Genomic DNA, 110,512 nt, shown 5'->3' with positions numbered 1-110,512 from the left:
CCCTTCCCTTCGGGCGCCACCGTGCCGGGCGCGGCGTTGAAGGCGACCAGCATGTTCGGATCGGGATCGACAAGCGCCAGACCGCCGGCGAGCGGCTGGCTGGATTTCACGAAACTATTGGGCCGCGCCGCGTCGAGCACGACGATGTTGACCTTGGTCGGCAGGGCGGCGAGCGGCTTGGTGAGGTCGGACACCCGTACCGCTGCGATCGGAACGTCGGCGGCATTGTTGATCTGCGCATCGACGGGCACGAAGTAATTCTCCCCCTCGAACTGCACGCCGTAGCCGGCGAGATAGACGAAGACGACGGCGTCGGGCCCGGCGGCCGTGACCTTGGCCAGGAAATCGCGATACGCGCCGCGCAGCGATTCCTGGTCGACGTCGCGGGCGCCGACCACATCGAAGCCGGCCGCCTGCAACGTCTGGGCGACAAGGCCCGCATCATTGGCGGTGGTGGGCAGCGCGCCCGACGGATAGGCGGCATTGCCGATGACGAAGGCAAGGCGCTTTTGGCCTTGCGCCATCGCCCCGGCGGTGGATCCCACCGCGAAGACGATCACCGCCACGAAGAAAGTAAGATATTTCGAGATCTTCCACATTACGATTACCCATCGATTTGAGAGCAACGAAGGCTCTTAGAGAAGACATCCCCGCACGGATTCCTGACAGCGATCCGAAAGCCTGATGGCGAACAGAGGAGAGAGCTCCGCATGAGATTCCTCCCCTTTTCGCTGGCTGGATTTGAGCGTCACCGCCAGACCGGTGACCGGATCGCCGCGTCGCTGACTATCGCTCTCGAATTTTTTCCTCGGTATTTCCGGCCCGTAGAATTTTGTTTCTGGATTGTGCTCGTTACAAAGTCGCAACAAGGCGGCTTTGCGGCACGGTATCTACTCTTCCCGGCAAACGGGGCCCGATTGCCGGCGATCAAGGAAAAGTGATCGCGATCCCGCTACGGACGGGTCGAGCCAGCGATGGCGCCCCGGGCGGCCTCCGGCTGTCAACCCGTCGAGGATGCCGCCGACGCGATGACGTGCTTGTGCACCTCGGTCGTCAAGGTCTCGACGCGTTCGGTGAGCGACTTGATGGTTTCCGTCAGTTTCGTGTTCTGCCTCACCAGGTCGACCAGCATGGTGGTCTGGTGGGCCGCGACCGCCAGCCGCTCGTCGCTGACGCGTGCAAGGTCCTCGCGGTGCAGGGCGTCGGCTTCGGCGTGCACCTTGTCCCGGTCGGCCTGGCGCGTCTGCGCCAGCAGGATCAGCGGCGCCGCGTAGGCGGCCTGAAGACTGAAGGCCAGGTTCAGCAGGATGAAGGGATAAACATCGAACTGGGTCACGCCGACGATGTTGACCAGCATCCACAGGCCAACGATCACGGTCTGGACGATGAGAAAGGTAGGCGTGCCGAAGAAGCGGGCGAACTTCTCCGCCTTCAGCGCGAACCAGTCATCGCCATAAAGCGAGTGCAGATGCACATGGGGCCGGTGGAAGCGGAAGTGGTGCCGCTCCTTGTGGCCGCCCCCGTTTTGGCCGCCATTCCGTGGGTCTTGAGCTGGATTGGTTTTGTCAGTCATGGTGGCTGATCCCTCGTTCGTCCCCGTCTCGGCACCCCGCTGCCAGACAACGTCCGAGCCAATACCATGACCCCTAGCGCAATTGTGACGCAGCCGGCCTTCCGACGGCTCTTCACAAAAAGTTGTCGGGCGAGGCTGCCTGGTGCTTAGCCCGACTGTCGGATTGGGGATTCGGCGGCAGGCCGTGGTCAGCCTCCGGTTCGACCGAATCCTGTCGTCGCCAGCGTCCCGCGGACGTGGTGATCCCCAGACGGATCGGTTCTGGTCGGGCACATGGCAAAGCAGAGTAGAAATTTTTGCCGGCTTGCTTGTTCTTTGGAACCGCGTTCGTCGTCAAGCGCCTGAAATGAGCCCAAATATCCGAGATCGTTCGACGGGTTTCTCCCATTCCGCCGAGCGGTGTACCGCCACATCTCGGATTGAGGGGAATACCATGCCTTTTCGTAAGATTATCGCGCCATTGGGCATCTGCCTGTCCATGGCGACACCCGGCTTCGCGGCCGATCTGGTTGAAGCACCGCCGCCGGCGGCGCCCACCTGGACCCTGGCCATCGAGGGAAGCCCGGAGTTCTATGCCATCAACAATGGCAGCAACACCGCCCGCTCGCTTGCCGACACCTATTTCAAGTTCAGCGTCTCGCACAACTTCGACAACAACTTCGTCGGCGGCGTATTTTTCCAGCCCACATTCAAGACCGGCGGAAAATCCCAGTATTACGGCGAAGCCAGCATCGGCTACAAGATCAAGCTCACCGACACCTTCACGCTGACACCCAGCCTGGGCATCGGCTACACCTGGCACGACACTGCCATCATCAAGGACGGGGATGCCAATGCGCAGGTTCCCTATTACGCCATTTATCTCGCGGGTGACTGGAAGCTGACCAGGCAGTGGACCTGGAACGTCTTCAACCTGCGCTACCGCAACGCATTCAGCACCACCTGGGAAACACCGAAAGTGGCCACCGGCGTGACCTACAACATCGACTCCACCAACGCCGTCTATGCCAACATCGGTTACTCATGGAAGAAGACCGACACGACGTCGTCGCCGTACAACGACCTGTCAGCCGACAAGCTCAACATCGCAATCGGATACAAGCACTCGCTCTGACAGCAAGGGAGCCCGCAGGCCCGTGGCCTCGGGCTCTTCGGTCTTTTCCAGAAGATCAGGCCCGAACAAGCGGCCCGCTAGGCGCGTCCTGGTGATCCCCACGGCGCCCTGCCCTTCACCTCGGCATTGTCGGATCCGGGATCAAAACCCGTCGACCGAAAACAAGTTGCCAGAGGCTCTGTGCCGCGTCACCAGCGTGACGACATCTCTCTGTTTGGACGTGCCGGTCTTGGCAAAGATTGCCTTGATATGGGTCTGGACCGTCGAGCGCGCGACGCCAAGCCGCTCGGCGATTTCCGACAGCGTGCCACCGCGCTCAAACTCCAGGATCAGGCGGGCTTCCGCTTTGGTCAGTCCAAAATGAAGGCGCAGATTTTCGATGACGACGGAAGGGTCTTCGCTTGCACGGGGACGAAGTATGACCAAGGCAACCGTCCTGGGAACAAAAACCGACAGAAGCCCGGCCGGCAACGTATTCGTTTGATCGATCGCAACGGGAACGCAGGTGACGACATGGCTTCCCGATGCGGAATTGAAGATCAGATCGTTTAGTCTGGCCCGGCCGTTTCCGAGGCTGCAACTGTTTCGGACAAGGCGTGCAAAGGCCGCGTTTGCTTCCGCATCATTGATCTGGACGACATCGTGCGCCCTGACCAACATAAGGCCGGCACCGGCCAGAAGTTCGTTCGCGGCGGCATTTGAAGCAAGGAGACGGCAGTCCTCATCCACCACAAACGCCGCATCGACGAGTTGATCGATCAATCCACGTCCTCCCGGCAAATGGAACAGCGGGTTGGTGAGGCGGTTGACCTCGAGCGCGGTTCGAAGGGCAGGCACAAGAGTGCCCAGCAGGGCCTGGCTCCGCGCATGCATATGCTCGTGGTGCCGGGAATCATGATGCACGGCCAAAAGTGCGTACCGATCCTTGTGCGCGGCGAATTTCAAGGCAGTTGCCTGGTCGCACTCACGCTCGGGGTTCAATAGATCAGCAAAGAATTCCGTCTTCCTCAGCAATCCGTCAGGATAGAGCTGTGACGCTGATTTGAACGATGACATGTTCATCTCGTACACTCCCTTGGTCCAGGGATTGATCCTCCAATAATGATCGCCATAGTATTTGATCGTCTGATCACTGAAGCCGGAGTGAACAACCTGATGAACAGTTGTGTTTTCCTTTCCGGCAACTTGGAACAGGATCTTTGAACCAGGAAGCATCGTCTGCAAGGAATGAGCGACATCGATCCAGCGGTTTACATCACACGCGGCGGCATTGATGACGCTATGGATTTCCGCGATCTCGGATGCCAGATGTTTCTCACCCCACGTCATGATCGCCTGCACGGTTTCTGTCAGCGGATTTCATACAACCGTCTTCGCATCGGGGCTGGCTAATCTGGCGGCAATGGCAATCGAATTCCGCATGCATTGGCCTAAGACTGATCTTCCCAGGATTGAACGATCTAGAACCCAATGTGGCCAAACCCCGATTGATCACCCACAACAATATCCTTTAGCGATATCTGATGATCGCGCATCCCTTATTTAGGGGATGCAATGGCGCTAATGCACTGCCAGTCTTGCCAGGTATACCCTTCAATCAAAGACATCGATACATCGGCTAAGAACAAGGAATCATTATGAAAAAGACCATTTCTACGCTGGTTGCCTTTACAATTTTTTTTGTTCCCTCGCACATGCCAATTGCTTTTGCTCAAGCATCCACGACGTTTGAGATCGTTTGCCCCGTAACCCAACAGCAGATGGGCGCCGGAAACAAAGTCGAATTCAAAGTATTCAAATGCGCCATGCCGGCTCACACTATTGCCTATGATGGCACCCCGGCATGGTTCTTTAGCAAATTCGACGTCACCATTCACCGAATTCCAAGCGAACAGTCCCCTACCGTTACCTTCAACGCAGCTTTCGAGGGGGCGAGCAAAGGTCGGTACAACACGGCTCCATGGGCGTTCCAGATGCGCCTCCAAAATGGAGATGCGATAATGGGGGAGGTGCAAATGGGCAGTTTCCAAATGGGATGCACACCCTCAGGGAGTGTGTCGTTCAACGGTCAGTTGCCGCCTAAGTTGGGCGACCTGATACCCAATGCATATTTCGACGAGTTAAATCAGATCGCAATCCATGCGGCAGGCGCACAGGAGTCTTGCTGAACAAATAGAGACAAAGTTCATTGCGCCTGCGGCCTCATCGCCAATGCCGGGCGCCGCAATTCGAATTCCTCGGCAGATAAACCGCCTGCTCAAATCCGGCCAAGACGCCGGGCAAACCGCTCCACCAGCTCAAGCCCGGTCGCGTTTGGCCGCATGGCCGGAGCGCGGTCATGGATCGGGATGCCGGCGCGGGCGCCGAACAGCCGCTTGCCGTAACAGATCAGGTTCTCGATTCCCTGCATGACGAAGACGGCCGCAGGCAGCATTGTTTCGTACTCGGCCTCGGCCTTTGCTTCGTCTCCGGCGCGAAACGCCTCGTAGGCGCGCACGGCAAGGTCGACGCAGTCCGGCGCCAGGATCATGCCCCGGCAGCCGATGCGGAAATTGTCGATCAGCTCCAGCCCGCCGCGCCCGTTGAAGACAGGAATGCGGCCCTCGGTACGCTCGATCAGCCCTGCGATGTCGGTGACCGGACCCTCGCCCTTGATCAGCCTGATGTTGGGATGCAGCGTGACGAGGTCGCGGATTTCGTCCGACGTCAGCCCCCGTCCGAAGAAGGCCGGTGCGTTCTGGATCGCCACCGGCAGGTCCGTCGCTTCCGCGACGCTGCCGGAGAAGCGGATATATTCCGGCGCGCCATAGGAGCCGCCAGGCGGCGGCTGCAGGATCACCCAGTCGGCGCCGACGCTTTCGGCATGGCGCACCTGCGCGACCTGCTCGGCAATGGACGCGCCGAAGATGGTGAAGGCGAGCGGCACTTTGCCGGCGGTGTCCTGCGCCGTCCAGTCCATGACAGTCCGGCGCTCGGCCTCGGTCAGCTTGGCGACTTCCGTCGCAAGGCCAAGGGCTGCCATGCCATGCACGCCGGTCGCCAGGCAGATCTCGACCTGCCGGCGCATCGCCGCGCGGTCCAGCCGTTCGTTCTCGTCAAACAGGGCGTAGAGAATGGCGTGGATGCCATGGAAGTCATCGGGTTTTGATTTCGCCATTCCGGTCGGTCTCAATGGCTTTCGCGCGGAATGGCGTGACCACGGCTGCCGACAAGGAAATCGAGATCGGCGCCACGATCCGCCTGCAGCACATGCTCGGTGTAAAGGCCCTGATAGCCGCCGCGCATTGCCGGCTCGGGCGCGACCCACGACCGGCGCCGCTCCGCGAGTTCCTGCTCGGAGACCTCGAGATGCAGCCGCCGCGCTTCGACATCGATCTCGATCATGTCGCCGCTCCTGACCAGCGCCAGGGGACCACCAACCGCCGCCTCGGGTGCGGCGTGCAGCACCACCGTGCCGAAGGCGGTGCCGGACATGCGGGCGTCGGAAATGCGGATCATGTCGCGCACACCCTGTTTCAGCAGCTTGCGCGGCAGCGCCATGTTGCCGACCTCGGCCATGCCCGGATAGCCCTTGGGGCCGCAATTCTTCAGCACCATGATCGAACTCTCGTCGATGTCGAGATCGGGATCGTCGACGCGTGCCTTGTAGTCGTCGATGTCCTCGAACACGGCGGCGCGGCCGCGATGCTTCATCAATTCCGGCGAGGCCGCTGACGGCTTGATGATGGCGCCGTCGGGCGCCAGATTGCCGCGCAGTACCGCGATGCCGCCATGCGGCGTCAGCGCTTTGTCGCGCGGGCGGATCACCTCCGGATTGTAATTCCGGGCATCGGCGATGTTCTCGCGCAGGCTCTTGCCCGTGACCGTCAGCGCGTCGAGGTCCAGCATGTCGGCGATCTCCTTCATGACCGCCGGAATGCCGCCGGCATAGCAGAAATCCTCCATCAGGAAGCGGCCGGACGGCATCAGGTCGAGAATGGTCGGCACGTCGCGGCCGTAATGGTCCCAATCGTCCAGCGTCAGCTCGGTACCGATGCGGCCGGCAATGGCCAGCAGATGCACGACGGCATTGGTCGAGCCGCCAATGGCGCCATTGACGCGGATGGCGTTGGCGAAGGCCTGCCTGGTGAGGATGGCCGACGGACGCAGATCCTCATTGACCATCTCGACGATGCGCCGCCCCGTCATGCGGGCGATGCGGCTGCGCCGAGCGTCGACGGCCGGATAGGCGGCATTGCCCGGCAGCGCCAGCCCCAGCGCCTCGACCATCGAGGCCATGGTCGAGGCGGTGCCCATCGTCATGCAATGCCCCGGCGAGCGCGACATGGCGCTCTCCGCATTGGCGAAATCCTGTTCGCTCATCACCCCGGCGCGCACATCCTCCGAGAACTTCCAGACATCGGTGCCCGAGCCGATCTCGCGGCCCTGAAAGCGGCCGTTGAGCATCGGCCCGCCGGAGATGACGATCGCCGGCAGGTCGCATGAAGCGGCACCCATCACCAGCGACGGCGTGGTCTTGTCGCATCCGGCCATCAGCACGACGCCATCCATCGGGTTTCCGCGGATTGCCTCCTCGACATCCATTGAGGCGAGGTTGCGAAACAGCATCGCCGTCGGCCGCAGATTGGATTCGCCACAGGAGAACACCGGGAATTCCAGCGGCAGGCCGCCGGCTTCCAGCACGCCGGCCTTGATGTGTTCGATCAGGCTGCGAAAATGCACATGGCAGGGGGTGAATTCGGAAAAGGTGTTGCAGATGCCGATCACCGGGCGGCCGTCGAAGGCGTCGTCCGGCAGGCCATTGTTCTTCATCCAGCTGCGGTGGATGAAGGCATCCTTGCCCTGCCCGCCGAACCAGTGCTGCGATCGTCTCTTGGTCATGGCTGTTTCCTGGCGCTCAGGCGGGATGCTGTAGCTGGCTGAGCCCGCCATCGATGACGAGGCAGGCCGCGTTCATGAACGGGCTCTCGTCGGAAATCATGAACACGGCGGCAAGCGCGATCTCGCGCGTCGTGGCGATGCGGCCGCCAGGGTGCAGCGCCATCGTCTTGGCGCGGGCCGCCGCCGGATCGGCAAAACTGTTCCAGTAATCGATGGCCTTCCGCGTCTCGACATAGCCGGGCGCCAGCGCGTTCACGCGCACGCCCTGCCCCGCATATTCGAGCGCCAGCGATTTCGTCAGCCCCAGCAGCGCGTGCTTGGCGACGGGATAGGGAAAGGTGTGCGGAATGATGGTGAAGCTGTGTGTCGAGGCGATGTTGAGGATGGCACCGCCGCCGCTCGCGATCATGCCCGGAAGCACAGCCTTGCTGCAGTTCCATGCGCCCTTGACGTTGACGTCGAAATTGCGGTTCCACTGCTCCTCGGTGGCCTCCAGCGGCGTCGAGAATACATTCATCCCGGCATTGTTGATCAGCGCGTTGATCTCGCCGATCTCGGCGTTCGCCCGCTGAACGGCAGCGGCGATCGCCGCGCCATCGCTGATATCGGCCGTCGCATGCCCGATTGACCCATGCGGTGCTGCAAGGCCCGCGACGGTCTTGTCCAGCAATGCGCCGTCCTGGTCGACCAGGAACAGCTTTGCCCCCTCGGCCAGACAAGCTTCGGCGATGGCGAGCCCTATGCCTTGCGCCGCGCCGGTCAGGAAGATGCGTTTGCCGGACAAGCGCTCAGTCATCGCTATCACTCCAGTCGAAGGCGGTCAGCGCCGGCCCAGTGCCGACGAGCGCAGATTGTCGAGCAGCACGGCGAGCAGCAGGATCACGCCGCGCACGATGTACTGGTAGAAGGCCGGGATGTTCAGCAGGTTCATGGCGTTCTCGGCGATGCCCATGATCAGCACGCCGACGATGACGCCCGACATGGTGGCGCGGCCGCCGGCAAGCGAGACGCCGCCGAGCACGCAGGCCGAGATGACCGAGAGCTCAAGCCCGACAGCCGCGTTGGGCTGGCCCGAAGTGATGCGCGAAGCGAGCAGGATGCCGGCTATGCCGCAGACGACGCCCTGCAGCGCGAAGATCCAGATGCGCGTCCTGTCGACATTGACGCCGGCCAGCCGCGAAGCCTCCGGGTTGCCGCCGATGGCCAGCGTGTTCTTGCCGAAGACGGTGCGGTTCAGCACGAAGCCGAAAATGCAGAACAGCGCGACGAGCACCCAGATCGGCGTCGGTATGCCCAGCAGCTTCGACAGCGCCAGCTGGTAGAAATCCGGACTGTTGATGCCCACCGCCCGGCCATCGGACGCGATCAGCGCCAGGCCGCGCACGATCTGCATGGTGGCCAGCGTCGTGATCAGCGCGTTGATGCGGAATTTGGCGATGACCACACCATTGATGAAGCCGACGAAACCGCCGCAGGCGATCGCCGCCAGAAGGCCAAGCAGGATCGAGCCGGTGTAGTTCGACGCCATCACGGCGACCATGCCGGCAAAGGCGACGATCGACCCCACCGACAGGTCGAAGTCGCGCGCGGCGAGACAGAACATCATGGTGCAGGCGACGATGCCGACGGTGACCACCGACTGCAGCAGGCCCAGCATGTTGCGGTCGGTCAGGAAGTTCGGCACCAGCAAAGACACCAATGCGAAGGCGACGATGAAGATGACGACGAGCCCCTGTTCGCCGAGCAGGATCTTCTTCAACTGGTCGGTCATGCCAAAATCCTCAGGATGCGATCGCGTCGGGGGTTTTCGTGTCGGGGAGAGCGGCGGCCAGGATCGCCTGCTCGGCGAACCGGTCGCGGGTGAGTTCGGCACTGACGCGCCCGCCGCACATCACCAGGATGCGGTCGCAGATGCCCATCACCTCCGGCAGTTCGGACGAGACCACGACAATGGCCATCCCGTCTTCGGCAAGCTGGTAGAGCAGTTCGTAGATTTCCGCCTTGGCGCCGACATCGATGCCGCGCGTCGGCTCGTCGACGATGAGGACGCGCACGCCCTGCTCCGACAGCCAGCGGCCAAGGATGACCTTCTGCTGGTTGCCGCCGGAAAGGTTGATGATGTCCTGTTTGCGCGAGGGCGTGCGCACCTTGAGCTTCTTGATGAAGGTCTCGGCGGTGGCGATCTCGCTGGCGCGGTTGAGCACGCCGAAACGCGTGTGGTGGCGCCGCGACGAGATGTTGATGTTCTCCTCGATCGAACGCCCCTGGATGATGCCGTCATGCTTGCGGTCTTCCGAGCACAGCACGATGCCGGCGCGGATGGCGTCATGCGGATCGCTGGCATGAACGACCTTGCCATCGACGGCGATCGCGCCGCTTGAGCGCGGATCGGCGCCGAAGACCAGCCGCATCAGTTCAGAGCGCCCGGCGCCGATCAGGCCGAAGAAGCCGACGATCTCGCCAGCCCTCGCCTCGAAGCTAGCCGGAATCTTGAGCTTTGCCCCGGACAGGCCCTCGACCTTCAGGCGCACATCGCCCGCCTTGCGTGGTCGAAAACCCCAGATGTCGGAGATTTCGCGGCCGACCATTTCGGCGACGACCTGGTCGCGGGTGACGCCCTTCAGCGAAGCGTGATGCGCCGCGAGCTTGCCGTCGCGCAGCACTGTCAGGCTGTCGCAGAGCCGGAACACCTCGTCCAGCCGATGCGAAACATAGATGATGACCTTGCCCTCGCCGCGCAGGCGGTCGATCAGGGCAAACAGGATTTCGCTTTCGCGCGAGGACAGCGACGAGGTCGGCTCGTCCAGCGCGATGACGCGTGCGTCGAGCATGATCGCCTTGGCGATCTCGACCATCTGGCGCTCGCCGATGGACAGCGTCTTGACCTTGCGGCTGATATCGATGTCGATGCCCGCCGATTTCAGCTTGGCGCCAACGTCGTCCAGCATCGTACGGCGCGCGATGATGCCGGCGCTGGCGGGAAAACGGCCAAGGCTGAGGTTCTCGGCGACGGTGAGTTCGGGAACCAGTTGCAGTTCCTGGTGGATGACGATGACGCCATTGTCGAAGGCATCCCGGGTCGATGAATAGGCCTGGACCTTGCCGTCGATGCGGATTTCGCCCTCATCGGCATGCTGGTCGCCCGAAAGGATCTTGATCAGTGTGGATTTGCCGGCACCATTCTCGCCCATCAGCCCATGCACGGCGCCCTTGTCGACGCCGAACGAGACGTCCGACAGCGCCTTGACGCCCGGATAGGTCTTGGTGATGTGGGAAAAGTCGAGAAAGGACACAGGCCCCGATCCTTCTTGCGCCATGAGAATTCGCGCGATGCCAAACAGGCGGCGGGATGAGCCGCCGCCTGTTTGTACAGGGAGGATTATTCGATGCCGAGGCCCTGGCGGACCTTCTGGTAGTCGTCACGCTTGGCCAGCGCGCCGGAGGTCAGGGTCAGCTTCGCCGGCTCCTTGTTGTTGGCGACCCAGTCGTACATGTTGAGCGCCGTCTCGTAGCCGTGACGCTTCGGCGAGATGATCACCGTGCCGACGAAGCCGGTGGCGGTCGGCTTCTTGAACTCGTTGATCGCCGAATCCGCGCCGCCAATGCCGACGCCGATCATGCCGTCAGCCGGAATGCCGACGCTTTCCGCCGCGCGCACGGCGCCCAGCACGGCTTCGTCATTGAGGCCGAAGGCCACCCACTTCTTGATGCCGGCATGGGCGTTGAGCACGACCGTCGCGGCATTGAGCGCGGCTTCCGTGTCGGTCTTGGCCTGCGGCGCGTCGAAGATCTGCTCGGCCTTGAAGCCGTTCGCCTTCAGCACCGAGATGGCGCCTTCGACGCGATCGACCGCCGTCGGCAACTGGTCGTAGGAGACGCGGATCGCGCCGACCTCGTCGGCCTTCCAGCCGCGCGCCTTCATCTCGTCGACGATCGCCTGGCCGACGGCCTCGCCGATCTTGGTGGCGGAGATACCCATATGCGGGACGTCTTCCAGCGCCTTGCCGTCGGCGCCGACCAGGCGGTCGTCAACGGTCATCAGCTTGAGATTGTTGGCGGCGGCCTTGGCGACGATGCCGGGGCCGAGTTTCACATCCGGCGTGCAGACGATGAAACCCTGGGCACCCTGGGCGCCGAGATTGTCGATCGCCGACATCAGCTTCTCACCGTCCTCGGCGCCGATCTTGACGAGGGTAAAGCCTTTTTCCTTGGCGGCCTGGTCGGCGAACTTCCATTCGTCCTGGAACCACGGCTCCTCGGGTTGCTTGACGATGAAGCCGATCTTGGTGTCCTGAGCATATGCGGCAAACGTCGTGGCGGACAGCACGGCAAGCGCGCCCGCGACAAGCGCGGTCTTCAAAAATCGCATGATTTCCTCCCAGCGAACAAGCCGGGCAACTCAGCCCGACGCTGAAGTCTCTATTCGCTTTTATCATACGCGTCAATTGATCTGGTATGATAAATGAGGTACATGCTCCGACCAACGATCGCTGGCGCAACGCATTCGCATCCGCTAATGCCGGGCCGGCTGTGCGAACCCTAGGGTTCGCCGCCTTGGAGGGGCTGAGGTGACCGAGATTTTGAAGAAAGCGCCAGGCGACACGATCACGCGCCGCCCGCGCGTCATGCCCGATGTGACGAAGGCGATGGCCTCGGACATCTTTTCCGGGCGCTATCCGGCGGGGTCTTCCCTGCCGACCGAAAACGAACTCGGCGTCGAATACGGAGTCAGCCGCACCGTCATCCGCGAAGCCCTGAAGGTGCTGGCGGCCAAGGGGCTGGTGCTGTCGCGGCCGCGCGTCGGCACGATCGTATGCACCGAGGACGACTGGAACATCATCGACCCGCAGGTTCTGGCATGGCACGCGCCGCACGCACTGGACGACAAGCTGTTCGATGCCATCCTCGAAACCCGCCGAGCGATCGAACCGCTGGTCGCGGAACTCGCCGCCGCCCGCGCGACGCTTCAGGAGATCGCCGATCTCGAAGCGGCGTGGCGCGGCATGGCCGGCGCAGGCGAGGATCTTGCCGCTTTCTCGCGTTCCGACATCGTGTTCCACCAGATCCTCTATGCCGCGAGCCACAACCCGATCTTCCGCCAGATCGGCAATCTGATCGACACCGGGCTGAAGTTCTCGCTGGAAGCGACGGCGACCATTTCGCTCGACCGGCGCATGGAAGCCGTGGCGGCGCACCGAGAAGTGGTCGAGGCATTGCGCATGCGCGACGCCGAGGGCGCGCGCGCGGCGGCTAACAGAATCCTCGACCTTGCGGCGCGCGACCTCGTCAGCGCCAAGAAACTCAAGAACAACTGAGACCGGCATGAAAATCATTTCGCTCACCACCTACATCGTGCCGCCGCGCTGGCTGTTCCTGAAGATCGAGACCGATGCCGGCGTCACCGGCTGGGGCGAGCCGGTGGTGGAAGGCCGGGCGCTGACGGTCGAGGCGGCGGTCAAGGAACTGGCCGACTATCTCATCGGCAAGGACCCGCGACTGATCGAGGATCACTGGACGGTGATGCATCGCGGCGGCTTCTACCGGGGCGGGCCGATCATGATGAGCGCGATTGCCGGCATCGACCAGGCGCTGTGGGACATCAAGGGCAAGGCGCTCGGCGTGCCCGTGCATGAACTGCTCGGCGGCAAGTTGCGCGACACGATCAAGGTCTACTCCTGGATCGGCGGCGACCGGCCGGCGGAGGTGGCGGCGGGCGCGAAGGAAGTGGTTTCGCGCGGCTTCCTGGCGCTGAAGATGAACGGCACCGAGGAACTGCAGATTGTCGACAGCCACGACAAGATCGATGCCGCCGTGGAGCGCGTCGCCATGGTGCGCGAGGCCGTCGGCCCCAATATCGGCATCGCCGTTGATTTCCACGGCCGCGTGCACCGGCCGATGGCGCGCATCCTGGTCAAGGAGCTGGAGCCCTACCGGTTGATGTTCATCGAGGAGCCGGTGCTCAGCGAAAACCGCGAGGCGCTGAAGGAGATCGCCGCGCTGGGCTCGACGCCGATCGCGCTCGGCGAGCGGCTCTACAGCCGCTGGGACTTCAAGTCGGTGTTCGAGGAAGGCGTCGTCGACATCATCCAGCCCGATCTGTCGCATGCCGGCGGCATCACCGAATGCCGCAAGATCGCGGCGATGGCGGAAGCATATGACGTGGCCGTGGCGCCGCACTGCCCGCTCGGCCCCATCGCGCTCGCCGCCTGCCTGCAGCTCGACGCCGTGAGCTACAACTGCTTCATCCAGGAACAGAGCCTCGGCATCCATTACAACGGCGCCAACGACCTGCTCGACTACGCCGCCAACAAGGATGTCTTCCGCTACGAGGATGGCTATGTCGCCATTCCCGACGGTCCGGGCCTCGGTGTCGAGATCGACGAAGAGTATGTGAAGGAGCGCGCCAAGGAAGGTCACCGCTGGCGCAATCCGATCTGGCGTCACAAGGACGGCTCCTTCGCCGAATGGTAGCTGGCGGGGCGTTCGTCCCTGACAAGTTTTAGCCCGGCAAACTTTGCGCGAGCGGTCGCTTCATCGACCCAAGCGGCGCCTGATTGCTTCCCATCCCATGGCATTTTGCCAGAAGCGCATCGGCTGCCCCTGCCTATCCGGCTTGCCGACGTCCCGTCCCGTTTTTGTGAAGGAACGTGGCGTGTCGGAAAGCCGTTCTCGTTCATACATGTCTCGCAGCAACCGGAGGCGTCTTCATGAACAGGCAACGTGCATTCATCACTTCCATGGCGTTGGCGTTGGCCGCCAGCACTTTTTCATTGACCGCCAGCGCCAATGCCGCAGTCGTGAAGCATCACCTTGTCCACCACGTAGCTCATCACGAGACCGGGCATCACCGCATCGTCCGTCACTATGTGCGAACCGGGGTTCCGGTCGGCGGCGACGATTGGGTTGCCGACAATGGCTGGATAGGCGGTTACTACAACGGCTACGGCGACTACAGCCGCTACGGGGACGATTATTGCGGCACCATCGAGTGGACGCTTGAACAGTGCGGCCCTCACGGTCCCTGATTTCCCGACTGATTGCCGATCGAGCCCCGTCATCACATGACAGCCATGCCCCGCAAAGGGCATGGCTGTCATGTTTTGTGTTGAGGTGATCAACTCCCATCCCGTTTTCGTGAAGGAACACGCCAGGCAACAAGACGTTTTCCTCCCATGCACAGTATCGCATAAGAAAAAAGGAGTTATTCACATGAAACGGCAACTAGTATTCGCAAGCTCCCTCCTGCTGGCATTGGCCGCGGGTGTCTCATTTACATCAAGCGCTGACGCCGCGGTTGTCAGGCATCATGGAGGCGGCCATTCGATGGGTCATTTCAGTGGCGGACAGACCATGCGCCACTTCAGTGGCGGGCATCGATATGCCTATCACCGTGGATATGGACATGGCTGGGCCCGTGGCGGCGGCGGTTATTACGGCGGCGGCTACTACGACTATTGCGGACCTGTTCAGCTGGCGCTGGGCCTCTGCACGCCTTACTACTACGCCCCGTACGGCCCCTTCGGCGTTCTCTGACCTCTCATCCTGCCATGGCCGCCCGCGACCGGGCGGCCATGGCCGGGCGCTTGCTTGCGACCATGTACAAAGCGCCTCCTCCTGCTGGGATGAGGCGGCAAAGTCGACGCATACAGCAGCCCTCTCGGTCGCCAAATGGCAACTGTCCTCATCGACATCGCCTCATCGACATTGATTGAATCGCACGCATCATGATCGAGGCGCCCGGTGATCGGCGCGCCTCGCATTGACTGGCAACAGCTCGGCGATGAAACCTTCTCTAACCACCTCCGAACTGGCCAATGCGCCCTATCGCGCGCAGCGATTCCCTGGCGACAGCCGCGCGGCTCGTCCCGTTTTCGTGAAGGAACGTGTCGAGTGAGAGCCCGTTCTGTTCTCGTGCATCGTCTCGCATGGAAAATTGGAGTTATCCTCATGAAAAGACAGATAGTATTCGCCAGCTCCATCGTGCTGGCACTGGCAAGCGCGACCTCATTTGCCACCGTCGCCGATGCCGCGGTCGTCAGGCACCATGGCGGCGGCCATGGGGGCCACCATGCCGCAAGCCATCACGGTGGCGGGCACGGACACGCACATGGGCGCCGTGGAGGCGGTGGCTGGGGCGGCGGCTATTATGGCGGCTACTACGGCGACGTTTGCGGACCCATCCAGTTGACGCTCGGCCTGTGCGGCCCGTTCGGCCTCTGACCGTCACCCGGCAACGGCTGCCCTTCCGTCAGGCAGGACAGATCATGCCGGTTCAATCCGCCCGCGTTGAAAATTCATGTGACGACAAATGTCACAAACATCAGGTGCAATTATGAGAAAACGCCTAATCGCCCCCTTGGTGATCGCCTGTCTCGCCGGTTCGTTCATGGCACAAGGCGCGCTCGCCGCTTCCTCCTACGAGAAGTCCGTGCCCAGCGCCGCGGAGATTCAGAAAATCCAGCACAGGCAGTCCGTCCTGCTCGACGCCCATCTCGCCAGCATGAAGGCGGGGCTCAAGCTCAACGACGACCAGGCCAAGAACTGGCCGGCTTTTGAAGCCGCGATACGCGACGCGGCCAAGGCGCGCGCGGACCGATGGCTTCAGGCAAGGGAACGCATGGGTAACGCCGCGCCGCCCACCACGCTCGACCGGATATCGATGATGGCCGATCATCTCGAGAAGAACGCGGCCGAACTGCGAAAGGTCGCCGACGCCGGCAAGCCGCTCTATGACAGCCTCAGCGATGCGCAGAAGAAGGATTTCGGCCCGCTGATGCGCAACTTCAAGCCCAGGCAAAAGCTCTGACAGGCTCGTCGGCCGCATAGCACCGGCTGCACTTGGGGCCAGTCCATGGGGCTGGCCAACCACACGAGCGGCCGCCTGCGCCTTGGCCGCCAGGTCCTGGCTGGCATCTCGACATCGACGTCGGCAAAGCGACGCCGTCGATGCGCCTGTTCTCCGCCGAGGCAGCCGGGCGGCCGCTGCCGCCCTCGACGATCCGCCATGCCCGCGACAGCTTTCGCCTGCGCACCTCGTTATCCCGGACTGCGAGGGCCGGCGTTGCCAAAATCAGCTGGCGCTCGCCGCGGGAACCTTGGGGCGCACGCCGCGTCCGAACTCGACGTCCCAGCTGCGCTCCGCCGGTGCGCCCTCGCCCTTCAGCCCGAGTTTGGGGAAAAGCAGTTCGGCGACATTGAACGCCTCTTCCAGATGCGGGTAGCCGGACGCGATGATCGTCTCGATACCGATCTCCTGATACTCGCGAATGCGCGCGGCGACATTGTCGGGATTGCCGACCAGCGCCGTTCCCGCGCCGCCACGCACCAGCCCCGGCCCGGCCCACAGGTTCGGGCCGACAAGCAGCTTGTCGCGCCGGCCCTGGTGAAGCGCCGACATGCGCTTTTGCCCGACCGATTCCGAGATGTGGACAAATCCCTTCTGGGCTTGGGCGATCAGGTCGTCGGTGACGTGGCTGATCAGCCGGTCCGCGGCGGCCCAGGCCTCGTCCTCGGTTTCGCGCACGATCAGGTGGATGCGAAGGCCGAAGCGGATCGTGCGGCCTTGCGCGGCCGCCGCCTTCCTGACGCGATCGATCTTTTCGGCAAGCTGGTCCACCGGTTCGCCCCAGCTCAGATAGGCGTCGACGTGCTTGGCGGCGATCGCGATGCCGGCGTCGGAAGAGCCGCCAAACCAGAGCGGCGGATGCGGTTGCTGCACCGGCGGGAAGGAAATGTCGGTGCCGTGGGCGGACAGATACTTGCCCTCGAAATCCGCCGGCTCGCCCGAAAGGATGCGCCGCCAGATGGTCAGGAACTCGTCGGTCTGCGCATAGCGCTCGTCATGGCTGAGCTTGTTGCCGTCGCCTGCAAGGTCGGCCGGATCGGCCCCAGTGACGACATTGAGCAGGACACGGCCGCCGGAAATGCGGTCGAGCGTCGCCGCATGACGCGCGAACAGCGCCGGCGTTCCGCTGCCCGGCCGCAGCGCGACGAGGAATTTCAGCCGTTCTGTAAGCGGGATCAGCCCGGCCGCGACGATCCAGGCATCCTCGCACCGCGTTCCGGTGGGCAGCAGCACGCCCTTGAAGCCAAGCCGGTCGGCGGCCTGGGCAATCTCCTTGAGATAGCCGAAGGTTGCCGGACGGTGCCGCTCGTCGGTGCCGAGATACGGTCCATCGCCATGGGTCGGCAGGTACCAGTAGAGGTCGAGCGGACGGGTGGTGCTGGACATCGGGTTGTTCCTTCGGCGATGGGAATGCGTGCGGGCCAAGCGTCAGAGCTTGCCCTTCCATGGGATGAGGCGGTGCTCCAGCCAGCGCATGCCGCTGGTGAAGGCAAAGGCGAGGATGGCGATGACGATGAGGCCGACGAAGACGACATCCGTGGCGAGGAAATTGGCCGCCGACATGATCATGTAGCCAAGGCCCGACTGGGCCGCGATCAGTTCGGCCGCGACCAGCGTCGACAATCCCGCGCCGATGGCGATCTTCAGGCCGGTCATGATTTCCGGCAACGCGGACGGCAGGATGATGCTGGTGAACAGTTGCAGGCGGGTCGCGCCGAGCGACAGCGCGGCGTTGATCCGTTCAATGGGCACCGACCGGACACCGGCCTGCGCCGCAAAGCAGATCGGAGCAAAGGTCGACAGCGACAGCAGCACGACCTTCGAGGTCTCGCCGATGCCCAGCCAGATGATCAGCAGCGGCAGGTAGGCCAAAGGCGGCAGGCCCCAGTAGAGATCGATCGGCACGCTGAAGATGCCCTTGACCCAGCGATTGAGCCCCATCAGCAAGCCGAGCGGAATGCCAAGGAAAATGCCGACGCCGAGTGCCGCGCCGATACGGCCAAGGCTGGCCAGCGTGTGGTCGAGCAGCGTGCCGTTGGCATAGCCGTCGGCCCACACGGCGCTGAACTGGGTCAGCACCTCTGCCGGCGACGGCAGGAACAGCGGCGACGCCCATTCGAAATGCGCGGCGAGGAACCACAAGGCGACCAGCGCAGCCAGCGTGGCCAGGCTGATGCCGAGCGTGCTCGTCGACGCGGCGCGGCGCCGTTTGGCAGACGGCGCGCGCTCAACCTTCGACGACGAAAATGAAGGGGAATTGGCAGCAAGCGTCATTGCAAGGTTCCTGTGCGGGCGCCTTCCGGCTGGTGGATGAGCGAGCGGATTTCCTGCCTGAGTTCGATGAAACGCGCGTGCGACTGGATCGGTCCGATGTCGCCGCTATCGGCGAACTCGCGGACGAAGTCGGCGTCGAACCGGGCAACGATGCGCCCCGGCCGGGGCGACATCACGACGATGGTCGTGCCGAGCGTGAGGGCTTCCTCGATCGAATGGGTGATGAACAGGATCTGCTTGCCGGTCTTGGCCCAGACCGAGGCCAGAAGCTGCTGCATCGTCTCGCGCGTCAGGCTGTCGAGGGCCCCGAACGGCTCGTCCATCAGCAGGATCTTCGGATCCGTGGCCAGCGCCCGCGCGATGCCGACGCGCTGGCGCATGCCGCCGGACAGTTCGTAGGGCGGCTTTTCGGCGAAATCGGCGAGCCCTACCAGTTCCAGCAGGCGCCTTGACCGCTCATGGCGTTCGCCACGCGGCACGCCCCGGTATTTCAGGCCGAGCGCGACATTGTCCAGCACGCTGGCCCAGGGCAGCAAAGTGTCCTTCTGGAACACCACGCCACGATCGCCGCCGGGCGCGACGATCTCCTTTCCGTCCAGCGTGATCGAGCCTTCGCTGAGCGGCAGGAAACCGGCGATGGCGTTCAGCAATGTCGACTTGCCGCATCCCGAAGCACCGACCGCGACGACGATGGAGTCCGGAGCGATGTCGAGCGAGACGTGATCGAGGGCGTGCACGTCCTGCCCGTCCGAGGCTGGAAAGGTGACGCTGGCGTCGCGAATTCGAAGCATGCTGGCCCTCCAAGCAGTCTGGCTGGCGAGATTTCCGCCAGCCAGAGCCGAATGCGGTTCAGGGATTTCAGTTCGAGGCCTTGGCGGCCTCCACATATCGCGGGTCGGCGGCCGAGGCGTAGCTGTCCTTGATGGTGGTGATCTTCTTCTGGTCCTTTAGGAAGCCGGCGGTATCCTTGAGGATTTTCGCGACGGCGCTCTTGTCGCCACCGCCCAGCCACTTGTCGGAGGCCTGTTCGTCAAGCGGCGGAACCACAGTCGTCTTCAACTGCTCCGAATTCTCGGCCGCGGTGCCGCCCTGCAATTTAGCAATCGCCTTGGCGTTCTCGGACTCCGGCCCCCAAGTCGCGGGGTTGCTCAAGTAGGACGTGGTGTAGCCGTCGACCAGACGGACATACTGGCCGAGGAAGTCGGGATTGGCCTTGGCGAACTTGCCGGTCACGACCAGCGCGCTGAAGGTCGGCGCGCCACGATCGGCGACCTGGCCGGCGGTGAGCAGGACCTTGCCGTTCTTCTTGAGTTCGGACAGTGCCGGATCCCAGACGAAGGCGCCATCGATGTCGCCGCGCTTCCAGGCCGCGACGATCTCGGGCTGCGGAATGGCGATGACTTGGGTTTCCTTCTCGGAAATGCCTTCCTGCTTGAGCACGGCCAGAAGCTGGTAATGGTCGGTCGAGACCGGTGCGGCGGCGAGCTTCTTGCCGCGCAGGTCGGCCGGCGTCTTGATGTCGGGCCGCACCACCAGCGCCTCGCCGTCACGCGAGACCGACGAGATGTAGAACGCCTTCACGTCGATGCCCTTGCTGACGGCCGCGGCGAACGGGCTCGATCCGACATCGCCGATCTGGACGTCGCCGGAGGCGATGGCCGCGAAGATGTCAGCGCCGGAATTGAAGCGGCGGAATTCGATGTTCCAGCCGGTCTTCTTGGCAAGATCGCCATTGGCGATGCCAAGATTGTAGGGGTTGGCGCCGGTCTGATAGGCGATGACGACCTTCTTCTCGTCGGCATGCGCCAGGGCGGAAGTGGCGGCCAGGGCAAGCCCGACAAGCGCTGCGGAAATCAGTTTTCGCATGGGATCTCAATCCTTTTGAACAGAGGGCACAGCCTCGATTGCCAGCCCTGATCGAGGGGCCGAGGATTAAAGTCCACTAATATTATAGAACTAGATAGAAATGAAATTCCGAAAACTGGCGTGCGATTGAAAAAGAAATCGGCGCGAGCGGCCGCACCACGGTATCCATAAGCAAAAAGCCGATCCCACGGCGTCGCGGATTGCCAGGCGGAGGCGCCCTTTTACGCCCGGACCTGGCCGCATCACATCGGTCCGTGCCACGCCTTCGTAACGGTGGCCAAACCCCGCACGCATCTGCAGTCCCTATGGCGGAACGACCCTCCCTGGATGGGCAATCGACCCTGCGGGCCGTTCAACCGCAAGGGTGCCGCGACGCGACCTTGCTTGGCTTGGGCAGACCTAACAAATCGGCCCCAGCCTACAGACGGCGAATGAGCGTTTCGCCATCCCGATGGCATCACGCGCTTGGACTGGTGCTCAATCCATCCGAGGCGGCCTCTCCGCGCCGCCGCCGGGATGCCCCGCTGCACTCTACCTCGTTCAGCGGCAAAGCCACCATCTCATCGCTGACAGGAAGTCTCGGTTCACTCAACCGCGGAAATGTTTTTTGCTGGCGGCCGGCTGGCAGTTCAACCTGGTTGTGCTGTTGCAACAACTGACGGCATACATGCGGTTGCTTGCCGACAGCATAATAATTGACCGCCAGAGGTCAACCGGGATCTGGCCAGTGCAAGGTCGTGTCGCGGTTTGCCCAGCCCGGCTCGTGGGGTAAGGCGACGATAAAATATCATCGTCCAATGACATTAGCCAAGGCGAACGCGACACCAGAACCGTCTTTTCAGCAGCACTTTCAATAAGATAACAGCCTGCCCAACCAACAGCGAAGTCGTATCCGTTACACTTTTAGACAATATTTGCATATTAACTAAATATTAACATAGCGCTTAACTTTCCAGGATTTTTACTTAGGATACTTGGAAAGAAGGCAATTCTTCAATGCACGGACCTTTAGAAGACACTCCAAGAGATGAGGCCACGCCCGGTGGATCGAATCCATCGCGGCAACGCGTGAAGTCTGTTGCCCATGAGACCTTCCCTTTCCACCGCCCACATCACCAGGCTTCGGCCCGGCGCGGAAGCCTGATGGGCGGCGCCAAGCAAGACGCGGCTCCCATCGGGGAGAGCCTTCCTGCCTTTCCAACCGTCATGCTTGGCGGGCTGCCGATCACGGTGATCGACCGGCAAGGCGCTGCCCTGTTGATGATGGCGGCGGCACGCGAGCACCTCGCCGGCAACCGCCCCTATTATTTCACCTCCGCCAATGGCGATGTCATCGCCCAGGCGCGTGCGAATGCGGAAATCTCCACGCTGTTCGGCACCGCCGACCAGATATTCGCCGATGGCCAGCCGCTTGTTTTCGCCTCACGCCTGCTGTGCAGCGCGCATCTTCCGGAACGGGTGGCCACCACCGACCTCTTTCACGATGTCGCCAGGCTCGCCGAACAGCAGGGCGCGACCTTCTACCTGCTGGGAGCGACCGAAGCCGAAAACAACAAGGCGGTTGCGGGGATCAGGGCCAGATATCCCCGCCTGCGCATCGCCGGCCATTGCCACGGTTATCTTTCCGGCGAAGCGCTCGAAAACAAGCTCGACGAAATCAATGCGCTCGCGCCCAACATATTGTGGCTGGGCCTCGGTGTTCCCCGGGAGCAGATCTTTGTCCGCGACTTCGCCTCGCGGCTCTCGAATGTCGGCGTGATCAAGACGTCGGGCGGCCTTTTCGACCATCTGGCCGGCAAGGTCCCGCGCGCACCGCTCTGGATCCAGAAGGCCGGGTTCGAATGGCTATGGCGCATGGCGATGGAGCCGCGCCGGCTCTTCTGGCGCTATTTCACCACCAGTCCCCAGGCGATCTACGCCATATTGAGGTACTCGAGATGACAGCCCCCCGTTCGCTCCCCGCGGGTACAGACACCCAGATCGTTGTCGTCGGCGGCGGACTTTCCGGCACCATCGCGGCGACCGTGCTCGGACGCTCCGGCTATCACGTGACGCTGATCGACCGCTATCCGGTCTTCCCGCATGAGTTCCGCGTCGAGAAGATTGCCGGCGACCAGATCGAGAAAATGCGCCGGCTCGGCCTTCTGGACAGGCTTTCCGCATCCGCCGTCGCCTTCGATGAGATCGTCAACATCCGCAGGGGGCGCGTCCTCGACCGCTCGCACGCCCAGCACTACGGAATCTTCTACGATGACCTCGTCAACGCAATGCGGGCCGAGCTGCCCGAAACCGTGCGCTTCATCACGGGCCGGGTGAACGGGCTGGAGGCGGGTGCCGACCGCCAGCGCGTGTCGATACTCGGACAAGGCGACGTGACGGCACGACTGCTGGTGCTCGCCACCGGGATGGGCGACATCCTGAAGCGCGATCTCGGCATCGGGCGCAGGTTCGTTCACCAGCGGCAGTCAATGACTTTTGGCTTCAATCTACGCCCCGTGGGGGCAAGCGCCTTCAGGCACCCCGCCCTCACCTACTACGGCGAACGGATCACCGACGGTATCGACTATTTGAGCCTGTTCCCTGCCGCCGACGTCACGCGCGCCAATCTTTTCGTGTTCCGTGAACACGGCGATCCATGGGTGAAGGCCCTGCGTGATCATCCCAGGGAAACGCTGATCAAGACGCTTCCGGGGCTCATCAAGGCATTCGGTGATTTCGAAATCATCGACAAGATCGAAAGCTGGCTCACCGATATCACGGTCGCGGAGAATTGCGTCCGCGACGGCGCCGTCCTCATTGGCGATGCTTACCAGACATCCTGCCCGGCCGCCGGAACGGGCGTCAGCCGGTTGCTTACCGACGTCGAGCGCCTGGCGGTCCACGTGCCGCAATGGCTGGCCTCGCCCGGCATGACCGCCGCGAAGATAGCGACGTTCTACGCAGATCCGGTAAAGCAGGCGATGGATGCGCACGGGCTGCACCTGGCGCAATTTCGCCGCAGCCTGACCATCGACAACGACCTGCGCTGGCGCGCGCGCCGGCAACTTCACTTCAGCCGACGCCGCATAATATACGGGATGGACACCATAAGCCCCGGCTTGGTCGCCAGGCTGCGTGGCCTGAGGAGACCCGCCGCCGAATCCGCGACCTGATCGCGCAACGACGCCGTTCAAACCAGCGCTTCGGCTGCCTAAGCTTTCGAGCAATTCCAGGAAAAGTGTGAAACGGTTTTCCCTGGAAAAGCGAGCAGCGCTCTTCCAAGACCTGCCGGGGTCAGGAGTCGGCGGTCTCATCGGTGGACACCGGCGCCGCCGCCACGCGACCGGGCTTTGCCTTCTTTCCATGCGAACCGAGCATACGCCGTGCCAGCGCCTTGGCCGCCGGCAGTTTCTCCACCGTCACATGCGCGGCATAGCCGAGCGGGCTGCCGGCGCGAAAAATCTGCCACATGGGTGAAGGCTTGCCGCCGAAGATGCGCTTGTAGGGTTCGTCGCCTATGGTGAAGTCCAGCGAATGGTCGCCGCGTTCTATGCAGTCGCGGGCGATCTGCTCGAACATCAGGCTGCCGATCGACTGCTTCCTGTAGCCGGCCTCGTCGAAGCCGCCGAGTATGACCAGCAGCGAGCCCCGATGCTCGAGGCCGAGCGCACCGGCGATCGGCCTGTCGTCCATCCAGAACGTATAGGTGCGGGCAAAGCCGCCGCGTCCTTCATTGGCCACGGCCAGGTAGAAATCGAAATAGGCTGGCGACTGCAGCAGGTCGGCCGGCCCGTCGCTGCCGTCGAAACGCTTGCCGCGATAGAGCTTCAGCGCGTCGAAGGTCGTACGGATGTCGGCGGCGTTGCCCGCGCACTCAAACCGCGCGCTGCCCATCCGGCCGAGCTGCCGGGTCTTCTTGTCGAGTTCCTTGCGGTAGGACTGGTCGAGCTGGTGCTCGCGCCATGCGGCGAAAGTCGGCTCCAGCGAGCCGGAATACGCGCTCATGCCCATGCTCTGGCGCTCGTCGATGCCGAACAGGCGCTCGATCGGCAGGGAATCGTCGGCCAGCTTGCCGATACGCAGGAGATCATAGGGTTTCAGCAGCCTGCGCAGGGCGGCGATGGCACGGTCATCGGCCAGGATATCGGACAAGGTCGCCGCATCGGTCACCGGCGACACATAGTCGGAGACGCGCATATCGGCGAACTCGACGACCTTCAGCAGCGTGTACCTGCGCCTGACCAGGGGCAGCACCATGGCGAGCTTTCCGCCCGGCCCGTGGCGCACGACAATGACCAGCGGCGTGGCGCCGCCTTGCCGCACCAGCCTGTCGTACAGGTGCGTCAGCCAGATGGGGTGCTGGAAAGCGGTCGCCGCCGAACTGGCGAAGAGCTCAACATATTCCTTCGAACGAAAATCGAACGAATCCTCGACAGTGACTTCAAACATGTGATCCGAACCGGCCGGATTGGGGGCCTGATCTATCCACGATGTCTTGGGTTCCACGTCAAGATGAATCGCAAGGAATATCGTAATCTTGGTATATTTGACTCGCCGGCGCCGAGCGGCAGTCATGCCGCGAATTGAGCTGGCTGCCGTCGGTCCGCGACGGTCCGGTCAAGAGTTTTTCCCCGGACCCGGGCAGTCGGACTTCGAATGTAACTGGAAGGTAAGCTTTTTCAGTCAAGTCATTTCTCTTTGAAGCGTCCGGAACCCGAGCATCAATACAACCGCGAACGGGAACGACATGCTGTCGATCGACGTCATTGTTCCACAATCCAACCCTCGCCACTGGCAGAACGTCGCCATCGAGCGGCTCAAGGCCGAAGGCCACGATGTGGCCGTGCTGCATCAGCCCGGGTCGGAAAGCTGGCCGACAGCGGCAAACGCCGCCTTTGCCTTCGAACAGCGCCTCTTCCGCCGGCGGCGGCCCAATCTTGGCGCCCCGCTGCGCGAGATCCAGGCACGTCACGCCAGCCGCCCCGCCGCGCTGAGGCTCGACCTTGCCGGCAATGCGGCTCTGTCGGATGTACCCACCGTCGGTTTTCTGTTCGACGGATCGCCATCCGATCTCGCCGCGGCAAAAGCGGTGGCGGCCGCGAGATTGCCGGTCATCGAGGCCGTTCTCGACGGAAAGACGGTGGTCGGCCGGGCACGGCCGATGGTGGACAAGCGGGAATCAGCCGCGCTCGGCACCGAGGATGTGCTTGCCCGCGCCATCACCCTGGTGGTCTCGGTCGCCAGGGCATTCGCCGAAGGCCGCCTCTCCCGGGGCGAACGAATGCCCGAAGCCTCCGGTCCCGATCAGGCCAAGGCGAAGCAATTCGCCAACGCCTATCTCGGCGCGGCGCTGCCGCGGCTTGGCCGTGAGGTCATTCGGCGCGCGCGCTACCGCCATGCGCACTGGCGCGTCGGCTATCGCTTTACCGACGCGCCGGGCGTCGCCGAGACCGGCCGGCTCGGAACTGGCTGGTCGGTTCTGCCCGACCCCGGCGATCATTTCTATGCCGATCCGTTCCCGTTCGAATGGCAGGGCGGATCCTACCTGTTCGTCGAGGACTATCCTCATGCGACCGGCAAGGCCGTCATCTCCGTCGTTGCGTTCGACGCGGATGGCGTTCCCTCGCGGCCGCGCGTCGCGCTGGAAGAGCCGCATCATCTCTCCTATCCGCAGGTGTTCGAGCGCGATGGCGTGATCTGGATGCTTCCCGAGGCCAGCGCCAGCGGCAAGCTCACGCTCTACCGCGCCTCGGATTTCCCGGACGGCTGGGCCGCCGAGACGGTACTGGTCGAGGGCGAGATTTCCGATGCGACACTGCTTGAGCATGGCGGGCTGCTGTGGCTGTTCGCCACCGACCGCGACGGCTATGGCAGCACTTCCGACATGCTGGTGGTCTTCTCGGCCCCGGCACTCGCCGGTCCGTGGAAACCGCACCCGACGAACCCGATCCTGATCGACCATCGCATGGCGCGCCCGGGCGGCGCCTTCGTTCGCGCCCAGAACGGCCGGGTCTTCCTTCCCGTCCAGGATGGAACGCTCGGTTATGGCGGCGGGCTCGGTCTGTCCGAACTGTTCGAACTCGACCAGCGCACGGTAAAGCTGTCGGCGCCCCGGCCGATCGACACGGAAGGCGACTGGCCCTACCCGAAGATCCACACGCTCAATCGTTCGGGCAGGCTGGAAGTGATCGACGGGATAGCGGCGGTGCTGAAACGCTCAGGAAACAAGTAGTTTCTCGTAACCCGCACACATCTTGGCCAGCGAGTATTTCTCCTTGAGACGCCGTCCCGCAGCGGAAAGCCTGGCCATGGATTCCGGCTTCGCGATGATATCGGCCAGTCCCTTGGCCATGCCCTTGGCGTCGGCCTCTACGAAGATCGCCGCCGCCTCCCCATCCTCGGTGGTCAGCACTTCGCGCATGACGTCGAGATTGCCGGTCACCACCGGCAGGCCGGAGATCGCCGCTTCCACGCAGGCAAGGCCGAAGGTCTCCATCATGGACGGAAACGCATAGGCATCTCCCGCCGCCAGGAATTCGAAAATGCGCGACGGTGGCACCTCGCCCACAAGATGCAGGCGGTCGCTCACGCCCCGGCTTGCGGCGAAGGCGACAAGCGTGTCCTGCTCGGGCCCGACACCCGCGAGCGCGACATGCACGTCGGGCAGGTGTTCGAGCGCGCCGACCAGCGCGATCTGGTTCTTCGTCTGTGTCAGCCGGCCCGACGAGACGGCCAGCCAGGCATCTCGGGGCAGGCCGAAGGCGGCGCGCGCCGCGGCTTTGTCGAATTTGCCGGTCGGCGCCGGAACGCCATGATCGATGCGCCGGATGCGCCGCCGATAGGCCAGCGGATAATTGTGGAATTGCTGTTCTGTCCACGCCGAATTGACGACATTGGTCTCGTAGAGGCCGATCATGCCCATCAGCTTGTCGACCTGGGAGAGCAGGCCCATCACACCCCTGGTGTGGGGTTGGCCGCTCTGGTTGGCGACGATGTGCCTGACGCCGGCCAACCGGGCGCCGATCGTGCCGAAGATATTGCCGTAGTGCTGGTAGGTGATGACGGCGTCGGGACGGGCCTTGCGCAGATACCGCGCGAGGCCGATGGCTGCCCGGATCTGCCCCGGCAATCCGCCGGGACGCTCGGTCAGGATGAAATCGGCTGTCCTGTCGTGATCGAAGGCGTCCGTCTTGCGGTACATGAAGACGGTGCGAACATCGTGCCCGCGCGCCCGCAATCCCTCGCCCACCATGTCGGAGACGCGCTGCGCGCCGGCAGCCTCCGCCTGGGTCTGGACCTGGACGATCTTCACGTGCGGCCTCGCAGCATCACGCGCGGAACATGGCTTCCATGCCCCATCGTGAAGCCGAAGATCGATGGGTTTATGCCTATCCTGCGCCGGGCGATTGAAACGGCCGTGGCGGTCCAGGCGATAACCGTACCGGCGATGCTGATCGCCGCGCCGACGGGGCCGAAATAATAGGTCGTCACGGCCGTGGCAGCGAGGCCCAGCACGTTGACGATGACCAGCAGCTTGAGCAGCGCATGCTGCAGGCCGGTCAACTGCAGGAGGATCTCGATCGGGCCGCAGGCGGTGCCGAATGCCGCGCCGATGCCGAAGATGACGAGCGTCGCGCGCATGGTGGGCGTATCGTAGGCGGGATTGAAGATCGACAGGACGAAGCCGCCGAACATCCAGAATGTCAGCGCGACGCACAGCGCAATGGCAAAGCCGCCAAGCGCCGCCAGGCTGGTGATGCGCTGAACATGCGCCCTGTCGCCGCTGTAGAAGGCGCTGGATATCTGCGGCGCGAGCGCCTGGTTGATGCCGTTGAGCGCAAGGGTGACGAAGCGCGTGGTGCGGTCGGCCACGAAGATCGCGCCGGCCGGCGCCGGCCCCAGAATGGCGGCGACGAGCAGCGTGCTGACCTGGCCGAGCGCCGGGGGCAGCGACGTGACGCCCCACAGGCCAAGCGTCACGGTCTTGAATTCCCGCTTCTGGTCTTGCGTAAGCGGGCCACGATCGGCGCGCGCCGTGTCGCGCATCAGAAGCACGGTTTGGGGAATGACCGACAGGATCAGCAGCCACGCCGTCAGATGCGTCGCAGTGACCGCGCTGATCTCGACACGCATGAAGTGGCAAACGACGACGGCGGCGATCGTCAACGCACGCCATATGATGTCACGCGGCAGCAGGCCGAAGATCAGCGCGTTCTTGGCCCGGAAGGCGCCCGACGTGAATTCCGACCAGCCGAGCGCGAAGGACAGGATCGCGGCGGCCAGGCACAGCGAAAACCATTCCGGCGTGCCCTGGCCGATGAACGGCAGGAACCCGACCAGGAAGATGAGCAGGCTGGAGACGGCTAGGCCGGCCAGCGCCACGATGATGGCGCGGGCCATCAGGCCATGCGCCGAATTGTGGTCGTCGAGCCCGACATATTGTGGCCAGAACCGCAACACGGTGCTCTGCTGGCCGACCGAGGCGAAGAAGGAAACCAGGCTGGCGCCGGCAAAAGTTGCGCTGAAAAGGCCGAACTCCCTCGCGTCCGTGACCATCGCCACCGCCACGAACATCAGGAAGGACAGGCCGGCGCTGGCGAGCTTGATGACCCCGGCGACCGCGCCGCTCCTGGCGAGCGCGCCGATGGACATGCGCGTGCCCGCGGCGGGGCTGGTGCTCCCGGCGGCCTTGCGGTTGTCCATGTCCTGATCCAATACCGGCTCCCATGGCGATCGGCTATTGCCCCACCCCCGCGGTAGGCGAACCGACGCTGAAACCTGTCCCTAAATAGTACAAAAATCCGTAATCGCGCCAGCACGAACGCTTGGCATGGTTACCGATACGCCGATGCATTTTGTTCGAAACGCGCTGGTAACCTTAACGGAAGACTAACAATAACCCCGGATACTGGGGGTGTAGAGTGACGTTGGGACGCTGCGGCTCTGCTGAGGAAAGATGATGAGGCCAGCCAGTATCGACGATCGCACTTTGCCGCCTTTGTTCGACATAGGCATGGTATGGGCGATCCTTTGGGGACGTCGCGTGATGGTGCTTGCCATTGCCGGCGCCGCCTTGCTGTTGACGATTGCCTACCTTGCGGTCACCAGCCCGAGCTACACGGCGACGGCTTCGATCCTGATCGATCCGCGCGACTCGCGCGCGACCAACTTCAACAATGTCCTGCCCGGCATCGGTTCCGACAGCGCGGCCATAGCAAGCCAGGTCTTCGTCATTGAATCGCAGGATCTGCTGGGTCCCGTCTTCGACAGCCAGGGCCTCCAGAACGACCCCGAGTTCTCAGGCCGCGGCCTGGTCTCGCGCCTTTTCTCGGTGTTCGGCTCGAGCCAGGCCGTTTCGCGCGACGCGGCCTTCAAGCGCTTTCAGAAATCCGTGACGGTGGACCGCGAAGGGCTGACCTACGTCATCAACATCAGCGTCACCTCGCAATCGCCGGACAAGGCCGCCCGCATCGCCAACGCCATCGTCGACCGCTACAAGGCGGGTCTTTCGGGCGAACGCGAAACCGCCAACAGCGATGTCAACTCGCTGCTCAATGACCGGATCGCCGGCCTGCAGAAGAACGTCAGCGATGCCGAGCATGCGGTCGAGGATTTCAAGGTCCAGCACAACATCGTCAATTCGACCGATGGCGGCACGCTGCAGTCGCAGCTCGACCAGCTGACGACCCAGTTGATCACCGCCCAGGGCGATGCCGACCAGGCCAAGGACAGATACAACCAGGCGGTGGCGGCTGGCACGTCGCCGGCGGGGCTCGCCAAGCTCTCGGAAATCCTTTTCTCCAACTCGGCCGTCAAGCTGCGCGATGACTACAACCAGCGCGCCACCGAGCTCGCCAATCTCGAAACCATGTACGGCCCCCGCCACCCGGCGATCGCGCGCCTCAAGTCCGAAATGGACCGGATGAGCCGCCTGATGGCCGCCGAGGCAGACCGCATCAGGCAGCAGCTGAAGGCGAGCTACGACCTGGCCGCGCAGAATGTCGGCAAGCTGCAGGACAAGCTCAACACCCTGCGCCAGCAGTCGACCGACCAGAACCTGGCGCAGGTGCAACTGCGGCAACTGGACTCCAAGGCCCAGGCCGCCCGCACCGTGCTCGACGACTTCCTGAAGCGCGCGCAGGAAACCTCGCAGATGCAGGGCGTCCAGACATCCGAGGCGCGCACGATCAACGCCGCCACGCCGCCGGTGCAGCCGACCTGGCCAAAGCCGGCGCTGCTCCTGCCGGTGAGCGCCGTCCTTGGCCTGATGGCCGGTTGTGGCCTCGCTCTGGCGTTCGGACCGGTGCGCCGGCCGGAAGAGGATCCGCAAAGCCCGCCCGAAGAGATCGCGCCGGCGATGGGACCGGAGGAAAATCCGGCGCGCGCCATATCCCGGACGGTGCCGGCGCCCGCCAATTTCGGAGACTATCGCTTGCCCGGTGTCGCCGGCGGGACCCATTCGAGCATCGAGTTCCCGCAAGGCCAGCCTGAGCCAGCGGTGGTTTCGCAGACCCCGGACGAACGATTGGTTCCCGCGACCGGGCCAATGGAAGACACAGCACACATGGCATCGCGCACCGTGCCGATGCCGGCCGACTTCGGCGAATACCGCCTGCCTGGCGTCGCCGGCGGCGCGCATTCGAGCATCCGGGCGATGCGGACGGCGCTGTTTCAGGACGGCAACGAAACGTTGTCGCGCGATGTCCTCAAGCTGATGCGGCGGATCATCCTTCGCCTCAACGACCATCCCAAGCCCTTCGTGCTGCTGGTGTCCTCGATGCAGGCCGGTGTCGAGGCAAGGCTTGCCAGCGCGATGGTTGGCATCAGCCTGCAGAGGGTCGACCAGAACGTGCTCGTGATCGATATCGATGGCCAGCCGAACCGGCCCGGATTGTTCATCGACAGCGCAAGCGGCCTGCGGACGATCATCTGCGGGTCCGCGGCCCAGGAGCGCCCGGAAGTCCCGGGGCTTCATACCGTGCGCGGCATCCTGGCGGAGGCGGGTAGCGCCTTTGACTTCGTGGTGATCATAGCCCCGGCTTTCAGCGAGAACGGCTGGAGACCGGAGCTGTTTGCCAGGGCCGATCTCGCGCTTGTGGCGTTGCGCCCATCCGAGCCGGCATCGCAGGCCGCCGAACTGCTTGAGCAGCATCTTGGCATCGGCCAGATCGGCCGCAGCGCCACGCTGGTGATCGAGGACGACGGCACGGCGCTGGCCGACACGGTCAACGCCATGTCGCCCGAGGCAGGCCAATGGCGCCGCAGCTCCGGTGCAAGGAGCTGATCCGTGCGGATACCGCCGCCGATTCTGTCGCGGCGAGCCGCGCTGACGCTTGCCGGCGGAGCCCTCATCGCCTCATCCCTGCCCTTGCCCGCCTCGGCCACGCCGCCCTCTCGCGCCGTTCCGTCGCGCGGCTTCAATCTTCCGGCATGGTTCGAGCGCGAGGACGGGACGGCTCCCGCCACGGCGACGCTGGAGAAACTGCGGCAATCGGGATTCGAAACGATCCGGCTGCCGGTGAACGGCGATCTCCTCGCGGCCGGCGACAAGGCGGTGCTCGGCCGCATCCATGACGGGGTGTCGGAGCTTGTCCGGCACGGCTTCGCCGTGCTCGTCGACATGCATCCCTCCGGCGATCTCCACGCGGCCTTCAGGTCCGATCCGCCAGGCGCGGCCCGGCGGGTGATCCAGGCCTGGACGTCGCTGCGCGCCGTCATTGCCGATCTTCCAGAAGGGTCCGTCTATCCCGAACTGCTGAACGAGCCGCCAATGGCGCAAGCCGCATGGCTGGCGCTGCGTCAACAATTGGCCGAGACCTTGCGCGCCACGTGCCCGAGGCACACGCTGGTCTGGGGGCCGGCGCGTTTCCAGGGCATATGGGAACTGGCCGATGCGCCGCCGCTCGCCGACGACAACCAGATCGCGGCCATCCACTATTACGCGCCGATGGCGTTCACCCACCAGTGCGAGAACTGGGATGCATCGCCCCTGGCCCGCATCGCCAACCTGCCCTTCCCCGCGAGCAAGGACACGCCGAGCGTACGCGACCTTGTCGGCAGGTTAAGGGCCGCCGGCGACGAAGAGGCCGCGTCCATGGTGGAGGACGAACTGTCGGCCCCATGGACAGCGGATCGGATCGCTTCGGATTTCGCCGGCGTGGCGCGCTGGTCCGCTGGTCATGATTGCCCCGTCATGCTGAACGAGTTCGGCGTGCTCAATTTCTGCGTCGATGCCGAAAGCCGGGCATCGTGGGTTCGTGCCGTGCGCAAGGCCGCCGAGGCCAACCACGTCGGCTGGACCTATTGGGAACTCGACCAGGGCTTCGGCATCATCAAAAGCAGGCTGAGCGTGGACGGCTTCGACAGCGCGATGATCGCCGCCCTGCTCGGCGACGAAGGCGGGAGCTCGCAATGAGCGCCACCAGCGCCTATCCGACAGTCGGGCTGCGTGCCCCGGGTGCGCCGACCGTCGAGGCGATGCTGCATGTCGGCGTGGCGCTGGCGGTTGTCGGCCTCTCGGTCTCGTCCTTCGCGGTCTGGACGCCGTTCGGGGTCGTGGCGACCTTCATCCTGACGCTGATCGTTTCGAATGCGATGCCAGCGGGCATTCCGGTGGTGATCATCTGCGCCTTCCTCTACCAGAACCTCGTTGTCGCCTGGTTCACACCCTACATCCCCGACAACAACACGTTCGACGCCTTGCGCGGCACGAACTTCGTCATCCTGATGACCGCCTTCTGCATCTTCTTCGCCGCGACCTTCCAGAACCGGGTGCGCGCGCTGACCGAACTGCGCCCGTGGCTGCTGCTGAGCATCGTGCTGTGCGGGACGATCTGCTTCTACTTTGCCCTTGGCGCCGTGCATGGCGGCGCAAAGGACGCGGTGGTCTATTTCCGCAACACGATCACGCCGCTCGCCTGCTTCCACATCGCGGTCCTGGCCGCCAGCCTCTATCCGGTCGACCTGCGCAAGAGCATGCTCTGGATGTGCGCCGGCGCCGTCATCTATGGCTATGTCGAGCTGATCTTCACCATGGATTTCCTCGGCCTGTTCCACGGCGACCTCTATATCGAACGCGACATTGCCAGGCAGATCGAGACCGGCGTCTGGGAGAAGGCGCTGCAGGAAACCGGCTTCGTGTTCCGCGGCCTGCAGGACGTGATGACGACGACCTTCTTCAACACGCCGATGTTCAACGACATCCTGCCCAGCATCTTCCGCATAGGCGGCCCCAACTTCCATCCGATCAGCTATGCCTACGGGCTGAGCATCATGGCGGCCTGGCTGCTGTTCAAGGGACGCTGGCTGGTGCCGATCGCGGCGCTGCCGCTGCTTCTGGTCATCGGCTCCAAGGGCGCGACCTTCATGCTGCTCGTCGCGCTCGGCGCGCGCCTGGTCTACAGCCCCTCCCGCGCCAGCCTGACGCTCGCCGGCGTGGTTGCCCTTGCCACGACCTGGACGATGGCGGCCATCGCCTATGGCGCCACGCATGGCGATTACCATGTGCTAGGCCTCGCCGCCGGCATGCGCGACTTCCTGACCGACCCGCTTGGCCAGGGGCTGGGGCTGGGCGGCAACCTGTCGAGCACCTCGATCAATCTCGACTGGGCCGACGCCCAGGCCACGGGCGCGGCCTCCGTGCCCGTCGAGAGCGCGGTTGGCGTCATGCTCTACCAGATGGGGATCGGCAGCCTGGTCTTCTTCGGCTTCCTGGTGGCGCTGGCGCTGGCGGCGCGCCGGCAATTGATCGAAACACGCGACCCGGATTTCCTGTTCGGCTTTGTCGGCATCGTCACCATCTCGGCCAATGCCGTGCTGCAGGAAGAGGCGTTCTACTCACCGCTCGCGCTCGGCTTCTGCCTGCTGCTGGTCGGCGTGTCGCTGGGAACACGCTGGCGCGAGCTGGCCGCGCAGAGAGCGGAAGCGTGACTGGGAAACGCCGTGAAGCCTGATGCAGCGGCTTCGACTGCGCGTCACTTCCGCTGTTCCTCGCGAAGCCACCGACTGTAGTCGGGCAGCCTCAGCGAATTGTGCACCTGCCTGGAGTGTTCGCTGTATGATGGTGCGTTTCCCAAGGTCTGCATTGCAGCGAGGGCGGCGTTGCGGGCATCGAGTTCCTGCTGCGTACGCGGCATGAGAAGGGTACCGCCTTCCCTGGAGGCGAGCGCCTGATTCGATTCCATGAACGGCCGTGCTATTCGTTCATAAGAAGCAAAGGCGTCGACGGGATCCGCATGCGCCGCCAGCTCTCCGGCAAGCACATAGGCGCCAACCAGCGCAAGGCTGGAGCCTTGTCCCGACAAGAACGAGGGCGCGTGCGCGGCGTCCCCGACCAGCGCCACACGGCCGGACGACCAGCGCGGCATGTGGATCTGACTGACAGTGTCGAAGAATATGTCATCCGCGCGCTGCATGGCCGCGACGAGGCGAGGAATTTCCCAGCCGCCATGGCTGAAAATTTTCGCTGTCCGTCGGCGTTGCCTGTCGACGTCCGTGTTCGAATGAAACGGCGGTTCGTCAGTAGCGAAGTTCAGGAAGGCCAGAAGCGTGGGACTGTCGCCAACCGCGTACACGCCCGCAAGACGGCCAGGTTCGGCATAGATCATGGCTTCATGTGAGAGTCCAAGATCGTTCGGAAGCGAGAAGAGGTTGAAGCAAAAACCCAGATAGCGGTTGAACGGCGCTTCCGGCCCCAACGCCAAGGCGCGCGTATTGGAATGCATGCCATCCGCGGCGATCACTATGTCAAACCGCTGTTGCATCCCGCTTCTGAAGCGAACGTCCACCCCGGCTCCATCGTCGTGCAGCGCGTCGATGCAGTCATTGAATCGGTAGCGGACCTCCCGGTCGCGCGTGAGATCGTACAAAACCGAACTCAGTTCGCCACGCGGCAACTCGATGTCACGATTGGTCACCCCGCCGGACAGACTCTCCGGCGTGACTGTCGCGACCGCATTTCCATCGGCATCCACAAATCGCAGCTTCCGAGTGTCGATATGGGCTGACCGGAGTTGTGAAAGCACCCCCATGCGTTCAACGACGTCGATTGCGGTGCCTCGCACATCGATGGGGTAGCCGCCGCCACGAATGGCGCCCGCCCGCTCCACCACCGTCACGTCGAAGCCGTATCGATCGAGCCAATAGGCCAGCGCCGGCCCGGCAATGCTGGCGCCGGAGACCAGGACCGAGCCGGATTTGGTGGTTTGCGCCTCGAACATACGACTTCTCCAGCCAGATAAGATGCGATATGTATCTTATCTAATCGCGACCAGAAACTCAATAGGATGCATGATGCATCTTAAATGGAGGTGCTATGAAAGCCGACAAGATCGGACGGCGGCGGGGCATTGAACTGGAGCAAGCGATCCTGGACGCCGCCTGGGCTGAACTGGTTGAGCGGGGCTATGCTGGGCTAACGCTGGAGGGCGTCGCCGAGCGTGCGGGCACCAGCAGACCTGTACTCCACAGACGCTGGCCGAACCGCACCGCACTCGCAACGGCTGCGCTGGGGCGGCATTTCGAGCAGAATCCGATCGTCGTGCCCGATCTCGGCAGCGTCCGCGACGAAATCCGCCTCCTGCTCCGCCAGTTGTCAGACCGTGCCCGGCCTGACCTGATCAGGCTGATTTTCGACATGCAGAAGGACCTGGCGGACAAGCATTCCAACCTGGCGGATATGAGAGCGCATCTGAGGGCGCGGATCGCCGGTTCCGATGTCATGCAACCCATCCTGGCGCGCGCGATTGATCGTGGTGAGATCGCCGCTGACCGCCTCACCCCCCGGATTGTGTCGCTTCCGACGGATCTTGCACGTCATGAGATCCTGATGACGTTCAGGTCCTTGCCGGACGAAGCCATCAAGGAGATTGTCGATGAGATTTTCCTGCCGCTGGTAGCGCCTTCGGTCAGGGACCGAACACCACAAGCTCGGTGAAGGTCAGGTCTCCAAGCGAAGGTGGTTTGGGACCCTTGAAGTACTTCACGCCCTTGCCTGCGAAATAATGGCCGACCAAACCCGGAACCGGCTCGTTGGCGTCGACCGCGCAAAGCAGGATTCCGCGCCGCAGCAGGAAGCGGCCGACGGCGCCGGCGCAGCCGGCGAGATCGGCCAGCGAACGGCAATAGACGACCTGGCACGATGGGATGAAGCGGTGCGCGATCCGCCGCCGCATCAACACCAGCGGCACCGCCACACCGTCGCGGATGCAGACCAGCGATAGGCAACCGAGCGCGGCATGCTCCAGCAGCATCGACCGCTCCGCATCGGGCAGTAGCGCCATTTCGGCGAGGTCGGAGCGGGCTTCCAGCACGCGCCACGTTCCTCGAAGCGCATTCAAGGCGGGCAGGAAGGCGAACTGTCCATGCGAAAAAAGCTTGAAGCCGAACGCCTTGTTGAGCTTCACCGTCGCGGGCGCCGGCGAGATGTTGACATAGGTCACATCCTTTCGCTTCAGCACCATCGCGATCATCTTGGTGGCATAGGGGCGGAATTCCGAGTCGACCGACCAGCTTGAGAGGTTGCAGCGTATGTCGTCGCCGCCCTCGGTCTGGTAACGCGTGTAGAGGCTCAGCAGCACACCGACCACCTGCCCGGATTTTGCCAGCGCAATGCCGTATCGCGGCAGGTCGTCAACGGCGGGCCGCCGCGACTGACGGGTCAGCGCCCGTACCCAGTAGTCCCGGCCGCGCGTCGGAAACCCCCGGCGCAGACAGTCAATGACGCCTTCCCAATCGTCTTCGCGAATTGGTCTGCATTCAACATCAGCAGGGAGAGCGCCAAGTACGGCCATAGTCCACTCGAGAATACAACCAGTTCAATCCGATGTTTTCACCCGCAACCCGTGATAGTGCACAACCCTTAAAAATCCCTCCTGTCCCGGCGCGATTCATCCTTGCATCACGAGAGCTTGATCTTCCCGTCTTGTCGCGGCTCGCCACTTCAGGCCCTGAAGCCGGGCATTCTTTGCGCGGCATGCATCGGATTTGCCCCGGCCTCGAGATAACGCGTGATTTCGTCCAACGGCATGGGCCGGCCGAACAGATAGCCCTGCTGGACGAAACAGCCGCAACTGTTCAGCCGCAGCGCCTGGCTTTCGGTCTCGATGCCTTCGGCGACGATATTGAGTTCCAGGGCCTGTGCGAGTTGAACGATCGCCTTGACCACCGCCTCGGCCTGCCGGTCGGCGCTGATGTCCCTGGCAAAGGAGCGATCGATCTTGATGACGTCCAGCGGCAGGCGCCTGATGTATGAGAGGCTAGAATAGCCCGCTCCAAAATCATCGAGGGCGACGCGGATGCCAAGGGCACGAAAATGCGACAGGCGCTCCTCGGCCTGTTCGAAGTCGATCAGCAGCAGGCTTTCCGTGATTTCGAGCTGAAGCGCGGAGGGCGGGAAACGATGGCGCGCCAGTGTGGCGGCGATCTGTTCGACCACCGAGGACGATCGCAGGTGGCGCGGCGACAGATTGATCGACACATAGTCGAGATGACCGTCACGGATGAGCGGGTACATCTCCCGGCAGCAGCGATCGATCATGGCTCGGCCGAGATCGACGATCAGTGAACTCTCCTCGGCCAGGGGGATGAACAGTCCTGGCAGAATGAGACCCCGCTCGGCATGCTGCCAGCGTGCAAGCGCCTCCACCCCGACGATGGCATTGCTCTTGGTGGAGATGATGGGCTGGTACCACGGCTCGATCTCTCCAGCCGCCACGGCGCTGCGCAACTCCTCTTCCAAGCCCTGCCGGCTCTCGAGCTCGGCCGCCATGCCGTCGTCGAACTCGGTCCATGTCGAGCGCCCAGCCGACTTGGAGTGGTACAGGGCGACATCGGCGAAACGTTGCAGCGTCGGCGAATCCGCGGCGTCGCGGGGAAAGCCGGCAAAACCGACCGAGCAACTGACGATCAGCTGCAGGCGACCGCAATCGATGGGCCGGCTCATGGCCTTCATGACCTCCGCCGCGATCTCGCGGGCCCGCTCGCTGCGCTCCGGCGTCACGCAGATGACGCCGAACTCGTCACCGCCCAGCCGTCCCGCCACCTCGCTTTCCCCGCAGATGGCGCGCAACCGGGCCGCAACCTCCATCAGCACCGCATCTCCGACCGCGTGGCCGTAATTGTCGTTGATCTCCTTGAAGCGGTCGAGATCCACAAACAGAAGCTGAACGGAGCCGCCTTGAACATGGGCGGCATGGATAGCCGCGTCCAGATCGCGCGCGAAGCTGACCCGGTTGGCAAGCGAGGTCAGGGGATCGCGTTCGGCTAGGAACAGGGCCTGCTGGCGGGACACCTCCAGCTCGTGCGTACGATCGAGGACGCGCATTTCGAGGTCGTTGGCCAGCACCGTCAGGTGGCTGTTGGCGTTATAGAGCTCAAGCGACTTCGCCTCAAGCAGCCATTCAGCCTCTTCACGGGCGCGCTTTTCGCGTTGCAGGCGCCTTTCGAGACGCGCTACGCGGTCGACGGAGGGATCGGCTTCCGACAGCATTTAGGCTATCGCACCTGTCTTCTGGATCGAAAAACGAACGAATCTGTCGCCAGCGCTTTCGTGCTCGCTCCGGTCTATCCGCACGGTCTCGCCATAGATCTGAGCCGCGCCGAGAATGAGGCCGGAGGCAAGAGCCTCGAAGGAGCGTTTGCTGCGGTAGTCGAGATGCATTGTCCCGCTCCCGAGCCGTTCGGCCCTGAACTCCGGCAGCTCGGCATCCGGGTAGAGTTTTCGCACCTCCACATGGATGTGCCGGTCGATGCTTTCGAGAAAATCAAACAGCGTGCCCGCCGTCTTGAAAAAGTCGGGGAACGAAGCCTTGAACCGCCCGATCAGATGCTGGCCGAACAGGTCCATCAGGTCGTTTGGCGGCATATGGCTTTGCGCGGACAATGTCGTGACCAGGGACTGCATTTCCTTGTGGTCGTAGGTGCCGACAGCGGTGTAGGCGCCGCCGCTCGGCAGGTCGGAAGCCTCGATGAGATCGTCCACCGCATCCGCCCCATAGGTCTGTTCCACGAAACCCAGCAGCTCGGTGAATACCATACCCTTCATGTTGCCCTCACCCGACTGTTGGACCAGCGCCACTATGAGCCTAGGTCGTAGCACACAATGTATAATTAACAGTATAATTAAGAATGAAGGAAACGCCTTGCTGTCACGGCGAAGTTGTTGATCCAGTCGTTGCCAGAGATACCGGTAACATATGTCGCACAGGCGAACGCCGCCAAGCGACACCGCCGAATACAGGAAAGCCTCCACGACGGCGCGTACAGTGAGTTGCCATTGATGGACGCGGATCGCCATGTCTTCGGATAATTCGCGCAAGATCGCTCAACTCCGCGATCTTTTCTCCAGACTTGGCCTCGAATGTATAGTCGATCCACGACATCCCGATCTTCTGGCTTGCGACCGACGCCGGCTTTGTCGTGCGACAGCCGCGCGCAGGGCTGGGGATTTCGTGCCCGGAGAGGCGCGGCCATCCCTCTCCACCGGAGTGGCATGAGCGTTTGATGCCGGGTAAACGCGGCCGGCTGGCAGGGGCGAAGCCGTTCGCCGTGTCCAAAACATCCGTGGCGGCTTGGCGGAATTGCGCGATGGCCGGCCCATCGAGATCACGGTCGCCCGTCGCCATTCGCTGCGGCCGGCATAAATGATGTCGATACCTCGCGTCGGCTCTATTTCGGGTCTTGTGCGGACGGTGTGCTTTCCTGTAGCGAGGTCACAGGCGGGCTACAGACATTGAGAACAGTTGAGGGATTAGCCCAGATGCCTGAAGATCTTACAGAGGCCAACGCGGATTTGTTGGCGATGACCGCCGATATCGTTTCCGCATATGTGAGCAACAACCCGCTTCCGGTGTCGGAGTTGGCCCGCGTCATTGCCGATACCTACGCCGCGGTCAGCAAGCTGCATGGACCGTCCTCGCCTCAGCCGGAAGAGAAGTCCGAACCCGCTGTCCCGATCAAGAAATCGGTGACCCCGGACTTCATCATCTGCCTGGAAGACGGCAAGAAGTTCAAATCGCTCAAGCGACACATCGGCACCCACTACAATCTGTCGCCGGATGCGTATCGCGCCAAGTGGGGCCTGCCCTCGGACTATCCGATGGTCGCGGCGAACTACTCCGCCGCGCGCTCGCGGATGGCCCGGGCGATCGGCCTGGGAAGAAAGGCCGCCGAGCCCGAACCCGAGGCGCCGAAGCGTCGCAAGACCGGCGTCAAGACGAGCTGACGTCCAGGACGTGCGCCGGTCATCGACGGTCGCCTGAAACGGCGGCCGCAAGTTCCATGGAGTGACGCGTGACGGTTCGGCCAATCGTAAGGTTTCCCGACCGTCGCCTTCGCGCGGTGGCCGAACCCGTGTCGGTGTTCGACGAGGACCTGCGTCGCCTCGCCAGCGACCTAGCGGACACCATGCACGCGGCGCCCGGCATTGGCATCACCGCCCCGCATATCGGTGTTTCGAAGCGCGTCGTGGTGATCCAGGTGCCGCCGGCGGTGGAAGCTCGAACCTATGTCAATCCGGTGATCGTCTGGGCATCGGACGAGATGATCCGCCACACGGAAGGCAGCGTCTCGATGCCGGGTGTCACCGACGACATCGAACGGCATGCCCGCGTCCGGGTCCGCTATCAGGACCTGAATGGCGCCGGCCAGGTCGAGGAGGCGGATGGCCTGCTGGCGGTCTGCCACCAGCACGAGATAGACCAGCTCGACGGCCTCTTCTGGATCCAGAAGCTCTCGCGCCTGAAGCGCGACCGGCTGATCAAACGCTACGAGAAGCTGCTCCGGACGGCTTAGCCGGTCCGGATTTGGAAGCCGAAACCAGAAGCCTTCGCGTTTGGCTCCGCCGCCATACGGCCTCTTTGATCATTGCCTGACGAACGCGCCAGTGTAGGTGTGGTCGACAAGCGTATAGGTTCCAGCCAAGGTTCCGTCGGGCAGCATCCTGAAGCTGACGTCCGCGCCATTCGGGAGGCGCCCAAGCTTCAAAGTCGACCCCACGATTCTCCCGGCGCCCGCCGCCTCTCCCGGATTGTTGTCGCCCAGGACACCCCACGCATAGGTGACGGTCACCTGTCCATTCGAAGAGACGGATTGAACGGCGAGTTTTCCATCATATTGGCCGTCCAGGCGCCCCGTCCATATGCCGGAGAAAGCAGCATATCGCGCCGCGACGCCCTTGGCGGGCGGGGTGATTGTGACGGACGAATCCATGATTGCCGTGCCGGGGGAAGAAGCGGCAGGCATCGAGGCAGGCTGGGGAGGAACGGCAGCGGGATTCGACGCGGCCTCGAGACCGGGTGGCGGCGCTTGCTGAGGCGCCGACTGGCACGCCGCGAGCGCGAGCGCCGCGAAGCCAAGCACAATGTTCCGCATCAAATTCTCCACTTCGTTTCTCCGAGGCAGAACGATCATCGAGGTCCGGCATCCGGTCCTCAAACCGGATCCCCCTCCGCGGAACATTTCACATGAGGCTCATCAACAGTCCATCTCCAATCTCGGGCCTGTCCGAAAGGGCCGCCGACCGGCAGATGATTGCGTTCCACTCAATGCCCATGTCGGAAACGCCAACAGGAGTTGCCGGTCTCGGCGGATAGCCGCGGTCGAGCGTGGCGTGGCTTCTTGGCGGCTGGGCACCTCGGCCCGAACTCGACTGGCGGCCGTTCCAGTGCCGATCCCTATCGCCAGCCCTCTGCATGCCGCCATAAATCAATGAAATCAACGCGATGCATGGTGGTTCGCCGTCATCGATCTGGCCAAGAGAGCCAAGCTGTATCGTCAAGTCACTGATAAATAACGATAATGGTGGGCCCGGAGGGACTCGAACCCCCAACCAAGCGGTTATGAGCCGCCGGCTCTAACCATTGAGCTACAGGCCCCACGCGCGCTGGATTAATGTTTTTCGCATCGCGGCACAAGGCTTTCCCGATGGGCTTTCGCAGATCGCCCAAATCAGCCCATATTCGCGCCCTAGTTGAGCGTTGCGACTGGATCGCAGACCAAGGAGCTTTTTCATGACCAGACACCTTTTACCCCTCGCGCTCGCCGCTTCAATCGCCTTTCCGGCGATGGCTGGAGCCGCCGATTCGCAGCCTTCGCCCCGCATCATCGTTTCCGGTGAAGGCGAGGCCACCACGCCGCCGGACCTGGCGCTCCTGTCGCTTAGCGTCATGCGCGAGGCCAAGACGGCGCGCGCCGCGCTCGATGCCAACAATGACGCCATGGCCGCCGTGATCGCTGCGATGAAAGCGGCGGGCATCAAGGATCGCGACCTGCAGACGGCAGGGATCCAGATCAATCCGCGCTACAACTATACCAACAAGCCGGATGGCGGCCAGGATGCAGAGCTTGTCGCCTACCAGGTGACCAACACGCTTGCGGTGCGGGTGCGCGACATCGACAAGACCGGCGAAATCCTCGACAAGGCGGTGTCGCTCGGCGTCAACCAGGGTGGCGGCATTTCCTTCACCAACGACAATCCGGCCGCGACGGTCACCGAAGCCCGCAAGAAGGCCGTGGCCGACGCCGTGGCCAAGGCCAAGACGCTGGCGGAAGCCGCCGGCGTCAGCCTCGGACGGGTGCTGGAGATCAACGACCAGAACATCAGGCCGATGCCGATGGCGATCAACGCCAAGGCGTTCGACTCGGTCGCCGGCGCCGTCCCGACACAGGCCGGCGAAAATGCCTACAATGTGCAGGTCACCGTCACCTTCGAATTGAAGTAGTCGTCTTCGAGGGCAGCCAGCCGGCGGTCAATGCGTGTCGCCCAAGACCGCGCGGTGGTTTTGGGACAACGGCATCCATCAAACAAGGACCGCGTCCCCGGCGGCATCCCCGAGACCGGGCAAAAGAAAACCCCGGAGGACCTGGTCCTCCGGGGTTTTTTGCGAGCCGCACCCTTTGTCGCTGGCGGAAGGGGGCTCGCTACTCAGGGCTGCAAGTGCCCCGGACGCCTGGTGCATGTCGACTGACATGCACCGGAAAGACGCGCTTCAGCGGTAGATGACCGGGCAACCGCGTTCATTGGCGAACACGACGACCACCCGGTCGCCGCGCTGGCGGCCTACAACCTTCACGGTCGAGCGGTTCACGTCGACGATGCGGGCCCGGTAGAGGCCCATCCGCTCCGCCTTGTCGAGCGCACGCTCTGGCGAGCAGCCACGGCGCCAGCCGCGATCGTCGGGGCGGCCGCGATCGTCAGGGCGCCAGTCAGGGCGGTTGTCGCGACGGTAGAAGCCATCGTCGTCGACCGGGTAGACGCCGACGCGAGCATCCCTGTTGGTGCCGAAGCCGAGATAAAGGCTGTCGGCATGGGCCACGGGCATGGCCGCCAGCGTGCCGAGGCCAATCATGGCCGAAAGCGTCGCCGTCCTGATGGTATTGAACATGGTCTCTCTCCTTGTTGAGGCTTTCGCCCCGTCCTCGAACCTATGCACGCAGAATGCGCCCGTCTGTCTGAACTCTCCGCGAACCGGCCGTTCATTTTCGGTTCATGTGGCAGGAAGAAGGACGCGCCTGTTTTTTCGAGCGAAGCCCACTGCAAAGACGAGGAGACATGGAGCCTGTTCCATCCCGATGGAGCCGGGATGGGGCTCTATCTGCTTGTTTGAGGATGATCACCGGACAAACGGGAACCGTTTGTCCGAGAAAACCGGATTCCACACTTCGGGACCATGCTCCAGGCCTGGCCGCATTGCCGGTTTCCGCATGCGCACCGCGACAATGCAATCGCGCCAGGGCCCCGCCGCACGCTTTACCTTGCGTTTACCGTGATTTCGAAGTTCGGCTCAGGGTTCTTCTTCGAGCATATGCTCGAAATAGTCTTCCGGATCGGCCATCTCGGTCTCGTTGGCGCTCACCCGACCGCGCATCGAGATGCCGGCCTCGTGCACGGTCTCGGCGCTTCCCGAAACCAGACGGTGCCACCAGTAGAGGTCCTCGCCTTCGGCCACGAGGCGATAGGCGCAGGTGCTTGGCAGCCAGCTGATGGTGCGCACATTCCGCGGCGTCAGCCCGATGCAGTCGGGAACGCGCTGCAGGCGGTTGACGTAGTCGGAACAGCGGCAGCTATGCGCATCGAACAGCCGGCAGCCGACACTGGTCCAGTAGATTTCGCCAGTGTCCTCGTCCTCGAGTTTCGACAGGCAGCATTTGCCACAGCCGTCGCAGAGTGATTCCCACTCGGCCGGGCTCATCGCTTCCAGCGTCTTGGTTTTCCAGAACGGCGCTTCCATCATGCGGATGTGGCCCCATGGCGGTCCAAGGTCAAGCATCATGGACGCCCGAAATGCTGCGTGAACCATATGAATGTCACGAAGCCGCCTTCAAAAGGCCGGTCAAACCTCTATGGCTGCTTGCATGCTCTGCCAAACCGGAACCAATCCGGTTACCATCGGTTTGGGCACAGATGGGACCCACAAGGAGAATTTCTGATGAAACGCCAACCATGGATTCTGGCGGGGACGGCACTTGGCCTGTTGATGGCATCCGCGCCGTTGAGCGCGTACCCGCTGCAGGGCAGCGTCGCGTTCGGCCCCTCGCAAGGCACAACCATGCCGTTGCTGCTGGCCCAGTCGAATTGCGCCGAGGGCGAATCGGCGGAGGCCTGCGCGAAAAAGGAGGCGAAGCCCGAGCAGAAGCAGCCTGAGCAGAAGCAGGAGGAGCAGAAGCCTCAAAAGAAGAGCGAGCAGGCGCCCGCCGAGCAGGGCCAGCAACAGGAGCAGCCACGCAAGAAGCGCGATCAGCAGCAGCAGACCGAGCAGGCGCCGGCCCAGGCCGAACAGCCCGCGCAGGGCGAACAGCAGCCGCGCAAGAAGAAGCGCGACCAGCAGCAGACCGAGCAGGCGCCCGCCCAGGCCGAACAGCCCGCGCCGGCGAACGACAACCAGCCTGAGGCCAAACCGCGCAAGAAGAAGCAGGACCAGCAGCAGCCAGCCGAGGCCGCGCCAGCAGACCAGGCTCCGGCCACGGAGCCAGCGCAGAAGCCGGGCAAGCACAAGAAGCCTGCCGACGCCACCGAGCCCGCCGCGACACCGCAGGCCACGCCCGAGCCGACCAAAAAGCCGGCGCCCGCCGGGGAGACCGCCCCAAAGCTCGAGCCGTTGCCGGTTCCCGGCACCGAGCAGAAGCCTGCCCAGGCCGAGCAGCCCAACAAGGCAGGCGAGCAGCCCCAGACCGGCGAACAGCCGCTGGACAACACCAAGAAGCACGGCAAGAAGCCTGGCGAACAGCCGGCCAATGGCGAGCAACCCGCGACAGGCCAGCAGCCGGCAAATGGCCAGCAGCCTGCAACGGGCCAGAAGCCTGCGAATGGCGAACAGCCGGCCAACAACAACAAGCCCGCCCAGGGCGAGAATCCCGTTCAGGGCGAGGCCCCTCTCCTCGACAGCCAGAAGGACGCACAGCGCAGGGATCAGGGCGGCCAGAATGCCGGCGGCCAAGGTCAGAATGGGCAGGGCCAGAATGGGCAGGGACAGGGCGGCGGCCAAGGTCAAAACGGCAAGAAGCACAACAACCAGAACGGCCAGCAGAATGGCGACCAGGGCCAGAAGCCTGTGGTTGCTCCTGTCGACCAGGGACCGCCTCCAACCGACGACAAGGCGGCCCAGCAGGAGATCAAGCCTGAAAAGATGGTCCCGGTGACTCAGGAGCGGGGCAAGCGGATCGACCGCGCGCCTGACGAGAACATCCGCGACCGCCAGCGGCCCAAAGGCGTCGACGTGCTGAAGGAAATCGGCGACCGCGTCATCCTCCAGCTCGGCGGCCAGACGATCGTGCAGAGCAATGACGGGCCGCGCATGAACCGTGGCGCCAAGGACGTGTATTACGAGGATCTTCCGGGTGGCCGCACCCGCGAGACCGTCGAGCGCGACAATGGCACCCAGATCGTCACCATTCGCAACCGCTACGGCGATGTCGTCCAGCGTTCGCGCATCATGCCCGACGGCCGCGAATATGTGCTGAGCTATGTCGACGAGCGGCACTACCAGGACGACAAGGACTGGCGCGATCCCGGCGATGACCTGCCGCCGATGCGGCTGACCATCCCGCGTCGCGACTACATCCTCGACTCCGAGGACGTCCAGAGCCCCGATGACTACTACAACTTCCTCGAGCAGCCGCCGGTGGAGAGGGTGCAGCGCCTCTATTCGGTCGATGAGGTGAAGCGTTCGGCTCGCGTGCGCGACATCGCACGGCGCGTCGACCTCGACACGCTGAACTTCGAATTCGGTTCGTCCTCGATCTCCGACACCGAGGTGCAGAAGCTGCAAGGCGTCGCCGACGCCATGGAGAAGCTGTTGAAGAAGAACCCGGCGGAGACCTTCCTGATTGAAGGCCATACCGATGCGGTCGGCACGCCGGAAGCAAACCTTGCTCTTTCGGACCGCCGCGCCGAGGCGGTCGCCGAAGCTCTGACCAATGCCTTCGGCATCCCGCCGGAGAACCTGACGACACAGGGCTATGGCGAGGAGTATCTGAAGATCAACACGCAGGCTCCGAACCGCGAGAACCGGCGTGTCGCCATCCGCCGCATCACCTCTCTGGTGGCTCCTGTCGCAAGCAACAATTAGCTCGTGATTTCAGAAGCCTGACCTGGTTCGCGGAATCAGGATGAGAACCGCCCACCCCGGCCAGCCGGGGTGGGCGGGATTGGCCGGGCCAGATCCCGCGCTCAAGAAGATTTGTATGGGGATTCAGGCCGAATCATTGATTCGCCACACTGTCCACCCCAAATTCGTGACTGGGCTTCCCTGCCCCGTCCCGACTCCAGCGGGACGCATTGAGCCCCGCCGGCCCCTCTCCGGCGGGGTTTTTTGCTGCAGTGATTCCGACAAAGGCGCGAACCGGCCCTCAGTCCGGGTTTGCTCCAAGAAACAACCGGATAGGACATCTCGGCTCGTTCGCGAGACGGCGGACGGTTCCGGGATTTGATCTTGCAAACAGGGACAGGTTGACCGAAATACGGGCCATACCCGCGAAGAAGACCAACCGGATCCAGTCCATGAAGCGCCTTGAACTCGCCATTGAATCGATCATCCTTGCCTCGCGCTGGCTGCTGGTCGTGTTCTATCTCGGGCTCGGTGTGGCGCTTGCCATCTACGCGCTGTCCTTCGGCAAGAAGCTCTACGAGTTCGTCACCATGGCATTCACGCTGGGCGACACCGACACCATCCTGAAGATGCTGGGCTTGATCGATGCCGCGCTCGTGGCCTCGCTGGTGGTGATGGTGATCATCTCCGGCTACGAGAATTTCGTCAGCCGCTTCGAAGACCAGGACGGCGAGAGCGTGCACTGGCTGGGCACGATCGATGTCGGCTCGCTGAAGGTCAAGGTGGCTTCGACCATCGTCGCCATCTCGTCCATCCACCTGCTGCAGGTGTTCCTCAACTCGTCCTCCTATTCGACCGACCAGTTGATGTGGTTGACCATCATCCACCTCGCCTTCGTCGTCTCGGCGCTGATGCTGGCCTATATCGACAGGCTCATGGGTCTGGGAAAAACCAAGAAAGGCGAGGAAGGCTGACGAGGCCTCGGGGCGTAGCCGCGGACGCTTCAAGGTCCTGACAGGCCTGGTTTGACCGTGTTGGCGGGTGGATAGCCGTAGGCACGGGAAAATGCCCGAGAGAACGCGGCGGCGCTGCCAAATCCAACATGCCGCGCCGTGGCTTTCACGCTGTATCCCGCGACAATTTGGGCGCGGCCCAAGGCAAGACGCCACGACGTGACATAGGCGACGGGCGTGGCTCCGACGACCCTGCTGAATTGCGAAATGAAATGGCTTCGCGACATGCCGGCCATTTCAGCCAGTGTTTCAGTCCGCCATTCGTTGGCGGGGTTGTCATGTATGGCCACCAGGCATGGATGCAGGGTCGGATGAGCAAGCCCGGCCAGGAGCCCCGCCCTTACGCGGCCCATATCTATCGCGCGTCGGACGGCCAGAACGACGATGATCTCGCATAGGCGTTCCCGGACAGTCAGTGCGCCACAACGGCTATTTTCAGCCTCCATGACCAAGGCGTCCGCCAAGCCTCGTATTTGCGGTTGCTCCACCAGCGGCAAGACAAGCTCCTCGGGCAAGGCTCCGACAAGTGGGTTGGCAACCCCGCCAAAATCGATCCTGGCCGCGACGAGGACGGAAAACGCCGCGTTGCCGGGAGTGCCGCCCCGTACCCTGAGAACGATGTGCGAGACACCGTGTTCGCCATCCACCGTGACCAGGAAGAGATTTGCCTCCGCATCCGCCTTGTCCGTCACAAAGGCATGCAGCCCAAAAATCTGCAGGAATGCAGTCAGCCGGTCATGCTTTCGTGGCAAAATCGGACTTTCGATCATGTCATTCTCAATTTTGATTATCGAGATTATGCCAGATTAACATCCCTTCATAGCGACAACCAACCGCTTCGGGAATTGAAACCCTATGTCAGTCGATACCGCTGCCAAGTTCGACCCGTCACGGGCCGCTGAATACGAGACCCAGAGCAGGATTGCGCTCGCGGGCTATGAGGCCTGTCACGACTTGGCCGCCTGCATGCTCGCGGCATCGCTTGGCACGGGCTCTACCGCACGCATACTCGTGGCGGGCGCCGGCGGCACGGCGCGCGAGATTGTCTGCGCGGCCAGGCTTGAGCCGCTATGGAGCTTCGTCGCCGTCGACCCCTCGAAACCCATGCTGGACCTGGCGATGTCACGCGTCGCGGCCGCTGGCCTGATTGAGCGCACCCAACCGGTTCTGGGTGTCGTCGCCGACTTGCCTGAGGACCCCCCATTCGACGCGGCAACGCTGATCGGCGTGTTGCATCACCTGCCTGGCCACGATGCCAAGCAGGCGATTCTTCGCGACATTGCCGCACGTTTGAAAAAAGATGCGCCATTGATCCTGGCCGGCAATCACTACGCCTATGCCTCGCAACCCCTCATGATGGCGGCCTGGGCCCAGCGCTGGCGCATGAATGGAGCAACCCCGGCGGAGATCGAGATCAAGCTGGGCAAGATCCTGCAGGGAGCCGACCCGCCGCGGTCGGAAGATGCCGTGTTCGCCTTGCTTTCGGCGGCCGGCTTCGCGAGGCCGCAGCGCTTCTTTTCAAGCCTGTTCTGGGGCGCCTGGATCACCTTTCGAGGGTAATGCGGGCGCGACAACCATGCAGGTTCCTCCGATGGTTAGAACGCACTCCTGATCTTCGTGTCGGAATTGGCAAACACCTCGTCGGGCACGAAAAAGTCGCCGGCCAAGGGCCCCGTGGCGCCCGGCGAATAGATCGAGAAATCCGTGACGCCCTCGGCGCGCAGCACTTCCTCGTCGATATAGAAATTGCCCGATGTCTCGCGCGACGGCCGCAGGAAGATGGCATGGGCCGCGTCGGCCATGATGTCGGGCAAGCGGCTCATAGCCGCAACCGTCGCGCCGCCCAGCAGATTGCGCACCGCCGCCGTGTCGATCGTCGAGATCGGCCACAGCGAATTGACGGCGATGCCGTCCTTGGCGAACTCCGCGCTCATGCCCAGCGTGCACATCGACATGCCGAACTTGGCCATCGTGTAGGCGACGTGGTTCTTGAACCACTTTGCCTTCATGTCGAGCGGCGGCGCCAGATTCAGGATGTGAGGATTTTGAGCCAACTTCAGGTGAGGAATGCACATTTTGGACACCAGGAACGTGCCGCGCGTGTTGATCTGGTGCATCAGGTCATAGCGCTTCATGTCGGTCTCCAGCGTGCCGGTGAGTTGGATGGCGCTGGCATTGTTGACGCAGATGTCGATTCGGCCGAATTTTTCCACGGTCCTTGCAACCGCCTCGGCCACCTGCGCCTCCTCGCGGATGTCGCACAGCATCGGCAACGCCTTGCCGCCAGCCTGCTCGATCTCTTCGGCGGCGGTGTAGATCGTGCCCGGCAGCTTGGGGTGCGGCTCGGCGGTCTTGGCCGCGATCGTCACATTGGCGCCGTCGCGCGCGGCACGCAGCGCGATGGCCAGTCCAATCCCGCGCGACCCGCCGGAGATGAACAGCGTCTTTCCCTTGAGCGACATTTTTCCTCCCGGCTGCGTTGTGTCCTAGCGCGATCCTTGCCTGTGGCGGCTCCGGATACAAGAGGTCGCCGGGATAAGCCATGGTGACGCAACGGAGGGAGTAATCCCTCCGGCGGCATCTTGCCGCAAGATGCACCGGACCCAAGCTTTCCTAGACCAGCACCAGTCCCTGCCGCATCGCAATTGCAATCGCATCCGTGCGGTTGGCCGCGCCCAGCTTGATCAGGATCGCCGCGACATGGAATTTCGCCGTGTGCACGGAAATGTTGAGCCGCCGCGCGATCACCTTGTTGGGTGCGCCCTCGGCCAGCAGCGCCAGCACTTCCGCCTCGCGCGGCGACAGCGTCGGGCGAAGGGCATGTTCGTCGGAAGACTCATCCTCGAAGGGCTCGCCATCGTCAGGATGGAAATCATCATCGCGCACGACGGCGCGGCTGTCGTCGCGTGATATGCGATAGCCGGCCGCGGCCAGCCGCGCCGCGGCCGCGATCAGAAGATCATCGGCGCCGGCGGGCAATGTGGCGAACACCTCGCCGGCAGGCCGCTCGGTGCCGGCGCGTCCCGACAGCAGCACCCTTGGCGTGGAAGCCGGCAGGGCATGACCGCTTCTGTCGTCTACGATGGCAACGTCGGCTCTGCCGGCGCCCGCCACGACCGGCAACAGGTCCTCGCTCGCGGCAAGCGAGGCGGCCAGGCGCTCGGCGCGCGCCGCATCGCCTAGCGCGATCAACACCACCAGCCGCCGCGAGGCGGCACCGTCACTCATGATCCGGTCGATGACTGGTGCGTCCATAGGGATCCTCTCAGCTCAGCGGCTTTTCGCCGATGGTCAACGCGACATCGCGCTGCTCGCCTCCACGCACCACGCCGAGCGTCACCGAAACCCCGGCGCTGTCGGGGCCGAGCCTGCGGATCAGGTCACGCGGGCCATGCACGGCCTCGCCGTTCCACGCCACGATGATGTCGCCAAGGGAGAGGCCGGCGGCCTTGGCCGGACCGCTGTCGTCGAGGCTCATCACCATCGCGCCATGCGCGTCGCGGTCGCGCACCGGATGCAGCCCGGCGCCGAGATAGCCCCGCGCGACATGGCCCTTTTCGCGCAGCGTCGCCACCGCGCGCTCGATCGTCTCGTAGGGCATGACCAAGGCCCGGTGGCGTGGCCCGAACAGCAGCATGCCGATCAGCGAGCCCTTCGCGTCGAGCACCGGACCGCCCTCGAAGCGACCGCCCGCGCCAACAGCCAGATTGATGCGCCGGTCAATGGTGCCGCCGCGCATCGAGCGCCAGGCCGGGCCGACTTCCCCGACCGAACCCGATACGGCCAGCGCCGATCCATGGCTGTTGCCGATGGCGATGGCGATATTGCCGGGCCGTACCGCGTCGGCCCTGGTGAGCGTCGCGGCGGCGGCTGCAACCGCCGGCTTCAAGAGGGCAACGCCGGTCGAAGGATCGCGGCCGACCAGTTCGGCCTTCACCGTCTCGCCCGATGCCAGCGTCAGTTCGATCTCTTCGCCGGCCTCGACAGCCTCCTCGGCGGTGACGAAATAGCCGTCGCTCCAGTGGAAGGCGCTGGCCGTGCGATGATGATGCGTGGCGAAGCTCGCCGTTGCCGGCGCGGCCTTTGCGGCAAGGTCGGCGATGGCCTGCGAAAACGCATTCAGATTGAAGTCGCTCATGGTGATCTCCTGGGTTTTCTCATGCCCCAGATATCGCTCGACAGCGCGCCCGGAGGTACTCGCCTGACGGCTAGTTGCTGGTGTGACTGGCCATCTGGTCAGGTCGCGGCGCTTCCAGCCGCTTCGCACATATAGTCATCCCCAAGCCTGATACCACGGAGCCCAGTCCATGGCCCTCGCCGCCCCGAAATTTCGAACCGATACATTGGCCGACGGAACGCTGCTCGACGCCTATTCCACGACGGTGGCCGATGCGGTCGACCGTATCGGGCCGGCCGTCTGCCGCATCGAGCGCATCGGCGGTCAGGGCGGCCATGGCTCCGGCTTCGTCATCGCACCGGACGGGCTGGTCGTCACCAACTTCCATGTGGTGGGCGACGCCAGGACAGTGCGCGTCTCCATGCCCGATGGCGCTTCCAGCGAAGGCCGCGTGCTCGGCCGCGATCCCGACACCGACATCGCGCTGGTGCGCGCCGACGGCAGCTTTGCCGATGTGGCGCCGCTCGGCGATTCCAAGCGGCTGCGGCGCGGCCAGATCGCTATTGCCATCGGCAATCCGCTGGGCTTCGAATGGACGGTCACCTCCGGCGTCGTCTCGGCGCTCGGCCGCTCGATGCGCGCCTCGACCGGCCGGCTGATCGACGATGTCATCCAGACCGACGCGGCGCTCAACCCCGGCAATTCCGGCGGACCGCTGGTGTCGTCGGCCGGCGAGGTCATCGGCGTCAACACCGCCATGATCCACGGCGCACAGGGCATCGCTTTCGCGGTCGCCTCCAACACCGCCAATTTCGTCATCTCGGAGATCATCCGCTTCGGCCGCGTGCGGCGAGCTTTCATCGGCATCTCGGCCGACACCACCAACCTGCCGCGCCGCGCTGCACTCTTGTCGCAGGTGTCGACCAGCACGGCCGTGCGCCTGCGCAGCGTCGAGAAGGATGGCCCGGCGGCGAGAGCCGGCCTCAAGGAAGGCGATATCATCGCGGCCATCGACGGACGACCGGTGTCCGGTGTCGACGACCTCGTGCGCATGCTGGACGCCGAGAGCATCGGCCGCGAGACGTTGTGCACCGTCGTGCGCCGCACTGGCGTCAGCCAGGTGACGGTAACGCCGGTCGCGCGACGCTGATCCATGGTTACGCGCCATGGACGGCACGGCCCGTGGAAGCGGCCGGCGAACCGGCCGCCTCCACCTCGACAGGGCTACTTGCTGTATTTTGCCTTGCAGGCCGGGCTCAGCTCGCTCATGTGCTGCTTGAGGCACGACGCGACCTCGCCCATCGGGGTCTTGTGACAAAGCCGCTTGATGTCTGCCCTGCATCGCGACGACCCCATCTCGTGCGCATTGCCGTCGGCGACGCCGGCGGCAAACATGCCCATGACCGCGATAAGGGCTGCGGCAGGAATTAGTCTCGACATGGTGTTCCCTCTCTCTCCGTTGAGGAGCAGAAGCAATCACGTTAGCTCCAGCTAAGCTACTTAGCTGAAAAGGGGGGATCGCATGGCGAAGCCGCCAACAAATAGCCGCCAGTCGACCCTCGCCCACGCTCGCATGGGCAGCCGGACTCCTCGCCGGATGGGTGGAGCCTGATAGACCGTAACAGCCTAGTTGCTGTATTTCGCCTTGCAGGCAGGACTAAGCTCGCTGATGTGTTTCTTCAGGCAGGAAGCAGCCTGGCCTACAGGCGTGGTTGAGCAAAGGCGCTTGTAGTCGGGGGCGCACGGCGAGGTGGTTCTTGTGCTGTGCCCCCCTTTGGCGTCGGCCATGCCGCTGGCGCCCAGCCCGATAACACCAGCAATAACTGCGACAGAAACGGTTCTGATCATGACTTCCCTCTCCCTTGAGGGATTCAGGCAACCATTTTAGAAACTACTAATCAAGCTATTTAGAAAATATTGCCTCGTAGAGGGATGCCGCGAACCGATGAGCGCCGTTCAGGTTCCGGCCGCGCCTTGCGCATACTGAGCCAGGAATTCCTCGCTGGGCGGAATCGGCTTGATGATATCGATCAGCACGCCATTGGGATCCCTGGTGATGAAATGGCGCTGTCCGAACGGCTCGTCGCGCAAAGTTCGCAGGATCGGCAGTCCGGCGGCGCGAACCCGCGCATATATGGCGTCCGGGTCCGCAACTTCGAAGTTGATCAGCAGGCCCGAGGTCCGGCCCCGGCCCTCCTCCGGTATCGTGTCATGGTCGCCCTGGACTATGCCGAGATTGACCCGACTGCTGTCGATTGATTGCAGGTGCACGTACCACTGGCTTTCGAACAGCGGCTTGAAGTCGAAATGCTCGACATAGAAGGCCGCTGTCCCCGCGACGTCGCCGGTCATCAGCACCGGGTAGTAGCTGGTCGTCTTCATCTTTCATTCTCCCGTCAAATAACATACAGTCTGCATGTAAATTGAATTAACATACAGGCTGCATGTATGCAACAGGAATCCACGCGCCGTTCCAACCGCGACCGCACCGAGGCGACGCGCGCCGACCTCATCGCCGCGGCGCGACGACTGTTCACCGAAAAGTCCTATGCGGAGACCGGCACGCCGGAGATCGTCGCCGCCGCCGGCGTCACACGCGGTGCGCTCTACCACCACTTCGCCGACAAGCAGGCACTGTTCACCGCCGTGGTCGAGCAGGAGGCGCAGGCCGTGGCCGAGGAGATCGACCATGCCTCGCCACCTTCGCTCAGTGCCCGTGACGCACTGGTAGCCGGCTCCGATGCCTATCTCGCCGCCATGCGCACGCCCGGCCGCACGCGGCTTCTGCTGCTTGACGGACCGGCCGTGCTCGGCCGCGCCGCCATGGACGCCATCGACAATCGCCACGGCAACCGTTCGCTGCGCGAGGGCCTTGTCGCGGCGATGCGCGCGCGCGCCTTGCAAAAGCTGCCGGTGGAAGCGCTGACGGCGCTGCTCGCCGCCGCCTTCGACCGCGCCGCGCTGGCGATAGAGGCCGGCGGATCCAGCGAGGATTATCGCGCCGTTCTCATGGCGCTGATTGATGGGTTGTGTCCGGCTCATCCTCAGCCATCCGCCCCGGCTCGAACTCGTTGAAGCAGCCGAGACGGCGCTTGAACTCGTCGATCAGCCAGGCCGCCGCGGGCTTGGGGCCGCGGTCGGCACGGTGCATGGCATAGAGCGGCGCACGCGTCTCGCCATAGGGCTCAAGGTCGAGTTCCACCAGCCGGCCGCTGGCAAGGTCGTCGGCGATCAGCCAGCGCGGCAGCCCGCCCCAGCCCAGCCCTTCGCGCATCAGCGCGTGCTTGGTGTAGACATCCGTCAAGCGCCACGTGCGATAGGCGAAGACGCCGAAATCGCGCCCCTTGGTGCGCTCCGACTGATCGGTGACGACAAGCTGGGTATATTCGCGCACATCTTCGAGCGGCACAGGCTTGGGCAGCAGCGCCAGCGGGTGACCGGGCGCCGCTGCCGGCACGATGGAATAGAGCCCGATCCGCGACAGATGCACGTCGGCGGCCTCACTCATCATACCCCCGAGGCCGATATCGGCCTGCCCGTCGATGACCTGGTCGAGGATCAGGCCGAGTGAGCCAATATAGAGGCGCAGCGTCACGGTGGGAAACTGTGCTTCAAACGCCTTGAGCACCCGCACCAGCACAGGCGACGGCAGGGTCATGTCGACCGACACGGCGACCTCGGCCTCCAGTCCCTGCCTGTGGCCATCGACCCGTGAGCGAATGCGCTGCAGCATGGCAACCATGCGCCGCGCATCCTCCAGCGTCGCCCGTCCGGCCTCGGTCAGTTGCGGCTCGCGCGTGCCGTCCCGTTCGAACAGCTTCATGCCGAGCTGCTCTTCCAGGTTGGCGATGGCGTAGCTGATGACGGACTGCGCGCGGTTGAGCTTGCGGCCCGCGGCCGAGAAACTGCCGGTCTCGGCAACGGTGACAAGGACCTGAAGCTGGTCAAGCGTGGGATTGGGCTGCATTTTCAATCCATCCAGATTATGGATGGATACTATACAAAATATCCCAGTTTTTCAAATAGGTCGGCAGATCCATATAGGTCGGGACAGATCATTCCAACCCTGGAGAGCCCTCGATGTCCATCCTTCTCATCACGTCCAGCCCGCGCGGCAACGCCTCGCACTCGACCCGCGTCGCCACCGAATTCGCCAACAAGCTGCTCGCGGCCGACCCGTCGAACACTCTGGTGGTGCGCGACCTCGTCGCCAACCCGCTGCCGCATATCGATGCCGATTATGCGAGCGGCATCTACACGCCCATTGAAGCCCGCACACAGCGCCAGGCCGAAGTCGTCGGCGTTTCCGACGCGGTCGTCGACGAACTGTTTGCCGCCGACACCATCATCCTTGCCACCGGCTTCATCAACTTCAATATCTCCTCGACGCTGAAGTCCTGGGTCGACCACATTGCCCGCTCCGGCAAGACCTTTGCTTACGGCGAGAATGGCCCCAAGGGCCTCGTCACCGGCAAGAAAGTCTACATCGTCCTGGCTTCCGGCGGTATCTATTCGGAAGGCGCCGCCGTCCAGATGGACCACGCCATCCCCTACCTGCGCTCGGTGCTCGGCTTCGTCGGCATGACCGATGTCGACGTCATCCGCATCGAAGGCGTCGGCATGGGCCCTGACGCGGTGACCGCCGCGCTGGCCAAGGCGACCGCCAAGGTCGACGCCGTGGTGGCCGCAAGCCGGCAGGTCGCTGCTGCCGCGTAATCGACAAGCCACTCGAACTGAAAAAGGCAGGCGCCTCCCGCGCCTGCCTTTCTTTTAAGCGATGACATGCCTGAGCAGCCCCGCCGCGCCCACGCCGATCAGCACCGTCGGCAGCATGGAGAGGCGTGTCGCGGCAAGCACGGTGATGGCGAGTGCGGCGAGGTCGGCCGGGTTCTTCGACACGAAGTCCGGCGCGATGACCGAGATCAGCACGCAGCCGGGTGCCGCTTCCATCACCGCCGTGGCGCGGGCACTGAGCGTGCGGTTGCGCAGCACGACATAGCCGCCGATCCGCGTCAGATAGGTGACGCCGGCCATCAGCACGATGGTGAAAAGGGTGGCGGGATCGATCATGCGTCACCCGCCAGCACATAGGCCGCGATGAGCCCGGAGACCGCGCCGGCGGCTACATACCAGGCGCCGGGGACAAACAGATAGACGAGTGCCGCGACGACGAGGCTGACCAGCCAGGGCCGCGCGGCGGCAAGGCCCTTCCACATGCCGCGCATCAGCACCAGGAACACGGCCGGAAACGCCATGTCGAAACCATAGGGCTCGACATCGCCCAGCACCGGCCCAAGCATGGCGCCGAGCGTCGTGAAGGCCACCCAGGCGAGATACATCGCAAGTGCCGCGCCCATGTAGTAGCGCAGGCTGAAGGCGGGACCGACGCCAGCGCTGGCGCGCTGTCTGGCATCGGCAAGGCCGAGCGCCCAGCTTTCGTCGCACATGAAGAACAGCGCCGGAAACACCCTTCGCCGGGGCAGATGGCGCAGGAACGGCGCCAGGGCCGCGCCCATCAAAAGGTGACGGCTGTTGACCAGGAAGGTGATGGCGACGATCAGCGCGATGTGCGGCGGCGAGGTCCACAGCTGGATCGCCGCGAATTCCGATCCGCCGGCGAAGTTCAGGCCGGTCATCGCCGACAGTTCGACGACATGCAGGCCCTTCTGAGTCGCCTGCGCGCCCAGCACGAGCGCGTAGGGAATGGTTCCCAGCAACACGGGCGTGCAGGACACGATCCCGCGCCGGAACTCCGCGCCGGATCCCGTCTCCCCGGACAATGCAGCCTCGGAAATGCTCATGATCTTCCATCGGCGGGCCTAGCGGCCGCCGCTTCCTGTCAGCGTGGATATCTGTGATGTCGGCGCCCAACATACCGATGCCCGCCCGCAATTTGGTTGCGAAGATTGTTGCATCCGGTCATATTTTGGCATCTGATTTCATGAAGCTCCCCAAAGCTGGAATCGAGAGCCAATGAAGCTGGATGAGATCGACAAGCGCATCCTGCGCGCGCTGCAGCGCAACGGCCGCATGGCCAACAATGACCTGGCCGAAGAGGTCGGCCTGTCGCCGTCACCGTGCCTGCGGCGCGTGAAACTGCTGGAGGAAGCCGGCGTCATCGACCGCTATGTCGCGGTGCTCAACCCCGCCAGCGTCGGCAAGGGGCTGACCTTCTTCACCCGCATCTGGCTGAAGGCGCAGGACGAGGAGACGATCGAGCACTTCGCCACCGAGGTGGCCAAGCTGCCGCAGGTGATGGAATGCTACCTGATGCTGGGCGACTGCGACGCCATGGTGCGGGTCGTGGCCGCCGGCATCGAAGACTACCGCCGCTTCCAGTCCGAACATCTCAGCCGCATCAGGGGCGTGCAGAACGTCAAGACGGATGTTCCCAGCCAGACGATCAAGTACACGTCGGAATTGCCGCTCTGAACCGGGCAAATTGAATGCCACCGATACGTGGTTCAGTTCATCGGCATGCCTGGCGATGCCCGGCGGTTGGAGGCATGGAGGCCATCACGCGAGCATCCGGCGCCGGGCCGAACGCACGCGATCCGCGCCGCATTGGCAACGAGACGGGCTCGTCTCAGCGCTCCAGCAGAATCGCGTCGACTGCTGCATGGGTCATGCGCCATATGTGGCAATCGGCTTGCCGAACACGCCGGGCTCGGGTTTCACGCCAAGGCCGGGCAATTGCGGCACCGCAATGTGTCCCTCACGGATGACGACCGGATTCTTCGCATCGAAATGTCCGTCGATATATTCCTGGGCGATCCAGGCGCCTTCCATGCGGCGCGGCTCGACGGTCGCCGCGAGATGGACACATGCCGCCGCGATGATGTCGCCTCCCCAGGCATCGTCGCAGCTGTGCGGCAGCGAGCGGATGGCACAAAGGTCGCGCACCGCCGTCATCCTGGTGAGCCCGCCCAGTCGGGTGACCTTGAAGCCGAAGCCGTCCGCGATGCCAAGCGAGATCGCCCGCAACACCGCGTTCTGATCCTCGGTGCTCTCGTCCAGATAAACGGGATGCGTCATGCGGCCCTTGAGCGTCGCGATCTCATCCATGGTGTTGCAAGGCTGCTCGAAGACGAAGGGGATGGCCTGGCAGAGCCTGTCCAGATGGATCGCCGCGGCCACGGTCAAGCCCCTGTTGCCGTCCACAGCTAGCCGTGCCCCGTAGCCTACCGCCTCCCAGACCTTGTGGACGGTCGCCACGTCTTCTTCAAGATTGCGCCCCGCGATCTTGACCTGCAGGCGCGGATAACCCGCCTTCATCTTTTCGGCCGCGATCCTGGCTGTTTCATCCGGCGGGCCGACGATCAGCGAGTAATAAGCCGGAACACGGTCCGTCAGCGCACCACCCAAAAGCGTCGAGACGGGGACTCCCAGTTTCTGGCCGAGCAGGTCGAGAAGGGCCATGTCGAAGGCGGCCTTGGCATAGCCGTGTCCATTCAGGAGCCCGTCCATGCGCTTGGCCAGAAGCCTGATCGAGGCGATCTCCGAGCCGATGAGACCCGGAGCGATTTCGGCGATCGCGGCGCGGGCGCCGAGCGCGTGGTGCGGCTGGTAAACCGGTCCGATCGGGCAGGTTTCGCCCCAACCGGTCATACCGTCGTCCGTCACGATTTCGACAAGGGTACTATCAAGCGATGCAACGTCGTCGCTGGCCATCCGATAGGCCCCGCCCTTGACGGGCAGCGGCATTGTATAGACGTTGATCCGGTCGACGCGCATCACATCCGCGCCCTGGCCGAGCTGGGATCGTAGGGCGAATCCGCGATCACTTCGGCAGTCTTCCAGTCCCCCAATATGGCGACGTCGAGCTTCGTGCCGGGCTTGCCAAGGCGTTCGGGCAACAGCGCCAGCGCAATGTCATGCCCGAGCGTATAGCCATAGCCTCCCGACGTTATGCGTCCCACCAGCTCGCCATCGATATAGAGCCCTTCGGACGCAAGCGTGCTGGCGCCGTCGGTTTCGATCCTGAGCGTCACGGAGCGGCGTTGATCATTGCGGTCCTTGTATCTCAGGACCGCGTCGCGCCCGACAAAATCACCCTTTTCCAAGCGGATGAAACGTTCCAGCCCGCTCTCCAGCGCATTGAGTTCCGGGTTCATGTCGCGATACATGGCGCGATAGGATTTCTCCAGCCGCAGCGATTCCAGCGCATGCAGCCCGACGAGGCGCATGCCGTGCTTCTCACCCTGTTTGAGGATCGCGTCGAGCAACTGCCGCTGATAGGCCAAGGGATGGTAGAGTTCCCATCCAAGCTCGCCTTCGTAGTTGACGCGCAGCAGCCGCACATCGCTGGCAAGCCCCACATTGCCCGTCTTCACGCCGAACCAGGGAAAGCTTGCGTTCGAAAGATCGATCTCGGTGAGCGGCTGCAGCACGTCCCGCGCGTTGGGCCCGACGACCGTGAAACAGCCGCGCTCGTTGGTGACGTTCCTCAAGGATACGCCGCCGTCGGCGGGAAGCAGTCTTGAGAGATCGTCGAAATTCCAGCGCTCCGCGCGCGGCGTCGAGATCAGGTAGAAGCTGTCGTCGCCAAGGCGCGCCACCATGTATTCCGCCTGCACGCCGCCGGTCGAAGTCAGATGGTGCGCGAGAACAGTCCGGCCCGTCGCCGGCAGGCGGTTGGCCAGGATCCCATCCAGCCAGGCGGCCGAGCCTGGACCCGACACCTCGAACTTGGTCATCGGCGTCATCTCGACCAGGCCGACGGCGTTGCGCACCGCCCGCACTTCCTCGCCGACATACACGCCCTTCTCGGTCCAGCGCCAACTGTACTGGTCCTTGGCCTCGATGCCCTTGGGCGCGAACCAGTTGGGCATTTCCCAGCCATTGAGCACGCCCCAGACGGCGCCCAGCTGGGTCAGCCTCTCATAGGACGGAGCGGTCTTCTGCGGCCGGGCGGCAGGCATGTCCTGTCCCGGGTATTTTTGCTCGGCATGCGTGCCCCACGCCTCGCGGACCTTCTCGCGCGTCCACGCCTTGTTGGCATGGTCGCCGAAGCGGCGCGGGTCGAGGTCGGACGTATCCAGGCTGTTGGCGCCCTCGACGATCCGCTCCGACAGGTAGTAGCCGATCGTGCCGCCCCACAGGATGCCGCCCGGCACCCCCTCGGCCAGCCACACATTGGGCAGGCCCCAAGCCGGTCCCATCAGCGGCAGTTCGTCCGCGGTCATCTGGAAGGGGCCGCGCACATTGGCCTTGATCCCGGCACGTCCCAAGGCCGGCACCAGTTGTGTCGCCTGCTCCCAGTTCCAGGATACCGCCTCGAAATCCTCCTCGACGAGGTCGGCCCCGAACCATGCGGGAACGCCGTCCTCGGCGAACAGCTTGAGGTGTTCGGTACGCTCATAGGGACCGAACATCAGCCCGTCGCCTTCCTCGCGCAGATAGCCCTCAAAACCTTCATCGCGCAGGATCGGCATTTCGGACCGTCCCGCGCGCTTGCGCTCCACCACCTCCGGCACGGGCTCGGTGATCCAGTACTGGTGCAGGATCGGGATCGCCGGGATGTCGAGGCCAAGCAGCGCACCGGTCTGACGCGCGTAATTGCCGGTCGCGCAGACCACGTGCTCGCAGGTAATGTCGCCCTTGTTGGTCTGAACCAGCCACTCGCCGCCCGGTGTCCGCCTGAACCCTGTCACCTCGGTATTCTGATAGACTTTGCTGCCCAGGTCGCGCGCGCCCTTGGCCATCGCATGCGTCACGTCGGCCGGCGCGATATGGCCGTCATCGGGATGATAAAGGGCGCCGAGCATGTGCTTGTTGTCGAGCAGTGGGCACACGTCCCTCGCCTGCTCCGGCGACAGCAGATGCGCCCGCATGCCTTGCACCTCGGCCACGCTCATATAGCTCTTGAATTCGTCGAGCCGGTCGCGGCTGTTGGCGATGCGCAACTGGCCGCATTTGTGCCAGCCCACCGGCTGCCCGGTCTCGGCTTCAAGCCCCTCGTAAATCTCGATGGTCTTGTTGATCATCCGCCCGACATTGATGTTGCGGGTATAGGATGGGATCAACCCCGCCGCGTGCCATGTCGACCCGGCGGTCAGTTGGGTGCGTTCGAGCAGCGCCACGTCGGTCCAGCCGCGCTTGGCCAGCCCATACAGGATGCCCGCGCCAACGCATCCTCCGCCAACGATGACCACTCTGGCATGTGTCTGCATCCCCAAATCCCTCTGCTTCCGCGATGTATGCCGCCGAAGCTACAGGCGGCGAAAGCCTGTGTAACGCCTTCAAAAACTGGGGATCATGATAAATTGGACTTATGCAGCCATCTCCGTGGGTCACGCGAAAACGCGCGGCGCAAGGACCCCTATCAAGGTGTCGCCCTACCCGAACATCCTCTCGCCCTGCTCGTCGATCAGTTGCATGCCCTTCTTGATCGAGATGTCGACGGCATCGTCCAGGCCGGCAAAACGGTCGGCGCGGATGAACTTGTGCTCCTTCATCACGCCGTCGACCTCTTTCGAGACGATGCCGCAGGTCTGGTATTGCCCATCGGCCTTGTAGGGCGTGGCGCTGATCAGGAAACCCTTGTGCTCGACCTGCTTTGCCGGCGCCGCGCTCTTCGGTTCGGCAGCCTCGCCGCCACCACCGCCGCCGCCAAAAAGCTTCTTCAGAAATGACATGGGCTTCCTCCAACAGCATTCATCCCGCACCATGTAGCGTGGCGCGGGATGATTTTCAGTAGCTGTCCTTGACCAAACGGGCAAGGCTGTATCCGGCGCGGCCGGCGTCAGGTCAGCGGTGCGACAGCGCTTCCAGCGCTTCCGCGGCCGCTTCGAGAATGCTGATCGCCTCGGCCTGCTTCTCGGGCGACGCATCGACGATGTCGCCGAGAGCAGCACGCAGCCGGTGGCGGATGGCGCGGAATTCGTCGCGCGTTTCGGAGCGGTCACCACGACCGCCGCGACCCCCATGGCGCCCGCCCTCCTCGCTTTCATCGTTCCAGCCGAACCAGTCGCGCGCCTTGGCCATCTTGCGGCCGAAGCGCTCGAGATGCTCGAGCACGCCGTCGATCATCTCGCGATTGTCGGCGAGATGCGCCTGCCCGGCCTCGGTGATGGAGAACACCTTCTTGTTGCCCTCGGCCGCCGAAGCGGCATAGCCAGCCTCTTCCAGGAAAGTCAGCGTCGGGTAAACCACGCCCGGGCTCGGGCTGTAGATGCCGCTGGTGCGTTCTTCCAGCGCCTTGATGATGTCGTAGCCATGGCGCGGCGCCTCGGCCAGCAGCGAAAGCGTGATCAGCTTGAGGTCGCCGTCGGCAAGCATCCGCCCGGCGCGGAACATGTCGCCCGGGCCGCCGCGTCCACCGCCCCTGCCTCCGAAGGGGCCAAAACCGCCACCGCCGCCACCGCGACCACCGAATTTGCCGGCCATGTGCATGAAAGCGTGCTCGGCGCGTTCGCGAAAATGATTGTGTCTGTGCATTGTTTTCTCCTTGAGTTCTATCTTACGATATATCTTAATTAGGCGCATCAACCTGCCGAGTCAAGATATATCTTACGATGTATCTTGTAGCGACACCAGCCACTCGACCACGGGTTCACGAACACGTGCGGCGCGACCCGCGAAACAAACGCCGCCGCCGTTGCGAACCGTGAGCATGACCTGGCTGCAAGGCTGGGATATGAACGAGGGTGGCATCATGCCGTCGGGAACAAACAGCAAGACCGCACTGGTATTGGCGGGCGGCGGTAGCCTCGGAGCGGTGCAAGTCGGCATGCTGAAGGCACTGGTCGCCAACGGCGTGGCCGCCGACTTCGTCGTCGGCTCAAGCGTCGGCGCCATCAACGGCGCCTACTACGCGGCGGCCGCCACGGTCGAGAACATGGCACGACTTGAAACCCTTTGGCGCGGCATCACCCGCAACGATGTCTTCCCGGTCAGCTGGCGCTCACTGCTGGGCTTCGCGCGGCGGCGCGATTTCCTCTCCGGCTCGCACGGCATCCGCGATCTGGTCGAGCGGCATCTGCCCTATCGCAATCTCGAGGATGCACCGATCCCCGTCCACGTCATCGCCACCGATCTGCTTTCCGGCGAGGCGGTGGTCCTGTCCAGGGGCAATGCGGCCGACGCGATCGCCGCCTCGAGCGCGATCCCGGTGGCCTTCGCGCCGGTGCGCATCGGCGGGCGCTTCCTGATCGACGGCGCCGTCACCTCGAACACGCCGGTCCGTGTCGCCGTCGGCCTCGGCGCACAACGCCTCATCGTGCTGCCGACCGGATTTTCCTGCAATCTGCACGCACCGCCGCAAGGGGCCGTGGCCAATGGCCTGCATGCCCTGACGCTGCTGATCGCGAGGCAACTGGTGCGTGAACTCGATACCTTGCCCGGCGATATCGACTACGCGATCGTCCCGTCGCTGTGCCCGCTGGCCGGCTCGGCTTACGATTTCACCCGCACCGCCGCACTGATCGACGACGCCGAAAGATCCACGCGTAGCTGGATCGAGGCGGGCGGATTGTCGGCACGCGCGGTCCCCGACCAGCTGCGCGCCCATTCGCATCACCATGACCGGGAATGAGAGCCGGCTTTCGAAAACATCCGCCCAAATCAATGCGATGGAACCGCATCCCGATTCAACGTCTGAGCCCCTACCAACGGCCCTTGCGACGGTTCCAGGCATAGAGAAGATCGGCGAAACGGTCATAGGCCAGCCGTGTCAACGGCAAGACAATTGGATTCCCGAACAGGCTCGCCAGCCAACCCTCTCCCGGCGTTGCCGCCCAAACCGCAATCGCGACATCGGCGCCGACGAGCAACCGGCCATCCGCATCGGTTGCATGCAGCCGGCGGCGAATGTCCTCCAGCGTGGCGCCAAATCCGGCAAGCGCTGCCGGCTCCAGATTGATGTCGCGAAATTCAATACGCCCGGCCTTGACCGCCTCGATCAGCCGCCGCTTCTGCCGGCTAATGCCGGCATCGCAGACCGGACAGCGCGTGTTGTACTAGACGATCAGCGAAGGTTTGGACTTTGTCACTTGCGCATGGCTGCCTTGGGACCGATGCATTTGTTGTCACGAAACAGCGCCCATTCTTCGCACAGGCGTCCGTTGGGCAGGCGGCAGAACCCATATTGGTTGCCCGCCTTGTCCTTCCAGGCCACGAAGCGTCCGCCGACCGCGCCACAATGGACCGATGCGGGATTGGCCAGGCCGACAGGTTTCGGCATGGCGGCTCCGGCATTGATGGGCAGCAACGACAATGCGGCAAGACTGACAGACAGTATCGACATGTTCCGCATCGCGCTTCCTCCGCCCCCCATGTCCAGCACGACGAAGCATCGCGTCCTGCGACAGCCGCAACTATGCCAGAAGACGTGACTGGAGCGCCAGATCAGGCGCCGTCGAGCCGGGACCTGATCATCGATGAGCAAGAACCTCCGTCGATCGCACCATCAAAGCGACGAGACGATCTCGCGGTAGGCAAATTCCGGGAAGGCCTTGAGCGTGCGCGTCCTGACGCTGCCGCCCGCACCCAGCATCAGCGCGAAACGGGCGAGCACCGCGTCATCGGGCGCTTCGACCACCGACACCATGTCGTATTCGCCCATGGTGAGGTAGAACGACTTGAACGAACCGCCCATCTCTCCCAGCTGCTTCCTTGCGGCATCGAGCCGCTTGGGCGAATCGCGCACATTCTTTGCGCCCTGCTCCGTCCAGTTCATCAGCACGATGTAAGTCGTCATGGCACACCTCCCTCCGGGCCACGGAGCACGGCGGTCAGTCATGGACCTTCGCCGGGGCGGGCATCCGGGTTATCGCCCAGAATATGCATCCGAACTAAAGTATCCTCCCGCGGCGGGCATCCTGCAAGGATTACCGGGGCGACGTTGTTGCCTGGAAGAAAGCGGCTTCGGCCAGCCGGACCCCGACAAGCGCCGCCATATGCCGCGCCTGTGGCTGTCAATTCCCGGCGACCGTCCCCTCCCCGAGTGCTTCAGGCAGCGCGATGGCTCGATCGAGATCAGCGACCGGGGCGGCATCATCGTCAAGGGAACACGGCTGAACGTGCCGCTGTAGCGCATGGCGAGGAACCGGTTGCAACGAAAAAGGGCGCCTCGATGGGCGCCCTTGATCTTTCTGCGATAGGTAGGTCTCAGCTATCCAGGAAGCTGCGCAGCTTGCGCGAACGGCTCGGATGCTTGAGCTTGCGCAGCGCCTTGGCCTCGATCTGGCGGATACGCTCGCGGGTAACCGAGAACTGCTGGCCTACTTCTTCCAGCGTGTGGTCGGTGTTCATGCCGATGCCGAAGCGCATTCTGAGCACGCGCTCCTCGCGCGGCGTCAGCGAGGCCAGCACGCGCGTGGTGGTTTCGCGCAGATTGGCCTGGATCGCCGCGTCGATCGGCAGGATCGCCATCTTGTCCTCGATGAAGTCGCCCAGATGCGAATCCTCCTCGTCGCCCACGGGGGTTTCGAGCGAGATTGGCTCCTTGGCGATCTTCAGCACCTTGCGCACTTTTTCCAAGGGCATGGCGAGCTTTTCGGCCAGTTCTTCCGGTGTCGGCTCGCGGCCGATCTCGTGCAGCATCTGGCGCGACGTGCGCACGATCTTGTTGATCGTTTCGATCATGTGCACGGGAATGCGGATGGTGCGGGCCTGGTCGGCGATCGAACGCGTGATCGCCTGCCGGATCCACCATGTCGCGTAGGTCGAGAACTTGTAGCCGCGGCGGTATTCGAATTTGTCGACCGCCTTCATCAGGCCGATATTGCCTTCCTGGATCAGGTCGAGGAACTGCAGGCCGCGATTGGTGTACTTCTTGGCGATGGAGATGACGAGACGCAGATTGGCCTCGACCATTTCCTTCTTGGCGATCGCGGCTTCGCGCTCGCCCTTCTGCACCTGGTTGACGATCTTGCGGAATTCCAGGATCGAGATCGCGGTTTCGGTGGCCAGATGCTGGATTTCGGCGCGCAGGTCGCGAATGGCGTCCCGCTCGTTCTTGGTGAATTCCTTCCAGCCGCGCGAGGTCAAATTGCCGATGGCGCGCGTCCAGTTGGGATCGAGCTCGGAGCCCTGATATTCCTTCAGGAACTCCTCGCGGCGCACGCCATAGCTTTCGGCGAGGCGCAACAGCTTGCCCTCGTTCTGCACAAGGCGCTTGTTGATGTCGTAGAGCTGCTCGACCAGCGCCTCGATGCGCGCCGTGTTGAGCGACAGCGACTTCACCGCCTTGATCAGCTGGTCCTTCAGCTCCTTCAAGCGGCGGTCCTGGCTGGGCGACAGCGTGCCAGCGGCCGCCAGGCGGTTCTCGACCTGCTGGTCCTGCAGCTTGCGCAGCTTCTTGTAGGTGTCGGCGATGACGTCCAGCGTCTCCATCACCTGCGGGCGAAGTTCGGCTTCCATCGCCGCCAGCGACAGGCTTGCCTCGTCCTCGTCTTCCTCGTCATCGTCGCCCATGCCGCGCGTGTCGGCGCCGACATTGGTGATGTCGTCTTCATCGTCGCGTCCACGGCGCGACTTTTCCTCGACCTTGGGCGCTTCCTCGACGCGCTCGACCACCGGCGCCTGCTTGGCCTCGGGGCCGGCATAGGTCGCTTCGAGATCGATGATCTCGCGCAGCAGGATCTTGGATTCGTTGAGCTCGTCGCGCCAGATGATGATGGCCTGGAAGGTCAGCGGGCTTTCGCACAGGCCGGCGATCATGGTCTCGCGGCCGGCCTCGATGCGCTTGGCGATGGCGATTTCGCCCTCGCGCGACAGAAGCTCGACCGAGCCCATTTCGCGCAGGTACATGCGCACCGGATCGTCGGTGCGATCGGTCGGCTCTTTCTTCGTGGTCGTGGCGGCAACGGCGGTGCCGGTCTGCTCGGCCAACTCGTTGGCGTCTTCCTCGGCGTCGGCCGCGGAGTCGGCGGCTTCGGGCTCCTCGCCCTGCTCGTCGTCCTCGACCACGTTGATGCCCATGTCGGACAGCATCGCCATCGTGTCCTCGATCTGCTCGGAGGTCACTTCTTCCGAGGGCAGCACCGAATTCAGCTCGTCCATGGTGACATAGCCGCGCTTCTTGGCGGCCTTGATCATCTTCTTGACAGCATCATCGGAAAGGTCGAGCAGAGGGCCATCTGTGGCGCCTTCGCGTTCGGTCTCGACCTCTTCCTTTTCCTTTGTCGCCATTCTTTATCTTCTCCAAGCGGCTCTGTTTCGAAGCCGCGTACGCTGCCGGACCCGTCTCATTTCAATGCGCTCGCTCAAAAACGCATTTCACCGGGTCAGTAACTGCATCGACTCATTTGTTTGGTGCATGTCGTTGCCCAAAAACCAGTTTCCACTCTTGAGCGACATGCATTAAGTCCAGATTAACCCTGATATCTGTGGCAGGCTGCCTGCCTGTCCAGTGACCAGTACCTCACATCGCTGCATTCCCGTCGATGCGGGTGCGGGTTAACGTTTCGAATCGTCCTGATTCCGCCATTCTGCCGGAAGGTCAAGCGCCTCTCGCATGATTCGCCTTAAAAAAGCGAATCAATTACCCGACTTAGCGCGCAGTACACCCGGATGGTTGCACGGCAGCGCCTCCACACTTTCACGCTCTTACCCGGGCCGGTTCCGTCCCGATGGACCGGAAAAGGCTCTGTCTTTCCTTGGTGGAAGCATGATCCCGTCCTGGGACCGGTTCCTGCTTTTCAGGGTCACCCTTAGGCGCGCCCGCCTCTGCCCGAGGAGACGCCAAACCCTTCGATCAACGCTTCCGTCGCCTGCACATCGCGAAATTGAGCCTGAATTTCGATGAGGTGCCGGTAATTTTCATCCGTGGGATCGCTGGCAAGCGCCGCTTCCGCCTGTTTCAGTTCCTTATGTAAGGTGCGCGCGCTGCGCTGCAAGTGCAACGCCTGGCTGAACGCGTCACGGGCATCCTCGATCGCGGCGGCCTCCAGCGCCGGCCATTGCCGCGCCCGCCGGATCAGGCCCACGGCCCGCTCCCAGATCTCGCCGCAACCGGCGCGTTCGATTGTCGCGATCACCGCTTGGCGGTCATCGGCCATGTCGTGCGCCATCGCGTCGAGGATTGCGGCGTGCAGCCGCGTGAGGTCGGAATTGGCGAGATCGAGAAACTCGATATGGGCGAAATTCTCGTCGATCAGCGCCGGGTGGTTGACCAATGCGACGATGATCGTCGCCTCGCGCACCGACATCCCCTCGCTGCCGCGCTTGACCAGCGCCGACTGGCCGAGGCTTTCGGTGATAGCCATGCGGCCGCTGCCAGCCTTGGCGAATTGTCCGCCGGGTACGGGCTTGCCCTGGCCGCGCTCGCCTTGCCGGCCGCCATCCTGGCGGCCCTGCCGCGCATTGCGCTGCGCGCCGAAGAAGCTCAGCACTCGCTCGCGCATTTCCTGCTGGTAGTGATAGCGCGTGCTTTCGTCGCGGATGCGGCTGGCGAGTTCCTGCAGCGTCTTTCCCAGTTCCGCCCGCCGCTCCGGCGTGTCGAAGACACCGCCCGCCGTCTCGCGCATCCACAACAGGTCGACCAGGGGCCGGGCATCCGCGAGCACCGCCCGGAACGCGTCGGGACCTTCGGCCTTGACCAGATCGTCGGGATCCTTGCCTTCGGGCAGCAGCGCGAAACGCGCCGAGCGTCCGGCCTGCACCGAAGGCAGCGCCATGTCGGCGGCCCGCCACGCCGCCTTGAGGCCAGCCTTGTCGCCGTCAAAGCACAGCATCGGCTCCGGCGCCATGCGCCACAACAGTTCCAGCTGGTTTTCGGTGAGCGCGGTGCCCAGCGGCGCCACGGCATTCTCGAACCCGGCCTGCGCCAACGCGATCACGTCCATGTAGCCTTCGACGGCAATGACCGTGCCGCCCTTTGCCAGCGACTTGCGGGCACGGGCGAAATTGTAAAGCACATTGCCCTTGTGGAAGAGCTCGGTGTCCGGCGAATTCATGTATTTGGCCAGCGCGTCGGGCGCCAGCGCCCGCCCGCCGAAGGCGATGATCTTGCCGCGCGAATCCGGGATCGGGAACATGATCCGGTCGCGGAACCAGTCATAGGAGACTGGAATGTCGTCGCCATGGCGCACCAGTCCGCAGGCTTCGATGTCGGCCTTCGGCACGCCCCTGGCGGCGAGATGTTCCTTCAGTGCGTTGCGGCTGTCGGGTGCGTAGCCCAGCCGGAACGATTGCTGCGTCGCCGGCGTAAGCCCGCGATCCCTGAGATAGGCGCGGGCCTTGGCGCCTTCCGGTCCCTGCAGCCTCTCCTGGAAGAAGGCGGTCGCCATCTCCATGACATCCGTCAGGCTGGCGCGTTCCTTTTCGCGCCGTTCCTCCTGGACATCGCGAACCGGCATCGGCACGCCGGCCATGTCGGCGATCTTCTCGACCGCTTCGGGAAAGCTCATTCCGTCAAGCTCGGTCAGGAACTTGAAATGATCGCCCGATACCGAACAACCAAAGCAGTGATAACGGCCCTTCTTGTCCTCGCAATGGAAGGAAGGGCTCTTCTCGCCATGGAACGGGCAGCAGGCCCAGTAGTCGCCACGCGACGCATTGGTCTTCTTCCTGTCCCATGCGACGCGCTGGCCGATCACCTGGGAAATCGGCACGCGGTCGCGTATCTCGTCGAGGAAGGCGGGCGGAAAGCGCATGGGGAAACTCGGTTCCCTTCCATATAATCACGCTGGAGGTCTCCTACGACCCCTAATGCAGCCCATACCCGGTTTCCACAGGGCAAAAAAGAAGGCGACCGTCCGAGGCCGCCTCCTTTCCAATCCAGCGCTGAGCCGGGACTTACCGCGCGGCGATCGCGCCAAAGATGATGCCCGAGACGATGGAGACCAGCACGTAGTCGTTGCCGACGCGGATCCACTCCTGGCCGGGGCCCGGACGGCGCAGGCCGTAGCGGTGATAGTCGCGGACCGGCTGATGACGCTTCCAGTTGGAGTATTTCTGGCCATTGCGCCAATGGCTGCGCTTGACGGTCTCCTTCTTGATGACGCGCTTCTTCACGTCGCGGTGCTGGCCAGGCTTCTGCCAGTCGACCTGGGTCAAATTCGACCGTGGCGCGACCGGCGCATTCATCGGCGCGGCCTGCCCCTGCAGGGCGCTGGCGGCGAGCATCGAGACGGCCATGACGGAAAGGACAATGCGTTTCATGAGAGGTACTCCTTGGTTGTCGATGCCCATGGAATAGCGACTGGCGGATGAACTGAAACTGAACGCCACCATTACGATTGTGTAATGTTTTCCTATATTTAAGATCGCTAATTCAACACAGTTGGAAACCAGGACCACAGTTTCGCCGGGCATCGGCACTGTCCGTCCGGTCGCGTCCAAGACGAGATGTGCTGTCAGTGCGGCATCGTTGGAAAATGGGTCCAGTTCCGACACGTCTGGTCGCCAGCCAACAATCTGTCGCAGTGGACAATAATTATTATCCGGCTAAAATAAAATCCACCTGATATCGGTCTACGCCATGCTCAAGATTCGCATCTTCGTCCATCCAGCTCCGCTTGCCGTCGCGCCTTCGGCGCCAGTCGGCCCCTTGAGGCTGGCATGAGCGGCTCCGTCGTCCTGCTTCACCTTGCCGGTGCGGTGGCCTTGATGCTGTTTGCCACCCGCATGGTGAAGACGGGCGTCGAGCGTGCCTATGGCGACGTGCTGCGCCACAAGCTGCGCGCCACCATGCGCAACCCTCTGATGGCGGTGCTGGCCGGGTGCGGCCTGTCCATCGCCTTGCAAAGCTCTACCGCCGTGACGCTGCTGGTCGGCTCCTTCGCCGGCTCCGGCATCGTTTCGGGCGCCGCTGGCCAGCTCGCCGTACGCGGCGCCGAGATCGGCTCGGCGCTGGTGGTCAAGCTGCTCACCTTCGATCTCACCCTGCTTGTGCCGCTCTGCCTGATCGCCGGCACGGTGATGTTCATGGCCACGGAGCGTCGCGACTGGCGCCAGACCGGCCGCATCCTCGTCGGCATCGGCCTGCTGATCCTGTCGCTGGAGATGATCGGCCAGGCGTCCGAGCCGCTGCGCAACAGCCAGTTGCTGCCGGTCATCCTCAATTACTTCTCAAGCGATTCAATCACCGCCTACCTGCTGGCGGCGTTGATCACCTGGCTGTTCCAGTCGAGCATCGCGGCGGTGCTGCTGATGGCGACGCTTGCCGGCCGCGGCCTGATCAGCCCCGAGCTCGGCCTGGTCCTCATCCTTGGCGTCAATCTCGGTTCCTCGCTGATCGCGCCCATGCTGACCCGCTCCGCCGGGCCGGCGGTGCGCGTCGTGCCGATCGGCAACCTCCTGATGCGCGGGCTGGGCTCGCTGATCATCCTGGTGCTGTTCATGATCTTCAAGCCGCATGTCGGCTTCCTCGGCGCTACGGCGTCGGACCAGATCGTCAACGCCCATATCCTCTTCAACGTCATCATCCTGCTTGCCGGACTGCCGCTGGCGGGTGTGGTCTACCGCGCTTCCGAGAAGATCGTGGCGCTCGGCACCAAGCCGGCGCCGACGGCATCGATCGACGTCATCGAACTGTCGGCGCTCAACGAAAGCGCGCTCGACGTGCCAAGCCAGGCGCTGGCCAACGCCACCCGCGAGGTGGTGCGCGTCTGCGAGACTGTCGAGATCATGCTCAAGCGCATCATCGAACTGTACGAGAGCGCCGATAGCGACAAGATCAAGGCGCTGGCCGCGCTCGACGACCGCGTAGACAGGAAGCACGCGGCGATAAAGCTCTACCTCGCCAAGCTGACCAAGAATCCGCTGACCGAGGACGAGGCGCTGCGCTGCCAGGAACTGATCGGCGCCTGCGTCAAGCTGGAGCAGGTCGGCGACATCATCGTGCGCAACATGCTGGTGCATGTGAAGAAGAAGCTCGAGCACGGCCTGGAGTTCACGCCAGAGGGTTGGCGCGAACTGTGCGCGTTCCACGCCTCGGTGCTGGCCAATGCACGGCTTGCCTTCAACGTGCTGGTGTCACGCGATCCCGAGACAGCCCGCCAGCTGGTGCTGGAAAAGGACCAGTTGCGCGACCGCGAGAAGGCAACCAGCGCCAGCCATTTCGAGCGGCTGCGCGACGGCACCGCCAGGAGCGTCGAAACTTCGTCGATACACCTCGACACCATCCGCGACCTCAAGCAGATCAACTCCCTGCTGGCCTCGATGGCCTACCCCGTTCTGGAAGAGCGCGGCCTGCTCACCGGTTCACGGCTGAAGGCAAGCTGAGACGCTGACGCTGTTCTCCCTTCTCCCCTCGCGGACGAAGGTGGCCTCGCAATGCGAGCTCGGAAACACCAACGCCTCATTCCTTCCAGCACCAGGCTCGCCGGCAAAATAGGTTTGCACCGTTTCCACCGAAAAGACTAAGCATGGGGCGCGGGCTTTCGGAGGACATCGTTGGATACCCATTCGCGCAGTTTTGCCAAGGCGCTGTCCTGGCGCGTCACCGGCACCATCGACACGCTGATCATTTCCCTGGTCGTCACGGGAAGCGTCAAGCTCGCAGCCACCATCGGCGTAACGGAGGTCTTCACCAAGTCGATGCTCTACTATTTCCACGAACGGGCGTGGTTGAGAATCCCCTATGGGCGCAGGCTGCGGCCCGGCGGCGACAAGCTGCCCTGAAACGCGATATTCTCGTCCGAAGATTGGGGACACCGATGACAATCCTGGACTCGCTCGAAAATGACATGAAGGCATGGCGGCATGATCTGCACGCCCATCCCGAATTCGGCTTCGAGGAAAAGCGTACCAGTGCCTTCGTGGCGCGAAAGCTCAGGGAATTCGGCCTCGACGAGGTGGCCGAAGGCGTTGGCGGCACCGGTGTCGTTGGCACGCTGCGGCGCGGCACCAGCAACCGCGCCATCGCGCTGCGCGCCGACATGGATGCGCTCAAGATCACCGAGCAAGGCGATCATGCCTATCGCTCGCGCACACCCGGCGTGATGCACGCCTGCGGCCATGACGGCCACACCAGCATGCTGCTCGGCGCCGCGCGCCTGCTTGCCGACGAAGGCGGCTTCGACGGCACCATCCGTTTCATCTTCCAGCCGGCGGAGGAGTGGGGCAAGGGCGCCCTCGCCATGCTCGACGACGGGCTGATGCAACGCTTTCCCTTCGACGAGATCTACGGCCTGCACAACATGCCGGGCATTCCGGTCGGGCATTTCCACACCCGCGCCGGCCCGCTGATGTCGGCGGAGGACAATTTCGAGATAACGCTGCGCGGCGTCGGCGGCCACGCATCGCGGCCGCAACAGGGCCAGGAAGTTCTGGTCGCCGCCTGCGCCCTCGTCGTCAGTCTGCAGACCATCGTGTCGAGGCGGCTGAGCCCGACCGACACCGCCGTCGTCTCGGTGACCGAACTCATCACCGACGGCACCCGCAACGCCCTGCCCGGCCTCGCCCGCATCCTTGGCGACGCACGCAGCTTCCGCCCTGAAGTCAGCGCCGAGGTCGAAAGACAGATGCGCATCATCGCGCAGGGTACGGCGCTGGCCTACAGCTGCGCCTTCGAAACCGCCTACAGCCGCGAATTCGTGCCGCTGATCAACGACGCCGAAGCCACCGATGTGGCACTTGCGGCGGCGGCAAGCGTTTTCGGCGCCGATGCGACCAGCGGCGTATCCGAGGTCAACACCGCGTCGGAGGATTTCGCCCGCTTTCTCGACCATGTGCCGGGCTGCTTCGCATTCATCGGCAATGGCGAGACTTCCGCGCCGCTGCACAATCCGACCTTCGACTTCAACGACGCCGCGCTCATGGGCGGGATGCGCTTCCACGCCGCGATCGCGCGCCACCGCCTGCCGGTGGGCTGACCGGGCTCACGCGATCACCCGCGAAATCGCGATCAAGAAAAGCTAAAGCGGCGTCGACAATTTCTCGATTGCGGGCAATACGCATTCGTGATTTGAGGCGCTTCGCTCCAGGAATGCCCGCATCATGTCGCTTCCCCTCATCGCCCTGTTCATCGCCGCTTTCGCCTTCGGCACAACGGAATTCGTCATTGCCGGCGTCTTGCCGCAAGTGGCCGAAGGGCTGGGCGTTTCCGTCCCCTCCGCCGGCTACCTAGTCTCCGGCTATGCCTGCGGCATCGCCATTGGTGGCCCGCTGCTGGCGCTCGCCACCAAGAGGCTGCCGCGCAAAACCTTGCTGCTCGGTCTAGCCGTCGCCTTTACCATCGGCCAGGCGGCCTGCGCGCTGGCGCCCGACTTCACCTCGATGCTCTTCCTGCGCATCGCGGTCGCCGTGGCGCATGGGGCCTATTTCGGCGTCGCCATGGTGGTGGCCGTCGGCCTTGTGCGCGAGGACCAGCGCGGCATGGCCGTCGCGGTCATCCTGTCGGGCCTCACCGTCTCCAACGTCATCGGCGTTCCCGCCGGCACGGCGATCGGCAACATCTGGGGATGGCGCGCGACGTTCTGGGTCATGTGCGCTCTGGGCGTCGCGGCAACGCTGGCCATGGCAGCCCTCCTGCCGCGCACCACGGGATCGTCCACGAAACATGTCGGCCTTGCCCGCGAGGTCCGCGTGCTGGCGCGCCAGCAGGTCTGGACCTCGCTTATCCTGATGCTGATGCTGATGATCGGCCAGTTCGGCCTCTTCACCTACATCACCCCGACGCTGCTGGAAGTCACCGGCCTCGACGAGAACCTGATACCCTGGGTGCTCCTGCTCAACGGCGTCGGCGCCACCATAGGCGTCTTCCTGGGCGGCAAGCTTTCCGACTGGAAACTGATGCCCTCGCTCATCACCATGCTGCTCCTGCAGGCGGTGACGCTGGCGGTGATCTATGTGGTCAGCCCCTATCCCGTGCCGATGATCGTGGCGATCGTCATCTGGGGCGGCCTCAATTTCTCGATCGGCACGCCCATCCAGACCCGCATCCTGTCGTGGACGGCGGATGCTTCCAACCTTGCTTCATCGCTGATCCCTTCGGGCTTCAATGTCGGCATAGCGCTCGCCGCATCGCTGGGCGCCGCCATGCTCAATGGCGGCTACGGCTATCGCAGCCTGCCGCTGCTCGGCGCCTTTGCCATGCTGGTCGCCGTGATCGTCGCCGTCATCTCCCATGTCTGGGAAAGCCGGAGCAGCGCGACTCCGCCCGTGCCCGCCGCCGCCGAGTAGTCGCGTCTCACCCACGCCAGCGCAACAGGCGCATGGCGTTGGCGGTGACCAGCACGGTGGCGCCGGTATCGGCGAGGATCGCCGGCCACAGGCCGGTGATGCCAGCGATGGTGGTGACCAGGAACACCGCCTTCAGGCCCAGCGCCACGGTGATGTTCTGGCGAATGTTGGCCATTACCGACCGCGACAGGCTGATCATGCGCCAGACATCGGTGACCCGGCCATGCAGGATCGCGGCATCAGCCGTTTCCAGCGCCACATCCGTGCCGCCGCCCATCGCGATGCCGATGTCGGCGGCGGCGAGCGCCGGCGCGTCGTTGATGCCGTCGCCGACCTTGGCGACCTTCAGCCCTTCGCGCTGCAATTCGCCAACGATGCGCTGCTTGTCCTGCGGCAACAGCTCGGCCCGCGCCTCGATGCCAAGCGAGGCGGCGATGGCCTCGGCCGTGCGCCGGTTGTCGCCTGTCAACATCACCGCCCGGATGCCCTCGCCCTTGAGCGCCGAGATCCCGGCGGCCGCATCCGGCCTCGGCTCGTCGCGCATGGCGATCAGCCCGGCAATCATGCCATCGGCCACCAGCACGGAGACCGTCTTGCCCTGGCCGTTGAGGCTCTCGATCGCCAGGCGCTGCGCCTCGGTCATTTCAGCGCGTTCCTCCGCCGCCTGGCCGGAACCGAGGAACACAGCGACACCGCCGACAGTGCCCTCGACGCCCTTGCCCGAGATTGCCTTGGCCGCCAGGGCCGGCGTCACCTTGACCTTCTCAGCTTCCGCCTTGCCCAGGATCGCCACCGCCAACGGATGGCTGGAGCCCTGCTCCAGCGAAGCCGCCAGCGCCAGCGCATCGCGCTCATCGCGGCCATAGGCAACCACATCGGTGACCACCGGCTTGCCCTGCGTCAGCGTTCCCGTCTTGTCGAAGGCGACCGCCGTGATCTTCGAAAAGCCTTCCAGCACCGAGCCGCCCTTCATCAGCAGGCCGCGTCGCGCACCCGTCGCAAGGCCGGCGGCAATCGCGGCGGGTGTCGAGATGACCAAGGCACACGGGCAACCGATCAGCAGGATCGCCAGGCCCTTGTAGATCCATTCGTTCCAGTCGCCGCCGATCAGCAATGGCGGCAGCAGCGCCACCAGCGCGCCGACCACCAGCACCGCCGGCGTGTAGTAGCGTGAGAACCGGTCGACGAAGCGTTCGGTCGGCGCCTTGGCCTCCTGCGCCTCCTCCACCAGCCTGACCACGCGGGCGATGGTGTTGTCGGAGGCGGCGGCGGTGACCCGCACCTTGAGCACGCCGTCGGTGCTGATCGTGCCGGCGAAGACGGTTTCCGCGACGCCCTTGCGCTTCGGCGTGCTCTCGCCGGTCACCGGCGCTTCGTCGATATCGCTGGAACCCTCGACGATCTCGCCATCGGCCGGAATGCGGTCGCCCGGACGCACCACGATGATGTCGCCGACGCCGAGTTGCTCGGCGGGTACCTCGACGGTGCGGCCTGCCCGTTCGACAAGCGCCGTCTTCGGCACCAGGTCGGCGAGCCCCTGGATGCTGGCGCGCGCCCGGCCGGCGGCGACGCCTTCCAGCATTTCGCCGATCAGGAACAGCACAACCACGGCGGCGGCTTCTTCCGTGGCGCCGATCATCACGGCGCCGACGGCGGCGATGGTCATCAGCATCTCGATCGAGAACGGCGTACCGGCCAGCGCCGCCATCAACGCGCGCCGGGCGATCGGCACCAGCCCGACCAGCAACGCCGCGAGGAATGCCCAGCGTTCGGCCACAGGGAACACATGACCGATCGCGTAGGCGGCGAGAAGTGCCGCCGCGCACCCCAGCGTCAGCATCGCCCGGCGCGTGCGCCACCACGCCTGCCCCGGTTCGGCATCGCCGTGAAGGTGGGCAGAGCCGGCTGCCTGCTGGCCGGCCGGCTCGATGCCATGATCGTGGCCCGCGTGATCGTGACCTTCGTGATCGTGGCCCTCATGGTCATGGTCGTGATCATCGTGGTCATGATGCCCACGGTCATGCGCCTTGGCCGCTGCAGCGCGGGTCCCGGCTTCGGCCTTGACGATGCCGTAGCCCAGGCGCGCGACCTGCCGCAGCACCTTGTCCTCTGGCAGCACGCCGCCATGGCTGACCGTCATCGAGGCGCCGGTCACCGAAACCGAGACATCGGCGACCCCATCGAGACGGCGCACCGCCGTATCGATCTTGGCCGCGCAGGACGCGCAATCCATGCCGCCGATCTTGAACCGCGTCTGCTTGAGGGGAGCCGTCATCACATCACCTGTCTGTTTTTTGACCCGCGCGACCTGCCGCCGCATGGGTCTTGAATCCTAATGACGTCAGATGTAATTCCTCTAGTCACTAGAGCTTCAAGAGGAAAATTTCATGTTTTCGATCGGAGATCTTTCGCGCCGCACCGGGGTCAAGGTGCCCACCATCCGCTACTACGAGCAGATGGGCCTGGTGGCCGCGCCCGAACGCTCTGAAGGCAACCAGCGCCGCTATGGCCGGCAGGAGCTGGAGCGGCTGGCCTTCATCCGCCACGCCCGCGACCTCGGCTTCGCCGTCGAGGACATCCGCGCGCTGATCGAACTCAGCTTCCATCCCGAGCAGCCCTGCGGCCACGCCGACAGGATCGCCGAGGAACAGCTGATTTCGGTGCGCGAAAAGATCGCCCAGTTGAAGCGGCTGGAAGCGGAACTCGAACGCATCGCCACCTGCTGCAACGGCAACACGGTCGGCGACTGCTATGTCATCCGTGCCCTCTCCGACCACGCACTCTGCGCCGACGAGCACGCCTGAGACTTTAATTCGACAGGGCGATTCATTTTCACAGGGAAAGGAGGTAATCGCCTGAAAAGAATCGAACTTCGGCAAGGCAGGAAAGACAGATGAAAGTGTTCATCAGCGCGGACATAGAGGGCACCGCCGGCATGGCGGATTGGGACGAGGCGCTGAAGGAAAGACGCGATTATTCGGAATTCCGCGAATTGATGACGGCCGAGGTGGTTGCAGCCTGCGAGGGCGCCCGTGCCGCCGGCGCAAAGGAGATCCTGATCAAGGACGCGCACCAGACCGCGCGCAACCTGATCGTTGCGAAGCTCCCCGACTATGCCAGCATCGTGCGCGGCTGGAGCGGCCATCCCCATGTCATGATGTTCGGCCTCGACAGGAGTTTCGATGCCGCCCTGTTCACCGGCTATCACGCCAAGGCCGGCACCGAGGCCAATCCGCTCGCCCACACCATGAACGACCGGATTTCGCGACTGCTCATCAATGGCGAAGTCGCCTCGGAATTCACCGTCAACGCCTATACGTCGGCACTGCTCGGCGTCCCGCCGGTCTTCCTGTCGGGCGATCGCGGCATATGCGACGATGCGCTCGCGCTTGTGCCGGAAATCGCCACGGTAGCCGTCAGCGAAGGTTTTGGGCGCGCCACGCTATCCATGTCGCCGGCGCAAGCGATCGACGAGATTCGCGAAGGCGTGGAAAAGGCACTGTCGCGAGACCTGACCGCGTGCCGCCTCGACCTCCCCAAGCATTTCGACGTGGAGATCGAGTTCAACAACCCGACCGACGCCTATCGCGCCAGCTGGTATCCGGGAGCGGAGCACCCGCGCCAGCGCACCCTGCGCTTCGTCTCCAACGACTATTTCGAAGTGCTGCGCGCGCTGCGCTTCCTCACCGTGTGACACCACTGGCGGAACTTGCCGCCGCCTCCCAGAAGCGGTTGGCGATCGGGCGCGCGCCATCGGCATGGCGGTAGAGGCGTATCTCGGTCGTCAGCGCCCAGTCGGGATCGACGGAGGCCGGCACCAGCGCTCCTTCAGCCAGTTCCGCGGCGACCAGCCGTTCCGGCAGCCACGACACGCCCCAGCCGGCGAGCGCCATCGCCTTGTGGCCGATGCAGATGGTGTTTTCATGCGTGGTGTTGCGCTGGAAGGGCGGGCGCTTGGCGAACAGCTTGTTCAGCGCCATGCCGAAAAACGAAAAGTCTCCATAGTCGATATAGGGCAGCGGCGTGTGCGTCCTCAGCGCATGGTCGAGCAAAGGTCCATCCGGATGGGGCGCGGCCACCGGTTTCACCTTCTCCGTGCCCAGCACAAGGAAGGAGAAGCGCGAACTGTCGAGCAGGAACGGCACCGAGGGATGGAAATAGGTGAGCAGGAAATCGCAATTGCCGTCGAGCAGCGTGTCGATGTTCTCCTCGATGCCGCCCTTGTCCGGGCTGACATGCGAGCTGAACCGGGGCAGATGCGCGCGCATCTCGTCCAGCCATGCGGGCAGGAAAGTGACGGTCAGCGTATGCAGCGCCGAGAACGTCACCCGGTGCTTCTCCGCCTCGTGGCGCGGCCGCAGCGAATCGCGGTTGCGATGCAGCGTGCGTATGGCGTCCTCGGCCATGGGCAGGAAGCGCACCCCCTCCGCCGTCAGGGTGATGGGAAAGGTCGCCCGGTTGACGAGTGTGGCGCCCATCCAGCCTTCGAGCTGCTTGATGCGCCGGCTGAAGGCCGGCTGCGTCACGCCGCGCAGATAGGCGGCCCTGGAAAAGCTCAGGCAGCCCGCCAGGCAGCAGAAATCCTCCAGCCATTTGAGTTCCATGCAGTCCGGTCTCCCGTGTCTTCCACGGCCCCGTATAGCGGCGTTCTCCTGGTCGGCGCAAATCCCATGCAAAAATTGCATAGGCTTGAAGAAACATGGCATTGGCCATGGTTCTTCCATGCCACTAGCGTCCGGCCACTTCACCAAACCGGGAATGATCGTGGCACGCGAAGTCTATGTGGAAGGCAGGTTCGTCAGCGAGGACCAGGCGACGGTCTCGGTCTTCGACAGGGGCCTGCTGTTCGGCGACAGCATCTATGAGGTGACCGCGGTCATCGACGGGCGGCTGATCGACAACGACCTCCATCTGGCAAGGCTAGAGCGGTCGCTTGGCGAGCTCGAAATCCCGATGCCGCTTTCTCCCGAGGCGATCGTCGAGGTCCAGACCCAGCTGATCGCCCGCAACCGGCTGCGGGAGGGCGTCATCTACCTGCAGATCAGCCGTGGCATCGCCGACCGCAACTTCGGCTATGCCCAGGACATCAAGCCGACCTTCTTCGCCTTCACCCAGGCCAGGGATATCCGCGACACGGCGGCACTGCGCGAGGGCATCCGCGTCGCCATCGTCGACGACCAGCGCTGGGCGCGGCGCGACATCAAGACGACGATGCTGCTGGCGCAGGTCCAGGCCAAGCATGCCGCCGCGCAACGCGACTGCAAGGAAGCCTGGCTCGTCGAGGACGGCTTCGTCACCGAGGGCGCCTCCTCCACCGCCTATATCGTCACCGCCGACAACCGCATCGTCACCCGCGCCAACTCGCGCGCCATCCTGCCGGGCTGTACGCGCCGCGCCGTCATCAAGGTCGCCGACCAACTCGGCCTCACGGTCGACCAGTCGCGGTTCACCGTTGAAGAGGCCCGGAACGCGAGCGAGGCCTTCCTGACCAGCGCATCGAGCCTGGTGACGCCGGTCATCGAAATTGCAGGCCACGCGATCGGCGACGGCAAGCCCGGACCGGTCACCCGGCTCCTGCAGAAGACCTATCTGGACCTGGCATTGGGGAGCCCTGCCCCGGTTCAGTAGGAACGTCCAGCAACGACAATCGAAAATGGGATAAGAATAAATGAAGTCCTTGAAATACGCGCTGTGCGCCTCCGCCCTGGCGCTGACCTGCGCCACCTCGGCCATGGCCGAGACCCAGGGCTATGGCGACTGCCAGGTGACCGGCGAGCGCGGCACCGACACAATCACCCCGGCGGTTGCCGGCCAGTTCACCGTCATCATCAACCTGCCGGCGGTCGGCCAGTTCAATGGCGACACGCCCGACACGATCAAGGACGGCTACGAGTTCTGCATGGCGGTCAACATTGCCCACCGGCTCGGCCTCGATACGGTCAAGCTGGTCAACGCCTCCTTCGATTCCATCGTCGCCGGCCAGAACAAGGACTATGACATCGCCCTGGCGCTGATCTCGGTGACCGAGCCGCGCAAGAAGGTCGTCGATTTCTCGGTGCCCTACATCCAGTCCGACAATGGCGTGGCGGTGAAGGCCGGCAACACAGTTACCGAAGAAACCATCAAGACCAGCCGTGTCGGCGTCCAGGCAGGCACGACGCTGGTGCAGTTCGCGCAGGAGACGCTCAAGGCCAAAAGCGTCGATGTGTTCGACGACACCGCCTCGATGTTCACCGCGGCAGCCGCCGGCAAGGTGGACGCGGTGATGACCGACCTCGGCATCGTGCTCGGCCAGGTGGCGAATTCCAACGGGAAGCTGGCTGTCGTCGGCAAATACGCCACCGACCGGCCGACCGCCGGCATCTATCCGAAGGGCTCGCCGAACGGAGCGGTCATCGACAAGGTGATGACCGACCTCAAGAATGACGGCACGCTCAAGAAGCTGGAAACCGCCTATCTGCTGCCATCCTGGGGTGGCCTGTCCCCCGACAGCGTACCGGCCTGGAAATACTAGCGCATGTCGATACCGGCAGCTGAATCGGGAAGCGAGCGCGCCAGCCAATGGCGCGCCCGCGGCAAGGTCCGCACGCATGGCAGGCGGGCCTGGGTGGCGCTCGGCGTCACCACCGTCACGTTTCTCGCTATCGCCTACACGTCCCTGCACATCGCTGCCTATGTGCTGCAGCAGGGCTGGCCGAACGTGCCCGTCCAGATCGTGTCGGCGCTCGCCTGCGTGCCGCCGCTATGGGTGATCGGCGTCGCCTGGCGCGCGGTCAGGCTGTCCGCGCGCGCGGCGTCATCGAATGACATTCATGCCGGCCGCGAACTTGGGTCCATATCCTCGGATGTATCCTGGAATGCCCTCTCCTATTCGGTGGCGCTGCTGATCATCTGCGCCTTCGCCTGGTTCCTGGTGGTCAACGACGCCGCTGTCAGCCGGACGTTCTTCGATCTCGACCTGATCGCGAAGTCGGCCTGGACGATCCTCAAGGCGTTCGGCACCAACATCTCGATCTTCTTCTTTTCCGCGATCCTCATCCTGGTCTGGGCGCTGGTCGTCGCCATCGCCCGCACCTTGCCCGGCAAGGCAGGCCGGCCGATCCGCACGCTGGCGATCATCTATGGCGACCTGTTTCGCGGCCTGCCTGCCATCATCACCATCTACCTCATCGGCTTCGGCCTGCCGCTAACCGGCCTGCCCATCCTCAAGGACCTGTCCTCCAACGCCTATGCGATCATCGCGCTGACGCTGACCTATGGCGCCTACACGTCCGAGGTCTATCGCGCCGGCATCGAAAGCGTGCATCCCAGCCAGATCGCGGCGGCGCGTTCGCTGGGCCTCTCCTATTTCAGGACGATGCGCTACGTGGTGGTTCCACAGGCGGTGCGCGGCATCATCCCGCCGCTGATGAACAACTGCATCAGCCTGCAGAAGGACACCGCACTGGTCGCCATCATCGGCACCATCGATGCCTTCAACCAGTCGAAGATCGTCGCCAGCAACAATTTCAACCTGTCGGCGGTGACGACGGTGGCGCTGATCTTCATCCTGATCACCATCCCGCAAGCTCGCTTCGTCGACAGGCTGATCGAGCGGGATCGCCGCAAAATGCGCTCGGGCTCATGACGGGCGGGGAGTGAACGAACATGGCATTGGTCGAGATCGACAAGGCCTACAAGCGCTATGGCGCGGTAGAGGTGCTGAAGGGCATTTCGCTGGACATCGAGGAACACCAGGTCGTCTGCCTGATCGGCCCTTCGGGCTGCGGCAAGTCCACGCTGCTGCGCTGCATCAACTGCCTGGAGCCCATCCAGGGCGGCGAGATCAGGCTGCATGGCGACCGCGTCACCGGTCCGGGCGTGGACCTCGACCTGCTCCGGCGCGAGATCGGCATCGTCTTCCAGAGCTACAATCTGTTCCCGCATATGAGCGTCGTCGAGAACGTCACGCTCGGGCCGGTCAAGGTGCTGGGCATGCCGCGCAGCGCGGCCACGGACAAGGGCATGGCGCTGCTCGAACGGGTCGGCCTCGCCGCCAAGGCGCGGGAATATCCCGACCGCCTGTCCGGCGGCCAGCAGCAGCGCGTCGCCATCGTGCGCGCGCTGATGATGGACCCTGCCCTGCTGCTGCTCGACGAGATCACCTCGGCGCTCGATCCCGAACTCGTTTCAGAAGTGCTGGACATCGTGCGCGACCTCGCCACCAAGGGCATGACCATGGTGCTGGCGACGCATGAAATGGGCTTTGCCCGCGAGGTTGCCGACAAGGTCTGTTTCCTGCAGGAAGGGCTGGTCTACGAGGAAGGCCCGCCCTCGCAAATCTTTGGCAACCCGCAGGGCGAACGGACCCGCGCCTTCCTGAAGCGGATCATCGACGCCGGCCGTTTGTAAGGAGCAGCAATGACCAGGACTGTTGGTGATTTCGGCCTGAGCCGCGGCACCTTGCCGGCGGGCGCGAAGAACTCCATCACCGACGTGCCCGGCGTGCGGGTCGGCCATCACACGCTGCGCGACGGCGACATCAACACCGGCGTCACCGCCATCCTGCCGCACGCCGGAAACCTGTTTCGCCGCAAGGTGACGGCTGCCGCTCATGTCATCAACGGCTTCGGCAAGACCGTCGGCCTGACGCAGGTGCAGGAACTCGGTACCATCGAGACGCCGATCCTGCTCACCAACACGCTTTCGGTCGGCACTTGCGCCACGGCGCTGATCCGCGACGCCATCCGCCAGAACCCGGACATCGGCCGCTCGACGGGCACCGTCAATCCGGTGGTTGGCGAATGCAATGACGGCCCGCTGAACGACATCCAGGCGCTGGCGATCACCGAGGCGCACGCCCTTGCGGCACTGGCGGACGCGCATGAAGGCGCGGTCGAACAGGGCAATGTAGGCGCCGGCACGGGAATGACCTGCTTCGGCTTCAAGGGCGGCATCGGCTCGGCATCCAGGAAGTTCAAGCTGGACGGCGGCGACCATCACCTCGGCGTTCTGGTCCTGTCGAACTTTGGCAGGCGCGGAGACCTTATCCTGCCGGACGGACGCCGGCCCGATCCGAGGCAAGCACCCGAACCCGAACGCGGCTCGGTCATGATCGTGCTGGCGACCGATGTGCCGCTGGAACACCGCCAGCTCGAGCGCGTGGCGCGACGCACGGGAGCCGGCATCGCCCGCCTCGGCTCCTTCTGGGGCCACGGCAGCGGCGACATCGCCATCGCCTTCAGCACCGGCAACATGGTCGACCACGACGAAACCCGCGATCTCGTGCGGCAACTGGTGCTCAACGAAGCGCGCATCGACATGCTTTTCCGGGCGGCGGCCGACGCCACGCAAGAGGCCGTTCTCAACTCCATGCTTGCCGCTGAAGCCTTCACCGGAAGAAGCGGTACGCATCGCGCATCGCTTGCCGACTGGCTGCGTTCTGATCCGAGGACCGACTGGACCGAGCGGCGCCTACAACTCGATCCGGAACCTTAAACTCTCCACGCCCCCATACACGGCGTCCTCGAAAAACCTCTCGACGAGCTTGCCGCCATTGGCCAGGATCACCTTGTGCGAGGCCGGATTGCCCGGCTTGGCGGTGATCTCGACATAAGGCAGCCCCATCGCCCCCGCCTCGTCCAGCATCAGCCGCAACGCCTCGGTGGCGTAGCCGCGCCGCCGTTTCCAAGGCACCACCGCGTAGCCGATATGGCCGAGCACATGCGACGGCAGTTCCGCCGTGCCGGGCTGCCAGCGCAAGCCGATCGAACCCGCCGCCTCACCGTCCCATATCCAGCGCCGGAAGCCCGGCAGGCGCGGTACCTTCGTGCCGTCGGGCAAACTGATTGGCTCTCCCTTTGCCTCGGGATCATCGAGGCTGGCCAGGAACGCCGCCGGATCCTGTTCGATGGCGGCCAGCTCTTCCCGCGTCGCTTTCTCCAGCCGAACATTGTCGGGCGACCAGCCGCGTTCGAGCGCGGCCTTGTAGGAGGGAAGATGTTCAAGCGCCGGTTTGACGATTTCGATCATGATGGGCAACAAATATCGTGAGCATCAACGCCGGCAAGATAGCAGCGCCGCTGGCGAAGGAACGTGCCACGGGCCCATGCGCCGTTACGACAAGGCCGCGCTCCCATAGCTGGAAACGCGGCCCTCATAGGTCATAGGAAGAAGAACTCCGGCGCGGCCTTTATCAAGCCGCGCTGGACTGTTCCCGACTCAGGCGATGTCGAAACGGTCGGCGTTCATCACCTTGGTCCACGCCACCACGAAATCCCTGGCGAACTTCGCCTTGGCGTCCGCCGTCGCATAGACTTCGGCGAGCGCGCGCAACTGCGAGTGCGAGCCGAAGATGAGGTCGGCGCGGGTGCCCGTCCACTTCACTTCGCCGGTCTTGCGGTCGCGGCCTTCGAACACGTCCTTGGCGTCCGACGTCGCCTTCCACTCCGTGCCCATGTCGAGCAGGTTGACGAAGAAGTCGTTGGTCAGCGTACCCGGCTGCCTGGTGAAGACGCCGTGCTTCGACTGCCCGGCATTGGCGCCGAGAACGCGCAGGCCGCCGACGAGGACCGTCAGTTCGGGCGCCGTGAGCGTTAGCAGTTGCGCCCGGTCGACCAGTGCCTCCTCGACGGTCAGGCGCTGCTTGCCGCGGACATAGTTGCGGAAACCGTCAACGGTCGGTTCCAGCGGCGCGAAGGAATGGATGTCGGTCTGCTCCTGCGAGGCGTCCATGCGGCCCGCCCAGAAGGGAACGTCGACGCTGTGGCCGGCGTCCTTGGCGGCCTTCTCGATGGCGGCATTGCCGCCGAGAACGATCAGGTCGGCAAGCGACACCTTCTTGCCGCCGGGCTGCGAAGCATTGAACTCCTTCGCGATCGCCTCGAGCTTTGCCAGCACCTTGGCGAGTTCGGCCGGCTGGTTCACCTCCCAGTCCTTCTGGGGCGCCAGACGGATGCGCGCGCCATTGGCGCCGCCGCGCTTGTCGGAACCACGGAACGTCGAGGCCGATGCCCAGGCCGTCGAGACCAGCTGCGACACCGATAGGCCCGAAGCCAGGATCTTGGCCTTGAGCGCCGCCGCGTCCAGCTCGTCGATCAGGACGTGATCGACCGCCGGGATGATGTCCTGCCAGGGCAGTTCTTCCTTGGGGACGAGCGGGCCGAGATAGCGGGCGACCGGGCCCATGTCGCGGTGCGTCAGCTTGTACCAGGCGCGGGCGAACGCGTCGGCGAACTGATCCGGGTTCTGGTGGAAGCGCCGCGAGATCGTTTCGTAGGACGGATCGAAGCGCAGCGCCAGATCGCTGGTCAGCATCGAGGGCGCATGGCGCTTGCCCGAATTGTGCGCGTCAGGCACCGTGCCCGCGCCCGCGCCGCCCTTCGGCGTCCACTGGTGGGCACCGGCCGGGCTCTTCGTCAGTTCCCATTCGAAGCCGAACAGATTGTCGAAGAAGTCGTTGCTCCACTTGGTCGGCGTCGTCGTCCAGATGACCTCCAGGCCGCTGCCGATCGCGTCGCCGCCCTTGCCGGTACCGAACTTGTTCGCCCAGCCGAGGCCCTGCTGCTCGATGTCGGCGGCTTCCGGCTCGGGGCCGACGAGCGCCGCATCGCCCGCGCCATGGGTCTTGCCGAAGGTGTGCCCGCCGGCGATGAGCGCGACGGTCTCCTCGTCATTCATGGCCATGCGCGCGAATGTATCCCTGATGTCGCGCGCCGAGGCGAGCGGGTCCGGATTGCCGTTCGGGCCTTCCGGATTGACATAGATCAGGCCCATCTGCACGGCGCCGAGCGGGTTCTGCAGGTCGCGGTCGCCGCTGTAGCGCTCGTCGGCCAGCCACTTGCCTTCCGGACCCCAGTAGACGTCCTGCTCCGGCTCCCACACATCGGCGCGGCCGCCGGCGAAGCCGAAGGTCTTGAAGCCCATCGATTCCAGCGCGACGTTGCCGGTGAGGATCAGCAGGTCGGCCCAGGAAATCTTGCGGCCATATTTCTGCTTGATCGGCCACAGCAGACGGCGGGCCTTGTCGAGGTTGACGTTATCCGGCCAGCTGTTCAGCGGCGCGAAACGCTGCTGTCCGGCCCCGGCGCCGCCACGGCCGTCGGCGATGCGGTATGTGCCGGCGCTGTGCCAGGCCATGCGGATGAACAGTGGACCGTAGTGGCCAAAGTCGGCCGGCCACCACTCCTGCGAGTCCGTCATCAGCGCATGCAGGTCCTTGATGACGGCATCGAGGTCGAGGCTCTTGAACTCTTCCGCGTAGTCGAACGCCTCGCCCATCGGGTCGGACAATGGCGACTGCTGGTGCAGGATCTGGACATTCAGCTGGTTCGGCCACCAGTCGCTGTTGGTCTTGCCGACGGCAGTGTGCACGACCGGGCATTTGCCCTTGCTGTTGTCGTCTGTGTTTGCGTCCATTTTTCTCTCCGATCGTGGCTTACGTTAATCGTGGCTGCGTTGGTCGAACCGGACCGTCGGCTAACACCATGAACGCCCTTGAAGACGCCTTCATGTCCGCCGCGTGCCCACTGCCGAGTATCAGGGTTCTCCTACCGCCTGCGGCTCATCCTGAACAAGGCTCCTGATGCAAGAAGGATAGGTGCCAGCCAATCGTACAGGCCGCACCCGCGCCTGGAAACGGACGCTGGGTGGTTGCGGCTTTGGCTGACTCTCATCTCCCTTCTAGGCCTTTTAACAAAGCCAACCGATTAAATTAAGTTGGATTTCCTGATTGCAGCGATAAGATGCGATTATGACCAACATGACATTGAAACAGCTTCGCTATTTCGAGGCGCTGGCGCGGCACAAGCATTTCGGACGCGCGGCTGACGCCTGCTCGATCTCCCAGCCGGCCATTTCCGTGCAGATCAAGGAACTGGAGGAAGCGCTGGGCACCGAGCTGTTCGAAAGAGGCGCGCGGCAGATCCGGCTGACCAACTTCGGCGAGGAGTTTGGCCTGCGCGTCCGCGACATCCTGCGGTCGGTGGACGAGCTGGGCGACCTCGCGCGCTCCTCGCGTGACCGGCTGGTGGGAAGGCTGCGCATCGGCGTCATCCCGACGGTGGCGCCCTATCTCCTGCCGGCCATCATCGGCAATCTGTCGCGCATGCATGACGGCATCGACATCCATGTGCGCGAGACGCAGACGCAGAAGCTGATCCAGGAACTGGCCGATGGCCGGCTCGACGCGGCCATCGTCGCCCTTCCCGTATCCGAACCGTCCCTGATGGAGGTCATGCTGTTTACCGAGAATTTCGTGCTGGTGCGGCCGGGCGAGGATGAGGGCAAGCCGGTGCCCAACCGCGAGATGCTGCGCGAAATGCGGCTGCTCCTGCTGGAGGAAGGCCACTGCTTCCGCGATCAGGCGCTGTCGTTTTGCGACATGCACTCGGTGCGGCCGCGCGAGCTGCTTGATGGCAGCTCCTTGTCCACCCTTGTGCAGATGGTCAGCGCCGGCATCGGCGTCACCCTGATCCCGGAAATGGCTGTCGCGGTCGAGACACGCTCGGCATCGGTCTCCATCGCCCGCTTCAACAGCCCTCAACCCTCGCGGACGATCGGCATGATCTGGCGCAAGACCAGCCCGATCGCCAAGCAGTTGCTGGGCATTTCCGAGGTCGTGCGCCAGTCGGCCGACGCGATGCGAAGGCAGCACGGCGCGGCGTTCACGGCATAAAAGCCGCGCCCTGTTGACAGCCCTGCCCCTGCGCCTGGTTCTCAACCAACCGCCTGGAACCGGATCTCGCCCCTGTTCAGGAAACATGTCTTGTTGAACAGCGACAGGTCGAGCGGATTCGGCAGGCGTACGTCGCTTATATCCGGGCACGGCTTCTTCGCCGGATCGTAGGAGCGGTCGATCTGCGAGATGAAGACGAGGATCAGCCCCCTGTCACCAGCAAACGCCTTCAGCGTGCGGACCTGCGCCATCAGGTCCGGGTTTTCCCGCTTCTGATCGAGCAGCTGAAGATAGTCGATCACCACCAGCGTGCCTGAGGGCGCCGAGGCCAATGCCCGCACGATGTAGTCGGCGCTGATCGCGTCGGAACTGTCGAATTCGAACAACTCGTTGAATCGCGCCGGATCCGCACCGATGGCGCGAAACCGGTCAAGGACGTCCGTGTGCGTGTATTCCAGCGTGAAGAACACGCCGTGATGACCGGATTTCATCGCCTCCACCGCAAGCTCGAGGCTCATCAGCGTCTTGCCATGGCCGGGCCGCGCACCGACGAGCACCAGATCGCCGGGCGCCAGCCGCGCGAACAATCTGCTTGCCGGCGCGGTTTCGGCCGCCTTGGTTGCAAGCAGGCTCCAGCTCGAGAAGCCTTCTCGCGCGGCAATACGGCCGAGCGCTTCGTGGAGTGGGATCTTGTCCTTGCGGGACAGCAATCTGGCTTGACGCTTCAGATGATGGACAGGCGCGGACAGCTTCATTCGAAAACCTCCTGATGCGAGCCGTTTCGCAATCCCTCCTTATGCTTGGTGCTCGAACAGTCGGTTCGGTGATCGAATGGCCCCGCATGATCAATGCTTTCCCGGCGGAGGGAGGAGGCGCGGGCCACGCCAGAATCAGATGATACCGCAACCGCCGAGGATCTGAAACGTTGGCGCGGACCGCTTGTGTATCGGTGATCTCATGGCCGATCCTTCCGTCATGATCGTCGGGAATGACGTGTTCCACACGCACAGAAAGTGCTGGCGAAGGACGGGCGCCGGTGCCGTTTCGGTGTAGTGCCCGACGCAACTCGCAAGAGTTTTTGCCTTAATTCCAACCTCGCCACGACCCGCTTGTGAGATTGGAACTAGGGTCTGTTCACGGTCACCTGGAGCATTCCATCCGGACCAGTCTCGATCTTGATTCCCTGATCAGGAATCGAAGGCGGTGCCGCGACGTTCGCTGCCTTTCCATCGTCCAGACGGTCGGCGGCCAACAATTCCTTGGCCTTCGCAGTCCGCAGGCGCTGCAACTGGTCGATATAGAATGCGGACATCGAATGTCTCCGACGAAATTGACGGAAGGGCCGCTACTGCAGCAGCCCCTTGACGATGCCGCTCGCCTTGGCGAAGTCCATCTGGCCGGCATATTTCGCCTTCAGCACGGCGATCACCTTGCCCATGTCCTTCTGGCTGGCCGCACCGGTCTCGGCGATGGCCTCGCGCGCGGCTTCCGTCACCGCGGCATCGTCCAGCTGGGTCGGCAGGAAGTCGCGGATGATGGCCATCTCCTCGCGCTCCTTTGCGGCCAGTTCAGGCCGCTTGCCGTCATCGAAGGCTTTCGCCGATTCCTCGCGCTGCTTGACCATCTTGGCCATGATCTGCAGGATCTCGTCATTGCTGGCCGGCTCCTTGCCAGCGCCGCGATTGGCGATATCGCGGTCGTGGATGGCGGCCTGGATGAGCCGCAGCGTCGGCAGCCGGTGCTTGTCCTGCGCCTTCATCGCGGTCTTCAGGGATTCGGCGATTTTCGCGCGCATGGTGCTTTCTCCTTGGATCGGCGCGGACAATAGTCCGACTGAAAGCGCAAGGCAAACCCTCAAACCACGTGGCAAACCCCTGATATTGTTCGACGAAATAAATCGGCACGGCGTCCGGCCTTTTCATTGACCGGCCCGGTGCCTTCCCCTATGTACTCAGCCTTGCATGAACCGAGTTTTGGCTGCGCGGAAGCTGCGAAATCGCTGCTTGGCGCGGCTTGCTGCGCAGATGGTCCACCGGGCCGGTTGGAGCGCAGCCTTTTAGGAGCGCCACCATGGCCGAGATGACCGCCGCGTCGACCCCCGCATGGGCCACCGAAAAACCGACCGCCCTTCTGGTGCTGGCCGACGGCACCGTCATCGAGGGGCGCGGCCTCGGCGCCACCGGCTCGGCCGTTGCCGAAGTGTGCTTCAACACCGCGCTGACCGGCTACCAGGAAATCCTGACCGACCCGTCCTACGCCGGCCAGATCGTCACTTTCACCTTCCCGCATATCGGCAATATCGGCACCAATGGCGAGGACATCGAGGACCTGAACCCGGCCGCCCGTGCCGGCGCAGTCGGGGCCGTGTTCAAGGCCGATGTCACCAACCCGTCCAACTACCGCGCCGTGAGCGGCCTCGACGAGTGGCTGAAGAAGCGCGGCATCGTCGCCCTGTCGGGCATAGACACGCGCGCGCTCACCGCGCTGATCCGCGAAAAAGGAATGCCCAACGCCGTCATCGCCCATGCGCCGGACGGCGTCTTCGACCTCGACGATTTGAAGAAGCGCGCCGCCGCGTGGTCCGGCCTGATCGGCCTCGACCTCGCCAAGGAAGTTACCTCCGGCCAGTCCTCGGTCTGGCGCGAGACGCCCTGGGTCTGGAACGAGGGCTTTGGCGAACAGGACGATCCGACGCTGCACGTCGTCGCCATCGACTATGGCGTCAAGCGCAACATCCTGCGCCTGCTTGCCGGCCTCGGCGCCAAGGTCACCGTGGTCCCGGCCAAGACCGGCGCCGACGAGATCCTGGCCATGAAGCCCGATGGCATCTTCCTCTCCAACGGCCCCGGCGACCCGGAAGCCACCGGCGAATACGCCGTGCCGGTGATCCGGGACCTGCTCAAGACCGACATTCCGGTGTTCGGCATCTGCCTCGGCCACCAGATGCTGGCGCTGGCGCTGGGCGGCAGGACCGCCAAGATGCATCAGGGCCATCACGGCGCCAACCACCCGGTCAAGGACCACACCACCGGCAAGGTCGAGATCGTCTCGATGAACCACGGCTTTGCGGTCGATGCCGACTCGTTGCCCGCCGGCGTCGAGGAAACCCACGTCTCGCTGTTCGACGGGTCCAACTGCGGCATCACGCTGACCGGCCGTCCGGTGTTCTCTGTCCAGCACCACCCCGAAGCCTCGCCCGGCCCGCAGGATTCGCACTATCTGTTCCGCCGCTTCGTCAACCTGATCCGCGAAAAGCGCGGCGAGGAATTGCTGGCCGAGCGGGCTTAACGCGATCCGTTAGCGCTGCCCCTCATCTGCCTGCCGGCATCTTCTCCCCGTATAGTGACGGAGAGTTGAGAAGTGGTCCGCGCAGCGGACGAAAAGCCAATTGCTTGGCTTTTCGAACGACGAACGTCCGGCAGGACAATGACCGGCGGAGCCACCCTCGCATCACAAACACCCTTTCTTTACGCCACCGGTCGCCCCTCGCTCGCCTCCAGGATCGCGAACCATTGCTGGCGGTCGAGGCGGACATCCAGTGCCTTGACCATGCCCGCCAGCCGTTCCGGCTTCATCGACCCCAGCACCGGCACCAGTTGCGCCGGATGGCGCAGCAGCCAGGCGATGGCGACAGTGGCGAGATCGGCGACTCCGATTTCGGCAGCCACCGCCGCAAGGGCCGCACGCACCCGCGCCTCCCGGCCGCCCTGGCCGGTGAACAGCGAGCCGCCGCCCAGCGGCGACCAGATCATTGGCGCGTATGACAGGCGCTGCGCGTGGTCGAGGCTGCCATCGGTCAGGGCCGTGGTCTTCAGCACCGACATCTCGATCTGATTGGTGGCCAATGGAAACGGCAGCCGCGAGGCCAGCAGATCGAACTGCGACGGCGTGAAATTGGAGACGCCGACCGCCCTCGCCTTGCCCGACTTGACCAGCCCGGCCAACGCCGCCGCCGTCTCGTCGGCGTCCATCAGCGGGTCCGGCCGGTGCAGCAGAAGCAGGTCGAGATAGTCGGTGCCCAGGTTGACGAGGGAACGATCCACCGAGGCAACGATATGGGCCGCACTGGTGTCGTAGTGCTTCAGCCGGTTGCCCGGCATGTTCGGCGATTCCAGCATGATGTCGCATTTCGAGATCAGTTCGATGCTGTCGCGCTTGCCCGCCCAACGCGCCAGCCCCGCGCCGAAGGCAGCCTCCACCTCGTAGTTGCCATAGATGTCGGCGTGATCGAAGCTCGTCAGTCCGAGATCGACCGCGATGCCGATCAGCCGCGCGACCGCGTCGGCATCCGGACGGTGGGCGCCGTCGAGCAGGCGCCATGCGCCGAAGACCAGGCGCGACAGCCACAGCCCGTCCCCGGTCAGCGCGATACGGCTGTCATAGGTCATATCCGTGCTCCATCTTCCGTGACGCCGGTCGCGTCGCTTCTACCCATCGCCGGCCTGGCAACCTTCGTGACGAAGACGATGAGCGCCAGCACCAGGAAAAACGCGCCGACCAGATAGGGCGCGCCGCCAAAGGTCACCGGCGCCTTCGGTCCGGTGAACAGGGAAAAGATCGCCGTGTAAAGCAGCGGCGTGATGATCGAGGTGATCGAGAAGATCGAGGTCATCGCGCCCTGCAACTCGCCCTGCGCAGAAGGTGGCACCTTGGCGGCGGCAAGGCTCCTGAGCGGCGGATCGGCCAGCGCCTCAAGGCAGCCGACGACGATAACCGCATAGACCATCCAGCCTTGCGCGGCGAAGGCATAGCCGAAGGCGCTGAGTGCGGTGAACGCAAGACCGATGGCCGCCGTCTTCCATTCGCCAAGCCTGGGGATCACGCGCGGCAGCACCGTGCCCATGACGATAGCGCCGCACAGGCCGAAAGCGCCGAGAGAAAAACCGATCTGCTGCTGGTTCCAGCCATAGCGGTAGTTGGAGACGAACGACCAGACCGCAGGATACATCATGTGCCCGAGCGTCATCAGGAAGAAGACAAGGCCGATCCAGCCGATGCCCTGATACTGGCGCATCTGCAGCAGCGTGCCGACCGGGTTGGCACGCTTCCACTCGAAACGGCGGCGGTGTTTTTCATCGAGCGTTTCCGGCAGGAGCAACAGCGCGATCAGGAAATTCACCAGGGCGAGCCCGGCAGCGAAATAGAAGGGAACGCGCGGCCCGAACGTGCCGAGCAGCCCGCCCAGGACCGGTCCGATGACGAAGCCGACGCCGAAGGCAATGCCGAGCAGGCCGAAATTCCTGGCCCGGTTCTCATCGTTCGAAATGTCGGCGATGAAGGCGGACGTCGTCGAATAGCTGGCGCCGGAAATGCCGGCCAGCACACGCCCGATGAACAGCATCGGGTACGACCAGGCGACGGCACAGATCAGATTGTCGATGGAGAACGTCAGCACCGAGGCAAGCAGGATCGGCCGACGTCCGAACCGGTCGCTCAAGCCGCCCATGATCGGCGCGAAGACGAACTGCATGGCCGCGTAGACGAAGAGCAGCCAGCCGCCTTCTATCGCCGCCTCGCTGACGCCGACGCCGGTCAATTCCCTGAGATAGGCCGGCAGCACCGGCATGATCATGCCAAAGCCGATGATGTCGAGCAGCAGCGTGGTGAAGACGAGCGCAAGGCCCCGCCTGGCGGTCTTGGGATCGATCATGACGGCGTCGGCTCCTCAAAGTCGCCTCGGACAATGGGCGGCAACTTATAGGCGAGCTTGCTTTTCAGAACAATAAGGGAACGTGTCGGGGGTCTTCATCCTGACAGCCACTGACGGCCGGCATCGCCAGCCATTCCATGGCACCTGCCGAAGGCTCAGATCGGATTGTTGAACGTATCGCAATCCGTGAGCTTGCCGCTCTTGTAACCGCGCGCCAGCCAGGTCTGCCGCTGCGCCGACGTGCCATGGTTGAAGCTTTCCGGCACGACATAGCCCTGCGCCCGCTTCTGCAGCGTGTCGTCGCCGATCTGCTTGGCCGCGTTCAGCGCGCTTTCCATGTCGCCCTGTTCAAGAATGCCCTTCTGCGCGGTGAAATGCGCCCATATGCCGGCGAAGCAGTCGGCCTGGAGCTCGATCCGCACCGACATCTTGTTGGCGTCGGCCTCGTTCATTCCTTCCCGGATCTTGTTGAACTTGGGCAGGATGCCGGTGAGGTTCTGCACGTGATGGCCGACCTCATGCGCGATGACATAGGCCCGCGCGAATTCGCCGGAAGCGCCGAACTGCTGGTCCAGCTGCTGGAAGAAAGTCATGTCGAGATAGACCTTGCGATCGTTGGGGCAATAGAACGGCCCTGCCGCCGAACTGGCGGAACCGCAAGCCGAGCGTATCTGCCCGCTGAACAGCACCAGCTTCGGGTCCTCGTAGGTCAGGCCTTGCGACTTGAAGATGCCGGTCCAGGTATCCTCCGTATCGGCCAGCACCGTGGCGACGAACTGCTTCATCTCGTCCGAGGCCGGCGCACCCACGCCGTTGCCCTGCGGGCTGTTGCTGGTCACCTGCCCGCCGCCGCCGCTGAGATCGCCGCCGTTCAGCAGCGTCAGCGGATTGATGCCGAAGACGCCCCACGCGATCAGGGCGATCACGGCCAGGATGATGATGCTCGAAAGCGACATGCCGCCGCCGGCGCCGCCGCCGATCGGAAGCTGGAAGCCGGGGCCGCCCAACCCGCCACCGCCGCCGCTGTCGCTGCGGTCGTCCTCGATATTGTCACTCTGACGACGGCCTCTCCAGAGCATGGCAACTCCTCGCGCTGCGAACTTTCCGGCGGTCAGGTCGAATACCGGTCCGGACAAACAAACAATTATCCCAATGGTTGCGCCGAGTCACAGCATTTTTCGCTGTCGCAACTGCCCACGCAGCGCGGCTGGACGCGCCGATATGCAGGCATTCGCGTGGGATCGTCCAAGTCTCGCCGGACAACGCCGTCACAGCTCCGGGTAAACCTTCATTAACCATAAGCGGAATAAAAGCGTAGGCGATTCAAGGAGATGTTTCCGCCATGGCTTTTGTGACCGGGCGCCTGCTGGCGCAGGTATTGGGTATTGTCGCTCTGGGCGCGATGGCCTGCGGCTGTACGACGACGAAATCGGCGACTGCCTCCGACGCGACCAAGCTCGCCTATGCTGGGGAGCCGGACAAGCCAGCCGCGGGCGGGCTTTTTACCACCCACAGCTTCAGTGGCCTTGCCGGCCGCACCGTCACTGTCAACAGCATCGCCGACCTCAAGCTGCGCAACCATGAAGTGGCGCTGACCTTCGATGACGGCCCGATGCCCGGCCGCACCGAAAACATCCTGCGCGCGCTCGACAATGCAGGCGTCAAGGCCACCTTCATGATGGTCGGCCAGATGGCGCGCGCCCATCCGGCGCTCGTGCGCGAAGTCGCCGCCCACGGCCACACGATTGGCACCCACACGCAGAGCCACGCAAACCTGGCGCAACTGAGCGTTGCGGCCGCCGATGCCCAGATTGATGGCGGCATCAAGAGCGTTTCGGCGGCGCTGGTGCCGTCTATGTCGAGCCCGGCGCCCTTCTTTCGCTTTCCTTACCTGGCGTCCACCGCCGCTCTGCGCCATCAGCTTGCGTCGCGCGGCATCGTCGTCATCGACGCCGACATCGATTCCAAGGACTACTTCCAGTCGACGCCCGAGCAGGTCCGCCAGCGCACCTTGAAACGCATCGAACAGCGCGGCTCGGGGATCATCCTGATGCACGACATCCATCCGCGCACCGCGCAGATGCTGCCGCAACTGCTCTCCGACCTGAAGGCCAGGGGCTACAAGGTGGTCCGGCTGGTGCCCGGCCATGGCAGCCGCGACGTGCTGGTCTCGTCGCTGAGCGAGCGGACGGTGACGTCTACCCGGCAGGTGGCGTACGCCGAGAACCGCTGACGACGCTCAGCCCTTCTGTTTGGCGCCGGCGCTCTTGCCGTCGGAGCTTTTCGAGCGCTCCTCGAAACGGTCGGCGCCCTTCTTCAGCGCATGACCGGTCTCGGCTTCGGTCTTGCGTTCGTCCTTGGCTGCCGCGTCCTTGAAGCCCTTGGCAGCCTGCTTGCCCTTGGCGGTCGGTGCCTGTTCAACGCCCATGATATCCTCCTTGGCCTCGCTCCATCGCGCGGCATGAGGCCCAACGCATAGCCGGTCCGACGGTTCCGGTTCGGCTGATTTGGGGGTTGAGGCGCAGCGGTGATCAGCGCGCCGTCATCGCCTTGCGAAACGCTTCCAGCGTCTCGGCGCTGACATGGTGCTCGATGCCCTCGGCATCGATGCGCGCCGTCTCGGCGCTGACGCCGAGCGAACGCAGGAAGGCCTCCACGGTCTGATGGCGGATGCGGCTCTCCTCCGCGACCTTGCGGCCGGCCTCGGTCAGGAACACGCCGCGATAGGGTTTTCTCGACACCAGCCCTTCGGCGCAAAGCCGCGTCAGCATCTTGGCGACCGTCGGCTGGGCGACGCCCAGTCTTGCCGCGATATCGACCTGGCGCGCCTCGTTGCCGTCCTCGATCAGGTCGGCGATCAGTTCGACATAATCCTCCACGAGCGCACCGCGGCGCGCTTCACGCGTCTGCCGGAATCCTTCCGAATGAACATCGGCGTCGGGCAGCGGCTCGCGCGGGACTGGTCTGTTCTTCAGCGCCAATACGCGCTCCTCCCCAAGGCTTTCCCGGATTCAAATCGATCGTGCATTCATAGCACGGGCAACAGCCTCGCACCCTATTTGTTCAGGCCGTTTATTTGCATTCGTCCACAGGCGCAACCGCGCTTGGCGTGCCCCTCGGAGCGACGGCCACCGCGTCAACCAAAAAAGCACCGACAATGAAATATAGCATATTGCATAATGTTGAGCTCCGGCATAGGTTGAGTGCAGCATCGACCAATCGCGCGGAAACCCTTTTTCATGTCAGAGACAGAAGCCACCTCAGCCTCCCGGCCCGCATGGCGGTTCAACCGACCCGAAGACGACGACCAGCCGAGCCTACGCGAGGTCAACGCCTCGATCGCGGTTCCGACATCCGGCGCCTGGTTCCGCCGCCTCTTCGCGTTCATGGGTCCGGGCTACCTGGTCTCGGTCGGCTATATGGACCCGGGCAACTGGGCGACCGACCTCGCCGGCGGCGCTCAGTTCGGCTACACGCTGCTGTTCATCATCATGCTGTCGAACCTGATGGCGATCCTGCTGCAGGCGCTATCGGCCAGGCTCGGCATCGCCACCGGCCGTGACCTTGCCCAGGCCTGCCGCGCCTACTATCCCCGCCCCGTCAATTTCGTCCTGTGGATCGCCTGCGAGCTGGCCATCATCGCCTGCGACCTGGCCGAGGTCATCGGCACGGCGATCGCCCTGCAGCTGCTGTTCGGCATTCCGTTGATTGGCGGCGCGATGCTGACGGCGCTCGATGCTTTCCTCGTGCTGCTGTTGATGAACAAGGGGTTCCGCTATCTCGAAGCCTTCGTCATCGCGCTCTTGATCATCATCTTCAGCTGCTTCGCCATCCAGATCTTCGTCGCCGCCCCGCCGGCCGGCACGATCCTGCATGCCATGTTCGTGCCCTCCTCGGAGATCGTCACCAATCCGGCGATGCTCTACATCGCTATCGGCATCATCGGCGCCACCGTCATGCCGCATAACCTCTATCTGCACTCCTCCATCGTGCAGACCCGCGCCTATGAACGCACCGATGCCGGCAAACGCGACGCCATCAAATGGGCGACGGCGGACTCGACCATCGCCCTGATGCTGGCCCTGTTCGTCAACGCCGCCATCCTGATCGTGTCGGCCGTCGCCTTCCACAACACCGGCCATCAGGACGTCGCGGAGATAGAAGATGCCTTCAAGCTCCTGTCGCCGCTGCTGGGCCTCGGCATCGCCTCGATCTTGTTTGCCGTGGCGCTGCTTGCTTCCGGCCTGAACTCGACGGTGACGGCGACGCTGGCCGGACAGATCATCATGGAAGGTTTCCTGCGCCTGCGCATCCCCAACTGGGCGCGCCGCCTTTTGACCCGCGGCATCGCCATCATTCCCGTGGTGGTGGTCACCGCTATTTATGGCGAGAAGGGAACCGGCCAGTTGCTCATCTTCAGCCAGGTGGTGCTGTCCATGCAATTGCCCTTCGCGGTGATCCCGCTGGTGCAGTTCGTGTCGGACAAGAAGAAGATGGGCAATTTCGCCATTCCGCGCGGCGTTGCTGTGCTGGCCTGGGTTGTCGCCGCGGTCATCCTGATCCTCAATTTCAAGCTGCTCTACGACACGATCTTCGGGATAGGCTGAGCCGGTTCGGCGACTATCGCTTTGTGCTCGCCACCTCTCCCTGAAAAAAGGAAAAGGGAGAGGAATACCGATCGCCGGCATTGTATTTGCGCTATCTTCTTCCACGCCATGACCAGGACCCAGGACGCCCGGAAATTCTATGCGCGGCTGATGGCCGCCAATGCCGGCTCGGCCGATCCGCGCCTTGAGGAAATATTCGCCGAAGTGCCGCGCGAAGCCTTCCTCGGCCCCGGACCATGGACGATCATCGCCGGCAAAAGCCGGATCACCACGCCGAGTGACGATCCCGTCCATGTCTACCAGAACGTGCTCGTGGCGCTCGACGCCGATAAGGGCATCAACAATGGGGAGCCGTTCCTGCACGCCATGTGGATCGGCAAGCTGGCACCCAGGCCCGGCGAGTCCGTCACCCATATCGGCGCCGGCACCGGCTACTACACCGCACTGCTGGCGCGGCTGGTTTCGCCGGGCCTGGTCACCGCCTTCGAACTCGAGGGCGGCCTCGCCGCACTGGCGCGCAAGAATCTCGAAGCCTACGGCAATGCGACGGTCATCCACGGCGATGCCGTCACCACGAGCCTGCCGCCATCCGACATCATCTACGTCAATGCCGGGGTCGCGGTGCCACCCCTGCAATGGCTGAAGGCACTCGCCCCCGGCGGACGCCTGGTCTTCCCCTGGCGTCCGGCCGAGCGCGTTGGCTTCGCCGTGCTGGTGACTCGCACCGCGAACGGTTTTGCCTGCGATCCGTTCATGGGCTCCTGGTTCATTCCCTGCAGCGGCGCGTCGGTGGCAGGCCCGACGGCAAAAATCCCCAGCCGCCAGCGGGCGGCGCGCAGCCGCTCGATCTGGCTGACCGCCGACAGGCCGTCGGATCGCACCGCCACCGCCATCTTCGACGACATCTGGTTCTCGTCGCGTGGGCTTGTTACCCGGCCTGGGAACTGACGGGGCACGGCAGGCCGGAGGAAGATCGCCAAGAATTTCGCTGAGCGTGTCGGGCTGGTGCCTGCCCGAAGCGCGTTGCACGAGTCCGTTTCGAGGCAACCGGCTCTAGGACAATCCCACCTGGGCGTAGGGCGTGCCTGCCGTAGCGGCTTCGATGCCCTTGGTTCCCCGGTCGATGATCGCGAGAAAGGTGGATTTCGCCTTTTCGGCATCCTGGCTCTCTCGGTAGACGCGATGCGCCTGGATGAACGCGACGGTCCATGTTGCCAGGACCAGATTGGCCGCCAGATGGGCGTCGGGATCGGCGGGGTCTCTCCCCACGCTTTCGGCGAGTGCCACCGCCACGAACTGTGCGAGTTCGTCGCGTATGGCCCTGGCCCGCGCAATGAGGGTTGGGCTTTTCTCAATTGTCTCCACGAAGCGCTGGCTTCCTGGAAAGAAGATTATGTAAACGGGGTCTTCCGTGGCCGCCCGATGAGCGAGCTGACGTATCGCTTCGATTGGAGCGACACTTTTGTCGCGTTGCCGCAAGGCCTCGAGAAATTTCTCGCGGCCTTCTTCGTCGCGATCGAAGAACATGTCCTCCTTGCGAGGGAAATGATTGAACACCGTCATTCGCCCGACGTCCGCGGCCTCCGCGATCTCGTCCACCGTCACATTGTCGAAGCCGCGTTCCATGAAGAGCAGCGTGGCGGCGTTGGAAATCGCCTGTCGTGTCACAAGGCGCTTACGGGTCCGGCGATCAAGCGGCATTGACAAGCTTCCAAGCCTCCATTCATATACTCAGTATAATATAAGATTCGATATATACAGATTTTACGTACATGATCGGATGGAATATATGAAAACGCAAGCCGATGCCGCTCCCGCGATAGCAGCGCCGCGAGAGGCAGGGTGGCACTTGTAGGCGATGCCGCGTACTGCGCCTCTCCGGCCGCGGGCATGGGTGGCTCCTTGGCCATAATTGGCGCTGCCGCGCTGGCCGATGCGTTTCGGAAACACCAGGGCGACTTCGAACTGGCATTCCGTGATTACAACGAAGGGTTCCGCCCCTATATCGAGGAAGTGCAGGCCAACGCCGCAAGCAATCTGGACGTGCTCATTCCGCAAACGGAAGAAGCCATTCGCGAAAGAAACACGCAGCCTAACCCCTGGTAGGTGCCTTGGCAGCGGCAGGTCTTTCGACAACCTTCAAGCCGCTTGCGGCCGCCGCGCCAGCCCATCCCTGATATAGCGCGCGAACTCCTGCGCCGCCGGGCCAACGCCATGCCCCGGCAGATGCAGATTGATCGAGAAATTCGGCAATGGCGGCAGGCCGGACTCGAAGGGCAATATGTCGAGATCGGCAGGCACGGTCGATGCCAACCAGGTGGTGACGGCCAGATCCGCACGCACCGTGGCTGTCGTCGCGTCGATGTTGCCGTTCTCGAACACGGTACGCCATTCCAGTCCATGCTCCTTCAGCGCCGAAAGCACCGCCGGGCGAAAGGCGCAAGTGTCGGCCACCATCGACACCGGCAGCGGCCGCTTGGCGCGGGCGACGCCGCCCCTGGCGCCAACCCAGACAAGCCGGTCGATTGCCAGGCATTCGCCAGCGGACGGCCCGACCCGCTCCTCGATCACGGCCAGATCAATCGTGCCTGCTGCCAATGCGGCAGCCAGTTCCGGCGACGAGGCGCAGACCAGCGAAATCTCGACCTGCGGATAAGCATTGGCATAGGCTTTCAGCACCGGCGCCAGCACGGTGCCGACCAGGTCATAGGGCACGCCGAGCCGCACCTGCCCGGCCACCACGCTGCCCGCCATCTCGGCCCAGATCTCGTCATTGAGGCCAAGCAGGCGCTTTGCCTTGTCGAACAGCCGCTCGCCGGCACGCGTCAACCGCAGGCCGCGCCGGTCGCGCTGGAACAGGCTGCCGCCAAGCGCCTCCTCCAGCCGCTTGACCTGCTGGCTGACGGCGCCCTGCGTCAGGTGCAACGCATTGGCCGCCGCCGTCATGCTGGCCTTGTCGGCGACCGCCACGAAGGTCCGGATGAGCGCCATGTCGAGATTTCGGATCATAGCGGCATTATAGATGCTAATGCCAGCTATCGCAAACATTGCATTTACAGATGCTGGCCTGGATTTACCATGGAGCCTTTGACAAGGGACGCCCCATGCTCCAGCCGATCCTGCCGCTCGTCCTGTTTGCCTTCGTCGCCACCGCCACGCCGGGTATCGCCACGACCTTGTCGACCGCCTCGGGGGCGCGGTTTGGCTTTAGGCGATCCGTCCCGCTCATGATTGGCAGCGCCGCCGGCCTCGCCACGGTGACGGGCGCGGCCGCCGCCGGCCTCGCCGGCCTTCTGCTTGCGATGCCCTCGCTGCAGCTTGCCATGAAGATCGCCGGCTCGCTCTATCTGCTCTGGCTGGCGCTCAAGATCGGTCGGGCCGGGCCTCCCAATCTCGATGTGACGATGGCCAAACCGAACAGCTTCCTCGGCGGCGCCGGCATCCAGTGGATGAACCCCAAGGGCTGGGCGATGGGATTGGGCGCGGCGGCGTCCTTCGCCGCACTCGCCGACGGGCCGGGGCAACTCGCCTTGCTGCTCGGCTCGACCTTCGGCCTCGCCGCCGCCATCTCGCTGTCCGTCTGGTGCCTCGCCGGCATGGTACTGGCGCGGCTGCTCAAGGCCGAGTGGCAATGGCGCGTCCTCAACATCGTGCTGGCACTGGTGCTGGCCGCCTCGATCATCCCGATGTGGCGGACGCACTAGAAGCGTCGGCCTTGCGGAACCTGGGTTTCTTGCCCCCGCGATAGCGCGACGGCATGCATACATTTCCAAGTAGCTGGTTTGGCGATAGCGTGCATGGCAGCTTGGCGCATGCATTGTCTTGTGCGGCGCTGGTCGACCCCCACTCCGTCTCGGCTTCGCCGAGCCACCTCTCCCCCGATCGACGGGGGAAAGGTGGCGCTGCGAAGCAGCGACGGATTGGGGGAACCACGTGGCAATCAAGCCTCGGACCGATCAGTCACGCCATATGCGCATAGCGCAGCGCCAGAGCTGGCCTCAAACCCCGTAACGCGCCGCCGGCTTGTTGGCGTGCAGACTGCCGTAGAAGGCCTGGCGGGCGCCAAGGAAAGTATCCAGCTTGGCCGCATCGGCAAGGGCGGGCACGGTGACGGCTTCGCCCCTGGCCAGGCCGACAAGCGCCGCATCGACCATATCGTCGGCGGTCATGATGATCTCCTTCGGCAGGTTGTCGATGTCGCTGCCGGCAAGCTCCCAGAAGTCGGTCCGGGTCGCGCCAGGCAGCACCGCCTGGACCCTCACATCGGTTCCCGCGACCTCGCGCTGCAGCGCCTCGGTGAAGTTGACGACATAGGCCTTGGTGCCGCTATAGATGCCGCCGAACGAGGTGTCGAAGGCCAGCACCGAGGCGATGTTGACGATCGCGCCACGGTTGCGTGCCAAAAACCCCGGCAGCACGGCGCGGGTCAGGCGGGTCAAGGCGATGATATTGACCTTGATCATGCGCTCGGCCGCGTCGGCGTCGGCCGTTGCCACCACCTGCTGGCCGCCAAGGCCGGCATTGTTGACCAGCAGCGTCACGCTGTCGTCGGCTGATATCGCCTGCTCGACGCGGCGCACGTCGTCGTCATCGGACAGGTCGGCGCTGATCACGCTGACCTCGCGGCTGTAGGCATAGCGCAGCTTCTCGGCCAGTTCCTCGAGCCGGTCGGCGCGCCGCGCCACCAGCACGAGGTCATAGCCCTGCCCCGCCAGCCGGTCCGCATAGACGGCACCGATGCCCGATGAAGCACCGGTGACGACCGCCGTGCCCCTGTTGTTCTGTTCATTCATTGTCGTGTTCCTTTTTCGACTGAACTGTTTCGCTTCGGCCTTGGCCGCCGGCGTCCTGGACCGCTGCCCCCCGCACCGCCCCCAGGCCGCCTGATCTTATTTAGTGGCATATACCACTTTCTGTGAAATGGGCATATGCCACTATCTTGTCAATGAGCGGAGCGGGGATTATTTGTCAGGCAGCGGCCGGACATCATGTCCGCGCCGCCAAGGATCCATCATGTCAAAGGACGCCCTGCCCGGTCTGACGCTCTGCAACAACGCCATGCTGCGGCGCGCGACGCGCAAGATCGGCCAGTACTATGATGACGTGCTGGCGCCCTCGGGCCTGAAAGCCACGCAGCAGGGCCTGCTCTACCAGATCCATATCGGCAACGAGCCGGCGATGTCAGCCATCGCGGCGTCCCTCATCATGGACCTGTCGGCGCTCGGCCACACGCTGAAGCCGCTGATCCGCGATGGCTATGTCGAGACCTTCGCCGATCCGGCCGATCGCCGCGTCAAGCGGATACGACTGACGCCGCAAGGGCTGGTCAAGCTCGATGAGGTGATGAAGCTATGGCATGTCGCCCAACAGCGTTTCGAGGACGTGGTGGGCAAGGAACAGGCGGCAGAGTTGCGCGCCGTGCTCAGCGACATCGCCGAGCTCGATTTTGATCAGCCGCCGGCCGCGTCCTGAGGCAGCCGGCGTTACAAAAGACCCTACTCGGCCGGCATGGCGACCGGCCTTGCCAGCATCCGCCCGGCAAGTACGATGCCGAGCCCGATCAACGGGAAGGCAGCGGCGATCAGGCCGAGATCGGCCGGTATGCCGAAGCGCAGCACGCCGCCACCGACCACGGCGCCCAGCGCCACCCCGAGATAAAGCGCCGAACCATTAAGCGACAGCACGATCGGAGCCGCGTCGGGAGCGAGCTTGATGATGCGGCTGGCCTGTGCCGGCGGGAACGCCCAGCCGACAATGCCCCACGGCACCATCATCGCCATCAGCGCCGGGCCGGCGATGTGCTGCGGCAGGAATGTCGGGATGACCGACAGCATGACCAGCATGGCCGCGCTCAACGCCAGCGACCAGCCGACGGTGCGGGTGGCACCAAAACGGTCGGCCGCCTGGCCGCCGGCAATGTTGCCGATGACCGCGCCGGCGCCGAAGGCCAGGAGCATGCCGGGCAGCGCGATCTCGCTCAGCCCGCCACTCTCGATGGCCAACGGCGCGACATAGGCGAAGACGGTGAAGGCGCCGGTCAGCGCCAGCAATGTGGTCAAGAGGATCGGCATCACGCCCGGACGCATGGCGGCCGCCAGCCTGCGCTTCAGCGGCAGCTTGGTGCCGATGATGCCACGCGGCAGCCGGTACCACAGGATAGCGCCGGCCAGCGCGCCAAGACCTGCGATGGCATAGAACGTGCCGCGCCAGCCGGCGAAGGCCGCGACGAGCGCGCCGATCGGCGCGCCGACGGCCACGGCCACCGTGGTGCCGCCAACAACGACGGCAATGGCGCGGGCGCGGTGATGATCATCGACAAGCGCCACCGCCGTGCCTTGCGCGGTCGCCGCGAACAGCCCGGATGACAGCGCCATGATGATGCGCGCGATCAACAGCACTTCGAAGGAGGAACTCATGGCGGCGACGACGTTGCCGACAACGAAGAACACCAGCGTCCACAGGATGACGCGCCGCCGGTCCCACTCCCCGGTCAGCGTCGCCAGGATCGGCGTACCGACCGCATAGGCGAGCGCGAAGGCGGTGATCAGCGTGCCGGCCAACGGAATCGAGATGCCGGCATCCCTGGCTATGTCGGGCAGCAGGCTGGAAATGACGAAGCCTTCGGTCGAGATCGTGAACGATCCGAGCGCAAGCCAGAAGAGTCGCTTGTCCATTGGGGTGTCCTTAGTTCAAAAGTTATTGAACAATTGGACATAGCAGGGCATGATGTCAATGAAGCCGGTGGAAAATAGCTGAACCATCCTGACAGCCCTGTGTCAGCACGGGCGGATCGCCAGGGTTGGTCGGTCATCGCGAAACGGAGAAACAGTGTGCAATTGCCGAGCAGGACAGACGCGTTGAAATCGGCCCGAACTGTGCTTAGTTTTCAGGCATGACCTTGCCCCACCCCAATATCGACCAGATCAGCCTGCCGATCGTGCTTGGCGTGCTCGGCGACCCGACGCGGCTCGCGATAGTGCGCTATCTCGCCAGCAAGGAGGGCGTGCCGCTGAACTGCAGCCAGTTCCTTGATCTCGGTTCCAAGACCAATCTGAGCTATCACCTCGCCAAATTGCGCGAGGCCGGCGTCACCCGCGCCGAGGTGGTCGGCACCAACCGCATGATCACGCTGCGCCGCGCCGACCTCGACGCCCGCTTCCCGGGCCTGCTCGACAGCGTGATAGCGGCGGCCGGCGATGATCCGGCGCTGCCGGCGGTCGGCGGCCACGACATCGAAATCCCTGCCTAGGACTACAGTCAAGCAGATGACTGATACCGGTGGCCGAGTCGAGTCGAATTTCTCCTCAGCATCGATGATGCTAGATATCCCACTTTCGACAGGGAGCGATTGATGAGCAGCTCTCAAATGGAAAAATATGTATGGGCGTCGGTACTATATTACATTGTGGCAGTGGCTGCATCCGCTCTTCTGGTGTTTGCTGGTATGGGCGGCGTTGGCATCCTTTGGGGTCTGCCTATAATACTAGGATATCTTGCGGTGATAATATCTCTTAATGCGTGGCGACGCAGAAGACATCCGCGAAGCGCCTATCAGGTGGAATTGGCTAGGTCGAGATTGGTCAAATAGTCGCCCAACCGAGCGCGCGACTATAGCCTGCTCGGCGCGGCATTCGTGTCGACGCTCACGATCACCGACATTCCCGGCGCCAGCATCCGCGTGAGATCCTGGCCCTCGTCGATCTCGATGCGCACGGGAATGCGCTGCGCCACCTTGGTGAAATTGCCGCTCGAATTGTCGGCCTTGATGACAGCGAATTCGGACCCGGCCGCGGGCGAGAAGCGGGTGATATGGCCGCGCATCTCGGCGCGGTTCAACGCATCGACGCGGAAGCTGGCGGGCTGGCCGGGCTTCAGCAGCGCGACCTGCGTTTCCTTGAAATTGGCGATCACCCATTTGCGCTCCGGCACCAGGCTGGTGAGTTGCGAGCCGGCCGTGACATAGGCTCCGAACGAAGCGCCGACGATGCCCAGCGTGCCGTCTTCCGGCGCGACAATGCGCGTGTTGGCAAGGTCGATCTCGGCCAGCCGCACCGCCGCCTGCGCCTGGTCGACATCGGCATGCAGGGACTGGCGGCTGACCAGCGTCTGGGTCAGCGCCTGCCTGGCGACTTCAAGCCGAGCGTCGGCCTCGCGCATCGCCGCATCCGACTGGCTGACGGCATTGCGCGCCACATCGACATCGCTTTGCGTCGAAAAGCCCTTGGCGATCAGTTGTTCGCTGCGCTTGAGGCTGGCCCGCGCCAGCTCGTCGGCCGCCTTGGTGCTGGCGATACCTGCCTCGGCCAGCGCGATCTGCGCCCGGCTGGTCGCCTCGGCCTGATCGGAGGCCGACAGCGCCGCATTCTTGCTGGCCAGCGTGGCGCGCGCCTGTTCCAGCTTCTGGGCATAGGGCTTGTCGTCGATGCGCACGATCAGGTCGCCCTTCTTCACATCGGCATAATCGGTCACCGGCACTTCGGCCACATAGCCGGCCACCTGGGGGCTCAGCATGGTGACGTTGCCGCGCACATAGGCATTGTCGGTCTGCTCGACGCTGCTCTCGAAGGGCGGCAGCTGCCACGCATAGAGGACGACCAGCACGCCGGCGATTCCGGCGGCCAGGACGAGATAGGTGGAGAAGGACTTGAGGATCTTGGACATCTGACTTTACACCAAATTTCTGGTCACGCCGCGACTGTCGCGGGACGCAAGAGAGTACCGAGCTGGCGCCATGTCATCCTCAGCACGAGCACCGCGACGGCGAGGGCCGACGCGATGGCGATCATGAGGAACACATCGCCATAGGCGCGCGCATAGGCTTCCTGTGTCGCCTGCTGGGCGAGCAGCGCTACCCCTTCCGCCTGCCGCAGCACCGGGTCGGTGAGCACATGCGAATAGGCGCCGCCAAGCTGCGCGATGCGCTGGGCGACCGCTGGATCGGTCATCGCCAGATGCTCGACGATGCCAGCCGAATGGAATTTTTCTCTGATGATGACGAGCGTGCCGAAGATCGCCGAGCCGATCAGGCCGCCAATGCTCTGCGTGAACAGGAAGACGACGACGAAGCTCAGCATGTAGTTCATGCCCTTGCTCAGCGCGTTGACGAACCCCATCGCCAGGGCCGGCGCCAGGAACAGCGAACTCGCCAGCGCGATCAGCGCCTGGCTGACATACATCTGCTCGGGCCTCGTCTGGCTGGTGAGTTGCGAATCCATGAAGGCACCGGCCGCCATCAGGCAGAGCGCCACGACATGGATGGCCGGCTCACGTCCCGGCTTCAGCACCGCCGCGCAGGCAATGCCGCCCGCGATGGTGGCGCCAAGGATGATCGTATAGAGCGTCGTCTGCTGGTCGTTGAGCAGGCCGGCCTGCTGGAAGAAGCCGCTGATGCCGCTCGACTGCTCGGTCATCAGCACGCGGAACATCAGCAGCACGCCGGCGAAATGCAGGATCTCCGGCGACAGCAGCCATTTGATGTCGAGCAGCGGGTATTTTCGGTTCAGCTCGATGACCGCCACCGTGACGAGGCAGACGATGGAGGCAACCAGCAGCCAGCCCAGCCACGGCACCTCCAGCCACCAGTAATAGCGGCCGACGGACAGCACGATGGCCAGCGTGCCGAAGCCGACGGCGAGAAAGAGGTAGCTGACGACATCCATGAAGCCGAGCACCTTGACCTTGGGCGGTGAGCTCAGCGGCAGGGTGTAGATCAGCGCCAGGCTGATCAGCGCCAGGCCCACTTCGAGCAGGTAGATCGGCTGCCAGCCGCCGAGATCGAGCAATGCCGGCGAGATCAGCCGGGCGATCGGCGCGCCCAGCCCGATATTGATCATGGCCATCGGCATGCCCATCGTCATCTTCCGCTCGGGCGGGAAGCATTCGAGGGCATAGAGGAGGCTCAGCGTCGACATCGGCGCCGCCGCGACGCCGGCAAAGAAGCGGGCCACGATCGCCGTGCCGAGGTCGTGGGTGAAGAGGTGCAGTCCGTTGACGACGATGAAGACGATGATGGCGAGTTCAGCGAACCGCCGCAGGCCATATTGCGCCCGAATCTTCACCAGCAGCAGCGACAGGCTGACATTGGGCGCCATATAGGCCGCCGTCAGCCACAGAGCCTCGTTGGTGGTGGCGGAGAATTCGCCGGACACCTGGGTGAGGTTCGCATTGACGAAATTCAGCCCCAGCCCGTAGGTGATGGCGATCATCACCGAGGTCGCGGCATAGCAGAGCGCCACGAAGGGATGCCGGGGCACATAGGGCGCCGGCGCCGGCAGCGAGGCCGGCGGCTCGGCCGGTGTATGCCATGGGCGGCGCTTGCGCTGGC

General features: G+C 63.9%; 108 protein-coding genes, 1 tRNA gene and 1 pseudogene (2 of these 110 only partly in view). 48 read left to right on the top strand and 62 right to left on the bottom strand.

Annotated features, from left to right (window positions below; all coding sequences use genetic code 11):
* Positions 1-599, bottom strand: partial view of a caspase family protein gene (locus ACO07C_RS25160; protein ID WP_421916873.1) — the 5' portion only. The gene continues 1,822 nt to the left of window position 1, outside the view; 599 of the gene's 2,421 nt are visible here — the first part of the coding sequence; the start codon lies at positions 597-599; the stop codon falls past the left edge of the window.
* Positions 600-710: 111 nt separating this feature from the next.
* On the opposite strand from ACO07C_RS25160, the gene ACO07C_RS25155 reads away from it, so the two are divergent.
* On the top strand, positions 711-941 hold the full coding sequence (locus tag ACO07C_RS25155) for a hypothetical protein (RefSeq protein WP_421916872.1): 231 nt from the start codon (positions 711-713) through the stop codon (positions 939-941).
* A gap of 59 nt (positions 942-1,000) precedes the next feature.
* On the opposite strand, the gene ACO07C_RS25150 is transcribed toward ACO07C_RS25155, so the two are convergent.
* Positions 1,001-1,573 (bottom strand): DUF1003 domain-containing protein, encoded by a 573-nt coding sequence (locus ACO07C_RS25150; RefSeq protein WP_421916871.1) that lies wholly within the window; start codon positions 1,571-1,573, stop codon positions 1,001-1,003.
* 433 nt (positions 1,574-2,006) lie between these two features.
* Here ACO07C_RS25150 and ACO07C_RS25145 point away from each other — a divergent pair, with 433 nt between their 5' ends.
* Positions 2,007-2,687, top strand: a complete 681-nt coding sequence (locus tag ACO07C_RS25145; protein ID WP_421916870.1) for a hypothetical protein — start codon at positions 2,007-2,009, stop codon at positions 2,685-2,687.
* Positions 2,688-2,828: 141 nt separating this feature from the next.
* Here the strand turns inward: ACO07C_RS25145 and ACO07C_RS25140 are convergent, their stop codons facing one another.
* On the bottom strand, positions 2,829-4,028 hold the full coding sequence (locus ACO07C_RS25140; RefSeq protein ID WP_421916869.1) for a helix-turn-helix transcriptional regulator: 1,200 nt from the start codon (positions 4,026-4,028) through the stop codon (positions 2,829-2,831).
* A 296-nt stretch (positions 4,029-4,324) separates the two neighbouring features.
* Between ACO07C_RS25140 and ACO07C_RS25135 the strand changes: the two genes are divergently transcribed.
* The gene (locus ACO07C_RS25135) at positions 4,325-4,855 is read left to right on the top strand and encodes a hypothetical protein (RefSeq protein ID WP_421916868.1); all 531 of its coding nucleotides are present in this window, start codon (positions 4,325-4,327) and stop codon (positions 4,853-4,855) included.
* 89 nt (positions 4,856-4,944) lie between these two features.
* Here ACO07C_RS25135 and ACO07C_RS25130 read toward each other — a convergent pair whose 3' ends face one another.
* From ACO07C_RS25130 to ACO07C_RS25105, 6 genes are all read right to left on the bottom strand, one after another.
* Positions 4,945-5,844, bottom strand: coding sequence for a dihydrodipicolinate synthase family protein (locus ACO07C_RS25130; protein ID WP_421916867.1), 900 nt, complete (start codon positions 5,842-5,844; stop codon positions 4,945-4,947).
* Positions 5,845-5,855: 11 nt separating this feature from the next.
* Positions 5,856-7,568, bottom strand: a complete 1,713-nt coding sequence (gene araD, locus ACO07C_RS25125) for an L-arabinonate dehydratase (protein WP_421916866.1) — start codon at positions 7,566-7,568, stop codon at positions 5,856-5,858.
* A gap of 16 nt (positions 7,569-7,584) precedes the next feature.
* Positions 7,585-8,364 carry an SDR family oxidoreductase gene (locus tag ACO07C_RS25120; protein WP_421916865.1) on the bottom strand — a complete coding sequence of 260 codons (780 nt, stop codon included), beginning with the start codon at positions 8,362-8,364 and terminating at the stop codon, positions 7,585-7,587.
* Between the two features lie 24 nt (positions 8,365-8,388).
* Positions 8,389-9,339, bottom strand: a complete 951-nt coding sequence (araH, locus tag ACO07C_RS25115) for an L-arabinose ABC transporter permease AraH (RefSeq protein WP_421916864.1) — start codon at positions 9,337-9,339, stop codon at positions 8,389-8,391.
* A gap of 10 nt (positions 9,340-9,349) precedes the next feature.
* The gene (gene araG / locus ACO07C_RS25110; RefSeq protein ID WP_421916863.1) at positions 9,350-10,861 is read right to left on the bottom strand and encodes an L-arabinose ABC transporter ATP-binding protein AraG; all 1,512 of its coding nucleotides are present in this window, start codon (positions 10,859-10,861) and stop codon (positions 9,350-9,352) included.
* A gap of 86 nt (positions 10,862-10,947) precedes the next feature.
* Positions 10,948-11,937 carry an arabinose ABC transporter substrate-binding protein gene (locus ACO07C_RS25105; RefSeq protein ID WP_421916862.1) on the bottom strand — a complete coding sequence of 330 codons (990 nt, stop codon included), beginning with the start codon at positions 11,935-11,937 and terminating at the stop codon, positions 10,948-10,950.
* A 256-nt stretch (positions 11,938-12,193) separates the two neighbouring features.
* Between ACO07C_RS25105 and ACO07C_RS25100 the strand changes: the two genes are divergently transcribed.
* The 6 genes from ACO07C_RS25100 to ACO07C_RS25075 all read left to right on the top strand — a co-directional run bounded on the left by ACO07C_RS25100 (position 12,194) and on the right by ACO07C_RS25075 (position 16,374).
* Positions 12,194-12,883 carry a FadR/GntR family transcriptional regulator gene (locus ACO07C_RS25100; RefSeq protein WP_421917598.1) on the top strand — a complete coding sequence of 230 codons (690 nt, stop codon included), beginning with the start codon at positions 12,194-12,196 and terminating at the stop codon, positions 12,881-12,883.
* A 7-nt stretch (positions 12,884-12,890) separates the two neighbouring features.
* Positions 12,891-14,039 (top strand): galactonate dehydratase, encoded by a 1,149-nt coding sequence (gene dgoD, locus ACO07C_RS25095; protein ID WP_421916861.1) that lies wholly within the window; start codon positions 12,891-12,893, stop codon positions 14,037-14,039.
* A 236-nt stretch (positions 14,040-14,275) separates the two neighbouring features.
* Positions 14,276-14,593: a hypothetical protein gene (locus ACO07C_RS25090; protein WP_421916860.1), complete on the top strand. Its 318-nt coding sequence runs from the start codon at positions 14,276-14,278 to the stop codon at positions 14,591-14,593.
* 325 nt (positions 14,594-14,918) lie between these two features.
* Positions 14,919-15,101 (top strand): hypothetical protein, encoded by a 183-nt coding sequence (locus tag ACO07C_RS25085; RefSeq protein ID WP_421916859.1) that lies wholly within the window; start codon positions 14,919-14,921, stop codon positions 15,099-15,101.
* 414 nt (positions 15,102-15,515) lie between these two features.
* Positions 15,516-15,788, top strand: coding sequence for a hypothetical protein (locus tag ACO07C_RS25080; RefSeq protein WP_421916858.1), 273 nt, complete (start codon positions 15,516-15,518; stop codon positions 15,786-15,788).
* A gap of 112 nt (positions 15,789-15,900) precedes the next feature.
* Positions 15,901-16,374, top strand: coding sequence for a Spy/CpxP family protein refolding chaperone (locus ACO07C_RS25075; protein ID WP_421916857.1), 474 nt, complete (start codon positions 15,901-15,903; stop codon positions 16,372-16,374).
* A 264-nt stretch (positions 16,375-16,638) separates the two neighbouring features.
* Here ACO07C_RS25075 and ssuD read toward each other — a convergent pair whose 3' ends face one another.
* From ssuD to tauA, 4 genes are all read right to left on the bottom strand, one after another.
* On the bottom strand, positions 16,639-17,799 hold the full coding sequence (gene ssuD / locus ACO07C_RS25070) for an FMNH2-dependent alkanesulfonate monooxygenase (protein WP_421916856.1): 1,161 nt from the start codon (positions 17,797-17,799) through the stop codon (positions 16,639-16,641).
* A gap of 42 nt (positions 17,800-17,841) precedes the next feature.
* The gene (locus tag ACO07C_RS25065; RefSeq protein ID WP_421916855.1) at positions 17,842-18,687 is read right to left on the bottom strand and encodes an ABC transporter permease subunit; all 846 of its coding nucleotides are present in this window, start codon (positions 18,685-18,687) and stop codon (positions 17,842-17,844) included.
* Positions 18,684-19,478: a taurine ABC transporter ATP-binding protein gene (locus ACO07C_RS25060; protein WP_421916854.1), complete on the bottom strand. Its 795-nt coding sequence runs from the start codon at positions 19,476-19,478 to the stop codon at positions 18,684-18,686. Before ACO07C_RS25060 ends, ACO07C_RS25065 begins: the two co-directional genes overlap by 4 nt.
* 67 nt (positions 19,479-19,545) lie before the next feature.
* A complete protein-coding gene (gene tauA / locus ACO07C_RS25055) occupies positions 19,546-20,553 on the bottom strand; it encodes a taurine ABC transporter substrate-binding protein (protein ID WP_421916853.1) in 1,008 nt (335 codons plus the stop codon).
* Positions 20,554-21,696: 1,143 nt separating this feature from the next.
* Between tauA and ACO07C_RS25050 the strand changes: the two genes are divergently transcribed.
* Both ACO07C_RS25050 and ACO07C_RS25045 read left to right on the top strand, forming a co-directional pair.
* The gene (locus tag ACO07C_RS25050; protein WP_421916852.1) at positions 21,697-22,494 is read left to right on the top strand and encodes a WecB/TagA/CpsF family glycosyltransferase; all 798 of its coding nucleotides are present in this window, start codon (positions 21,697-21,699) and stop codon (positions 22,492-22,494) included.
* On the top strand, positions 22,401-23,705 hold the full coding sequence (locus ACO07C_RS25045) for an FAD-dependent oxidoreductase (RefSeq protein ID WP_421916851.1): 1,305 nt from the start codon (positions 22,401-22,403) through the stop codon (positions 23,703-23,705). The genes ACO07C_RS25050 and ACO07C_RS25045 overlap by 94 nt, the downstream gene beginning before the upstream one ends.
* 121 nt (positions 23,706-23,826) lie before the next feature.
* On the opposite strand, the gene ACO07C_RS25040 is transcribed toward ACO07C_RS25045, so the two are convergent.
* A complete protein-coding gene (locus ACO07C_RS25040; protein ID WP_421916850.1) occupies positions 23,827-24,981 on the bottom strand; it encodes a GNAT family N-acetyltransferase in 1,155 nt (384 codons plus the stop codon).
* A gap of 298 nt (positions 24,982-25,279) precedes the next feature.
* Between ACO07C_RS25040 and ACO07C_RS25035 the strand changes: the two genes are divergently transcribed.
* The gene (locus ACO07C_RS25035) at positions 25,280-26,764 is read left to right on the top strand and encodes a glucosamine inositolphosphorylceramide transferase family protein (protein WP_421916849.1); all 1,485 of its coding nucleotides are present in this window, start codon (positions 25,280-25,282) and stop codon (positions 26,762-26,764) included.
* On the opposite strand, the gene ACO07C_RS25030 is transcribed toward ACO07C_RS25035, so the two are convergent.
* Together ACO07C_RS25030 and ACO07C_RS25025 are read right to left on the bottom strand one after the other, a co-directional pair.
* Entirely contained in the window at positions 26,750-27,844 is a 1,095-nt protein-coding gene (locus tag ACO07C_RS25030) for a glycosyltransferase family 4 protein (protein ID WP_421916848.1), read from the bottom strand. The genes ACO07C_RS25035 and ACO07C_RS25030 overlap by 15 nt on opposite strands.
* Positions 27,841-29,235 (bottom strand): lipopolysaccharide biosynthesis protein, encoded by a 1,395-nt coding sequence (locus tag ACO07C_RS25025; RefSeq protein WP_421916847.1) that lies wholly within the window; start codon positions 29,233-29,235, stop codon positions 27,841-27,843. The genes ACO07C_RS25030 and ACO07C_RS25025 overlap by 4 nt, the downstream gene beginning before the upstream one ends.
* A gap of 256 nt (positions 29,236-29,491) precedes the next feature.
* Here ACO07C_RS25025 and ACO07C_RS25020 point away from each other — a divergent pair, with 256 nt between their 5' ends.
* Genes ACO07C_RS25020 through ACO07C_RS25010 form a run of 3 tightly spaced genes read left to right on the top strand, consistent with a single transcriptional unit; the run spans position 29,492 to position 34,461 of the window.
* A complete protein-coding gene (locus ACO07C_RS25020) occupies positions 29,492-31,816 on the top strand; it encodes a Wzz/FepE/Etk N-terminal domain-containing protein (RefSeq protein WP_421916846.1) in 2,325 nt (774 codons plus the stop codon).
* A gap of 3 nt (positions 31,817-31,819) precedes the next feature.
* Positions 31,820-32,947, top strand: a complete 1,128-nt coding sequence (locus tag ACO07C_RS25015) for a glycoside hydrolase family 5 protein (protein WP_421916845.1) — start codon at positions 31,820-31,822, stop codon at positions 32,945-32,947.
* On the top strand, positions 32,944-34,461 hold the full coding sequence (locus ACO07C_RS25010; RefSeq protein ID WP_421916844.1) for a hypothetical protein: 1,518 nt from the start codon (positions 32,944-32,946) through the stop codon (positions 34,459-34,461). The genes ACO07C_RS25015 and ACO07C_RS25010 overlap by 4 nt, the downstream gene beginning before the upstream one ends.
* 44 nt (positions 34,462-34,505) lie before the next feature.
* Here the strand turns inward: ACO07C_RS25010 and ACO07C_RS25005 are convergent, their stop codons facing one another.
* The gene (locus tag ACO07C_RS25005; protein WP_421916843.1) at positions 34,506-35,750 is read right to left on the bottom strand and encodes an FAD-dependent monooxygenase; all 1,245 of its coding nucleotides are present in this window, start codon (positions 35,748-35,750) and stop codon (positions 34,506-34,508) included.
* A gap of 95 nt (positions 35,751-35,845) precedes the next feature.
* Between ACO07C_RS25005 and ACO07C_RS25000 the strand changes: the two genes are divergently transcribed.
* Complete coding sequence (locus ACO07C_RS25000; RefSeq protein ID WP_421916842.1) at positions 35,846-36,466, top strand: TetR/AcrR family transcriptional regulator; 621 nt, start codon at positions 35,846-35,848, stop codon at positions 36,464-36,466.
* Here ACO07C_RS25000 and ACO07C_RS24995 read toward each other — a convergent pair.
* From ACO07C_RS24995 to ACO07C_RS24985, 3 genes are all read right to left on the bottom strand, one after another.
* A complete protein-coding gene (locus ACO07C_RS24995; protein ID WP_421916841.1) occupies positions 36,438-37,322 on the bottom strand; it encodes a hypothetical protein in 885 nt (294 codons plus the stop codon). The genes ACO07C_RS25000 and ACO07C_RS24995 overlap by 29 nt on opposite strands.
* A gap of 149 nt (positions 37,323-37,471) precedes the next feature.
* On the bottom strand, positions 37,472-39,019 hold the full coding sequence (locus tag ACO07C_RS24990; RefSeq protein ID WP_421916840.1) for a putative bifunctional diguanylate cyclase/phosphodiesterase: 1,548 nt from the start codon (positions 39,017-39,019) through the stop codon (positions 37,472-37,474).
* Positions 39,020-39,847 carry a heme NO-binding domain-containing protein gene (locus ACO07C_RS24985; protein WP_421916839.1) on the bottom strand — a complete coding sequence of 276 codons (828 nt, stop codon included), beginning with the start codon at positions 39,845-39,847 and terminating at the stop codon, positions 39,020-39,022.
* Between the two features lie 441 nt (positions 39,848-40,288).
* Here ACO07C_RS24985 and ACO07C_RS24980 point away from each other — a divergent pair, with 441 nt between their 5' ends.
* Both ACO07C_RS24980 and ACO07C_RS24975 read left to right on the top strand, forming a co-directional pair.
* Positions 40,289-40,753, top strand: a complete 465-nt coding sequence (locus ACO07C_RS24980) for a MucR family transcriptional regulator (protein WP_421916838.1) — start codon at positions 40,289-40,291, stop codon at positions 40,751-40,753.
* 68 nt (positions 40,754-40,821) lie between these two features.
* Positions 40,822-41,322 carry a peptide deformylase gene (locus ACO07C_RS24975; RefSeq protein ID WP_421916837.1) on the top strand — a complete coding sequence of 167 codons (501 nt, stop codon included), beginning with the start codon at positions 40,822-40,824 and terminating at the stop codon, positions 41,320-41,322.
* 69 nt (positions 41,323-41,391) lie between these two features.
* Here the strand turns inward: ACO07C_RS24975 and ACO07C_RS24970 are convergent, their stop codons facing one another.
* Both ACO07C_RS24970 and ACO07C_RS24965 read right to left on the bottom strand, forming a co-directional pair.
* Entirely contained in the window at positions 41,392-41,901 is a 510-nt protein-coding gene (locus tag ACO07C_RS24970; RefSeq protein WP_421916836.1) for a hypothetical protein, read from the bottom strand.
* A gap of 427 nt (positions 41,902-42,328) precedes the next feature.
* Positions 42,329-42,404, bottom strand: a tRNA-Ile gene (locus ACO07C_RS24965).
* A gap of 135 nt (positions 42,405-42,539) precedes the next feature.
* Between ACO07C_RS24965 and ACO07C_RS24960 the strand changes: the two genes are divergently transcribed.
* Complete coding sequence (locus ACO07C_RS24960) at positions 42,540-43,250, top strand: SIMPL domain-containing protein (RefSeq protein ID WP_421916835.1); 711 nt, start codon at positions 42,540-42,542, stop codon at positions 43,248-43,250.
* Between the two features lie 267 nt (positions 43,251-43,517).
* On the opposite strand, the gene ACO07C_RS24955 is transcribed toward ACO07C_RS24960, so the two are convergent.
* Positions 43,518-43,913, bottom strand: a complete 396-nt coding sequence (locus ACO07C_RS24955) for a hypothetical protein (protein ID WP_421916834.1) — start codon at positions 43,911-43,913, stop codon at positions 43,518-43,520.
* A 399-nt stretch (positions 43,914-44,312) separates the two neighbouring features.
* Positions 44,313-44,759 (bottom strand): YcgN family cysteine cluster protein, encoded by a 447-nt coding sequence (locus ACO07C_RS24950; protein WP_421917597.1) that lies wholly within the window; start codon positions 44,757-44,759, stop codon positions 44,313-44,315.
* Positions 44,760-44,957: 198 nt separating this feature from the next.
* Here ACO07C_RS24950 and ACO07C_RS24945 point away from each other — a divergent pair, with 198 nt between their 5' ends.
* Both ACO07C_RS24945 and ACO07C_RS24940 read left to right on the top strand, forming a co-directional pair.
* Positions 44,958-47,096 carry an OmpA family protein gene (locus ACO07C_RS24945; RefSeq protein ID WP_421916833.1) on the top strand — a complete coding sequence of 713 codons (2,139 nt, stop codon included), beginning with the start codon at positions 44,958-44,960 and terminating at the stop codon, positions 47,094-47,096.
* Between the two features lie 431 nt (positions 47,097-47,527).
* A complete protein-coding gene (locus tag ACO07C_RS24940; RefSeq protein WP_421916832.1) occupies positions 47,528-48,049 on the top strand; it encodes a TIGR00645 family protein in 522 nt (173 codons plus the stop codon).
* Positions 48,050-48,078: 29 nt separating this feature from the next.
* On the opposite strand, the gene ACO07C_RS24935 is transcribed toward ACO07C_RS24940, so the two are convergent.
* Complete coding sequence (locus ACO07C_RS24935; protein ID WP_421916831.1) at positions 48,079-48,858, bottom strand: AraC family transcriptional regulator; 780 nt, start codon at positions 48,856-48,858, stop codon at positions 48,079-48,081.
* Between the two features lie 85 nt (positions 48,859-48,943).
* Between ACO07C_RS24935 and ACO07C_RS24930 the strand changes: the two genes are divergently transcribed.
* Positions 48,944-49,648 carry an SAM-dependent methyltransferase gene (locus ACO07C_RS24930; protein ID WP_421916830.1) on the top strand — a complete coding sequence of 235 codons (705 nt, stop codon included), beginning with the start codon at positions 48,944-48,946 and terminating at the stop codon, positions 49,646-49,648.
* Between the two features lie 35 nt (positions 49,649-49,683).
* On the opposite strand, the gene ACO07C_RS24925 is transcribed toward ACO07C_RS24930, so the two are convergent.
* From ACO07C_RS24925 to ACO07C_RS24915, 3 genes are all read right to left on the bottom strand, one after another.
* Complete coding sequence (locus tag ACO07C_RS24925) at positions 49,684-50,550, bottom strand: SDR family oxidoreductase (protein ID WP_421916829.1); 867 nt, start codon at positions 50,548-50,550, stop codon at positions 49,684-49,686.
* Positions 50,551-50,701: 151 nt separating this feature from the next.
* A complete protein-coding gene (locus tag ACO07C_RS24920; protein WP_421916828.1) occupies positions 50,702-51,343 on the bottom strand; it encodes a response regulator transcription factor in 642 nt (213 codons plus the stop codon).
* Between the two features lie 10 nt (positions 51,344-51,353).
* Entirely contained in the window at positions 51,354-52,226 is an 873-nt protein-coding gene (locus ACO07C_RS24915; RefSeq protein WP_421916827.1) for a S1C family serine protease, read from the bottom strand.
* A 169-nt stretch (positions 52,227-52,395) separates the two neighbouring features.
* Here ACO07C_RS24915 and ACO07C_RS24910 point away from each other — a divergent pair, with 169 nt between their 5' ends.
* Complete coding sequence (locus ACO07C_RS24910) at positions 52,396-53,355, top strand: S1C family serine protease (protein ID WP_421916826.1); 960 nt, start codon at positions 52,396-52,398, stop codon at positions 53,353-53,355.
* Positions 53,356-53,429: 74 nt separating this feature from the next.
* Here the strand turns inward: ACO07C_RS24910 and ACO07C_RS24905 are convergent, their stop codons facing one another.
* From ACO07C_RS24905 to ACO07C_RS24895, 3 genes are all read right to left on the bottom strand, one after another.
* On the bottom strand, positions 53,430-53,645 hold the full coding sequence (locus tag ACO07C_RS24905) for a hypothetical protein (protein WP_421916825.1): 216 nt from the start codon (positions 53,643-53,645) through the stop codon (positions 53,430-53,432).
* Between the two features lie 186 nt (positions 53,646-53,831).
* The gene (locus ACO07C_RS24900; RefSeq protein WP_421916824.1) at positions 53,832-54,053 is read right to left on the bottom strand and encodes a hypothetical protein; all 222 of its coding nucleotides are present in this window, start codon (positions 54,051-54,053) and stop codon (positions 53,832-53,834) included.
* Positions 54,054-54,161: 108 nt separating this feature from the next.
* Positions 54,162-54,587, bottom strand: coding sequence for a VOC family protein (locus ACO07C_RS24895; protein WP_421916823.1), 426 nt, complete (start codon positions 54,585-54,587; stop codon positions 54,162-54,164).
* 66 nt (positions 54,588-54,653) lie between these two features.
* Here ACO07C_RS24895 and ACO07C_RS24890 point away from each other — a divergent pair, with 66 nt between their 5' ends.
* Positions 54,654-55,280, top strand: coding sequence for a TetR/AcrR family transcriptional regulator (locus ACO07C_RS24890; RefSeq protein ID WP_421916822.1), 627 nt, complete (start codon positions 54,654-54,656; stop codon positions 55,278-55,280).
* Here the strand turns inward: ACO07C_RS24890 and ACO07C_RS24885 are convergent.
* Positions 55,213-56,172 carry a LysR family transcriptional regulator gene (locus ACO07C_RS24885; protein WP_421916821.1) on the bottom strand — a complete coding sequence of 320 codons (960 nt, stop codon included), beginning with the start codon at positions 56,170-56,172 and terminating at the stop codon, positions 55,213-55,215. The two genes, ACO07C_RS24890 and ACO07C_RS24885, sit on opposite strands and share 68 nt — an antisense overlap.
* A 113-nt stretch (positions 56,173-56,285) precedes the next feature.
* Here ACO07C_RS24885 and ACO07C_RS24880 point away from each other — a divergent pair, with 113 nt between their 5' ends.
* Positions 56,286-56,921, top strand: a complete 636-nt coding sequence (locus ACO07C_RS24880) for an FMN-dependent NADH-azoreductase (protein ID WP_421916820.1) — start codon at positions 56,286-56,288, stop codon at positions 56,919-56,921.
* Between the two features lie 54 nt (positions 56,922-56,975).
* Here the strand turns inward: ACO07C_RS24880 and ACO07C_RS24875 are convergent, their stop codons facing one another.
* Together ACO07C_RS24875 and ACO07C_RS24870 are read right to left on the bottom strand one after the other, a co-directional pair.
* Positions 56,976-57,275, bottom strand: a complete 300-nt coding sequence (locus tag ACO07C_RS24875; protein ID WP_421916819.1) for an AzlD family protein — start codon at positions 57,273-57,275, stop codon at positions 56,976-56,978.
* Positions 57,272-58,006 (bottom strand): AzlC family ABC transporter permease, encoded by a 735-nt coding sequence (locus tag ACO07C_RS24870; RefSeq protein ID WP_421916818.1) that lies wholly within the window; start codon positions 58,004-58,006, stop codon positions 57,272-57,274. Before ACO07C_RS24870 ends, ACO07C_RS24875 begins: the two co-directional genes overlap by 4 nt.
* 172 nt (positions 58,007-58,178) lie before the next feature.
* On the opposite strand from ACO07C_RS24870, the gene ACO07C_RS24865 reads away from it, so the two are divergent.
* Entirely contained in the window at positions 58,179-58,637 is a 459-nt protein-coding gene (locus ACO07C_RS24865) for an Lrp/AsnC family transcriptional regulator (RefSeq protein WP_421916817.1), read from the top strand.
* 192 nt (positions 58,638-58,829) lie between these two features.
* Here the strand turns inward: ACO07C_RS24865 and ACO07C_RS24860 are convergent, their stop codons facing one another.
* The 4 genes from ACO07C_RS24860 to ACO07C_RS24845 all read right to left on the bottom strand — a co-directional run bounded on the left by ACO07C_RS24860 (position 58,830) and on the right by ACO07C_RS24845 (position 63,644).
* The gene (locus ACO07C_RS24860; RefSeq protein WP_421916816.1) at positions 58,830-59,939 is read right to left on the bottom strand and encodes a mandelate racemase/muconate lactonizing enzyme family protein; all 1,110 of its coding nucleotides are present in this window, start codon (positions 59,937-59,939) and stop codon (positions 58,830-58,832) included.
* Positions 59,939-62,377 (bottom strand): GcvT family protein, encoded by a 2,439-nt coding sequence (locus ACO07C_RS24855; RefSeq protein ID WP_421916815.1) that lies wholly within the window; start codon positions 62,375-62,377, stop codon positions 59,939-59,941. The genes ACO07C_RS24860 and ACO07C_RS24855 overlap by 1 nt, the downstream gene beginning before the upstream one ends.
* Before the next feature lie 165 nt (positions 62,378-62,542).
* Entirely contained in the window at positions 62,543-62,842 is a 300-nt protein-coding gene (locus tag ACO07C_RS24850) for an HlyU family transcriptional regulator (protein ID WP_421916814.1), read from the bottom strand.
* Positions 62,843-62,954: 112 nt separating this feature from the next.
* The gene (locus ACO07C_RS24845; protein WP_421916813.1) at positions 62,955-63,644 is read right to left on the bottom strand and encodes a PadR family transcriptional regulator; all 690 of its coding nucleotides are present in this window, start codon (positions 63,642-63,644) and stop codon (positions 62,955-62,957) included.
* A 175-nt stretch (positions 63,645-63,819) separates the two neighbouring features.
* On the opposite strand from ACO07C_RS24845, the gene ACO07C_RS24840 reads away from it, so the two are divergent.
* Positions 63,820-64,740 carry a patatin-like phospholipase family protein gene (locus ACO07C_RS24840; protein ID WP_421916812.1) on the top strand — a complete coding sequence of 307 codons (921 nt, stop codon included), beginning with the start codon at positions 63,820-63,822 and terminating at the stop codon, positions 64,738-64,740.
* A 70-nt stretch (positions 64,741-64,810) separates the two neighbouring features.
* On the opposite strand, the pseudogene ACO07C_RS24835 reads toward ACO07C_RS24840, so the two are convergent.
* From ACO07C_RS24835 to ACO07C_RS24825, 3 genes and pseudogenes are all read right to left on the bottom strand, one after another.
* Positions 64,811-65,164: pseudogene (locus ACO07C_RS24835) on the bottom strand (thiol-disulfide oxidoreductase DCC family protein); the annotation flags it as partial.
* A gap of 29 nt (positions 65,165-65,193) precedes the next feature.
* Positions 65,194-65,451: a DUF333 domain-containing protein gene (locus tag ACO07C_RS24830; RefSeq protein ID WP_421916811.1), complete on the bottom strand. Its 258-nt coding sequence runs from the start codon at positions 65,449-65,451 to the stop codon at positions 65,194-65,196.
* A 162-nt stretch (positions 65,452-65,613) separates the two neighbouring features.
* Positions 65,614-65,904: a GYD domain-containing protein gene (locus tag ACO07C_RS24825; protein ID WP_421916810.1), complete on the bottom strand. Its 291-nt coding sequence runs from the start codon at positions 65,902-65,904 to the stop codon at positions 65,614-65,616.
* Between the two features lie 40 nt (positions 65,905-65,944).
* Between ACO07C_RS24825 and ACO07C_RS24820 the strand changes: the two genes are divergently transcribed.
* The gene (locus ACO07C_RS24820; protein ID WP_421916809.1) at positions 65,945-66,238 is read left to right on the top strand and encodes a hypothetical protein; all 294 of its coding nucleotides are present in this window, start codon (positions 65,945-65,947) and stop codon (positions 66,236-66,238) included.
* Positions 66,239-66,314: 76 nt separating this feature from the next.
* Here the strand turns inward: ACO07C_RS24820 and rpoD are convergent, their stop codons facing one another.
* The 3 genes from rpoD to ACO07C_RS24805 all read right to left on the bottom strand — a co-directional run bounded on the left by rpoD (position 66,315) and on the right by ACO07C_RS24805 (position 71,312).
* Entirely contained in the window at positions 66,315-68,339 is a 2,025-nt protein-coding gene (rpoD, locus tag ACO07C_RS24815) for an RNA polymerase sigma factor RpoD (RefSeq protein ID WP_421916808.1), read from the bottom strand.
* A 521-nt stretch (positions 68,340-68,860) separates the two neighbouring features.
* Positions 68,861-70,804 carry a DNA primase gene (dnaG, locus tag ACO07C_RS24810; RefSeq protein ID WP_421916807.1) on the bottom strand — a complete coding sequence of 648 codons (1,944 nt, stop codon included), beginning with the start codon at positions 70,802-70,804 and terminating at the stop codon, positions 68,861-68,863.
* Between the two features lie 142 nt (positions 70,805-70,946).
* The gene (locus tag ACO07C_RS24805) at positions 70,947-71,312 is read right to left on the bottom strand and encodes an RcnB family protein (RefSeq protein WP_421916806.1); all 366 of its coding nucleotides are present in this window, start codon (positions 71,310-71,312) and stop codon (positions 70,947-70,949) included.
* A gap of 399 nt (positions 71,313-71,711) precedes the next feature.
* On the opposite strand from ACO07C_RS24805, the gene ACO07C_RS24800 reads away from it, so the two are divergent.
* The 4 genes from ACO07C_RS24800 (at position 71,712) to ACO07C_RS24785 (ending at position 76,277) form a co-directional block, all read left to right on the top strand.
* Complete coding sequence (locus ACO07C_RS24800; protein WP_421916805.1) at positions 71,712-73,376, top strand: Na/Pi cotransporter family protein; 1,665 nt, start codon at positions 71,712-71,714, stop codon at positions 73,374-73,376.
* A 171-nt stretch (positions 73,377-73,547) separates the two neighbouring features.
* Entirely contained in the window at positions 73,548-73,775 is a 228-nt protein-coding gene (locus tag ACO07C_RS24795; RefSeq protein ID WP_421916804.1) for a DUF2061 domain-containing protein, read from the top strand.
* A 35-nt stretch (positions 73,776-73,810) separates the two neighbouring features.
* Positions 73,811-74,968 (top strand): M20 aminoacylase family protein, encoded by a 1,158-nt coding sequence (locus ACO07C_RS24790; RefSeq protein ID WP_421916803.1) that lies wholly within the window; start codon positions 73,811-73,813, stop codon positions 74,966-74,968.
* A 124-nt stretch (positions 74,969-75,092) separates the two neighbouring features.
* A complete protein-coding gene (locus ACO07C_RS24785; protein WP_421916802.1) occupies positions 75,093-76,277 on the top strand; it encodes an MFS transporter in 1,185 nt (394 codons plus the stop codon).
* Positions 76,278-76,284: 7 nt separating this feature from the next.
* Here ACO07C_RS24785 and ACO07C_RS24780 read toward each other — a convergent pair whose 3' ends face one another.
* A complete protein-coding gene (locus ACO07C_RS24780) occupies positions 76,285-78,552 on the bottom strand; it encodes a heavy metal translocating P-type ATPase (protein WP_421916801.1) in 2,268 nt (755 codons plus the stop codon).
* 112 nt (positions 78,553-78,664) lie between these two features.
* Between ACO07C_RS24780 and ACO07C_RS24775 the strand changes: the two genes are divergently transcribed.
* Both ACO07C_RS24775 and ACO07C_RS24770 read left to right on the top strand, forming a co-directional pair.
* Entirely contained in the window at positions 78,665-79,081 is a 417-nt protein-coding gene (locus ACO07C_RS24775; RefSeq protein ID WP_421916800.1) for a MerR family transcriptional regulator, read from the top strand.
* Positions 79,082-79,170: 89 nt separating this feature from the next.
* Positions 79,171-79,971, top strand: a complete 801-nt coding sequence (locus tag ACO07C_RS24770; protein ID WP_421916799.1) for a M55 family metallopeptidase — start codon at positions 79,171-79,173, stop codon at positions 79,969-79,971.
* Here the strand turns inward: ACO07C_RS24770 and ACO07C_RS24765 are convergent.
* Positions 79,961-80,881 (bottom strand): LysR family transcriptional regulator, encoded by a 921-nt coding sequence (locus ACO07C_RS24765; protein ID WP_421916798.1) that lies wholly within the window; start codon positions 80,879-80,881, stop codon positions 79,961-79,963. The genes ACO07C_RS24770 and ACO07C_RS24765 overlap by 11 nt on opposite strands.
* A 160-nt stretch (positions 80,882-81,041) precedes the next feature.
* Here ACO07C_RS24765 and ACO07C_RS24760 point away from each other — a divergent pair, with 160 nt between their 5' ends.
* From ACO07C_RS24760 to ACO07C_RS24740, 5 genes are read left to right on the top strand one after another with little or no spacing between them, the layout of a single operon-like run.
* A complete protein-coding gene (locus ACO07C_RS24760; RefSeq protein WP_421916797.1) occupies positions 81,042-81,905 on the top strand; it encodes a D-amino-acid transaminase in 864 nt (287 codons plus the stop codon).
* Between the two features lie 40 nt (positions 81,906-81,945).
* Positions 81,946-82,791, top strand: coding sequence for an ABC transporter substrate-binding protein (locus ACO07C_RS24755; protein WP_421916796.1), 846 nt, complete (start codon positions 81,946-81,948; stop codon positions 82,789-82,791).
* A gap of 3 nt (positions 82,792-82,794) precedes the next feature.
* A complete protein-coding gene (locus ACO07C_RS24750) occupies positions 82,795-83,904 on the top strand; it encodes an amino acid ABC transporter permease (RefSeq protein ID WP_421916795.1) in 1,110 nt (369 codons plus the stop codon).
* 20 nt (positions 83,905-83,924) lie between these two features.
* The gene (locus ACO07C_RS24745) at positions 83,925-84,668 is read left to right on the top strand and encodes an amino acid ABC transporter ATP-binding protein (RefSeq protein WP_421916794.1); all 744 of its coding nucleotides are present in this window, start codon (positions 83,925-83,927) and stop codon (positions 84,666-84,668) included.
* A gap of 9 nt (positions 84,669-84,677) precedes the next feature.
* Positions 84,678-85,754, top strand: coding sequence for a P1 family peptidase (locus tag ACO07C_RS24740; RefSeq protein ID WP_421916793.1), 1,077 nt, complete (start codon positions 84,678-84,680; stop codon positions 85,752-85,754).
* Here ACO07C_RS24740 and ACO07C_RS24735 read toward each other — a convergent pair.
* Complete coding sequence (locus ACO07C_RS24735; protein ID WP_421917596.1) at positions 85,731-86,288, bottom strand: GNAT family N-acetyltransferase; 558 nt, start codon at positions 86,286-86,288, stop codon at positions 85,731-85,733. The two genes, ACO07C_RS24740 and ACO07C_RS24735, sit on opposite strands and share 24 nt — an antisense overlap.
* 189 nt (positions 86,289-86,477) lie before the next feature.
* On the bottom strand, positions 86,478-88,673 hold the full coding sequence (katG, locus tag ACO07C_RS24730; protein ID WP_421916792.1) for a catalase/peroxidase HPI: 2,196 nt from the start codon (positions 88,671-88,673) through the stop codon (positions 86,478-86,480).
* Between the two features lie 334 nt (positions 88,674-89,007).
* On the opposite strand from katG, the gene ACO07C_RS24725 reads away from it, so the two are divergent.
* On the top strand, positions 89,008-89,931 hold the full coding sequence (locus ACO07C_RS24725) for a LysR substrate-binding domain-containing protein (RefSeq protein ID WP_421916791.1): 924 nt from the start codon (positions 89,008-89,010) through the stop codon (positions 89,929-89,931).
* Positions 89,932-89,972: 41 nt separating this feature from the next.
* On the opposite strand, the gene ACO07C_RS24720 is transcribed toward ACO07C_RS24725, so the two are convergent.
* From ACO07C_RS24720 to ACO07C_RS24710, 3 genes are all read right to left on the bottom strand, one after another.
* Positions 89,973-90,686: a DNA helicase gene (locus ACO07C_RS24720; protein ID WP_421916790.1), complete on the bottom strand. Its 714-nt coding sequence runs from the start codon at positions 90,684-90,686 to the stop codon at positions 89,973-89,975.
* A 368-nt stretch (positions 90,687-91,054) separates the two neighbouring features.
* Positions 91,055-91,243: a hypothetical protein gene (locus tag ACO07C_RS24715; RefSeq protein ID WP_421916789.1), complete on the bottom strand. Its 189-nt coding sequence runs from the start codon at positions 91,241-91,243 to the stop codon at positions 91,055-91,057.
* A 33-nt stretch (positions 91,244-91,276) separates the two neighbouring features.
* A complete protein-coding gene (locus tag ACO07C_RS24710; RefSeq protein WP_421916788.1) occupies positions 91,277-91,726 on the bottom strand; it encodes a GatB/YqeY domain-containing protein in 450 nt (149 codons plus the stop codon).
* Positions 91,727-92,001: 275 nt separating this feature from the next.
* Between ACO07C_RS24710 and carA the strand changes: the two genes are divergently transcribed.
* The gene (carA, locus tag ACO07C_RS24705) at positions 92,002-93,219 is read left to right on the top strand and encodes a glutamine-hydrolyzing carbamoyl-phosphate synthase small subunit (protein WP_421916787.1); all 1,218 of its coding nucleotides are present in this window, start codon (positions 92,002-92,004) and stop codon (positions 93,217-93,219) included.
* A 179-nt stretch (positions 93,220-93,398) separates the two neighbouring features.
* Here carA and ACO07C_RS24700 read toward each other — a convergent pair whose 3' ends face one another.
* The 3 genes from ACO07C_RS24700 to ACO07C_RS24690 form a co-directional block, all read right to left on the bottom strand.
* Positions 93,399-94,319 (bottom strand): aldo/keto reductase, encoded by a 921-nt coding sequence (locus ACO07C_RS24700; protein ID WP_421916786.1) that lies wholly within the window; start codon positions 94,317-94,319, stop codon positions 93,399-93,401.
* On the bottom strand, positions 94,316-95,581 hold the full coding sequence (locus ACO07C_RS24695) for a TCR/Tet family MFS transporter (RefSeq protein ID WP_421916785.1): 1,266 nt from the start codon (positions 95,579-95,581) through the stop codon (positions 94,316-94,318). The genes ACO07C_RS24700 and ACO07C_RS24695 overlap by 4 nt, the downstream gene beginning before the upstream one ends.
* A gap of 155 nt (positions 95,582-95,736) precedes the next feature.
* The gene (locus tag ACO07C_RS24690; protein ID WP_421916784.1) at positions 95,737-96,660 is read right to left on the bottom strand and encodes a neutral zinc metallopeptidase; all 924 of its coding nucleotides are present in this window, start codon (positions 96,658-96,660) and stop codon (positions 95,737-95,739) included.
* Positions 96,661-96,923: 263 nt separating this feature from the next.
* Between ACO07C_RS24690 and ACO07C_RS24685 the strand changes: the two genes are divergently transcribed.
* Positions 96,924-97,814 carry a polysaccharide deacetylase family protein gene (locus ACO07C_RS24685; protein WP_421916783.1) on the top strand — a complete coding sequence of 297 codons (891 nt, stop codon included), beginning with the start codon at positions 96,924-96,926 and terminating at the stop codon, positions 97,812-97,814.
* 6 nt (positions 97,815-97,820) lie between these two features.
* Here ACO07C_RS24685 and ACO07C_RS24680 read toward each other — a convergent pair whose 3' ends face one another.
* Positions 97,821-98,009, bottom strand: a complete 189-nt coding sequence (locus ACO07C_RS24680; RefSeq protein WP_421916782.1) for a hypothetical protein — start codon at positions 98,007-98,009, stop codon at positions 97,821-97,823.
* Positions 98,010-98,112: 103 nt separating this feature from the next.
* Positions 98,113-98,562 (bottom strand): manganese-binding transcriptional regulator MntR, encoded by a 450-nt coding sequence (gene mntR, locus ACO07C_RS24675; protein WP_421916781.1) that lies wholly within the window; start codon positions 98,560-98,562, stop codon positions 98,113-98,115.
* 258 nt (positions 98,563-98,820) lie between these two features.
* On the opposite strand from mntR, the gene ACO07C_RS24670 reads away from it, so the two are divergent.
* Both ACO07C_RS24670 and ACO07C_RS24665 read left to right on the top strand, forming a co-directional pair.
* Positions 98,821-100,188, top strand: a complete 1,368-nt coding sequence (locus ACO07C_RS24670; RefSeq protein ID WP_421916780.1) for an Nramp family divalent metal transporter — start codon at positions 98,821-98,823, stop codon at positions 100,186-100,188.
* 108 nt (positions 100,189-100,296) lie between these two features.
* Positions 100,297-101,136: a protein-L-isoaspartate O-methyltransferase family protein gene (locus tag ACO07C_RS24665; protein WP_421916779.1), complete on the top strand. Its 840-nt coding sequence runs from the start codon at positions 100,297-100,299 to the stop codon at positions 101,134-101,136.
* 105 nt (positions 101,137-101,241) lie between these two features.
* Here ACO07C_RS24665 and ACO07C_RS24660 read toward each other — a convergent pair whose 3' ends face one another.
* Positions 101,242-101,889, bottom strand: coding sequence for a TetR/AcrR family transcriptional regulator (locus tag ACO07C_RS24660; RefSeq protein ID WP_421916778.1), 648 nt, complete (start codon positions 101,887-101,889; stop codon positions 101,242-101,244).
* Positions 101,890-102,030: 141 nt separating this feature from the next.
* Here ACO07C_RS24660 and ACO07C_RS24655 point away from each other — a divergent pair, with 141 nt between their 5' ends.
* Positions 102,031-102,294: a hypothetical protein gene (locus ACO07C_RS24655; RefSeq protein ID WP_421916777.1), complete on the top strand. Its 264-nt coding sequence runs from the start codon at positions 102,031-102,033 to the stop codon at positions 102,292-102,294.
* Positions 102,295-102,327: 33 nt separating this feature from the next.
* On the opposite strand, the gene ACO07C_RS24650 is transcribed toward ACO07C_RS24655, so the two are convergent.
* Entirely contained in the window at positions 102,328-103,236 is a 909-nt protein-coding gene (locus ACO07C_RS24650) for a LysR substrate-binding domain-containing protein (RefSeq protein WP_421916776.1), read from the bottom strand.
* Between the two features lie 56 nt (positions 103,237-103,292).
* On the opposite strand from ACO07C_RS24650, the gene ACO07C_RS24645 reads away from it, so the two are divergent.
* Positions 103,293-103,892 (top strand): LysE family translocator, encoded by a 600-nt coding sequence (locus ACO07C_RS24645; RefSeq protein WP_421916775.1) that lies wholly within the window; start codon positions 103,293-103,295, stop codon positions 103,890-103,892.
* Positions 103,893-104,186: 294 nt separating this feature from the next.
* On the opposite strand, the gene ACO07C_RS24640 is transcribed toward ACO07C_RS24645, so the two are convergent.
* Positions 104,187-104,981 (bottom strand): SDR family NAD(P)-dependent oxidoreductase, encoded by a 795-nt coding sequence (locus ACO07C_RS24640; protein ID WP_421916774.1) that lies wholly within the window; start codon positions 104,979-104,981, stop codon positions 104,187-104,189.
* A gap of 220 nt (positions 104,982-105,201) precedes the next feature.
* Between ACO07C_RS24640 and ACO07C_RS24635 the strand changes: the two genes are divergently transcribed.
* Positions 105,202-105,660: a MarR family winged helix-turn-helix transcriptional regulator gene (locus ACO07C_RS24635; protein WP_421916773.1), complete on the top strand. Its 459-nt coding sequence runs from the start codon at positions 105,202-105,204 to the stop codon at positions 105,658-105,660.
* Positions 105,661-105,683: 23 nt separating this feature from the next.
* Here the strand turns inward: ACO07C_RS24635 and ACO07C_RS24630 are convergent, their stop codons facing one another.
* Positions 105,684-106,862, bottom strand: a complete 1,179-nt coding sequence (locus ACO07C_RS24630; protein ID WP_421916772.1) for an MFS transporter — start codon at positions 106,860-106,862, stop codon at positions 105,684-105,686.
* A 218-nt stretch (positions 106,863-107,080) separates the two neighbouring features.
* On the opposite strand from ACO07C_RS24630, the gene ACO07C_RS24625 reads away from it, so the two are divergent.
* On the top strand, positions 107,081-107,437 hold the full coding sequence (locus ACO07C_RS24625; protein ID WP_227345764.1) for an ArsR/SmtB family transcription factor: 357 nt from the start codon (positions 107,081-107,083) through the stop codon (positions 107,435-107,437).
* Between the two features lie 359 nt (positions 107,438-107,796).
* On the opposite strand, the gene ACO07C_RS24620 is transcribed toward ACO07C_RS24625, so the two are convergent.
* The gene (locus ACO07C_RS24620; protein ID WP_421916770.1) at positions 107,797-108,849 is read right to left on the bottom strand and encodes an HlyD family secretion protein; all 1,053 of its coding nucleotides are present in this window, start codon (positions 108,847-108,849) and stop codon (positions 107,797-107,799) included.
* A gap of 23 nt (positions 108,850-108,872) precedes the next feature.
* On the bottom strand, positions 108,873-110,512 hold the 3' portion of the coding sequence (locus ACO07C_RS24615; RefSeq protein WP_421916769.1) for an MFS transporter. The gene runs 172 nt beyond the window's last position; only the last 1,640 of its 1,812 coding nucleotides appear in the window; its start codon lies off the right edge, out of view — the gene reads right to left on this strand; it ends in the stop codon at positions 108,873-108,875.

The organism is Mesorhizobium sp. (assembly GCF_965229135.1).
GTDB lineage: Bacteria > Pseudomonadota > Alphaproteobacteria > Rhizobiales > Rhizobiaceae > Mesorhizobium.
This window is presented reverse-complemented; position numbering and strand designations above follow the sequence as displayed.

Excerpts from the sequence above, each read along its gene's own strand:
- ACO07C_RS25155 (WP_421916872.1), top strand. The coding sequence starts at position 711 with ATGAGATTCCTCCCCTTTTCGCTGGCTGGATTTGAGCGTCACCGCCAG.
- ACO07C_RS25150 (WP_421916871.1), bottom strand. The coding sequence starts at position 1,573 with ATGACTGACAAAACCAATCCAGCTCAAGACCCACGGAATGGCGGCCAA.
- ACO07C_RS25145 (WP_421916870.1), top strand. The coding sequence starts at position 2,007 with ATGCCTTTTCGTAAGATTATCGCGCCATTGGGCATCTGCCTGTCCATG.
- ACO07C_RS25135 (WP_421916868.1), top strand. The coding sequence starts at position 4,325 with ATGAAAAAGACCATTTCTACGCTGGTTGCCTTTACAATTTTTTTTGTT.
- ACO07C_RS25130 (WP_421916867.1), bottom strand. The coding sequence starts at position 5,844 with ATGGCGAAATCAAAACCCGATGACTTCCATGGCATCCACGCCATTCTC.
- araD (WP_421916866.1), bottom strand. The coding sequence starts at position 7,568 with ATGACCAAGAGACGATCGCAGCACTGGTTCGGCGGGCAGGGCAAGGAT.
- ACO07C_RS25120 (WP_421916865.1), bottom strand. The coding sequence starts at position 8,364 with ATGACTGAGCGCTTGTCCGGCAAACGCATCTTCCTGACCGGCGCGGCG.
- araH (WP_421916864.1), bottom strand. The coding sequence starts at position 9,339 with ATGACCGACCAGTTGAAGAAGATCCTGCTCGGCGAACAGGGGCTCGTC.
- ACO07C_RS25105 (WP_421916862.1), bottom strand. The coding sequence starts at position 11,937 with ATGCGATTTTTGAAGACCGCGCTTGTCGCGGGCGCGCTTGCCGTGCTG.
- ACO07C_RS25100 (WP_421917598.1), top strand. The coding sequence starts at position 12,194 with ATGCCCGATGTGACGAAGGCGATGGCCTCGGACATCTTTTCCGGGCGC.
- dgoD (WP_421916861.1), top strand. The coding sequence starts at position 12,891 with ATGAAAATCATTTCGCTCACCACCTACATCGTGCCGCCGCGCTGGCTG.
- ACO07C_RS25090 (WP_421916860.1), top strand. The coding sequence starts at position 14,276 with ATGAACAGGCAACGTGCATTCATCACTTCCATGGCGTTGGCGTTGGCC.
- ACO07C_RS25085 (WP_421916859.1), top strand. The coding sequence starts at position 14,919 with ATGCGCCACTTCAGTGGCGGGCATCGATATGCCTATCACCGTGGATAT.
- ACO07C_RS25080 (WP_421916858.1), top strand. The coding sequence starts at position 15,516 with ATGAAAAGACAGATAGTATTCGCCAGCTCCATCGTGCTGGCACTGGCA.
- ACO07C_RS25075 (WP_421916857.1), top strand. The coding sequence starts at position 15,901 with ATGAGAAAACGCCTAATCGCCCCCTTGGTGATCGCCTGTCTCGCCGGT.
- ssuD (WP_421916856.1), bottom strand. The coding sequence starts at position 17,799 with ATGTCCAGCACCACCCGTCCGCTCGACCTCTACTGGTACCTGCCGACC.
- ACO07C_RS25065 (WP_421916855.1), bottom strand. The coding sequence starts at position 18,687 with ATGACGCTTGCTGCCAATTCCCCTTCATTTTCGTCGTCGAAGGTTGAG.
- ACO07C_RS25060 (WP_421916854.1), bottom strand. The coding sequence starts at position 19,478 with ATGCTTCGAATTCGCGACGCCAGCGTCACCTTTCCAGCCTCGGACGGG.
- tauA (WP_421916853.1), bottom strand. The coding sequence starts at position 20,553 with ATGCGAAAACTGATTTCCGCAGCGCTTGTCGGGCTTGCCCTGGCCGCC.
- ACO07C_RS25050 (WP_421916852.1), top strand. The coding sequence starts at position 21,697 with ATGGGCGGCGCCAAGCAAGACGCGGCTCCCATCGGGGAGAGCCTTCCT.
- ACO07C_RS25045 (WP_421916851.1), top strand. The coding sequence starts at position 22,401 with ATGGCGCATGGCGATGGAGCCGCGCCGGCTCTTCTGGCGCTATTTCAC.
- ACO07C_RS25040 (WP_421916850.1), bottom strand. The coding sequence starts at position 24,981 with ATGTTTGAAGTCACTGTCGAGGATTCGTTCGATTTTCGTTCGAAGGAA.
- ACO07C_RS25035 (WP_421916849.1), top strand. The coding sequence starts at position 25,280 with ATGCTGTCGATCGACGTCATTGTTCCACAATCCAACCCTCGCCACTGG.
- ACO07C_RS25025 (WP_421916847.1), bottom strand. The coding sequence starts at position 29,235 with ATGGACAACCGCAAGGCCGCCGGGAGCACCAGCCCCGCCGCGGGCACG.
- ACO07C_RS25020 (WP_421916846.1), top strand. The coding sequence starts at position 29,492 with ATGAGGCCAGCCAGTATCGACGATCGCACTTTGCCGCCTTTGTTCGAC.
- ACO07C_RS25010 (WP_421916844.1), top strand. The coding sequence starts at position 32,944 with ATGAGCGCCACCAGCGCCTATCCGACAGTCGGGCTGCGTGCCCCGGGT.
- ACO07C_RS25005 (WP_421916843.1), bottom strand. The coding sequence starts at position 35,750 with ATGTTCGAGGCGCAAACCACCAAATCCGGCTCGGTCCTGGTCTCCGGC.
- ACO07C_RS25000 (WP_421916842.1), top strand. The coding sequence starts at position 35,846 with ATGAAAGCCGACAAGATCGGACGGCGGCGGGGCATTGAACTGGAGCAA.
- ACO07C_RS24995 (WP_421916841.1), bottom strand. The coding sequence starts at position 37,322 with ATGGCCGTACTTGGCGCTCTCCCTGCTGATGTTGAATGCAGACCAATT.
- ACO07C_RS24990 (WP_421916840.1), bottom strand. The coding sequence starts at position 39,019 with ATGCTGTCGGAAGCCGATCCCTCCGTCGACCGCGTAGCGCGTCTCGAA.
- ACO07C_RS24980 (WP_421916838.1), top strand. The coding sequence starts at position 40,289 with ATGCCTGAAGATCTTACAGAGGCCAACGCGGATTTGTTGGCGATGACC.
- ACO07C_RS24970 (WP_421916836.1), bottom strand. The coding sequence starts at position 41,901 with ATGCGGAACATTGTGCTTGGCTTCGCGGCGCTCGCGCTCGCGGCGTGC.
- ACO07C_RS24960 (WP_421916835.1), top strand. The coding sequence starts at position 42,540 with ATGACCAGACACCTTTTACCCCTCGCGCTCGCCGCTTCAATCGCCTTT.
- ACO07C_RS24955 (WP_421916834.1), bottom strand. The coding sequence starts at position 43,913 with ATGTTCAATACCATCAGGACGGCGACGCTTTCGGCCATGATTGGCCTC.
- ACO07C_RS24950 (WP_421917597.1), bottom strand. The coding sequence starts at position 44,759 with ATGGAAGCGCCGTTCTGGAAAACCAAGACGCTGGAAGCGATGAGCCCG.
- ACO07C_RS24945 (WP_421916833.1), top strand. The coding sequence starts at position 44,958 with ATGAAACGCCAACCATGGATTCTGGCGGGGACGGCACTTGGCCTGTTG.
- ACO07C_RS24940 (WP_421916832.1), top strand. The coding sequence starts at position 47,528 with ATGAAGCGCCTTGAACTCGCCATTGAATCGATCATCCTTGCCTCGCGC.
- ACO07C_RS24935 (WP_421916831.1), bottom strand. The coding sequence starts at position 48,858 with ATGATCGAAAGTCCGATTTTGCCACGAAAGCATGACCGGCTGACTGCA.
- ACO07C_RS24930 (WP_421916830.1), top strand. The coding sequence starts at position 48,944 with ATGTCAGTCGATACCGCTGCCAAGTTCGACCCGTCACGGGCCGCTGAA.
- ACO07C_RS24925 (WP_421916829.1), bottom strand. The coding sequence starts at position 50,550 with ATGTCGCTCAAGGGAAAGACGCTGTTCATCTCCGGCGGGTCGCGCGGG.
- ACO07C_RS24920 (WP_421916828.1), bottom strand. The coding sequence starts at position 51,343 with ATGGACGCACCAGTCATCGACCGGATCATGAGTGACGGTGCCGCCTCG.
- ACO07C_RS24915 (WP_421916827.1), bottom strand. The coding sequence starts at position 52,226 with ATGAGCGACTTCAATCTGAATGCGTTTTCGCAGGCCATCGCCGACCTT.
- ACO07C_RS24910 (WP_421916826.1), top strand. The coding sequence starts at position 52,396 with ATGGCCCTCGCCGCCCCGAAATTTCGAACCGATACATTGGCCGACGGA.
- ACO07C_RS24905 (WP_421916825.1), bottom strand. The coding sequence starts at position 53,645 with ATGTCGAGACTAATTCCTGCCGCAGCCCTTATCGCGGTCATGGGCATG.
- ACO07C_RS24900 (WP_421916824.1), bottom strand. The coding sequence starts at position 54,053 with ATGATCAGAACCGTTTCTGTCGCAGTTATTGCTGGTGTTATCGGGCTG.
- ACO07C_RS24895 (WP_421916823.1), bottom strand. The coding sequence starts at position 54,587 with ATGAAGACGACCAGCTACTACCCGGTGCTGATGACCGGCGACGTCGCG.
- ACO07C_RS24890 (WP_421916822.1), top strand. The coding sequence starts at position 54,654 with ATGCAACAGGAATCCACGCGCCGTTCCAACCGCGACCGCACCGAGGCG.
- ACO07C_RS24885 (WP_421916821.1), bottom strand. The coding sequence starts at position 56,172 with ATGCAGCCCAATCCCACGCTTGACCAGCTTCAGGTCCTTGTCACCGTT.
- ACO07C_RS24880 (WP_421916820.1), top strand. The coding sequence starts at position 56,286 with ATGTCCATCCTTCTCATCACGTCCAGCCCGCGCGGCAACGCCTCGCAC.
- ACO07C_RS24875 (WP_421916819.1), bottom strand. The coding sequence starts at position 57,275 with ATGATCGATCCCGCCACCCTTTTCACCATCGTGCTGATGGCCGGCGTC.
- ACO07C_RS24870 (WP_421916818.1), bottom strand. The coding sequence starts at position 58,006 with ATGAGCATTTCCGAGGCTGCATTGTCCGGGGAGACGGGATCCGGCGCG.
- ACO07C_RS24865 (WP_421916817.1), top strand. The coding sequence starts at position 58,179 with ATGAAGCTGGATGAGATCGACAAGCGCATCCTGCGCGCGCTGCAGCGC.
- ACO07C_RS24860 (WP_421916816.1), bottom strand. The coding sequence starts at position 59,939 with ATGCGCGTCGACCGGATCAACGTCTATACAATGCCGCTGCCCGTCAAG.
- ACO07C_RS24855 (WP_421916815.1), bottom strand. The coding sequence starts at position 62,377 with ATGCAGACACATGCCAGAGTGGTCATCGTTGGCGGAGGATGCGTTGGC.
- ACO07C_RS24850 (WP_421916814.1), bottom strand. The coding sequence starts at position 62,842 with ATGTCATTTCTGAAGAAGCTTTTTGGCGGCGGCGGTGGTGGCGGCGAG.
- ACO07C_RS24845 (WP_421916813.1), bottom strand. The coding sequence starts at position 63,644 with ATGCACAGACACAATCATTTTCGCGAACGCGCCGAGCACGCTTTCATG.
- ACO07C_RS24840 (WP_421916812.1), top strand. The coding sequence starts at position 63,820 with ATGACCTGGCTGCAAGGCTGGGATATGAACGAGGGTGGCATCATGCCG.
- ACO07C_RS24830 (WP_421916811.1), bottom strand. The coding sequence starts at position 65,451 with ATGTCGATACTGTCTGTCAGTCTTGCCGCATTGTCGTTGCTGCCCATC.
- ACO07C_RS24825 (WP_421916810.1), bottom strand. The coding sequence starts at position 65,904 with ATGACGACTTACATCGTGCTGATGAACTGGACGGAGCAGGGCGCAAAG.
- ACO07C_RS24820 (WP_421916809.1), top strand. The coding sequence starts at position 65,945 with ATGGACCTTCGCCGGGGCGGGCATCCGGGTTATCGCCCAGAATATGCA.
- rpoD (WP_421916808.1), bottom strand. The coding sequence starts at position 68,339 with ATGGCGACAAAGGAAAAGGAAGAGGTCGAGACCGAACGCGAAGGCGCC.
- dnaG (WP_421916807.1), bottom strand. The coding sequence starts at position 70,804 with ATGCGCTTTCCGCCCGCCTTCCTCGACGAGATACGCGACCGCGTGCCG.
- ACO07C_RS24805 (WP_421916806.1), bottom strand. The coding sequence starts at position 71,312 with ATGAAACGCATTGTCCTTTCCGTCATGGCCGTCTCGATGCTCGCCGCC.
- ACO07C_RS24800 (WP_421916805.1), top strand. The coding sequence starts at position 71,712 with ATGAGCGGCTCCGTCGTCCTGCTTCACCTTGCCGGTGCGGTGGCCTTG.
- ACO07C_RS24790 (WP_421916803.1), top strand. The coding sequence starts at position 73,811 with ATGACAATCCTGGACTCGCTCGAAAATGACATGAAGGCATGGCGGCAT.
- ACO07C_RS24785 (WP_421916802.1), top strand. The coding sequence starts at position 75,093 with ATGTCGCTTCCCCTCATCGCCCTGTTCATCGCCGCTTTCGCCTTCGGC.
- ACO07C_RS24780 (WP_421916801.1), bottom strand. The coding sequence starts at position 78,552 with ATGACGGCTCCCCTCAAGCAGACGCGGTTCAAGATCGGCGGCATGGAT.
- ACO07C_RS24775 (WP_421916800.1), top strand. The coding sequence starts at position 78,665 with ATGTTTTCGATCGGAGATCTTTCGCGCCGCACCGGGGTCAAGGTGCCC.
- ACO07C_RS24770 (WP_421916799.1), top strand. The coding sequence starts at position 79,171 with ATGAAAGTGTTCATCAGCGCGGACATAGAGGGCACCGCCGGCATGGCG.
- ACO07C_RS24765 (WP_421916798.1), bottom strand. The coding sequence starts at position 80,881 with ATGGAACTCAAATGGCTGGAGGATTTCTGCTGCCTGGCGGGCTGCCTG.
- ACO07C_RS24755 (WP_421916796.1), top strand. The coding sequence starts at position 81,946 with ATGAAGTCCTTGAAATACGCGCTGTGCGCCTCCGCCCTGGCGCTGACC.
- ACO07C_RS24750 (WP_421916795.1), top strand. The coding sequence starts at position 82,795 with ATGTCGATACCGGCAGCTGAATCGGGAAGCGAGCGCGCCAGCCAATGG.
- ACO07C_RS24745 (WP_421916794.1), top strand. The coding sequence starts at position 83,925 with ATGGCATTGGTCGAGATCGACAAGGCCTACAAGCGCTATGGCGCGGTA.
- ACO07C_RS24740 (WP_421916793.1), top strand. The coding sequence starts at position 84,678 with ATGACCAGGACTGTTGGTGATTTCGGCCTGAGCCGCGGCACCTTGCCG.
- ACO07C_RS24735 (WP_421917596.1), bottom strand. The coding sequence starts at position 86,288 with ATGATCGAAATCGTCAAACCGGCGCTTGAACATCTTCCCTCCTACAAG.
- katG (WP_421916792.1), bottom strand. The coding sequence starts at position 88,673 with ATGGACGCAAACACAGACGACAACAGCAAGGGCAAATGCCCGGTCGTG.
- ACO07C_RS24725 (WP_421916791.1), top strand. The coding sequence starts at position 89,008 with ATGACCAACATGACATTGAAACAGCTTCGCTATTTCGAGGCGCTGGCG.
- ACO07C_RS24720 (WP_421916790.1), bottom strand. The coding sequence starts at position 90,686 with ATGAAGCTGTCCGCGCCTGTCCATCATCTGAAGCGTCAAGCCAGATTG.
- ACO07C_RS24715 (WP_421916789.1), bottom strand. The coding sequence starts at position 91,243 with ATGTCCGCATTCTATATCGACCAGTTGCAGCGCCTGCGGACTGCGAAG.
- ACO07C_RS24710 (WP_421916788.1), bottom strand. The coding sequence starts at position 91,726 with ATGCGCGCGAAAATCGCCGAATCCCTGAAGACCGCGATGAAGGCGCAG.
- carA (WP_421916787.1), top strand. The coding sequence starts at position 92,002 with ATGGCCGAGATGACCGCCGCGTCGACCCCCGCATGGGCCACCGAAAAA.
- ACO07C_RS24700 (WP_421916786.1), bottom strand. The coding sequence starts at position 94,319 with ATGACCTATGACAGCCGTATCGCGCTGACCGGGGACGGGCTGTGGCTG.
- ACO07C_RS24695 (WP_421916785.1), bottom strand. The coding sequence starts at position 95,581 with ATGATCGATCCCAAGACCGCCAGGCGGGGCCTTGCGCTCGTCTTCACC.
- ACO07C_RS24690 (WP_421916784.1), bottom strand. The coding sequence starts at position 96,660 with ATGCTCTGGAGAGGCCGTCGTCAGAGTGACAATATCGAGGACGACCGC.
- ACO07C_RS24685 (WP_421916783.1), top strand. The coding sequence starts at position 96,924 with ATGGCTTTTGTGACCGGGCGCCTGCTGGCGCAGGTATTGGGTATTGTC.
- ACO07C_RS24680 (WP_421916782.1), bottom strand. The coding sequence starts at position 98,009 with ATGGGCGTTGAACAGGCACCGACCGCCAAGGGCAAGCAGGCTGCCAAG.
- ACO07C_RS24670 (WP_421916780.1), top strand. The coding sequence starts at position 98,821 with ATGTCAGAGACAGAAGCCACCTCAGCCTCCCGGCCCGCATGGCGGTTC.
- ACO07C_RS24665 (WP_421916779.1), top strand. The coding sequence starts at position 100,297 with ATGACCAGGACCCAGGACGCCCGGAAATTCTATGCGCGGCTGATGGCC.
- ACO07C_RS24660 (WP_421916778.1), bottom strand. The coding sequence starts at position 101,889 with ATGCCGCTTGATCGCCGGACCCGTAAGCGCCTTGTGACACGACAGGCG.
- ACO07C_RS24650 (WP_421916776.1), bottom strand. The coding sequence starts at position 103,236 with ATGTTTGCGATAGCTGGCATTAGCATCTATAATGCCGCTATGATCCGA.
- ACO07C_RS24645 (WP_421916775.1), top strand. The coding sequence starts at position 103,293 with ATGCTCCAGCCGATCCTGCCGCTCGTCCTGTTTGCCTTCGTCGCCACC.
- ACO07C_RS24640 (WP_421916774.1), bottom strand. The coding sequence starts at position 104,981 with ATGAATGAACAGAACAACAGGGGCACGGCGGTCGTCACCGGTGCTTCA.
- ACO07C_RS24635 (WP_421916773.1), top strand. The coding sequence starts at position 105,202 with ATGTCAAAGGACGCCCTGCCCGGTCTGACGCTCTGCAACAACGCCATG.
- ACO07C_RS24630 (WP_421916772.1), bottom strand. The coding sequence starts at position 106,862 with ATGGACAAGCGACTCTTCTGGCTTGCGCTCGGATCGTTCACGATCTCG.
- ACO07C_RS24625 (WP_227345764.1), top strand. The coding sequence starts at position 107,081 with ATGACCTTGCCCCACCCCAATATCGACCAGATCAGCCTGCCGATCGTG.
- ACO07C_RS24620 (WP_421916770.1), bottom strand. The coding sequence starts at position 108,849 with ATGTCCAAGATCCTCAAGTCCTTCTCCACCTATCTCGTCCTGGCCGCC.